The sequence below is a fragment of the Halovenus halobia genome (assembly GCF_051414135.1).
GTDB lineage: Archaea > Halobacteriota > Halobacteria > Halobacteriales > Haloarculaceae > Halovenus > Halovenus halobia.
In genome coordinates this window covers 223,255-312,318 of the sequence record NZ_JBLKOA010000003.1, presented here as the reverse complement: position 1 = coordinate 312,318, position 89,064 = coordinate 223,255, and the positions used below count along the sequence as shown (strand labels likewise).

General features: G+C 58.5%; 92 protein-coding genes, 1 tRNA gene and 4 pseudogenes (1 of these 97 only partly in view). 46 read left to right on the top strand and 51 right to left on the bottom strand.

The genetic code is table 11. From position 1 onward, the window contains the following. Positions 1–71 precede the first annotated feature (71 nt). The gene (locus ACMGFM_RS10765) at positions 72–419 is read right to left on the bottom strand and encodes a bacterio-opsin activator domain-containing protein (protein WP_436902604.1); all 348 of its coding nucleotides are present in this window, start codon (positions 417–419) and stop codon (positions 72–74) included. Positions 420–635: 216 nt separating this feature from the next. Here ACMGFM_RS10765 and ACMGFM_RS10760 point away from each other — a divergent pair, with 216 nt between their 5' ends. Both ACMGFM_RS10760 and ACMGFM_RS10755 read left to right on the top strand, forming a co-directional pair. Beyond that, entirely contained in the window at positions 636–815 is a 180-nt protein-coding gene (locus ACMGFM_RS10760) for a hypothetical protein (protein ID WP_436902603.1), read from the top strand. An 82-nt stretch (positions 816–897) separates the two neighbouring features. Continuing rightward, positions 898–1,950 (top strand): sensor histidine kinase, encoded by a 1,053-nt coding sequence (locus ACMGFM_RS10755; RefSeq protein ID WP_436902602.1) that lies wholly within the window; start codon positions 898–900, stop codon positions 1,948–1,950. Between the two features lie 209 nt (positions 1,951–2,159). Here the strand turns inward: ACMGFM_RS10755 and ACMGFM_RS10750 are convergent. Then, positions 2,160–2,739, bottom strand: a pseudogene (locus ACMGFM_RS10750) (hypothetical protein); the annotation flags it as partial. A 1,167-nt stretch (positions 2,740–3,906) separates the two neighbouring features. On the opposite strand from ACMGFM_RS10750, the gene ACMGFM_RS10745 reads away from it, so the two are divergent. The 4 genes from ACMGFM_RS10745 to ACMGFM_RS10730 are packed head-to-tail and all read left to right on the top strand — an operon-like array spanning position 3,907 to position 10,053. Beyond that, positions 3,907–6,117 carry a transglutaminase-like domain-containing protein gene (locus tag ACMGFM_RS10745; protein ID WP_436902601.1) on the top strand — a complete coding sequence of 737 codons (2,211 nt, stop codon included), beginning with the start codon at positions 3,907–3,909 and terminating at the stop codon, positions 6,115–6,117. Beyond that, the gene (locus ACMGFM_RS10740; RefSeq protein ID WP_436902600.1) at positions 6,114–6,971 is read left to right on the top strand and encodes a DUF7269 family protein; all 858 of its coding nucleotides are present in this window, start codon (positions 6,114–6,116) and stop codon (positions 6,969–6,971) included. The genes ACMGFM_RS10745 and ACMGFM_RS10740 overlap by 4 nt, the downstream gene beginning before the upstream one ends. A 59-nt stretch (positions 6,972–7,030) precedes the next feature. Beyond that, positions 7,031–8,455 (top strand): DUF58 domain-containing protein, encoded by a 1,425-nt coding sequence (locus ACMGFM_RS10735; protein WP_436902599.1) that lies wholly within the window; start codon positions 7,031–7,033, stop codon positions 8,453–8,455. Next, entirely contained in the window at positions 8,452–10,053 is a 1,602-nt protein-coding gene (locus tag ACMGFM_RS10730; protein ID WP_436902598.1) for a hypothetical protein, read from the top strand. The genes ACMGFM_RS10735 and ACMGFM_RS10730 overlap by 4 nt, the downstream gene beginning before the upstream one ends. A 29-nt stretch (positions 10,054–10,082) precedes the next feature. Here the strand turns inward: ACMGFM_RS10730 and ACMGFM_RS10725 are convergent, their stop codons facing one another. From ACMGFM_RS10725 to ACMGFM_RS10710, 4 genes are all read right to left on the bottom strand, one after another. Next, positions 10,083–11,087, bottom strand: coding sequence for an AAA family ATPase (locus ACMGFM_RS10725; RefSeq protein WP_436902597.1), 1,005 nt, complete (start codon positions 11,085–11,087; stop codon positions 10,083–10,085). Between the two features lie 143 nt (positions 11,088–11,230). Next, positions 11,231–11,488 (bottom strand): hypothetical protein, encoded by a 258-nt coding sequence (locus ACMGFM_RS10720; protein WP_436902596.1) that lies wholly within the window; start codon positions 11,486–11,488, stop codon positions 11,231–11,233. Between the two features lie 1,044 nt (positions 11,489–12,532). Next, on the bottom strand, positions 12,533–13,006 hold the full coding sequence (locus ACMGFM_RS10715; protein ID WP_436902595.1) for a toxin-antitoxin system TumE family protein: 474 nt from the start codon (positions 13,004–13,006) through the stop codon (positions 12,533–12,535). Then, positions 13,006–13,686, bottom strand: a complete 681-nt coding sequence (locus tag ACMGFM_RS10710; protein WP_436902594.1) for a winged helix-turn-helix domain-containing protein — start codon at positions 13,684–13,686, stop codon at positions 13,006–13,008. The genes ACMGFM_RS10715 and ACMGFM_RS10710 overlap by 1 nt, the downstream gene beginning before the upstream one ends. Positions 13,687–13,926: 240 nt before the next feature. Between ACMGFM_RS10710 and ACMGFM_RS10705 the strand changes: the two are divergent. Beyond that, positions 13,927–14,756 (top strand): annotated as a pseudogene (locus ACMGFM_RS10705) (IS5 family transposase). A gap of 129 nt (positions 14,757–14,885) precedes the next feature. Here ACMGFM_RS10705 and ACMGFM_RS10700 read toward each other — a convergent pair. Beyond that, a complete protein-coding gene (locus ACMGFM_RS10700) occupies positions 14,886–15,218 on the bottom strand; it encodes a DUF5789 family protein (RefSeq protein WP_436902593.1) in 333 nt (110 codons plus the stop codon). Between the two features lie 650 nt (positions 15,219–15,868). Here ACMGFM_RS10700 and ACMGFM_RS10695 point away from each other — a divergent pair. From ACMGFM_RS10695 to ACMGFM_RS10685, 3 genes are all read left to right on the top strand, one after another. Beyond that, a complete protein-coding gene (locus tag ACMGFM_RS10695; protein WP_436902592.1) occupies positions 15,869–17,353 on the top strand; it encodes an ATPase domain-containing protein in 1,485 nt (494 codons plus the stop codon). Then, positions 17,353–20,706 carry a PAS domain-containing protein gene (locus ACMGFM_RS10690; RefSeq protein WP_436902591.1) on the top strand — a complete coding sequence of 1,118 codons (3,354 nt, stop codon included), beginning with the start codon at positions 17,353–17,355 and terminating at the stop codon, positions 20,704–20,706. The genes ACMGFM_RS10695 and ACMGFM_RS10690 overlap by 1 nt, the downstream gene beginning before the upstream one ends. A gap of 639 nt (positions 20,707–21,345) precedes the next feature. Beyond that, positions 21,346–21,783, top strand: coding sequence for a DUF5518 domain-containing protein (locus ACMGFM_RS10685; RefSeq protein WP_436902590.1), 438 nt, complete (start codon positions 21,346–21,348; stop codon positions 21,781–21,783). 368 nt (positions 21,784–22,151) lie between these two features. On the opposite strand, the gene ACMGFM_RS10680 is transcribed toward ACMGFM_RS10685, so the two are convergent. After that, a complete protein-coding gene (locus ACMGFM_RS10680; RefSeq protein WP_436902589.1) occupies positions 22,152–22,463 on the bottom strand; it encodes a hypothetical protein in 312 nt (103 codons plus the stop codon). A gap of 116 nt (positions 22,464–22,579) precedes the next feature. On the opposite strand from ACMGFM_RS10680, the gene ACMGFM_RS10675 reads away from it, so the two are divergent. Continuing rightward, positions 22,580–22,933, top strand: a complete 354-nt coding sequence (locus ACMGFM_RS10675; RefSeq protein ID WP_436902588.1) for an ArsR family transcriptional regulator — start codon at positions 22,580–22,582, stop codon at positions 22,931–22,933. Between the two features lie 341 nt (positions 22,934–23,274). On the opposite strand, the gene ACMGFM_RS10670 is transcribed toward ACMGFM_RS10675, so the two are convergent. Next, on the bottom strand, positions 23,275–23,487 hold the full coding sequence (locus ACMGFM_RS10670) for a type II toxin-antitoxin system HicA family toxin (protein WP_436902587.1): 213 nt from the start codon (positions 23,485–23,487) through the stop codon (positions 23,275–23,277). A gap of 32 nt (positions 23,488–23,519) precedes the next feature. Next, positions 23,520–23,801, bottom strand: a complete 282-nt coding sequence (locus ACMGFM_RS10665; protein ID WP_436902586.1) for a type II toxin-antitoxin system HicB family antitoxin — start codon at positions 23,799–23,801, stop codon at positions 23,520–23,522. A 219-nt stretch (positions 23,802–24,020) separates the two neighbouring features. Here ACMGFM_RS10665 and ACMGFM_RS10660 point away from each other — a divergent pair, with 219 nt between their 5' ends. The 5 genes and pseudogenes from ACMGFM_RS10660 (at position 24,021) to ACMGFM_RS10640 (ending at position 25,718) form a co-directional block, all read left to right on the top strand. Next, positions 24,021–24,161 carry a hypothetical protein gene (locus ACMGFM_RS10660; protein WP_436902585.1) on the top strand — a complete coding sequence of 47 codons (141 nt, stop codon included), beginning with the start codon at positions 24,021–24,023 and terminating at the stop codon, positions 24,159–24,161. 305 nt (positions 24,162–24,466) lie between these two features. Further along, complete coding sequence (locus ACMGFM_RS10655; protein WP_436902584.1) at positions 24,467–24,697, top strand: AF_0619 family ribbon-helix-helix protein; 231 nt, start codon at positions 24,467–24,469, stop codon at positions 24,695–24,697. Positions 24,698–24,706: 9 nt separating this feature from the next. Then, positions 24,707–24,862, top strand: a pseudogene (locus ACMGFM_RS10650) (PIN domain-containing protein); the annotation flags it as partial. 306 nt (positions 24,863–25,168) lie between these two features. After that, positions 25,169–25,441: a ribbon-helix-helix domain-containing protein gene (locus ACMGFM_RS10645; protein WP_436902583.1), complete on the top strand. Its 273-nt coding sequence runs from the start codon at positions 25,169–25,171 to the stop codon at positions 25,439–25,441. After that, the gene (locus ACMGFM_RS10640) at positions 25,434–25,718 is read left to right on the top strand and encodes a type II toxin-antitoxin system RelE family toxin (protein ID WP_436902582.1); all 285 of its coding nucleotides are present in this window, start codon (positions 25,434–25,436) and stop codon (positions 25,716–25,718) included. Before ACMGFM_RS10645 ends, ACMGFM_RS10640 begins: the two co-directional genes overlap by 8 nt. A gap of 622 nt (positions 25,719–26,340) precedes the next feature. Here the strand turns inward: ACMGFM_RS10640 and ACMGFM_RS10635 are convergent. After that, positions 26,341–26,796: a toxin-antitoxin system TumE family protein gene (locus ACMGFM_RS10635; protein WP_436902581.1), complete on the bottom strand. Its 456-nt coding sequence runs from the start codon at positions 26,794–26,796 to the stop codon at positions 26,341–26,343. Continuing rightward, positions 26,797–27,423, bottom strand: a complete 627-nt coding sequence (locus ACMGFM_RS10630; RefSeq protein ID WP_436902580.1) for a DUF7342 family protein — start codon at positions 27,421–27,423, stop codon at positions 26,797–26,799. A 402-nt stretch (positions 27,424–27,825) separates the two neighbouring features. On the opposite strand from ACMGFM_RS10630, the gene ACMGFM_RS10625 reads away from it, so the two are divergent. From ACMGFM_RS10625 to ACMGFM_RS10605, 5 genes are all read left to right on the top strand, one after another. After that, entirely contained in the window at positions 27,826–28,314 is a 489-nt protein-coding gene (locus ACMGFM_RS10625; RefSeq protein ID WP_436902579.1) for a type II toxin-antitoxin system death-on-curing family toxin, read from the top strand. A 25-nt stretch (positions 28,315–28,339) separates the two neighbouring features. Next, entirely contained in the window at positions 28,340–28,480 is a 141-nt protein-coding gene (locus ACMGFM_RS10620) for a hypothetical protein (RefSeq protein ID WP_436902578.1), read from the top strand. Positions 28,481–28,779: 299 nt separating this feature from the next. Then, positions 28,780–29,790, top strand: a complete 1,011-nt coding sequence (locus ACMGFM_RS10615; protein ID WP_436902577.1) for a tyrosine-type recombinase/integrase — start codon at positions 28,780–28,782, stop codon at positions 29,788–29,790. A 247-nt stretch (positions 29,791–30,037) separates the two neighbouring features. Next, positions 30,038–30,445 carry an RNA polymerase sigma factor gene (locus ACMGFM_RS10610; RefSeq protein ID WP_436902576.1) on the top strand — a complete coding sequence of 136 codons (408 nt, stop codon included), beginning with the start codon at positions 30,038–30,040 and terminating at the stop codon, positions 30,443–30,445. Between the two features lie 16 nt (positions 30,446–30,461). Continuing rightward, positions 30,462–31,232 (top strand): hypothetical protein, encoded by a 771-nt coding sequence (locus ACMGFM_RS10605; RefSeq protein ID WP_436902575.1) that lies wholly within the window; start codon positions 30,462–30,464, stop codon positions 31,230–31,232. A gap of 295 nt (positions 31,233–31,527) precedes the next feature. Here ACMGFM_RS10605 and ACMGFM_RS10600 read toward each other — a convergent pair whose 3' ends face one another. Both ACMGFM_RS10600 and ACMGFM_RS10595 read right to left on the bottom strand, forming a co-directional pair. Then, entirely contained in the window at positions 31,528–32,325 is a 798-nt protein-coding gene (locus ACMGFM_RS10600; RefSeq protein ID WP_436902574.1) for an SWIM zinc finger family protein, read from the bottom strand. Between the two features lie 624 nt (positions 32,326–32,949). Then, complete coding sequence (locus ACMGFM_RS10595; protein WP_436902573.1) at positions 32,950–33,114, bottom strand: hypothetical protein; 165 nt, start codon at positions 33,112–33,114, stop codon at positions 32,950–32,952. A gap of 886 nt (positions 33,115–34,000) precedes the next feature. Here ACMGFM_RS10595 and ACMGFM_RS10590 point away from each other — a divergent pair. Then, positions 34,001–35,104, top strand: a complete 1,104-nt coding sequence (locus ACMGFM_RS10590; protein ID WP_436902572.1) for a TSUP family transporter — start codon at positions 34,001–34,003, stop codon at positions 35,102–35,104. A gap of 26 nt (positions 35,105–35,130) precedes the next feature. Continuing rightward, complete coding sequence (locus tag ACMGFM_RS10585) at positions 35,131–35,568, top strand: universal stress protein (protein WP_436902571.1); 438 nt, start codon at positions 35,131–35,133, stop codon at positions 35,566–35,568. Here ACMGFM_RS10585 and ACMGFM_RS16660 read toward each other — a convergent pair. Next, on the bottom strand, positions 35,527–35,811 hold the full coding sequence (locus ACMGFM_RS16660) for a hypothetical protein (protein ID WP_495849257.1): 285 nt from the start codon (positions 35,809–35,811) through the stop codon (positions 35,527–35,529). The genes ACMGFM_RS10585 and ACMGFM_RS16660 overlap by 42 nt on opposite strands. Between ACMGFM_RS16660 and ACMGFM_RS10580 the strand changes: the two genes are divergently transcribed. Further along, positions 35,704–36,054, top strand: a complete 351-nt coding sequence (locus tag ACMGFM_RS10580) for an HVO_A0114 family putative DNA-binding protein (RefSeq protein ID WP_495849256.1) — start codon at positions 35,704–35,706, stop codon at positions 36,052–36,054. The two genes, ACMGFM_RS16660 and ACMGFM_RS10580, sit on opposite strands and share 108 nt — an antisense overlap. A 351-nt stretch (positions 36,055–36,405) precedes the next feature. On the opposite strand, the gene ACMGFM_RS10575 is transcribed toward ACMGFM_RS10580, so the two are convergent. The 4 genes from ACMGFM_RS10575 to ACMGFM_RS10560 all read right to left on the bottom strand — a co-directional run bounded on the left by ACMGFM_RS10575 (position 36,406) and on the right by ACMGFM_RS10560 (position 38,132). Then, entirely contained in the window at positions 36,406–36,648 is a 243-nt protein-coding gene (locus tag ACMGFM_RS10575) for a type II toxin-antitoxin system HicA family toxin (protein WP_436902569.1), read from the bottom strand. A gap of 2 nt (positions 36,649–36,650) precedes the next feature. Next, positions 36,651–36,932, bottom strand: coding sequence for a type II toxin-antitoxin system HicB family antitoxin (locus ACMGFM_RS10570; RefSeq protein ID WP_436902568.1), 282 nt, complete (start codon positions 36,930–36,932; stop codon positions 36,651–36,653). A 65-nt stretch (positions 36,933–36,997) separates the two neighbouring features. Then, entirely contained in the window at positions 36,998–37,798 is an 801-nt protein-coding gene (locus tag ACMGFM_RS10565; RefSeq protein WP_436902567.1) for an SWIM zinc finger family protein, read from the bottom strand. Positions 37,799–38,057: 259 nt separating this feature from the next. Beyond that, positions 38,058–38,132, bottom strand: a tRNA-Arg gene (locus tag ACMGFM_RS10560). A gap of 149 nt (positions 38,133–38,281) precedes the next feature. Between ACMGFM_RS10560 and ACMGFM_RS10555 the strand changes: the two genes are divergently transcribed. After that, complete coding sequence (locus ACMGFM_RS10555; RefSeq protein ID WP_436902566.1) at positions 38,282–38,899, top strand: RAD55 family ATPase; 618 nt, start codon at positions 38,282–38,284, stop codon at positions 38,897–38,899. A 40-nt stretch (positions 38,900–38,939) separates the two neighbouring features. Further along, entirely contained in the window at positions 38,940–39,455 is a 516-nt protein-coding gene (locus tag ACMGFM_RS10550) for a redoxin domain-containing protein (protein ID WP_436902565.1), read from the top strand. Here ACMGFM_RS10550 and ACMGFM_RS10545 read toward each other — a convergent pair. The 3 genes from ACMGFM_RS10545 to pyrE are packed head-to-tail and all read right to left on the bottom strand — an operon-like array spanning position 39,452 to position 41,479. Then, positions 39,452–40,564 (bottom strand): THUMP domain-containing class I SAM-dependent RNA methyltransferase, encoded by a 1,113-nt coding sequence (locus ACMGFM_RS10545; RefSeq protein WP_436902564.1) that lies wholly within the window; start codon positions 40,562–40,564, stop codon positions 39,452–39,454. The genes ACMGFM_RS10550 and ACMGFM_RS10545 overlap by 4 nt on opposite strands. A gap of 6 nt (positions 40,565–40,570) precedes the next feature. Beyond that, positions 40,571–40,906, bottom strand: a complete 336-nt coding sequence (locus tag ACMGFM_RS10540) for a DUF5798 family protein (RefSeq protein ID WP_436902563.1) — start codon at positions 40,904–40,906, stop codon at positions 40,571–40,573. A 42-nt stretch (positions 40,907–40,948) separates the two neighbouring features. Then, positions 40,949–41,479 (bottom strand): orotate phosphoribosyltransferase, encoded by a 531-nt coding sequence (gene pyrE, locus ACMGFM_RS10535; RefSeq protein ID WP_436902562.1) that lies wholly within the window; start codon positions 41,477–41,479, stop codon positions 40,949–40,951. Between the two features lie 403 nt (positions 41,480–41,882). Here pyrE and glmM point away from each other — a divergent pair, with 403 nt between their 5' ends. The 3 genes from glmM (at position 41,883) to pheT (ending at position 46,695) form a co-directional block, all read left to right on the top strand. Continuing rightward, entirely contained in the window at positions 41,883–43,238 is a 1,356-nt protein-coding gene (gene glmM / locus ACMGFM_RS10530; protein ID WP_436902561.1) for a phosphoglucosamine mutase, read from the top strand. Between the two features lie 227 nt (positions 43,239–43,465). After that, positions 43,466–44,974 (top strand): phenylalanine--tRNA ligase subunit alpha, encoded by a 1,509-nt coding sequence (pheS, locus tag ACMGFM_RS10525; RefSeq protein WP_436902560.1) that lies wholly within the window; start codon positions 43,466–43,468, stop codon positions 44,972–44,974. Beyond that, positions 44,974–46,695 carry a phenylalanine--tRNA ligase subunit beta gene (pheT, locus tag ACMGFM_RS10520; protein ID WP_436902559.1) on the top strand — a complete coding sequence of 574 codons (1,722 nt, stop codon included), beginning with the start codon at positions 44,974–44,976 and terminating at the stop codon, positions 46,693–46,695. Before pheS ends, pheT begins: the two co-directional genes overlap by 1 nt. A 262-nt stretch (positions 46,696–46,957) precedes the next feature. Here the strand turns inward: pheT and ACMGFM_RS10515 are convergent, their stop codons facing one another. Together ACMGFM_RS10515 and ACMGFM_RS10510 are read right to left on the bottom strand one after the other, a co-directional pair. Next, positions 46,958–47,317, bottom strand: coding sequence for a cell division protein SepF (locus ACMGFM_RS10515; RefSeq protein WP_436902558.1), 360 nt, complete (start codon positions 47,315–47,317; stop codon positions 46,958–46,960). Between the two features lie 61 nt (positions 47,318–47,378). After that, complete coding sequence (locus tag ACMGFM_RS10510; protein ID WP_436902557.1) at positions 47,379–47,885, bottom strand: PUA domain-containing protein; 507 nt, start codon at positions 47,883–47,885, stop codon at positions 47,379–47,381. A gap of 138 nt (positions 47,886–48,023) precedes the next feature. Here ACMGFM_RS10510 and ACMGFM_RS10505 point away from each other — a divergent pair, with 138 nt between their 5' ends. After that, on the top strand, positions 48,024–48,563 hold the full coding sequence (locus tag ACMGFM_RS10505) for an NfeD family protein (protein WP_436902556.1): 540 nt from the start codon (positions 48,024–48,026) through the stop codon (positions 48,561–48,563). Here the strand turns inward: ACMGFM_RS10505 and ACMGFM_RS10500 are convergent, their stop codons facing one another. Next, positions 48,564–49,109 (bottom strand): Mov34/MPN/PAD-1 family protein, encoded by a 546-nt coding sequence (locus tag ACMGFM_RS10500; RefSeq protein WP_436902555.1) that lies wholly within the window; start codon positions 49,107–49,109, stop codon positions 48,564–48,566. A gap of 84 nt (positions 49,110–49,193) precedes the next feature. On the opposite strand from ACMGFM_RS10500, the gene ACMGFM_RS10495 reads away from it, so the two are divergent. After that, positions 49,194–49,937: an SOS response-associated peptidase gene (locus ACMGFM_RS10495; protein WP_436902554.1), complete on the top strand. Its 744-nt coding sequence runs from the start codon at positions 49,194–49,196 to the stop codon at positions 49,935–49,937. Here ACMGFM_RS10495 and ACMGFM_RS10490 read toward each other — a convergent pair. After that, positions 49,902–50,717 (bottom strand): RodZ family helix-turn-helix domain-containing protein, encoded by an 816-nt coding sequence (locus ACMGFM_RS10490; protein WP_436902553.1) that lies wholly within the window; start codon positions 50,715–50,717, stop codon positions 49,902–49,904. The genes ACMGFM_RS10495 and ACMGFM_RS10490 overlap by 36 nt on opposite strands. Positions 50,718–50,779: 62 nt before the next feature. Continuing rightward, the gene (locus ACMGFM_RS10485; RefSeq protein ID WP_436902552.1) at positions 50,780–51,214 is read right to left on the bottom strand and encodes a universal stress protein; all 435 of its coding nucleotides are present in this window, start codon (positions 51,212–51,214) and stop codon (positions 50,780–50,782) included. Between the two features lie 80 nt (positions 51,215–51,294). Between ACMGFM_RS10485 and ACMGFM_RS10480 the strand changes: the two genes are divergently transcribed. The 4 genes from ACMGFM_RS10480 to ACMGFM_RS10465 all read left to right on the top strand — a co-directional run bounded on the left by ACMGFM_RS10480 (position 51,295) and on the right by ACMGFM_RS10465 (position 55,370). Beyond that, entirely contained in the window at positions 51,295–52,809 is a 1,515-nt protein-coding gene (locus ACMGFM_RS10480) for a threonyl-tRNA synthetase editing domain-containing protein (protein ID WP_436902551.1), read from the top strand. A 46-nt stretch (positions 52,810–52,855) separates the two neighbouring features. Then, positions 52,856–53,764 carry an RsmB/NOP family class I SAM-dependent RNA methyltransferase gene (locus tag ACMGFM_RS10475; protein ID WP_436902550.1) on the top strand — a complete coding sequence of 303 codons (909 nt, stop codon included), beginning with the start codon at positions 52,856–52,858 and terminating at the stop codon, positions 53,762–53,764. Beyond that, the gene (locus tag ACMGFM_RS10470; protein WP_436902548.1) at positions 53,761–54,261 is read left to right on the top strand and encodes a DUF7122 family protein; all 501 of its coding nucleotides are present in this window, start codon (positions 53,761–53,763) and stop codon (positions 54,259–54,261) included. The genes ACMGFM_RS10475 and ACMGFM_RS10470 overlap by 4 nt, the downstream gene beginning before the upstream one ends. Before the next feature lie 65 nt (positions 54,262–54,326). Next, entirely contained in the window at positions 54,327–55,370 is a 1,044-nt protein-coding gene (locus ACMGFM_RS10465) for a M48 family metalloprotease (RefSeq protein ID WP_436902547.1), read from the top strand. Here the strand turns inward: ACMGFM_RS10465 and ACMGFM_RS10460 are convergent, their stop codons facing one another. The 4 genes from ACMGFM_RS10460 to ACMGFM_RS10445 form a co-directional block, all read right to left on the bottom strand. Further along, complete coding sequence (locus ACMGFM_RS10460; protein WP_436902546.1) at positions 55,371–56,897, bottom strand: DUF790 family protein; 1,527 nt, start codon at positions 56,895–56,897, stop codon at positions 55,371–55,373. A 524-nt stretch (positions 56,898–57,421) separates the two neighbouring features. After that, on the bottom strand, positions 57,422–58,273 hold the full coding sequence (locus ACMGFM_RS10455) for a dihydrodipicolinate synthase family protein (protein ID WP_436902545.1): 852 nt from the start codon (positions 58,271–58,273) through the stop codon (positions 57,422–57,424). 1 nt (position 58,274) lies between these two features. After that, complete coding sequence (locus ACMGFM_RS10450; RefSeq protein WP_436902544.1) at positions 58,275–58,649, bottom strand: hypothetical protein; 375 nt, start codon at positions 58,647–58,649, stop codon at positions 58,275–58,277. A gap of 31 nt (positions 58,650–58,680) precedes the next feature. Next, positions 58,681–60,186, bottom strand: a complete 1,506-nt coding sequence (locus ACMGFM_RS10445) for a M23 family metallopeptidase (protein WP_436902543.1) — start codon at positions 60,184–60,186, stop codon at positions 58,681–58,683. Positions 60,187–60,239: 53 nt separating this feature from the next. On the opposite strand from ACMGFM_RS10445, the gene ACMGFM_RS10440 reads away from it, so the two are divergent. From ACMGFM_RS10440 to ACMGFM_RS10430, 3 genes are read left to right on the top strand one after another with little or no spacing between them, the layout of a single operon-like run. Further along, a complete protein-coding gene (locus tag ACMGFM_RS10440; protein ID WP_436902542.1) occupies positions 60,240–61,115 on the top strand; it encodes a winged helix-turn-helix domain-containing protein in 876 nt (291 codons plus the stop codon). 54 nt (positions 61,116–61,169) lie between these two features. Further along, positions 61,170–61,823, top strand: a complete 654-nt coding sequence (locus tag ACMGFM_RS10435) for an HVO_2922 family protein (protein WP_436902541.1) — start codon at positions 61,170–61,172, stop codon at positions 61,821–61,823. Between the two features lie 37 nt (positions 61,824–61,860). Continuing rightward, entirely contained in the window at positions 61,861–62,160 is a 300-nt protein-coding gene (locus ACMGFM_RS10430; RefSeq protein WP_436902540.1) for a hypothetical protein, read from the top strand. A 118-nt stretch (positions 62,161–62,278) separates the two neighbouring features. Here ACMGFM_RS10430 and ACMGFM_RS10425 read toward each other — a convergent pair whose 3' ends face one another. Then, positions 62,279–63,205, bottom strand: a complete 927-nt coding sequence (locus ACMGFM_RS10425; protein ID WP_436902539.1) for a TIGR03571 family LLM class oxidoreductase — start codon at positions 63,203–63,205, stop codon at positions 62,279–62,281. 97 nt (positions 63,206–63,302) lie between these two features. Between ACMGFM_RS10425 and ACMGFM_RS10420 the strand changes: the two genes are divergently transcribed. After that, positions 63,303–63,737 (top strand): hypothetical protein, encoded by a 435-nt coding sequence (locus ACMGFM_RS10420; protein WP_436902538.1) that lies wholly within the window; start codon positions 63,303–63,305, stop codon positions 63,735–63,737. 48 nt (positions 63,738–63,785) lie between these two features. After that, positions 63,786–64,448, top strand: coding sequence for a 2,5-diamino-6-(ribosylamino)-4(3H)-pyrimidinone 5'-phosphate reductase (locus ACMGFM_RS10415; protein ID WP_436902537.1), 663 nt, complete (start codon positions 63,786–63,788; stop codon positions 64,446–64,448). Here ACMGFM_RS10415 and ACMGFM_RS10410 read toward each other — a convergent pair whose 3' ends face one another. Then, positions 64,449–64,733 carry a DUF7545 family protein gene (locus tag ACMGFM_RS10410; protein WP_436902536.1) on the bottom strand — a complete coding sequence of 95 codons (285 nt, stop codon included), beginning with the start codon at positions 64,731–64,733 and terminating at the stop codon, positions 64,449–64,451. A gap of 48 nt (positions 64,734–64,781) precedes the next feature. Next, positions 64,782–65,837 (bottom strand): NAD(P)/FAD-dependent oxidoreductase, encoded by a 1,056-nt coding sequence (locus tag ACMGFM_RS10405; RefSeq protein ID WP_436902535.1) that lies wholly within the window; start codon positions 65,835–65,837, stop codon positions 64,782–64,784. 344 nt (positions 65,838–66,181) lie between these two features. Here ACMGFM_RS10405 and ACMGFM_RS10400 point away from each other — a divergent pair, with 344 nt between their 5' ends. Beyond that, entirely contained in the window at positions 66,182–66,463 is a 282-nt protein-coding gene (locus ACMGFM_RS10400; protein ID WP_436902533.1) for a DUF357 domain-containing protein, read from the top strand. Between the two features lie 592 nt (positions 66,464–67,055). Here the strand turns inward: ACMGFM_RS10400 and ACMGFM_RS10395 are convergent. The 3 genes from ACMGFM_RS10395 to tatC all read right to left on the bottom strand — a co-directional run bounded on the left by ACMGFM_RS10395 (position 67,056) and on the right by tatC (position 68,793). Further along, positions 67,056–67,484, bottom strand: coding sequence for a type II toxin-antitoxin system VapC family toxin (locus ACMGFM_RS10395; protein WP_436902609.1), 429 nt, complete (start codon positions 67,482–67,484; stop codon positions 67,056–67,058). Next, complete coding sequence (locus tag ACMGFM_RS10390; RefSeq protein WP_436902532.1) at positions 67,481–67,729, bottom strand: AbrB/MazE/SpoVT family DNA-binding domain-containing protein; 249 nt, start codon at positions 67,727–67,729, stop codon at positions 67,481–67,483. Before ACMGFM_RS10390 ends, ACMGFM_RS10395 begins: the two co-directional genes overlap by 4 nt. A gap of 194 nt (positions 67,730–67,923) precedes the next feature. Then, the gene (gene tatC / locus ACMGFM_RS10385) at positions 67,924–68,793 is read right to left on the bottom strand and encodes a twin-arginine translocase subunit TatC (RefSeq protein ID WP_436902531.1); all 870 of its coding nucleotides are present in this window, start codon (positions 68,791–68,793) and stop codon (positions 67,924–67,926) included. A 103-nt stretch (positions 68,794–68,896) separates the two neighbouring features. Between tatC and ACMGFM_RS10380 the strand changes: the two genes are divergently transcribed. After that, a complete protein-coding gene (locus ACMGFM_RS10380; RefSeq protein WP_436902530.1) occupies positions 68,897–71,134 on the top strand; it encodes a twin-arginine translocase subunit TatC in 2,238 nt (745 codons plus the stop codon). Here the strand turns inward: ACMGFM_RS10380 and ACMGFM_RS10375 are convergent. The 5 genes and pseudogenes from ACMGFM_RS10375 to ACMGFM_RS10355 form a co-directional block, all read right to left on the bottom strand. Continuing rightward, on the bottom strand, positions 71,131–73,509 hold the full coding sequence (locus ACMGFM_RS10375) for an ATP-dependent DNA helicase (RefSeq protein WP_436902528.1): 2,379 nt from the start codon (positions 73,507–73,509) through the stop codon (positions 71,131–71,133). The two genes, ACMGFM_RS10380 and ACMGFM_RS10375, sit on opposite strands and share 4 nt — an antisense overlap. A gap of 45 nt (positions 73,510–73,554) precedes the next feature. Beyond that, entirely contained in the window at positions 73,555–74,670 is a 1,116-nt protein-coding gene (locus tag ACMGFM_RS10370; protein WP_436902527.1) for a pyridoxal phosphate-dependent aminotransferase, read from the bottom strand. A 71-nt stretch (positions 74,671–74,741) separates the two neighbouring features. Then, positions 74,742–75,104: pseudogene (locus tag ACMGFM_RS10365) on the bottom strand (phosphorylase family protein); the annotation flags it as partial. A 24-nt stretch (positions 75,105–75,128) separates the two neighbouring features. Continuing rightward, the gene (locus ACMGFM_RS10360) at positions 75,129–75,551 is read right to left on the bottom strand and encodes a nucleoside phosphorylase-I family protein (protein WP_436902526.1); all 423 of its coding nucleotides are present in this window, start codon (positions 75,549–75,551) and stop codon (positions 75,129–75,131) included. Continuing rightward, the gene (locus ACMGFM_RS10355; RefSeq protein WP_436902525.1) at positions 75,548–76,141 is read right to left on the bottom strand and encodes a class I SAM-dependent methyltransferase; all 594 of its coding nucleotides are present in this window, start codon (positions 76,139–76,141) and stop codon (positions 75,548–75,550) included. Before ACMGFM_RS10355 ends, ACMGFM_RS10360 begins: the two co-directional genes overlap by 4 nt. Before the next feature lie 102 nt (positions 76,142–76,243). On the opposite strand from ACMGFM_RS10355, the gene ACMGFM_RS10350 reads away from it, so the two are divergent. Continuing rightward, the gene (locus ACMGFM_RS10350) at positions 76,244–76,696 is read left to right on the top strand and encodes a hypothetical protein (RefSeq protein WP_436902524.1); all 453 of its coding nucleotides are present in this window, start codon (positions 76,244–76,246) and stop codon (positions 76,694–76,696) included. Here the strand turns inward: ACMGFM_RS10350 and ACMGFM_RS10345 are convergent. Beyond that, complete coding sequence (locus ACMGFM_RS10345) at positions 76,690–76,965, bottom strand: winged helix-turn-helix domain-containing protein (protein ID WP_436902523.1); 276 nt, start codon at positions 76,963–76,965, stop codon at positions 76,690–76,692. The two genes, ACMGFM_RS10350 and ACMGFM_RS10345, sit on opposite strands and share 7 nt — an antisense overlap. A gap of 165 nt (positions 76,966–77,130) precedes the next feature. Here ACMGFM_RS10345 and pan1 point away from each other — a divergent pair, with 165 nt between their 5' ends. Together pan1 and ACMGFM_RS10335 are read left to right on the top strand one after the other, a co-directional pair. Further along, entirely contained in the window at positions 77,131–78,345 is a 1,215-nt protein-coding gene (pan1, locus tag ACMGFM_RS10340) for a proteasome-activating nucleotidase Pan1 (protein WP_436902522.1), read from the top strand. Between the two features lie 69 nt (positions 78,346–78,414). Beyond that, on the top strand, positions 78,415–79,866 hold the full coding sequence (locus ACMGFM_RS10335; RefSeq protein WP_436902521.1) for an arginase family protein: 1,452 nt from the start codon (positions 78,415–78,417) through the stop codon (positions 79,864–79,866). A gap of 1 nt (position 79,867) precedes the next feature. Here ACMGFM_RS10335 and tmk read toward each other — a convergent pair whose 3' ends face one another. The 5 genes from tmk to ACMGFM_RS10310 all read right to left on the bottom strand — a co-directional run bounded on the left by tmk (position 79,868) and on the right by ACMGFM_RS10310 (position 84,741). Beyond that, the gene (gene tmk / locus ACMGFM_RS10330) at positions 79,868–80,449 is read right to left on the bottom strand and encodes a dTMP kinase (protein WP_436902520.1); all 582 of its coding nucleotides are present in this window, start codon (positions 80,447–80,449) and stop codon (positions 79,868–79,870) included. Positions 80,450–80,486: 37 nt separating this feature from the next. Next, complete coding sequence (locus ACMGFM_RS10325; RefSeq protein ID WP_436902519.1) at positions 80,487–81,635, bottom strand: DHH family phosphoesterase; 1,149 nt, start codon at positions 81,633–81,635, stop codon at positions 80,487–80,489. 88 nt (positions 81,636–81,723) lie between these two features. Further along, a complete protein-coding gene (locus ACMGFM_RS10320; protein ID WP_436902518.1) occupies positions 81,724–82,614 on the bottom strand; it encodes an SDR family oxidoreductase in 891 nt (296 codons plus the stop codon). Continuing rightward, complete coding sequence (locus tag ACMGFM_RS10315; RefSeq protein ID WP_436902517.1) at positions 82,611–83,039, bottom strand: DUF5791 family protein; 429 nt, start codon at positions 83,037–83,039, stop codon at positions 82,611–82,613. Before ACMGFM_RS10315 ends, ACMGFM_RS10320 begins: the two co-directional genes overlap by 4 nt. Before the next feature lie 34 nt (positions 83,040–83,073). Further along, complete coding sequence (locus ACMGFM_RS10310; protein ID WP_436902516.1) at positions 83,074–84,741, bottom strand: histidine kinase N-terminal 7TM domain-containing protein; 1,668 nt, start codon at positions 84,739–84,741, stop codon at positions 83,074–83,076. A 165-nt stretch (positions 84,742–84,906) separates the two neighbouring features. On the opposite strand from ACMGFM_RS10310, the gene hmgA reads away from it, so the two are divergent. After that, positions 84,907–86,118, top strand: coding sequence for a hydroxymethylglutaryl-CoA reductase (NADPH) (gene hmgA / locus ACMGFM_RS10305; protein WP_436902514.1), 1,212 nt, complete (start codon positions 84,907–84,909; stop codon positions 86,116–86,118). On the opposite strand, the gene ACMGFM_RS10300 is transcribed toward hmgA, so the two are convergent. The 3 genes from ACMGFM_RS10300 to cysS form a co-directional block, all read right to left on the bottom strand. Beyond that, the gene (locus ACMGFM_RS10300) at positions 86,115–86,804 is read right to left on the bottom strand and encodes a YqjF family protein (protein ID WP_436902512.1); all 690 of its coding nucleotides are present in this window, start codon (positions 86,802–86,804) and stop codon (positions 86,115–86,117) included. The two genes, hmgA and ACMGFM_RS10300, sit on opposite strands and share 4 nt — an antisense overlap. Positions 86,805–87,036: 232 nt before the next feature. Then, a complete protein-coding gene (locus ACMGFM_RS10295) occupies positions 87,037–87,348 on the bottom strand; it encodes an HNH endonuclease (protein WP_436902608.1) in 312 nt (103 codons plus the stop codon). A 383-nt stretch (positions 87,349–87,731) separates the two neighbouring features. Next, on the bottom strand, positions 87,732–89,064 hold the 3' portion of the coding sequence (gene cysS / locus ACMGFM_RS10290) for a cysteine--tRNA ligase (protein WP_436902510.1). Its footprint extends 155 nt past the window's final position; only the last 1,333 of its 1,488 coding nucleotides appear in the window; its start codon lies beyond the right edge, outside the window; it ends in the stop codon at positions 87,732–87,734.

The window sequence follows — 89,064 nt, the reverse complement described above, 5'->3', positions numbered from 1 at the left end:
CTCATTGCTGTCTCTGTTCAGTTCAGACCGATGCTTCGATTCACAGAGCTACCGTTCCAAGATTGAACGGCTCACACCAATTCAACTCGGCTTCCGAACCCTCGATTGGGAAGTACCGACACTGCATCTAAATCGAGAATTCTCTGGAGCAGGGAGCCGTCGGACAGTTCCCAATCCAGCGAGTACAGAGTTTCGTTCTCGTGCGTATTGACGTGGGTAATCTCATTGACCGACGGGTGCTCTCGGACAGCCTGTTCGAACAGTTCCCGTTCGTCGTTCCGGACTCGAACGAACGGTGTGGGTTTCCCTCCCAGTGGCACCATCGTTTCGACTGAGATTTGTGTTGTCCCCTCGACCCGGAGAATCTGTCCGAGTTCGAACGAATCAGATGGGACAGTTAACTCAACGATAACACTCATGAGATACACACCCGTTGTAGCCCAACTGCCCTAAAGTCTCGGCAGAGACAGTTTCCCGGCGAAACGACGGGCTTGGTGTACCATGCTTTTCGGTAGTGTTATCCCCCGGAAAGCCATAACAGGGATAGAGACACACAACTGTTGTCGCTCCTGTTGGTGTGGCGGTAATTCAGACACTGTCACAGCAGCGTATCGCAGTCGAGTGTCAATCACACTATGACAACCGATTTCATTCCCGACGACGAGATGTCGAGTACAGCGGACTTCGAGGCAGCTCTCGGCCAGGTGATTCTCACCGCCCTCCAGAACGACATCGACCCGTGGGGGACGTGGGAATATCGCACTGACGGAGCGAATTTAGACACGGAAGTTATGGTCGTCAGACTGGCGGAGTGACGGGGCACACTGGCGGTGCTGTTTTAACTACCATGTTAGACCATCCCGAAATGTGTTGCGCAGTGCATCCCGATTACTACGTATGGCAGAATCTCCCGGTACTTCTGAGCCTCTAACCGAGAGATCTGATTCGAGAGCAACTGTCGCTCACCGGCTGGTCGAGAACGTTTCGACACACGCGGTATTCCAGCTCGACTCCGACGGGGATATCGTCACGTGGTCAGCCCCGGCAGAGGACCTCTACGGACACAACGCCGAATCGATTCTCGGACAGCACGTGAGTGTGCTATTCGCTGACAAAGAGAGTACTGACACCGATTCGCTTCCTGAGGAGTTCTTCGAGAAACCGGAAACCGAGACCATCGAAGTCGAGCACTGGCATCGGCGCGCCGATGACGCAATCTTCTGGGGAACGCTCACGCTGTCGCCGCTGTGGAACGGCAGCTTTCACGGGTACGCGGCGGTCAGCCAGGATACGACGACGACCAAAGAGTACGAGCGAATGCTGGAACGGCAGAACGACCGTCTCAAGGAGTTTACCGACATTCTCGCACACGACCTCAGAAATCCACTGAACGTTATCGATGGCCACCTGAGTCTGTACGAGGAAACTGGAGACGCGGATCACCTCGAAACGATCGACGAGACGACCGACCGGATGGCACGACTCGTCGAGGATCTGCTTCGGGTAGCGCGACAGGGGGACGTGGTCACCGATCCAGAGCCAACCGACATCGGTGACGTTATCGAAACAGCCTGGGAGGGCCTGGCCGGCGACTCCGGCCCGACCCTCCACTACGAAACCGTCGGGTCAGTGAGCAGTGACCCCGACAGACTCTGTGAGTTGTTCGAGAACCTCTTCCGAAACGCCGTCGAACACGGTGGGAACGGCGTGACGGTTCGTGTCGGGCCGCTCGACACGGGGTTTTATGTTGAAGACGATGGACCAGGTATCGCCGATGACCACAAGTCAACGGTATTCGATCATGGATTTACTACGCACGATGACGGCCACGGATACGGACTCTCAGTTGTCCGGACGATAGTCAACGCTCACGGCTGGGATATCATTGCTTCTGACGCAGAAACTGGTGGAGCACGGTTCGAGATTACCGGAATCGAGTTCCTCAGTTGAGCGCGACGGAGATGATCGTCTGACGTACACGGAATGAGAACGCGTCGTAAACCGGACAGTCGCCGGAATACTCCCTGGCGTTCGAGACTACTCGGCCGAACGTCTGTCTTAGAATGCGTGTCCCACGTTACGCGCCCGTTCGATTCTCGCATCTAATCTCTCGGTCGTGGTGCTACTGCGGACATATTGACTGGGACCCACGGCGAATCATTGGAGCCTTTGCTGAGTCGAACGCGGTTGTACTGGGTGTCGAGTTTGAAGCCTTTGCTCTTGAATGTGACAGTACTACGCGGGTGTTCGTCACCGTGTTTGCGGTTAGCGTGAGACCGCAGTCTCACGTACCATTCGAACGGGCGCTCCGCGCCCGTGAGAAGAAGCCGAGCGGGTTCGCGTTCGTGTCTCCGTTACGTCGTTTGCCGTACCAGCCGTTGAACGCCTCAGCGAGTTCTTGAAGAACGCGCTGTCCTCAAAAATCGGGGAGTTTTGGCATCACGAAAGACGTCGTCTTTCGAACGAACTTGACTGAGAATGGAGGTCATCGTAGCGTTCGTGGCTCTTGAGGTAGGCGGTGAGTTCGTCATGTTCCGGAATGTAGTCGATTTCATCCCAGATACGCGAGATCGTCCACCGTCCGACGTCGTGAGACTACGTCTCACGGGCTATCAGACGTAGTCTGATAACGTTCCAGAGTTTCGAGGCTGAGAACCCGAGCGAATCGAGGTCGTCGGACACCTGTGACTGGTTCCGTATGGAAGCAGTGTAGGTGCGCGTGACGACCTGTTTCGCAATACATAATCTATGTAGACAAACCAACTTGAAAGAATGGATTCGAGCATGGAATATCTGGGTGTGCCATCGAACGGTGGGTGGTGTCGGGTACTGACAGATTCATCCCCGTCCTCGAAAAGCGAAGCTTTTCGGTTGTGGTTCGAGACGCGGAGCGTCTCGTCATCACGAGAGACGTACGTCTCTCGAACGACAGCGAGAGCTTCGCTCTCGCCATGCCTCTAAAGCACGGGGCTTTCTCCTCGATTTCCCGTAAAATAAGCAGTAAGACGTTGCCGAGGTAGCAGATTTGCTCGCCGGGTCTATCCTCATTGTTTCCGTGTGACCCCTGCAAGCTACCACACCTCCCATAGGTTGCGCCGGTTCCGGTTCAAGCGCTCATTTGTTGGAGCGACTTGCCCACATCGCAGAATACAGTAGGACCTCTGGAAGGGCCACGGCTGACGCTTTTGGGGAAGCCCACCATCGGTGAAAGTAATTACTATTCGTCAGCTTCTGCAGGGTCAAGAGTCTATAACGACTTCCGGTATCGAATTTGAGTTGTGATGGCTACAAAACTGAGGAAGTACTATTAGGAAGGGGCTACCTCTTTGAATTAGAGAAGAATCGATGGCAGAGGAACCAACTATTGGTGGTCACTCACGCCGCTTTCGGTTGGTTGTTCTTTTGAGTGTCCTGTTTGTGTTATTTGCAGCCATACTGGCGGTTGGCGCGGTTGAGACTCCCGGTTCGGGAACTCCCGGTCTGGGTCAAGCAGGTGATTCAGGGTCTACAACTAGTGAGCAACTAAACCAGCTAAACGAGACGAGGTCGGAAACCGAGGCGAACCGAACCACTGACTCTGCAGGAGGGGGAGTAAGTTCGTATGGTGGGGTTAGTAGCGGGGGGTATCCAGAACAGTCGACTGTCGGAGGTTCGATAGAACTCTCGAACCGTCCGGAGTTACGTGTCCAGAGCCCTCGTCCAGCACGGTGGCGACTCGGTGGATATGCTCGGTACACGGGTTCCGGCTGGGAACGTGATTCGAGTCCTGAGCCGCTTCGTGGCTTGATTGATCCGGGAAATGGTGAGTCGGTTCGCCCACAATATGAGATTCAGGTAGAAGCGCTCCGGCCGTTCAGGTCGCTTGCAACGGTTTGGCGTCCAGCATTTGCGAATGTTGACCGTGACGTGTTCATCACAGACCAACGTGGTCTGCTCGTCGGGACTCCACTCGAAACAAACGACACGTACACGACGATTACATACGGTCCACCTTCGCGTAGCGAGGCAAAGCGGGCAACAGGAACGGCCCCTCCTTCGGTCCAAGAACGATATACACAGTTACCCGCAGATACGCCGGGTCGACTTGGGGAGCGGACAGACGGTATCACCAGTGACGCCGAGACACCGTACGAGGCGGCCGAAGCCGTTGAGCGGTGGCTCGAACAGAACAAGCAGTATTCTCTCGATGCCAATCACGACAGAGCGAATGATGTTGCGACCGAGTTCGTCTTTGAGATGGAGGCGGGGTACTGCCAGTACTTTGCAACGGCGATGACCGCAATGTTGCGAACACAGGATATCCCCGCTCGGTACGTGACTGGCTACACGACTGGTGAACAGGTGGCTGAAAATACCTACCTTGCTCGTGGAAAAAACGCTCACGCGTGGGTAGAGGTCTACTTCGAGGGTGTTGGGTGGGTCAGCTTCGATCCAACGCCCGGTGGCGGCCGGGTTGATGCTGGACGGGCTCTAGAACCACCGGAATCTCAACCTGAACAAAACCAATCAGACCCAGAGAACGATGACACGAATCAAGATGAACAGAATAGCGAAGACGATGAGCAGACCGAATCGAACGAGGATAACTCGGAGGAAGAAGACCTTGGCCCACCGTACGACATTGACCTCTCACCTGAGCCTATTCCGGGAGCACAGGTCACGGTTACTGTTGAAAAGAACGGCACTGCTATCTCAGGTGCCGAGGTGTTGTTCAATGGTGAGGTCGTTGGCACAACGAACGAGACAGGGCAACTCCAAGCAACGGTCCCATACGCCTTGGAATTAGTCGTCTCGGCGGAACCGCCACCCAGTCAGGGCGCTGTTGCTCAACGACCCGTGGGTGGGACAGGTCCACTGGCCGGGAACACGCTCTCCGCACCAGTTGCGCCAGCCCAAACAGACGAGAATTCGTCAGTGCGCTACGACATCCCGACCGATGCGTCTATTACGACCCAGAACCTTCCTCTGCCGGGTCGAACAGTCGCCGCGAATATGTCGATTAACGGCAGTGCTGTTGCCGGCCTGACTGTCATTATCGATGGAGAACAGGTTGGGACAACGAACGAGACTGGGGCATTCTCGCTCCCTGTGCCGGCAGATGTGTCGCTCGGCGAGGGCCTTCCGATCGAGTTCAAACGTGGTGAGTTTGCGGCAAGTGGAAACATTACTGTGGCTGATGTCGAAATCAATGTTGAAACAGGATTTTTCAAACTGCCGGGTACCAGTGCCGATATAACAGTTACTGCTGTGACCGAAAAGCAGGGCATACCGCTGAGCGGGGTTCCAATCCGGACCAACGGAGCTAAAGCAACGCTGGCGACCGATGAATCTGGGAGCGCTACGATGGACCTGCCATGGTCCAACGAAGCGACTGCGACAGCAGTTGTGGGCGAGCAAACTGTCACCACCGCTGTTTCGGGGATACTGTTCCACCTTGGTGGCGTCTTGGCCGTTCTCGCGGGAACACTGGCAGGTTCGGGCACTTGGATCTACCGAAACCCAGAGAAGTTACGCCAATTCAAATACCGCGTCGTCAGCGCGCTCGTCACAACTGGGGAGTGGCTCCGGCTGCTCGGACACTATGTGTATTCGATTGGACCTGCCCTAGCAAGAGGGCTCCGCAGATTCGGCGTCCGGGCGCGAACATACCTCGCTCGTCTTCGAGATGAGTTCACGCTCGCGGCGCTTTTGTCACCGGTCACCTACGTCATCGCGAGGGTCACCGGGTTCCTCGCGTGGCTACAGACGATCCCCGGCCTGCTCCGCGGCCTCCTATCGAACGGTGGGTCTGAACGCGCAAACGACGATGGGGCAGTGTCAGGGCCAACAGAGACGACTGAGTCACCAGATGGCACAACGGAAGTTCCGGCATATCAGCGACTCCGTCAGTGCTGGCGGTGGCTGGTACGCCGCGTTGTCAGACGGTCCAAGACAAAGACGGCTGTTGAGGTCGAAAATCAAGCCGTGGAGAAAGGGTTTCCTCGTCGGCCAGTTCGACGACTTCGACGAGCGTTCCAGGATGTCGAGTACGGGTTTACCGACCCAGACGACCGCGTTGATGTCGCCGAAGAGTCTGTCGAACAGCTTCGTGAAGACACGGCGGAGGACGAGCAATGAAACTGACTCGCGCTCATTTGTTACTCGTTTTTGGTTTACTGGCTGGGGCCGGCGGACTTGCTGTGATCTTCGTCCCGGATCTCCTTCCGGCTGAGGTTGAACAGTTTCGGGATATTCTTGACCGACAACTCGTGTCTCGATTTGCGATTGGATTGGCTACATTCGTCGTTCTCACCGCGCTGTTTCGCCTGTTACGGCCGAGTGCTGCGCGGGTCGATCGCTCACCAATCACGCAGCAACCTCCGGAAGTCGTTACAGCGAACAAGGCAACTGATACAGATCGACAGGCCCGGGTAGCGTACAGTCGTGCGGTAGAGCAGTTCGATTCAGCGGACCGGAGCGCTCGCTTAGTTGCGATCTATGGGCGGCGAGCGCAGAACGCCGCGGAGATTGACGAGGACCTCGAGCGGTACCTCCGCGGACTTGCCGACGTTGTGGCCAACACCTATGCTACGTCGGTTGGCTGTGATGAAGCGACTGCAAACCACGCTGTTGAAACAGGGCAGTGGACCGACGACCGGGTGGCGGCTGCATTCCTTGCAGCTGACCTCGACAGCGATGTGTCATTCACGGCTTGGGAGCGATTTAATGCGTGGGTGGCGCCTGAGCGTGTTTTCCGCGCACGAGTACGCCGAGTCCTCGACGAAGCAGAGCTGTACACTGACTCCTACCTCACGTATGGGGGAGTGGTCAGCAGAAACCCACAGACGCCGACAGCGAGCGAGGCAGAAGACATCCCCAGCCGGACAGCAGACCAGACGGAAGGCCCGGAAAAGACCGGGGGTGTCCATGCTGATGGAGGGAGACCAACCGCGGGAGACCACGCAGTGAATCAAGACGGTGAGGAACAGTGACGAGTCCAACTCACGAGACAGACAGCGGTTCATCACAGAGCGATTATAACGAAGGAGAGGTGCGTACAGAAACGACGTATACGCCACGGTTTGCGGGGTTTGTTGTCCTCTTTGGGGTACTTGTCGCCGTCGGACTCGTTACGTTCACTCCTGTCGCTCTGGCTGCTGCGGCGCTGTTGGTCGTCTTTTTATTGGCTGGTGTGACGCAGACACCGACGCCGCCAGCGGACCAACTCGTAGCGTCTTACAGCGTCACACCGGGACATCCACGGCCAGCCGATACGGTGACCGTTGAGGTCACTGTTACAAACGAGAGCCAGCAGACGTATCCCGACGTCCGGCTCGTGGACACCGTCCCTGAGAATCTCGAGGTAGTCGATGGAGCGCCCCGACGAGCAGCGACGCTTCGTCCAGGCGGCTCCGTAACCATGGAGTACGACGTTATCGCTCGTCGCGGCGAATACGCATTCGGCCCTGTCCGCGCTCGCGTTCGGACACTCGTCGGCTCGATGTGGGTGCAACAGCCGCTCCAGACCCAAACGCCAGCAACGATGCGATGTGCAGTGCGGGCAGACGATATTCCGCTCGAAGAGCAAGCAACCCACTACATCGGTGAGCTTCTTTCCGATGTTGGCGGCGACGGAATCGAGTTCCACTCGACACGGGAGTATCACCGTGGCGATGCACCATCGCGTATCAACTGGCGTGAACTCGCCAAGCGACAAGAACTCTCAACAATCACGTACAGAGAGCGCCAAGCCGCAGACGTAACCATCATCACGGACGCCCGTGGCCCCAGTCAGGTCAGTGCTGGGCCGGGCGAACCATCCGGTGCAACCCTCGCAACGTATGCAACGTACCAACTGCTGTCGACACTTATCGAGCGCGGCCACTACGTTGGAGTGGCTATCCCAGGTCTCCAGCCCAGTGACACCACGACGAACTCGTTTCCATGTCGGCGGATTGACCACGGCCGGGGAGACGGACAGCAGCGCCTCGCATTCGACCTGTTCGAGGAAGTTGACCGCCTCGCCCGGGCAAACGGGCCAGAGAACGACGATTCAAGCGCCGATACTGCCGGTGGGGCTGTGTTCGGCAGGAGAGGCAATCAGGTCAGCGAGAACTTTGTGCAGGACCTCACTGGCTGGGTCAGCCCAAACACGCAGTTCGTCTTCGTGAGCACGCTACTCGATGACTCTGGACAGGAACTGTGCCAGCAACTGCGACAGCGTGGCTTCCCAGTGGTTGTGATTAGTCCCGATGTGACAATCTCGCCGCGGTCACTGTCAGGGTCGGTATCCGGTAATAACGACAAGAGTGAGACTCCAGAAGACACCACTGTTCCCAAACAGACTGTTCGACTCAGGAGAGGCGCACGAGTCGAGAAACTCCGGCAGGAGGGATACACCGTGATTGATTGGGACCCAACGCGACCGTTGTCCGTGTGTTGTGAACAGCAGACAGTTCCTGGAGGGTCACGATGAGTCAGCGCACAAAACCAAGCACCGCGGCATCGACGGCGGGGCTACTGCCTGATACTGTTGGCATCGTGTTGCTCGCGGTAATCGTCGGGACCGTCCTCGTGTTTGCCTCGCAACTCGGATACGCGCTTGGGCCAGTCGCAGTCATCTCGGCAAGCGGGGTTGTGGCGGCACTCGGTGTCAGGATCGCAGCGACAGACCGCAGTCGAAATCTTGTCGTCGGAGTGACTGTGCTCTGGCTTGCAGCCCTGACATTCACCGGCGGGACCGTGCGACTGGTCTTCACACAGTTACAGTCAGGAATTATTGCCTCACTCCTTGCCTCAGTCGTTGCCGCTGGGGCACTACTGGGACCGTTCGGAGTCGTGAGTAACACCATCCGAATGTACGGTCACGGTGCAGGAGGCCGGGTGCTCCGCCGATATTTGATCGGGACTGTGATCCTCGGACTCTTGATTGGCGCGCTCAGTGCTCTCTCGCTACTCCAAGTTCTCGGCGTTGCGTTTCTCATCGCACCGCTGCCTGCTGTGGGGGATCTGCTTACGGTCCTCACCTCACTGTCAGTCCGTGTTACAGCCGCAGTCATTGTCTACACGGCAGCCCTTTTCACCGTGCCGTGGGCCGCGCGGTCGTTCCCTGTCGAGATTCTCGTTCCAGTCACTGCTCTTGAGCAACTCACTCGGGTGCGTGGACTCATCAAGACTGCCTCTTGGTATGGTCTCGGATTGGTGTTTGTGTACCTGATCATCGCGGTGCTTGCTGCCTTTGCGCTTGCTGCTCCCAGTGGTCTTTCAGGATCAAGAGGCGACGCTGTCGAATTCCTCTTAGCTGTCGCTGTCCCGATCGTACGCGCCGGCGCCTCACAGTCAGTCGTTACCGCTGTCGCCTCAGTGACGGCTCTAACCATTGTTGGAATTCTCACACTGAAGCGAGTGCGCAACTTCAAGAGTGTCTCTGGAGCAGCAGTTGCCGAAGCGGTTGTTCCACCAGCAATACTCTTCGCTCTCGTTGTAAGCTCCACAACATTACTCAGTGATCAGCTTCCCCTCGCGATTCTCGAAACACAACTGGCTCTGCTCGCCTCGCCGGGTTCACCAGTCTACAAGAGCCTCTCAGGCCGCCCAGAGTTGATCTTGCTCAGTCTCGGAACCCTCGCGATTCTGGCGAGTGGTATCGTTCTGTCAATTCCAGCTGCCATTGCCGGTGCATCACCGGGGGACAAGTCCTTAGTGGGGCTCACGGCAAGCGTCGTTTCAGTAACTCTCCTTGTCATCGTCGCGGTCTTCGAGGGTGGGTCACTCAAGCTGATTGTTCTCGGTGTCGCCAGTGCTGCCATCGTCTGGGAACTTGGCGAATACTCAACGGTCGCTGCTGGGGAGCTCGGAGTAGCTGGAGACGCAGGTGGAGTCCCTGCAGGCGTGACAACGCTCCTGTCGATTCACGCCGTGGTTACACTGTGTCTCGCCGTAATCGGGGCAGCTGTTGTCATCGCTCTCGAAACTGTCGCAGTCAGTGCAACGCTCCCGCTAACCGTTGCACTCCCTGCTGTCCTAGCGACGATTATTGGATTGACGGCACTCATGTTGCTTCTCACTGGCTGAATCGCGAGCACAAAAAAGACAGACAAGTGCTACTGTTGGTCCATTCCGGGGACGGGAACTGCGTCTAGCGCTTCAGCGATGATTTCATCCGGATCAACATCCCGAATGGATGCGTCGGTTGTTAAGACCAAGCGATGTCCGTAAAGTGGTGACGCGAGGTGTTTGACATCATCTGGAGTTACGTACTCCCGGCCCTGAAGAACGGCCCGTGCTCGAGCAGCTTCAAACATCTTCTGTACGCCGCGAGGAGAGACTCCAATATTAACTCGCGGGTCGTCGCGGGTGTACTCGGCCAAATTCACGATATACTCTGTAATCTCTCCTCTTACCCCCACTTCCTCAGCGGTGACCTGGATGCGTCGGACATCTTCGGGGCCGATTACCGGGTCGACAGAGGGGACCTGCGTCCGTCTGCTGCCACGGCGGTCCAGTAATTCGAGTTCACCTTCATGGCCCGGATAACCCATCTGTGTTTTAATAGAGAATCGATCTCGCTGTGCCTCAGGCAGTTCAAAAGTACCTTCCTGCTCGACTGGGTTTTGCGTTGCAATAACGAAAAACGGCCGTGGCAAGGCGTATGACGTACCATCCACACTCACTTGCTTTTCACCCATTGCTTCCAAGAGTGCGGCTTGGGTCTTCGGTGGCGCGCGGTTAATTTCGTCAGCGAGCACGACGTTGGCAAAGACCGGTCCACGCTGGAACTCAAACTCGGCGTCAACTTCGTCGTAGATGTGTGACCCAGTGATATCGGCTGGCAGGAGGTCGGGCGTAAACTGCACTCGTGAGAATGACATCCCGAGGGCCTCAGCCAACACCTGTGCAGCCAGTGTCTTTCCCGTGCCGGGAACGTCCTCGAGATGAACGTGTCCTCGGGCGATTACGCCAGTGAGCAATAGCTCGAAAAAATCGACATCGGCCACAACGGCTGAGCCAATTTGCTCGATTATCTGATTCGCTGTCTCTGCGACTGTTTCAACCGGTACTGGTTCAATCTGCTCAATGTCTTCAGCGTTCCCGCCGACCTGCTCCATATTACCGACAGTGCGGCCCCCATCCTCAAATCAATTACCGCTTAGCGGTCAACTGATAGTGGTCCGTCATCCGAGTCATTCTCGTTCACACAAACATTATAGCAGAACTCACCGTAGCAGTTGCAAGTCGTGGGACCCCCCTGTTAGGCAATGACGAACTGTCCTACAAGTCCGAGCAAACCCAGAGCGAAACTGATCATCGCCACCACACGTTTTCGCTGTCCGTCTGTTAGTGGAGCGAACTCGCCAACTGTCCCTAATGCAAGAGCCACCAACAGTCCCCCTCCAATGTACTGCAAAAGTGAAAATGTGGACATCAGCGTCTCAACGAGGAATATCGGAGTTACTGCGAAGAATAATCCAACGACTGTATATCCTACCGCAGTTAGCCACTTGTTCATCGTATAATTATCACTGACTACTTAGTGGATTATATTTTTTGTTCATTCGGATCTATCGCAGCAAAACCACTAATTCCAAAGTTGTTCTCAGAACTTGGTTATCACTGTGGCTGAACCGACCATAGTCGTGTGCCAATTATAACCTCTGAGTCGGCCACGCGATCTCTGACAGAATTCAGGAAGGGAATCCAGCAAATGCTGAATAGAACGCGCGTATTCAGCAAAATATAATCGTGAGCTACGAGCTAGTATCGGAATGAATCACTCATCTTGCTCTCGCCTTTGCTTGTCTTTACACCACTCAAAGAGTCTCTGGCGTAGGTCATCATCTGTCTCACCGAATATGCTCCCGAGTCGATACCCAAGATTGTCCCACGTCAGTTCCTCGGGTGGGGGCCCCTCGGAATATTTCGACGACTCTCCACCATTGAGATCTTTGACAGCAGCCGTCCAGCCTCGCTTGAAAGCACCTTGTCGGTCGCTATCCGCGGCTTGGCGTACATCTCCCATCGGGATCGTTGGATCATCGGCCATATCGACTATTTGACCACTCGGCTTCAAAAGTCTACGTGTGCCCGAACTCGGTAGATAGATACTCTATATTCAGCACTCGAACTCTGTCAAGAAGTGGGACTATTGTGCCAATCGGCCATTGAGCTTCACTGTCGGCATGAATGGAGACGTACGCGAATTCCTGCAGATGCCACCCAACCGCCAATCGAACGAGAGCAGACCATCTGTCCAATTCTCTAAAATCCTATAACAGGGCCTACGTATGCCAATTTCTGGAGAAAACCTACTATGGACGCTGCAGGCGCTCGCTCGCCCGTCGAACGAATCGCTTTTCAGGGCGTGAAGCGGCTGAAATCGAGTGTTTGAGAATTGGGGGAATAGTTAATTATTGATATGAATGTGCGCCCGTGCTGAATACAGAGGAGGCAGTCAGCGGTCGACTGTCGTGGGTTTCACACTTCTCCTAACGAAGCAGCTGCTCAGTGTGGCTGCGTATGCATAGACTGCCACAGAGGGCGTAGGCTTTCGAGACTACGGCAAGCCATTCTGCGCGTTCACCAAGTTCTCATCACTGTTCTTGACCGCTATCCACCACGTCTTCAGTACAGCAATTGTAACGAGTTTCGGTGGTTGTTCAATCCCGATACAGGATTTCTCATGTGCGTCGATATTACTCGGTGGATGAAAATGCCGTACCGGCTTACTGGTGGTTTCATTCGCCGCCTCACGCCCGAACCTGAATCCCAGTCCTTCCTCCCGATAGTGGTATTTGTAATCTCCATTTTCCCACCACTGAATATCGAAATATCCCCCTCGCTCGTGGATTCCTGGAGTGACAGTGACACGTGCCACTCTGATATCTTCTCCTTTCCGCTGTGTGAATGGATGACCTTTCCGATACCGGAATCGGACTTTGACGAGGGCTTTGCCGAGTTGGTGGCGCATCTGCCCCACGCTTTCATCAACCGCCTCCGAATCGATTGGAGAGCCATTTCCCATCCCCATTACTGGAGTGAGTGCTGATTGCCAGTGGAGGTCGTTGTCTGATTCTCCGCTTGTCTGTCTCCCGGTTCAGTTACGATGGCTGCCTGATCTTTTGCCTCTTTGAAGCGGTATGCTGCTCTGAGGTGGCTGAGTTCTCGTTCCGCTGTCCGCCAGTGAGAGACATCATTGAGTTCATTTTGGCTGAGTTCGGTATCTGAAATCAGCAACTCCTCTGGATCGGTTGCGTCATATTTGGCTTTGTACTCTGCGATTTCCTGTTTTACTCGCTGGATTTGATTGACAACCGTTTCGCTACTGGCGAGCCGCCGAATCTGTTTGAGAAGATGCCACTCTGGGTCTCGGGAGTACAGCTTTCCAGAGTTTGTCTGCTGACTTCTCACGATACCTTCTTCAGCAAGCTTGTTGAGCGTGGCTCTGGCTTTTGTTTCGGAGACGAGAGCTGTCTCTGCGATCTCGCCCGCCGATTTCGGACTCGTTGTTCTGTCGATCACCGTGCGAATCCGTTCGTTCGCAGTGGTCTCGCTTTGCCACTCTGCGGCTGCGAAGTCATCGATATTTTCGAAACTATCGTCATCAACAGTGAACGGGTCAATATCATCCACTGTTACCGGCTCGTCCGGTAGCTCTTCTCCGGCGGGAAATTCGTCGGGCCCGTCAGGAGGTGGTGGGTCGTTGGTCATGCATTACGCTATGCTGTAGGCACAGATATATTTTATCGACTCATATATGTGTCTCGTAGGACTTCGATACCGAAGATCTTGAGAATGAGAGTGGTTCTTGAAACACCTGCATTGAGCTATTCATCATGTTATCAATTTGGGGAACATCCGTGACCGTTACGCGCCCTGGGCCTTGTTTAGCCGCTAGTAATATTGCCTAAATGTCGAGGATTCTAGGGAGTGAAGCGAGCACAGTTCGGTGTGCACTCGAACCTGGTCCGCTTCACCGAACGATGTGTCGCATTATCCCAAAAAACTGTTCAGAGTGACCCAGATACACCTATCAAGAAAGGAGAAGGTGGCTACGCAGATTGGGTAATTATAGCCATTCATAGTCTTCGAGAATACCTCGATCACACGTATCGGCAGCTGCTTGAGATGCTTCAAAAAATGCCCGATACCGTTGCGATGCTCGGCCTTTCAGTGGATGAACTACCGGACTTTACCACTGTCTGTAGTCGGAAACAAGACCTCAAAATGAGTGTCTGGCGGACGTTGCTAGGACTGTCAGCAGATTTGTTTGATTCTGGAGAGTACAAGCAATAGACTCGACTAGTATCGCTCACCGGTCATCCAGTCATAATTATGCAAAGCGCGTCAAAGGAACGTTTGAGTCGGTTAAGACAACGATTCTTGTCGATTGTTCTACGCGGTCAATACTCGATGTACACTGCTCTATGAACCTACCACACGACACACAGATTGCTTGGCAAGTCCTGAAGAGAAATCTCAGTAACGTAGAAACTGTCGTCGCTGACAAGGGATTTGATTGGGACAAACTCCGGCATATGCTCCGAGAGGAGGATATTCGACCGGTAATCAAACATCGTGAGTTCTACTCACTTGACGCTGCTCATAATGCTCGTATTAATGATAAAACGTATCATCAGCGTTCTATCGTAGAATGGATATTCTTTGCGCTGAGAAAACGATTTGGCTCGACAATTAAGTCAAGAACGTGGTTTGGACAGTTCCGAGAGCTCGTCCTAATATGTGCTGTCAAAAACATAGAACAGTCTCTCACAACCTAACTCAACTGATTTTGAGCATCTAAACAAGGCCCAGGGCGCGAATTTTACACGATAGGTGTCTGATTCGACTATGTCGGACTGGTCAACGCAGGCACCTAATTTGTCAGACGCGTGTTCTGGAACATTGTGCTATCGGCCGATAACGCCCAGTATCCGTCGGCGAACGTCCTCAGCTGAGTCATATGTTTGGTCATCCGTAGAAGAGAGTACATACTCCAGGAGTTTTTTATCACCCTGGATTTCAAGTTCATAATCGCCATAGGCTGCAACCGACTCAGCTGTCGTGGTTGGATAGTCGTGCGATTTGAGCGCTTCATCAAGATCGCCAAGCCGCACACTTTCGTCATCAAACAGCGGTTCCTTTTCATCGCCGCGGGCTTTCGCCTCCGCTAATTCTCGCTCACGCTGGTGATTCTCTTCACGGTCTTCTTGCTCTTCTCGGCGCTGCTCATCGTCTTTCATATATACCAACAGGAGGCCCAGCCGAATATAACCCTGGGCGGCCGGTTCGCACGCTTACCTCCGGAGTGGTTCAGAACTGACAGAGCGAAATTAACGGTGCTTGAGAACTGGGGAAAATATATGGATCTTAATGTAAATTTGCGCCCGTGCTGAATAGAGGGGGCATATCTTGCATTGCCAGCAAAATTCTGCTCGTTAAGCGTTCCGACGACTGACGCACAAAATACTATTTCAACGCCCACTAATTCGGTAAGTGGGTTATCGCTACATTGGTGAGTGAGCGGCGGGAGATACCGTCTCTTACAGAGTAGTACCGACGTAGTGGGTTATCTCCGCCACGAGTGGGGCCCGGAACATCCAGAACCTCTTCCACTCGCGGGGCCAACCTCAATAGCAAGCAACGCAACGTGTCCATCCTGCGATACCATCTACCTCCGTACCCGTCGGCAGGATATAGTCCGAATGTCACCGAACGGAAATTTCAGGAAGAGCGCTTGCAGGTGTAGGGGCGCCTGTTACGCCACAACGTGCGCAACCGAATATCGCGGTAGACGGACTTACTCGCTTAAATCGAAATTTTCGAATTACTTTCAAAATGAATTTCACAAAGGCATATCCGCGTCGGTATCGTCTCTCTTAGTAGAACCACTATGTCCCTTAATGACACACCAATTTCGCAGATAAGCACTGGTGTCGGGGGTCTTGACGAACTACTAAAAGGAGGATTCATCCAGAAACGGATGTATCTCGCCACCGGTGAGCCGGGGACCGCAAAAACGACGCTCGCCATGCACTTCCTCCACGAAGGACTTGCCAACGACGAAACAGTCCTCTATATCCACGGGGAAGAATCCGCCGAGGAACTGAAAACCAATGCCGCCCAGTTCGGTATCGATATCAGCGCTGTGGAGTTTCTCGATCTCGGCCCCGACTCGGACTTTTTCACCGAAGATTCGTCCTTCGATCTCGTCGATTCCAGTGATATCGACCAAGAACGCTACACCGAGGTGATTCACGAGGCAATCGAAGAAATTGGCCCCGAACGGGTGGTCATCGACCCGATCACCCAGCTCCGCTACCTCGAAACGTCTGACTATCATTACCGCAAACGAATCCTCTCGTTCATCCGGTTCCTCAAAAAGCGAGGTGTCACAATTCTCGCCACGGCCACACTGGAGACGAATCAAACCGCGTCCGCAGACATCCGCTCGCTGAGTGATGGCGTTGTCACACTGTCCCGTGTCGCCGATGGGCGGCGCATTGAAGTAGTGAAAAATCGGGGCGTCGGCCAGATCGAAGGCGATCACGGGGCCGAAATTCGCTCCAGCGGACTCGAAGTGTATCCCCACATTCGTCCGGAACCGTCCGACCGTGAATTCGATCCAACCCCGGTTGGATCCGGTATTCCAGAACTCGATGAGATGGTTGGTGGCGGGTTCGAACGCGGGACGGTGACGTTCATCACCGGTCCAACTGGTGTCGGGAAGACCACGCTTGCGACAGTCTATCTCGCCCAAGCGGCACGACAGCTTGGCAAGTCAGTGATCTATCTCTTCGAGGAACGGATCGAAACGTTCGAACACCGATGCCGATCCCTCGGGATCCCGATCGACGAATTGCGGGAAGAGGGACTCCTCTCGATCCACGTAATCGAACCGGGGACACTCTCCGCCGAAGAGTTCGCCCACAAGGTGCGACGAGAGGTTGAAGAGGAAAATGCAGAGACGGTTATGATTGATGGCGTGAGCGGCTACGCCTCGGTGATCAAAGGCCACGAAGACGGGCTTGATCGGGATCTCCAGTCTCTGACTCGCTATCTTATCAACAGGGAAGTGACCGTCTTCGTTACCGACGCAACCCACCAGGTGACAGGACTCTCTTCCGCCACGAGCCACAAGATCAGTCAAATCGCAGATAATCTCATATTCATTAGTTACGTGGAAATTCAGAGTTCGCTTCGAAAAGTTATCGGCGTACTCAAAAAACGAACTGGTGGATTCGACTCCAGTTTCCGTGAATTCGAGATCACCGCGAACGGTGTCCAGATCGGTGAACCCCTCACTGAATACAGCGGGATCCTTCACGGCTCACCACGGGGTGGCAGTAGCTCACAACGGGAGCCGGAAATGAAATAATGACGCAGCCAGAGACATCCTCCAGCGGGCAGAGCGAAACATCCGAGACGGTTCAATTACTCGTCGCCGACGCTGGAAATCGGTCGGCAATCAGTAGAATGCTCGACGACCGATTCGAGGTGGAGACGAGCCAGACAGTAACGGACGCCGATTTATATCTCATCGAAGATCACCGTTTCCCCGAGTATCAAGTGGCGTTACGCGAGCGGGTCGAGCAAGAGGACCCGGCGTTCTGTCCAGTCGTCCTGATTCAACGCGAGAGTACGGATCTCACGCAGGAAAACAAGGACCCATCTGCCCACGGGGGAGGAGTCCCCTACGACGAGGTGGTGGATGCACCGATCGACCCACCCCAGTTGATTCGACGACTGAACTCGTTACTCGTCCGCCGTCGGCAGTCTCAGGAGCTGATGCAGCATGTCTCGACATTGGAGGAGCGTGAGCAACGCCTCCGCCGTTTCGAGCAGGGCGTCGAATCGACCGGAAATAGCATACTCATGACCAACCCTGCCGGCACAATCGAGTACGTGAACCCAGCTCTCGAATCGCTTGCCGGATATACTGAAGATGAAGTCCTCGGGGAGTCCCCACAGATACTCTTGCCTGATGGGGCTGAAGCTGTCTTCGACGAGGAGTTCTGGCAGACGTTGGCAGACCAGACGGAATGGGAGAAAGACATCATCATCGAACGCAAAAATTCTGACCGGCGAGTCGTCAATGCAACGACGACCGTTCTCCGCGATGCAGAACGGGAAACTGAAGGATTCGTCATCGTATTCAGTGACATTACCGACCGAATCCGGCGAGAACAAGACTTGGAGGACAGAGAAGCGGAACTCGATCTGCTTCGACAAATTTTGACGCGATATCTCCGCCATAATATGCGAAACGATCTCAATGTTATCCAAGGGAATGCAGAGTTGCTGCAAGTAGACGAGTCGCTGTCGCCAGAGCAGACCGAGTTGGCCGAGTCGATTATCAAGAAAACGGAAGCCCTCTCCGAAATGAGTGATACGGCTCGGACCTACAGTTCACTACTCGGAAGAGAATCCGAGTTGTCTACGTTTGATCTCTCGAAAATGACGACAGAGGCGGTTCAACGAGTCCGAGAAGACCATTCTGACGTGACGTTTGAACTCGATGTTCCCGAATCGTGTGAAATTCGTGCCCGAGACGGGATTCAACGTGCGTTCGAGGAACTGATCGACAATGCTGCACGACATAATGATGCGAGGAAACCGTGGGTGCATATTCAGGTCCAAAACGATGACCGAGCACGACTGGTAATTAAGGATAACGGACCGGGACTCACCAATCAGGAAATAGAGTCGTTGGAAAAGAGGGCCGAAACACCACTCACACACAGTCAGGGTGTCGGCTTGTGGCTCAGTAAATGGCTGATCGAGGGAGTCGAGGGAGAACTATCCATCGAGACAACTGACACAGGGACCCGCGTTACAGTTGATTTCCCGTCCCTTGCCACAATCGGTTCGACTGGGCAAGAAATCACCACGCTAAAAGAGCGTGAACAGCGCTTACAGACGATCAAAGATCGGATGACCGACGCGGTAATCGAGGTCGATGCCGATTTTACCGTCACTCAGCTTGACGAACGAGCTGAACGCATTTTCGACAAAGAGGTGGATACTGTATTGGGTCGTCGTTTGTGGGATGCGTTTCCGACTCTTACAGACACGCAATTCGAACCGGTCATCCGAAACGCCATGGAATCCCGCTCATCAACGAGTGTCGAAGGGTATTTGGAAGAGATAGATACCGGTCTAGAATTTGCGATATATCCTGAGTTTGACGGTGGGCTTACGTTTTACACCCGGGACGTAACAGAGCGCAAGGAACAAGAGAAAGTACTGACACGCAATACCCGTGCAATAGACGAAGCACCCATCGGCATCACGATTTCCGATCCAAGCCAAGCAGACAATCCTATGATCTACGTGAATGACCGATTCCAGGAACTGACTGGCTACTCGGAAGCGAAGACTCTCGGTCGGAACTGTCGCTTCCTCCAGGGCGAAGCCACCGATCCCGAACCGGTTGCGAGGATGCGAGAGGCAGTTGACAACGAAGACCCTGTCTCCGTTGAACTCCGGAACTACCAGAAAGACGGGACGGAGTTCTGGAACCAGGTGTCGATTGCACCCGTCCGTGACGATGATGGGTCGGTCGTCAATTGGGTTGGCTTCCAGCGGGATATATCCGACCAACGACGGCGCGAGCGGGTCCTCCGCGAGATGTATGATATTATTTCGGATCGACATCGGTCGTTTGAGGACAAAGTGCAGGCCCTCTTGGAACTCGGTCGAACCGAACTCAACACGGAGTACGGGACGCTGTCAGAGATCCGCGGTGAGGAGTACGTGTTCGAGTTCGTTGCGACGGACGATGACACCATCCAGTCGGGAGAGGTAGTCCCAGTATCAGCCACGAACTGTGAAGTCGTCGCTAGTTCCGAAGAAACCCTCGTAGCCGGTGATATCGAACGTGATGAGCCGGAGCAGACTGACAGGGCGGGCTTCACCGAGTGGGGAATCTCATGTTATCTCGGAGCTCCAGTGTTTACCGGAGACGAGGTCTATGGGACGTTCTGTTTCTACGGCAGGGAGGCTCGGTCTGATCAGTTCTCCAAGTGGCAAGTCACGCTGGTTGACCTCATGAGTCGGTGGGTGAGCTATGAACTGCAGCACCGAGAAGCGAACGAACAACTCCAACAGACGAACGAACGGTTAGAGCAATTCTCGTCGGTTGTCTCTCACGATCTACGGAATCCACTCAACGTTGCTCAACTTCGCTTAGACTTGGCGAACCAAGAGTGTGCGAGTGACCATCATACTGCAATCGGTCAAGCACTTGATCGAATGGACGCGCTGATCACTGAGTTGCTGGCACTCGCTCGGGAGGGCAAAAGTACGACTGAGATGACCTCGGTCAATCTTGCAACGCTTACGGAGAACTGTTGGGATAACGTCGATACCAGAGATGCTAGCATCTTCAGCGATATCGAGCGGACGATTCGAGCCGATGAAGGGCAACTGAGCCAGGTATTCGAGAATCTCGTTCGTAACGCTGTCGAACACGGAGGTGACGACGTGACGGTCCGAGTTGGCGAACTGGACGCCGGCTTCTACATCGAGGACGACGGACCAGGTATTCCCGAAGACAAACGTGACGACGTGTTCGACGCGGGCTACTCGACAAGCGACAAGGGGACCGGCTTTGGATTGAGTATCGTCAAGCAGGTGGTTGATGCCCACAACTGGGAGATTCACCTAACTGAAGGTTCCGAGGGTGGTGCGCGGTTCGAAATTACCGGCGTTGAGTTTGCTGCTGAATAGAACCTCTGTATTCATCACCCAAAATATACCAAAAGTGAGGGTATTGTGGCAACCGGCCATTGAGTGTCACTGTCGACACGAATATGAATGTACGCGAACTCCCGCAGATACCACCCGACCGCCAATCGAACGAAAGTAAACTCCCTGTCCAGATCTCTAAAACTGCTTGAAAGGGCCTATGTATGCCAATATCTGGAGAATAACTGCTATGGGCGCTGCAGGCGCTCGCTCGCGTGTCGAACGAATCGACTTTCAGGGCGTGAGGCGGTCGATATCGAGGGACAATCCCGGCAGATATGACAGCCTCCAGTCAGCAATCAAATCTGTATTGAAGACAGAGCGTGGGATTCATCAATTGATCGCGTCGGGAAGGGAAGCCTGTGGAATGCCAGCTCACCGAACGCCCTTCTGAGAGTACGGTTGCTCCACAGCAAGAGTCTACTAGTACGACCTCAAGAATCGGCCAATCGCTCAGTACAGGGGATACACGTATCGCAACAAAAAGACGATCTGTTCGAGATTATCAGGGATACTATACAAGACTTAGAGAGTGTATACAGGAAGGTGACTCAACTGCGGAGGATCTCCGTCATCAAGGGCTAAGGAAAATTTATAATTCCCGGACAGTATCGTTGGGATATGTCTGGTTACAGCTTTCAGACCAAGGTAGATGATTGGACTGAAAGCTCGTTTTTTCTTGCGGTACTTCTTGGCCTCGCTTCGATTCCATTTTCACTGATCCTCTCTTGGGAAGAAGCAACTCTGATTAATGGTGCTCCGATGATAGTGACTGGACTTCTTGTTGGATATCTCTACAATGCAAGATCGACGGATAGCCATCAGGCTGGATTAATTGCTGGTTTCGTAGCGTCTCTTGGCGGAATTATGGTATTTGCGACAGAAGTTGTAGCGAGATTCTCCCTCGGTGAAAGTACGAGACTAGAGGTTGTCGCAATCCCACTTGTACTCATTCTGCTGGTAATCTGTCTTGCTATTCTTGTGATGGTCTTCGCCATGGTCGGAAATTGGATAGCGAAAATCACTGCTCGTTTCTATTCTATTCAGTCACACAAATAGGCCACAACAGTCCATAAGCAGGTTCCTCTCTTACACCGCCATGTACAATCTTATCTGCTTACTGTAGACGCACCCTCTATTTTACACGGCGTGACAGACGATACTTGTACTGGTAGAATCACTATCACTCAATACGCACACTATTAAGCGACTATTCCACCAGATACGCCGGTGAAGAGAAAGCGCACCAGACGTTAATCGGCGGTACACTTGTGTCCGGGATTTCGCCAATAAATGCCGGTGATACGGGGGATATCGTTCTCTGCAAGTCTACGATTCGTTTCTGAGTATGGAACGCGCATAGCCGAAACGTTGCCGTAAATCAGATAATCGGGAGCCGGTCCCGACGATTCCAGACGGCCACCAGTTTACTCATCAGTCGGCCAAGTATCTGGCAGACGCGACAATGTTGCCTTGATTTTGAAATCGTCTATTCCAGTCTGCTCTTGCAACCAGTCCGCAGCCTCAACGTGGGCGTCCTGTCCGTTCGGAATATGTATGCCATCTGGGGACTGCACAATGAACGGAAGTTCAAGTACCTCTTCTTCGAGAACACGTTCCATCTTGTCGTAGTCCTCCGTCCTTGCGACCAGCCGAATCAACTCTTCGGCTGGAATCGGCGACCCCCATGAATGACGACGAGCAAGTTTCCAGACGAATCTCGCCGCTGCATCCGACATTTTCCTGTGCTTCGTACCGTGAACAATTATATCTATTCAAATTGAATAGTCATATATGTTCAATGGATTTAACACAGTGTGGACGCTATACTGAGACACAATCAGCGTGAAGCTCTATGTCAAGTCAAAAATCACCGCCGGACTCGGCCGATGATCTCTCGATGGATGACCTGCGCGACGAGTATCCAAGCGGCTGGCGGATTCTCGTCCAAAACGAGAGCGTCGGCTACATTCTTGATGCACTGATGGATGCGCTTCCGGGTTCGGAGTTCACGAAATCAGAGCTTGCAACCGAAGCAGGTGTCAGCCGCCAGTCGGTGTACACGCATCTAGATTTGTTGCTGGTTCTGGGCGTCCTCGAACCGGTCGAAGATTCCTCCCCTGAGCGATATCGTGTCGACAGCGACAGCGAACTGCTTGACTTGCTTCATCAGGTGAATGGGAAAGTCAATAAACGACTGTCTGAATAGTCGAGAGCGACTGAGCGGGTACTTTTATTCGGTATCGCCTGTTTGTGGATTATTTTCGGTGACCCAATGATTAGACGCACTGAACGGTTGCGCAGATGTAGCGAACCATGTGATGGAACCGCCGCGTTTCAGAATCGTTCAGGAAGTGAACGAATGTAATCTGGACGGATATCGTGAGACCGACCGTTGTCTTGCAGTTTTGCCCGTAAAATCTGCTATTGGCGCTGCAGGCGCTCGCTCGTCCAGCGAATAAATCCACTTTTAGGGCGTGAAGCAGGCGAAACAGGCCTGTTCAGATTGGTGGTGTTTAACGGAGATTTCCCATCCAGAGTCGAACGAGATTACAGCAGTTCGTCAATCCAGTCACACCACGATTGGAAATCCTCCGCTCCACATTGCTCGGCGATATTGCGCAATGTATCACCGCTAATTTCCTTACCCATCGGAATCGTTACGTTCCGAATCTCGTCGGTTTCTGGGTGAACGTATCGAAGTTTCAGATGACTCCCTGCCCGGTCAACGGGCTGGTACCCCATCTCAGTGAGGGCGTTCACCAGTTCACGGGATGAATACGGCGCAGGCACAGTTACTCCGAAAACCAGGGTGCGTCAGGCTCGCGTGGTTCGTCCAGAACAGAATCCGGGTCGATCCCTAAGTCACGAAGGTCGGCGTCAGTTACGGGTTCACCAATCTCTCCTTTGTGTAGGGCGACGGCTTCGTCTAAGTTTACGAGCGCTTCCGAGCGCGTTTCTCCCTGACTTGCCACACCGGCTTCTTCGTCGATTGCTGACCACTCGCCGCCCTCTTCTTCGACAAGACGAATCTCACGACGGGGTGTGTCTGAGTCGCCAGCGTCAGCTTTCGCCATACCACCATGTAGTCCAGAGACCAACAAAACGCTTCGGGAACTGTTGGTACCGGACATAGTGGGGAAACTGTCGAGTATCTCCGATCCAGCACTGAAAAGCTGGATTTGCCGGTGAAATGGAAAAGTGGCGAGATGACCTGATCCAGTACGGCATAGCGCAACTGACCGATGATTCGTCGGACCCGAACGACTAACACCATTCAGAATGCCAATCCAGATATGGCTACTGAAGAAGGAGCGGACACGGCGTCTCCACTTGACGAGGTGATGGAAGACATCCGTCGGGAGTTGGTTCGGCGGGTTGCAACTGAAGACCGGACCGCGAATCGGGACATCTACGACGCCCTCGAAGACGAATAAGTCGTCAGTGCTGCAATCGGCGATTGATTTCCTCTGTTGCCACTCATATGGACGTACGCGAACTCCTGTGGGTAGTACCTGCTCGATTACGCAACGAACGAAAGCAAAGACATTGCAATCGGAGAAACCTAAATAGCAGATAAAGAGTTTGAAAGCCCTGATTTCGGAAGGCAAACCCACTATGGGCGCTGCAGGCGCTGGCCCGACTGTCGAACGAATCCACTTTTAGGGCGTGAGGTGGCAGAAATCAGCGAGTACTAAAGACACCGAAAGACACAGTATACTGTGCTCACATAGTTTTGCGTATGCCGACTATCACAGTCAACGTAGATGACGACCTGAAAGAGCGCATGGAGAAGCACCCCGAAATCAACTGGAGTGAGGTCACGCGACAGGCCATCCAAGAGAAAATCGAGACGCTCGAAGTGATGGACGAACTTACTAGCGAGAGCGAACTCACGGAGAGCGACGTGCAGGAGATTGCTGAGAAGATCAACGAGAGTGGACGCAAGCACGTTGACGAGGAATCAGCGTAGACACGACTGATGAAGTTGGTCATCGACGCAAACGTCGTCATCTCCGCGCTGATCGTGGAGAAATCTGGGTTGGAACAGGACCGAGTAGAACAGTTCACCGACCTGCTGTTCCAGTACATCGAAGTCGTCTCCGCCGACGATTTCTATCCGGCTATCGATAAGGCACAGTTGACGCAGAGACGGTAAACTACACCTTCAGGCGGCCAGGTGGGTGATGAAGACTCTGAGCGTTATACGTCACTTCTGGTTGTATTCTGGCAGGACATTCAGACGATGATGAATAGAACGCGCGAGTCGGCCACCGTAGGTGGTCGGAATTAGTGCTGCTCGAATCGCTCGATACAGTGGATTCAGTGTGCGGTTGACACAGATGAGACTAGTATATGTGTGGAGCGACAGTCGATAGTATGGTCAACAAGAGCGGACCCGAGTACCCAAAGGGTCTTATCCGAGCCAGCGTAATACGCTTGTATGTCGAATACAGATACGTCATCCGGTGACCCGGGGAAGACAAACATCAACATTCGGTTGACAGAGACGTTTCTCGAAGACATCGACGCGACGTGGCAAGAAGAGGGATACAACAGCCGGAGCGAATTTATTCGGGATGCCCTTCGTGATGCGGTTCGGCATCCGGACTTGACGCGGGAAAGCTGGAAGGAAATCGCTGCCGTCGAACACGCACGCCGGACGGGAGACAGCGAGACGTTCACCCGCGAGGATATTGTTGGCGACGATGAGTGACGACGAGTGGAACTGGCAGTTCCGCGCGCCAGCAAAGCGAACCTATGACGATCTCGACGAGCACGCACAAGACCGGATCACCGACAAACTCGACGAGATCGTGACCGACCAGTGGCGTGACCCCGATGACTACCTCGAACCACTCACCGGTGCACCCTACTCGAAACTCAGAATCGGCCAGTTTCGACTCGGTGCCGAGTGTGACCACGGCGAACAGGTACTGGATATCTACACTATCGAACACCGCAGTGGTGCGTACAAAGCTGACGACGATTGACCGGTCCGCAGTCTTGGCGAGCGGGAGTTCAGCAACTCCGCAGTGAAACAAACGCGGACAGCGTGCTGGTTACAAACTCTGTATCGGTCAAGACATTGCTGACAGATCTTGACTAGGCCGCGACCTCGCCCTAGATATGAGATCCGGACCCTACAGAATATACGTTGGACTATTTTGAGTGACTTGATCAGCGCAGATATACGCGAACTTCCGTGGATACCACTCGCCGCACCAGCTATCGAACGAAAGCAAATACATTGCAATCAGAGAAAGCTAAACAGAAAATACAGAGCTTGAATGCCCTGATTTCGGACGGCGAACCCAATATGGGCGCTGCAGGATTGTGAACCACGCCGACCTCGCTCACTCCGTTCGCTTGTCGTCTCATTCAAATCCTTCGCGGTTCACTTAACACTGCAGGCTTTCGTTCGTCTGGTGAACGAATTATCCTTTCGGGCCTGAGACGGCCGAAATCGGCACGCTCAGATCGGGGGTTCTGCCCGGTGAGTTCGCACCTCCAGAGCCAAGAGTTTCGAACCAGTTGATTCGGATACTGCACTCAATCTGCACCTGTTGTCTGGATATACCATTCACAGAGTTGTGTATTGGTCCCGGACTCGTCTTATGGCGGATTGTCTGCCTCGTTCAGGAGTTCGAGGGTCCCTGTATCGTATGTGCGCCGCCAGAGGTAATGGACCGCTCGTGCTACAAGTTTCGGCTCGGTGACGCTGATACAGGAGTGAGGAGGGTCCGCTGACAGCGCATCTGGCGGTTCGTGAAAATGCTTGGTTGGGGCGTCTGGTTTTGGATGGTAATCGAACCGAAAGTCAACGTCTTGACTATCAGTGTGATGGAAATTATAGTACCCTGTTCGGTACCACCGAATATCAAATCGGCACCAGTCCGCGTCGCCAATTCCGTCACTGAACTGTACCACGAGTTTCGTCGGGTCCAGCAGGCTGTCGAATCCTGCTTCGGAGACAAGGCCATCCAGCCTCGTAAATTCCTCCCGAATCTGTTCCAACGCTGTATCATCTAATGGCCCGACTTCTCCCTCGATATCTGCGTCGGGTTTCATTTATGCCGCCGATTGCTCGGTGTCGTTGTTGAGCGCACCTTGCTCACGCGACGAGTCCTGAACAACGGTACTGGAATCCGCGACACGAGCAGCAGCGGAGTGGCTATCGTCGGGGTCGAAGTCATAGAGTGAGAGTGCTGCTTGGGCAATTTCGAGGTTCTGTTCGATCTGTTGCCAGCGGGTAACATCTTGCCAGCCGTCGTCGCCGGGGTCCAGTTCGAGGGCTAGTTCATCCACGTCAATCACGTCATGCTGCTCTCGGAAGTCACTCAGTTCTTCCTTGAGGTCTTGGATGGCATCTCGAATTTCACTCTTTGTGTGTTCGCGGTGGATGGCCGAGATACGTCGCATGGCCAACATCTGTGGCGCGCGCATATACTGGGTTCCAGAGTCTGTATTGACTGCTTTGACGCGGCCAGTTTCCGCCAGCGCAGAGAGATATTTCCGTGCAGTCGGCTCGCTCACGTGTGCACGCTCGGCAACCGTGCTTACGTCTTGTAGCTCGGTGGTGACATCGATGACGTGCCTGACGCGGTCAAACGTGTTCGTGTCTGCTTTCCACTCCTCGATAGCGGCTTCATTCACGTCACCCTTCCAGAGTTCGTTAGGAGCGTCAGACTTGGTCATGTGTACGTATGGTTGACCGGCTAGAGATAAAAATGCTTTCCTAGAAAAAGATATTTTTCCATAAGCAGATATACTGTTATATACTCAATAGACTATTGATTAGAAGGACAGGTCAGCAACTCAGAGGTAGCGAACCACGGGACGGAACCGCCGCGTTTCAGAATCGTTCAGGAAGTGAACGAATATAATCTGGACGTATATCGTAAGACCGACCGTTGTCTTGCGATTTAGTCCTGAAAATATGCCATGGGCGCTGCAGGCACTCGCTTTTGCGACGAACAAATCGACTTTTAGGGCGTGAGATGGCCAGATTCGAGGGCTTGAGATCCCGCAATTCTGACTTCATTCATCCGTTTGGCCTATAGTAAGACATACACTTGGCCGGCATCGACATGGGAACGAATGTCGAGATCGTTGTGGTATCCGTCAGTCGAGGATGTTCTTGCCATCCACGACGATATCGTTTCGGAATACCCGAATACGCCTTCCGGTGTCAAAAATCAAGGAGACATCGAGTTCGCGTTGAGCTACATCGAAGAGGGAAGTTTCGGCTCGGCACCAGAGACGGTTCACGAGAAGTCATATTATCTCCTCCGACTCCTCGTCGCCAACCACCCCTTCGTCGATGCGAACAAACGTACTGCTCTCAACACAGTGGTCGTCTTCTACTTTCTCAATGGCTATCGGTTCGAATACGATGAGGAGATCAGAACGATCTTGAAACAGTTCGGCACAGATGAGGCGGCCGTCGATACGGAGGGAACCGTCGAGTATCTCCGAGCGCATACCGAAGAGATGGATTTAGTCGGTGAAATCGAAGAGTGGCGAGACGACCTGATCCAGTACGGCATAGCGCAACTGACCGACGATTCGTCGGACCCGAACGACTAACAGCGTTCAGCGCATCAATTCAGATATGGCTACTGAAGAAGGAGCGGACACAGAGTCTCCACTCGACGAGGTGATGGAAGACATCCGTCGGGAGTTGGTTCAGCGGGTCGCGGCTGAAGACCGGAACGCGAATCGAGACATCTACGACGCCCTTGAAGACGAATAACTCGCCAGTGTTGCAATCGGCGATTGATTTTCTCTGTTGCTACCAAGGTAGACGTACGCGAACTCCGGTGGGCACCACCTGCTAGGCTACGCAGTGAACGAAAGCAAAGACATTGCAACCAGAGAAAGCTAAACAGAAAATACAGAGCTTGAATGCCCTGATTTCGGACGGCGAAGCCAATATGGGCGCTGCAGGCTTGCGTTCAGTCGCTGAACGAAGTCCCTTGCTGGGCCTGAACCGGCCGAATTCGGGCGTCTGAAATCGGTGGTTCTGACCGGTGTGTTCGCATCTACAGAGCCATGAGTCTCGAACCAATCGACCCGAAAACTGCGCTCGAACTGTACCTGGCCGACAGGGAGAACAACGTCACCGAAGCAACAATCTACTCGCACCGCTCTCGGTTGGGCCATTTCGTTCGCTGGTGTGACGAACAGGAGATCACAAACCTGAACGGTCTGACTGGACGGCAACTTCACGAGTATCGGCTGTGGCGGCGTGATGAGGGTGATCTCGCACCCGCCACGGAGAAAACACAGATGGATACCTTGCGTGTGTTCATTCGCTGGGTGGAATCCATAGACGGCGCACCCGAAGATTTGCACGTGAAGGTTCGTTCGCCAAACCTCACCGGCGGTGACAACGTGCGTGACGTGATGCTGGAACAAGACCGTGCGGAAGCGATACTGGAGTATCTTCGTCGGTACGAATACGCCTCACGTCCGCATGTGGTCATCGCCCTAATGTGGCATACAATGATGCGCATCGGTGCGATTCGTGCCCTCGATATTGACGATTACAATCCGGAGGAACAGTCCATACAGGTAGTCAATCGTCCCGAGTCAGGGACGCGAATCAAGAACGGTCGTGACGGCGAACGGTTCGTTGCACTCTCTGACGAGGTGTGCATGATGTTGGACGACTGGATTGACCAACGCCGTCCCAAAACGAAGACGAATGCTGGTCGAAAATCACTGGTCTCGACATCACACGGAAGAGTTCATCGAACGACGTTACGCGGCGATTGTTATCGGTTTACTCGCCCGTGTGTTTCCACTGGAGAGTGTCCACATGGACGTGAAATCGACGAGTGTCCGGCAACGGAGTACGATAGTGCCTCGGAATGCCCTTCGAGCGTGAGCCCGCATGCATTGCGGCGCGGTGGGATTACGCACGCTTTGTCCGAGGAGTGGCCGATGAAAGCCGTCGGTGATCGAGCGAACGTTTCTGAACAGGTACTCGAAAAACACTACGACCAGCGCTCTGCGAAAGAGAAGATGGAGCAGCGAAGGGGGTACTTGGATAGTCTCTAACAGGGCTTACCCTTTTTCAGTTGCGACAGGTATTAGTAATGTTGCTACAAATATGTAGTAAGAAATGGCCCATACCCCAACCGTCTCTGAGGAAACCGAGTTTGAGAGGTATCCTCGTTTGCTCCCGGATCAGGAGGCTGTTTGTATTGGGCGCGTTCGTAGCAACACAGACTCCGACGAGTCAATGGCGTACTATATTCACGGGCGGGGAGAGGTTTTGGTTGGCACGTACAGCGACTGTGAGTTCATGCCAGAATCTACGGTTGCCTGTGAGAGTCGGTTGATGTCTGCCTGCACGCATGCGTTCAGCACAACCGGTACAGAGGTCGAGCTATCGAGCGTTGGAAAAGCACTCCTGCAGGCATGGCATTTCGGCGAACACACGCCTCTCAGCCACAAACAGGCCCACGTCTACGCACTCCGAGAAAAATCAGGGTTCAGCCGGGACGAAACAGCCGCGATCCTCAATATCTCCCCGAGTACGGTGGATACACATCTCCAGCGAGCGAGCGAGAAACTCACTGCTGCAGAGAACCTCCTCCAGTTCGTCCAGACTGATCCCGAGAAACTTTCAGATGTCCATCCGGATTTCTTCGAGGAGGCAGGTATCGACGACGATTCCCACCAACCAGACGATCTCACATCCCGTTCATGAGCGGAGGAGACGCTGAATGAGTCGCTTTCCGTCGCCAGCACACGCAGACCGTATTGACGAGCGAATCCAGACGCTCGATGATGGATTTGAACGCCTCGGGGACGAGGATACACCGTTTACACTTCGGAAAGGCGGGGAATCACTGGAGAAGGCAAAGCAGTTACACAGTGAACGCGAGGTTTCCGAGCGCAAACGCGACGAGGAATCCAACGAACCAGTCACCAGAATGCTATCGGAGTGGCGTGCAGACATGATGGGACTGGATTTTCCACTGGTCGATACTATTCCGCTCGATGAACAACGGAGCCGGGCGAACCAAGTAGCCGAGTTAGCTGTTGAGGAGGGCTTCGTCGATCAGATCGATCGTAACGTAGAGTTTCGAGATGAAACCGTTCGGGGCAAGTACTGGCGCGGCGTTCAACTCATCGAGATTGGAGCCGATCCCGAGGACTTTCCTGGTTTTCGAGAGGGAATTGTACTTGCGCACGAACTGGGACATGCCTTCTACGGAGTGTGGAGCCCAGACAGTGGCATCGAAGAGCAACCACGACTCTTCCAATCGGAGACCGAGAAAACACAGGCGCGGGCCCTTTCCGAACGGCTCCATGGCCCATTCCTCGAAACAGACGGTCCATTCGTGGACTATCGACAGGGAAGCGACGAGGAATTAGCTGCTGCCGTGTTCGCTTCCCGGATTATCGAGCCAATGGCTGCGCAACGAATCGCACCTGAGGCAGTTCGGCAATTGGAAGAAGCCTATGGCGAGTTGTCTGAGAAGCTGTTTTGAGGACCAATCTACGACAGAGCCAGAATTGTCGTCAGCCTTTGTATACTATGCAAATATTTGCAAAACGCGCAAACAGCGTGTACTGGTCTCTTTCACTCACTGCCTCGTCTGTTCGTCCCGACCACGCGCACAACTGTTCCTTTTCGAGCGAAAAGCTCGACCGACCTTCGAGGCACTGTTCCTGAAACAGACAGTGCATTTTCCGTTCGACCAATTGGTTGCTCGCTCGTCTGGAGTGTAAGCATCGACGGTCACCTTGGTTCATATGCGATGTCGCCCTCTTCGCTCGTCATGGTCAGTCGTATCGGTCTTTGAGATCTTCAAGTGCTCGCCGGAACTGGTCGCTGTTGATCGGCGGGCCTTTCGATGCCTGCGCTTCCAGTACACTCGTGTACGTGTTGAATTCATCGGAATTCGGATCAGTCGAAAGGATGCATTCGCCGTAGTTATCTAGTGCTCGCTGGATCGTCTGTGCGTAGTGGTCGTAGGCACCGTCGATCCAGTTCCAGTTCTCGTTGACCTCCTCAAACAGTGCTCGATAGACAGTTGCTGCAGCGAGATACCTGCCGCGGTCGCGGTACTGCTCAGCTATCTCGAAAAACCGCGAGAAGTCGATTGCGATAAATACAGTTGGGTCGGCACGCTGTTCGAACAGTTGACCGATCTCCTCGCGATACTCCTCGACGGATTTGTGCTCGTCACCGAACCGTGCGAGAAACTGGTCGCGTAACTCTGGTTTCGTGGCGAGCGCGTCGCGCACGAAACTGCGGAGGTCCTCAGCGGACACCTCGTCAAGTGCGGTTTCGATCTTTTCACTCTCGTCGGGAGGCGGGTCCGCAGCGAAATCAAGCAATGCCGCGACGACGTGTTTGCAATCGCCCGCCCCATCATACGGGCATGTGCAGTGAATGTCGGCGGCATCTCCGCTCAGTTTGACAGTCACGTCGTACAGGTTCGTGCCCTGAACAGTCGCGGTGACGAGGTCGCCGAATCGACCGATTTGCTGTATTCGACCTTCTCGACGGTAGCTTTGGCCGCGTTCGAATACGGCATCTGTACACCGGTCCGAGATCATCTCTTCGTCGACATTCATTTGTCTCGGCTACGCGGGCCAGCGGGGAACTGTTTCTGGATCGCCTACTGTCCAGAGAATTCCATGCTGAGTGTGAGCCACACCTGTTTTCGTTCAGTGATCGAACGATTGTTCTCTCAGAAAGTTCCGCTTTTGTACTCCAGTCTGGCGGTTTGATTGCGATGGGCGCTGCAGGCGCTCGCTCGCGCAACGAACGAATCCACTTTCAGGACGTGAGGCGGCTGAAATCGAGTGTTTGAGAATCGAGAGAGATGTTTAGTCATTGTCATAAATTTGCACCCGTGCTGAATACAGAGCTGTCTCTTACCCACAAATCGAGCCGCTGCCGAAATGGATGAACCCGACGGAAAATCCCGATATCTGCAGAGCTAACGCCCTTATCGAACGATTTTCCGACTTCGCGTACCCGTGTTCAGCAACCCACCTCCACCGAAATCACCACCCAATTTAGGCCTTACACCGGTCCTCAGATCACAGATTAGGGCCAAGAACGTCTGAAGCGTCCGTTCAGGGCTTGGTAAACTTATGGGTAAGAGACAGGAATACAGAGCGCATCAGCACTGGGGAGTTGCTGAGTATGACTACGTTAAGTACTCAATACAGTCGAGTGATTCGACTCGGATGTTAGGTCTGCTCCGATTCGAGTTCCTCCACTCGCTGTTTCAGCTCTTCGACTTCCTCTTCGACGTTATCGTGGTCTCTTCGGTTGAGAAGGACAATTGCACCGATGAGTAGTGGTGCAGCAACGAGGGCGAACAGCAGGAGGACTAACAGAAATTCAGGTACCATACCGCATGGTTTTGGTTGGGTTAGTTTGATAGTTTCGCAAGGTTACTGAACATGAGATTCCGTCTTGATATAGCAAGAAGCCATTGCTTGATGCTGCATAGATGCTCTGATGCTCTGTGTTCAGTACCCGAAATCCATCAAAAAGTAAGGATATTACGTTAATCGGCCATTGCGTGTCACTGTCGGAATGGAGACGTACGCGAACTCCGGTAAATGCCACTTGACCGCCAATCGAACGAAAGCCAACTCTCAGCCCAACCCTCTAAAACACCATAACAGGGCCTAAGTCTACCATCTTCTGGAGGAAAACAGGTATGGGCGCTACAGGCGCTCGCTTGCACGTCGGATGAATCCACTTTCAAGGCATGAGACGGCCAAATTCGGCGGATTTAGAACTGTGACGTTTGCTGAGCTACGACACGACCGTGTCTTGTCCAAGAGACAGCACGCACCGGCCACGATCTTGGTCTGGTGTAGAGGTGTCCAGCTAGACGTGAAAATGTCACGAAATGTTATATTATTACCGCGGTCGGCTGGCGGCATAATAACCAGACTGTTCTGTCGGCCCAGAGGGCCGATCCAGAAGCAAGTCGATATGCACCTGCGGCCGAAATTTTGTGAGAACTACCGAGTAATTATCGTATTGTTCAGCATCTTTTATTTACAAATGTCCGTTGAGACGGAGATTTTTTATACAGGAATTTATTACAAAATACTCAGCACATGACCCAGCGACTGAATCGGTGCTGCGATGAATTCTCGGTTCTCCACGCTGAACGGAAGTGTTCACCTGATTGTCGGCTCTTGTACCGTCCACCGGCGGCATCTCACCGCTCGTTTGTGACTACCTTCGCTCGCAAGACACTCTTCTGAGACACTGATACCCATGAGCGTAACTCGATCCCAACGACTACAAAAGTCGTTTCTAAAATATCAGCACATCTTCGTCTTCGCAGCGCCAGCAGTATTCGTGGCGCTGGTCCTGTTTGCCGCACCGACCGGCGAGGGCGGCGGGCTGGACTACTGGCTAAAGTACTGGTGGCTGTTCCCCTTCTTCCTGCTCGGGGCGACGACAGTAAACACGGTCGGGATCAGCGGCTCGGCACTGTTCGTGCCGTTTCTGATCTTCATTTTCCCACTATTGTCGGGGGAGACGCTTACTCCGGAAACGCTCGTGAAGGTCGGGCTGATCAGCGAATCGTTCGGCCTCTCAGCCTCAGCGATCGCGTTCATCCAGTACGGGCTGGTTGATCGGCGACTCGCGCTGACGATCGTCACCGGGAGTGTTCCGTTCGTTATCGCCGGGGCGCTGCTGTCCTTTTTTATCCCGGAGCCATTGTTTCACGCGGCTCTCGGCGCGGCGCTACTCGCCGCAGGCTACCTGATGCTCAACGCCGACATCGGCCATGGTGAGCCGGACGAGACCGACAATGCCGTCTCGACCGACGGTGGCTCGCAGGCGGACCTTCCCGATGACGACGGGAAACTCGGTCCCGCAGGCGTCGATGCGACCGACGAGGGCGAAGTCACCCGGATTGACCGCGAGGGCGACACCTATGAGTACTCGTGGTCGGGCTATCTCGAACGGTTCGCCAACTACAGCGTCGGCGGGACGTTCCAAGGGCTGGCCGGCTTCGGCAGCGGCGAACTCGGGATCATCTCTCAACTACGGACCGGCGTCCCAACCCGTGTTGCCATTGGGACCAACCACATCATCGTCGCAACGACGGCGATCCTCGCCTCGCTCGTGCACGTCTTCGGCGGGACGATTCTCGGCGCGTTCGGTGTCGGCGGCGTTCACTCGCTGAGTCTTGCCTCGACGCCGTGGAATATGGTCGTATTCACGGTTCCTGCGACAGTCACCGGCGGACAGATCGCTCCGTACGTCTCGAACGCGCTCGATACGAGAACTATCCAGACAGGAGTCGCCGGCCTCTTCGCAACTATCTCGGTTGCGCTGTTCCTGATGGCTGGTGGAGCCGGGATCTAATGCAGCCAGACATACAACAAACACCTATGTATAATCACTTACTCTTGCCAACCGACGGGAGCGACGGGGCTCTAACAGTTGCCGAACACGTCGGCTCGCTCGCCCGACAGTACGACGCGACGGTTCACGTGTTTGCGGCTGCCGACACGCGCAACAGATTCGAGGGTCCGACAATTGGCTTGGGAACCGAGGCGTGGAAAGACGCTGAACGCGAACGCGCCGAGCGAGCCGTCGATGACGCTGTCAGTACGCTTTCGGACGAGATCACCGTCGAACGCCACGTCGAGTCGGGGGTCCCTCACACCGAAATTCTCGACTACGCCGACGCGGCCGACATCGATCTCATCGTGATGGGAACTCACGGCCGAACGGGGCTTGACCACTACCTGATCGGCTCTATCGCAGAACGTGTCGTCCGGCAATCACCGATCCCGGTACTGACGGTCCGCATTGCCGACGAGTGAGCGCAGGCTGCGGCGATTGAGCGCGCTGAACGCTGGGAGGCCGGTGATGAGGTGCCGCATGTTGTCAACTTCGAAGACCGCGCCCGTCTCCGCCAGATACTCACCGACCGGCGAATGGAACTGCTCGACGAGGTAATGGATCGGCCCCAGGAGAGCATCCGAGCGCTCGCAACGCGTCTCGATCGGGATGTCCATGATATCCTCGACAATCTGCATCTCTTGGCCGAGTACGATATCATCCACTTCGAGGAGAACGGTCGGGCGAAGAAGCCATACGTTCCGTACGAAACGTCCGTCTTGAGGTTGAGTTTGGCCAGCACCGTGAAGACACCTCAGAGTCGCCGGCTTCGGCATAGGCGATTTTCGAGAACACTCAGTCGTCTTCACACGGACCGGGACCAAAGCTGTTGGAAAAGTATAAAGTTAGGATGCACGCTAAGTGAGCGGTTAGGTCATGAGAAACGGTGTGAAACCAACAATGGCTGACTGCTGAATGCACGCTCTGTATTCAGCACGCGAATTCTGAGAAAAATATGGCTGGTGTGTCAATCTGCCATTGATTTCACTGATGTCACTAATGTGGACGTACGTGAACGCCCGTGGGCACCGCTTGCTGTGTTACGTATCGAACGAAAGCAAACGTGGCCCAATCGAATGAGTCTAAACCGAAAGAATAGAGTTTGAAGGCCCTGATTTCGGAAGGTAATCCCACTATGGGCGCTGCAGGCGCTCGTTCGACTGTCGAGCGGATCGTCTTTTCGGGCCTAAGACGGTCGAAATCGGGCCGCTCAGATCGATAGTTTTTGAGAAGGATCCCCCATCCGCGGTTGGACACGATTACAGTAGTTCATCAATCCAGTCACACCACGATTGAAAATCCTCTGCCCCACATTGCTTGGCGATATTGCGCAACGTATCACCGCTGATTTCTTTTCCCATCGGAATCGTTACATTCCGAATCTCGCCGGTTTCTGGGTGTACGTATCGAAGTTTCAGATGACTCCCCGCTCGGTCAACTGGCTGGTACCCCATCTCTGTGAGGGCATTCACCAGTTCACGGGATGAATACGGCGCAGGCACAGTTACTCCGAAAACCAGGGTGCGTCAGGTTCGCGTGGTTCGTCCGGAACAGCGTCCGGGTCGATCCCCAAATCACGAAGGTCGGCATCAGTTACGGGTTCGCCAATCTCTCCCTTGTGCAGGGCGACGGCTTCGTCTAGATTCACGAGTGCTTCCGAGCGCGTTTCGCCCTGGCTCGCCACACCAGTTTCTTTGTCGATGGCTGACCACCCGCCGCCTTCCTCTTCGACGAGACGAATTTCACGGCGTGGTGTGTCTGAATCACCAGTGTCAGCTTTCGCCATACTGGCATGTAGTTCGGAGACCAACAAAACGCTTCGGGACTGTTGGTATCAGAGACAATAGGGACTTACTTTTCGCCAAGATTTTCCAGAGCCTGTGCAAACTGGTCTCGGTGAAAATCCGCTCCCGACGAAATGCGTGTTTCTAACACAGAAGCGAACGACTCGAACTCTTGCGGGTCAGGATCGGTTCGCTGGACGGATTCGACATATCCGTCGAGCGCAGTCTGGAACGATCGCGCGTAGTGGTCGTATGCAGCGTCCACGAGCTGAATATTGTCGTCAATCGCTTCGAATAGTCCGCGGTAAATTGCTACCGCAGCGCGATACCGGTCTTGGTTTTGATACTGTTCTGCGAGGTCGAAAAACCGAGAGAAGTCGATTGCTTCCAGAACAACTCCGTGGTTCTGGGAATGCTCATCAAACAACTGAGCAACTTCTTCTCGATACTCTGGAGCGGATTTGTCCACCGTTTCGGCGAAACGTGCCAGAAACTGCTCACACAGTTCGGGGTTGCGGGAGAGAATCTCTCGAAGAAACGAGCGGAGTTCGTCTTTCGTGAGGTCCGCAAGGATACTATCGATACGGTCACTCTCATCTCGTGGGCCATCTGAGACGACCTGCAGTAATACTGCGACAATGTGCTTGCAGTCACCCGGGCCATCGTATGGACAGGTACAATGGACATTGAGGTCAGAGTCTGCAAAGTCGACAGTGACCTCGTAGAGATTCGATCCCTGGACTTTGGCTGTCACGACAGTGTCGAACCGGCTGATCCGTCGAATACGCTCCTCTTCGCGGTACGTCTGTCCCCGCTCGAAAACTGCGTCTGTACAGCGGTCCTGAATCGTCTCTGTGTCGATATCCATAGCGTATCTAGAAATACTGGACAGTCACCAATGAGGCTCATGATCACGAAGAAGATCAAGCGACTTGAGTCGCCAGAAGATTGGCCCCCGACACATTCAACGGGCCAATGATTAGACGTATTGGACCACACTGGAGATGTCGTGAACCACGGGACTGAACCGCCGCGTTTCAGAATCGTTCAGGAAGTGAACGAATATAATCTGAACGTATATCCTGAGACCGACCGTTGTCTTGCGATTTTGCCCGTGAAATCTGCTATGGGCGCTGCAGGATTTGAACCCGCGGCATCTTGGTCCGAAGCCAAGTGCTCTGTCCAAGCTGAGCTAAGCGCCCGGCATACCGAACAAACCAACGTCGGAATAAAAACTCCCCGATTCGAACCGCACTGTTGTAACGAAAACTCATTTATACATCGTGGACGAGAAGACAACAAGGTAGCAGATAGAGACGGGGTTACATCTCTGCCCTGTATGGGATACACAATGTACGAACTTGGCCCAGAATTCGATAACAACGCCCTCGAACCGGGGACGAACCTGCTCGTCTCTGGCCCGGCGCTGAGCGGGAAGCGCCGGCTGGCGTTCGAGGCGCTCGCATACGGGGGGAACAACGGAGAGGGGTGTGTTATCGTCACGACACGAGATAGCTCTGACCGCGTCCTCACCGATTTCAACTCCCTGCTTGAATCACCTGACGACGCCAATCTCGGCATCGTCGACTGCGTAACCAAACATCAGGGTCGGTCCGCCAACGATACGGACCAAGTCAAGTACACGTCCTCGCCGATGGATATGACCGGCATCGGTATCAAGTTCTCCGAGTTCGTCGAGGAGTTCTATACGAACCGCGGCGTCAAACAGAACCGTGTCGTGATGGATTCGCTCTCGACGCTGTTGATGTACTCAGACCTCCAGACCGTGTTCCGGTTCATGCACGTCCTGACCAGCCGTATTGAGGACGCCGAAGCTATCGGGATTCACGTCCTCGAATCGACGGCGCACGACGATGAGACGCTGAACACACTCAAACAGCTGTTCGACGGTATCGTCACTGTCGATGAGGACCGCTCTGTCTCGATGCAGTTGCCCGGCACCGCCTGAGGTGCGGTAGGTCTTTTGGGCTGGCGGCGCTCGTCTTCCTATGGTTGTAGTAGGTCAACAGACACCGGATTTCCGTGCCTCGGCGTTCGTCGGTGACGGCGGTGAACTTCTCGAATTAGTCTCCGAAATCAAACAGCACGAGGCAGTCGTGCTCCTCTTTGCGCCGGCGGATTTCGTCGGCTCCTGTACGGCGGAGTGGCTCGCCGTCCAGGAGGCGTGGGGCGACACTCGTGGGCTTGCTCTCATTGGAATCACAGGTGATAGTCTGTTCAGCCACGCCGCCTACGCCGACGAGTACGAGGTCCCGGTCCCACTTGTCTCGGACTTTCACGCTGGCATCGCCGACCAGTACGACCTGTTGCTGAGTGAGTGGGAGGGCCATCAACATATTCCCGCCAGAGCGACAGTCGTCATCGACGGCGACTGGGAGGTTCGGGCCGTCGAGCAGGCCGACCCGCTCGCGCAGGAGTCGCCCTCGCCGAGCGAACGCGCGACGCGGGAACTCGACGAACTGGGCTTTGACCTCCCGCGGCCGGATGTCGAATACGACGGTTAGTAATCGACGACGAGGAGTTCGCTCTCCAGACGACCCCGTCGCATCTCGAAGCGCTCGGTTGGCTCGACGCCGAGGAGATTCGCCCGGGTCGTGTGAATCACGGCCCGGCGACAGGGTGAGGCAGCCAGTTGCTCCGCGAAGTCGGCGTACAGCGGCCGAACATCACCGCCGGTCCTGATGCCGAAGGGCATGTCCGTCACGACGATATCACCGTCGAGTAACTGCTCGCGTGCGTTCGCAACTGCGAATGAAATCTCGCCTGCGAGCCCGGCGGTGCGGGCGTTCTCGCGCGCTCCGGCCACTGCTTGCTCGTCGATGTCTGCGCCGACGATACCGACATTGTGACTTTCGTGGCACTGTTCTGCCAGCTCATCCGTCCCGGATTCGATGGCAGGACAGCGAAGCCGCCGGAATGCGAGTTCCTGTCCAATCTCGACTGGACGGCCGAGTTCCGCGCCAGCAGCTTCGATTGGAATCGTTCCACAGCCACACATCGGGTCGACGACAACGTCGCCGGAGCGAGGCGCGGCCAATCGGTACATCGCGGCGGCCATCGTGGGCCGAATCGGTGCCTCGTGCTCGAACGTCCTGTTCTGGCGGCGGTGTAACGACCGCTGACCTGTCGTGTCCACGGTGACGATAACACGCTGCTCGCGGACGAACACCCGAAAGATGAGGTCAGGATTTTCGAGGTCGACCGGCGGGCGCTGGTTTGCGGGGTACGAGTCGACGATCGCCTGTCCAACCCGAGACTCGACATCCGGGCTCTCGAAGGAGTGTTCACCGCGGCGCTGTGCACGGGCCGCAAACGACTGGTCGGTGTCGAGATACTGGGTGATGTCCACTTCCGCGACGAGGTCGGCAATCTCCCCGAGCGAGTGACACTCTCCTCGAGCGAGTTCCAGCAGGACGCGGTGAATCGTTCGCCCGCGGGTGTTGAGCAGCGGTATCGCTGTCGGCGGACCAGCACACTCAACCATGCCGGGATACAGTGTGGCGGCGTTGCTGAGTCCCAACTCTGTGAGTTCGGCCCCAGCAATCGCTTCGAGTCCGCGGTTGGTCGACACCAGAAAGCGCCACGGCCGGGCTTCGGAGTCGTGAATCCGCACGACGAGTTATTCCTCGGTCGACGCCGAGGGGCGACTGCTCGCCTTCGCTGTGGCTTGTTCGTCCTCGGCCTCGTTTTCGTCTTCTGTCTCCTGGAGTCGCTCTGGGTACTCGACATCGTCGAGAATCGCGTCGACATCGAGGCCCTGCTCCTCGGCCAGCGCTTTGAGGAGTGCACGCTGTTCGGCCTGTTCGCGTTCGATGTGGTCGACCTGCTGGCTGGTCTTCTGGAGGTCTTCTTGGAGCTGTTCGACCTGTTCGATGACCTGATTGATCTTCTTGTAGGTCTCCTCGCCAACTTTGACGACCCGCTGAATCTTCTGTTTCGTGCCTGCGATGTCCATACTGAGAGCTATGCTTGGCGGACTTGTGGGTGTTTCGGAGCGTCAGGCGGTCTCGTCGCTGTCGGCAAGCAGTTCTGAGGCGGTCAGCAGTGAATCGAGTTCGATATCGTGGTCGGCCAGATTCTCCCTGGCGCCTTCCTCGCGGTCGACGACGACGAGTACACGGTTGACGACTGCGCCGGCCTCACGGAGTGCCTCGACAGCGTCGACAGCGCTCTGGCCCGTGGTGGCAATATCTTCGAGCACCGCGATCTCTTCGCCCTGCTCGAACTCGCCTTCGATGCGGTTGCCGGTGCCGTACTCTTTGGCTGACTTGCGGACGATGACATAGGGCTGGTTGGCAGCGACGCTGGTCGCGGCCGCCAGCGGCACTGCGCCGAGCGCGACACCGCCGAGTTTGCCGTCGACTCGCTCGGCGAAGGCTGTCGCGATGGCGTCGAGACAGGCCGGGTCGGTCTCGAAAATGTACTTGTCGACGTAGTAGTTGCTCGTGCCGCCGTGTGACAGCTCGAACTCTCCAAACTTGATCGCGTCGGCGTCGCGGAGCAACTCGATGAGCGACTGCGTGTCCATATCTCTGGGGTCGCCCCGCGATTCCTTGGCTTTGCCGATTATGAGTGGGAATTGTTTGTCGAGCGGCAACGGGTACGTAGACACAGAAAGCCCCCTCACGCTCGACCCCTTTCAGTCCCGCCTAGTAGCTTGTGACACGGGCCACCGCGGGTGGGACTGAAAGGGGCGTTCACGGCGCTCCGCGCCGTGAGCTCGGGAGAGCTTTGCTCTCCCGGTGACTCTCTCAACGAACCCGGCCGACGCAAGCACCGCAACGAAGTGAGACGCGCAGCGAGGGCTGGGAGTTGAGAGAGTCGGGGCTTTCTGGCTGTCCGTCGCAACTTACTAATCCTGTTTTCCTACAATCGAAACTTCTCCCACCGAACGCAACCACTATGAACAATCGGGACACATCCACAACTGAATGGAGGAGTTCGGCTCGAGCGGCGTACGGGGGGTGGCACTGGAGACACTGACGCCTGAGTACGCACTCGGTCTTGCTGCGGCCGCCGGGAGCGTCTTCACGGAGGACCACGACCATGTCGCGCTCGGCCGTGACACCCGGGAGACCGGCGGGATGTTCGCCGACGCCGTTGCCAGTGGACTCGCAAGCGTCGGCTGTACTGTTGACCGACTCGGTGTTGTGCCGACGCCAAGCCTGCAGGCGTACTGCGAACGGACAGGCGTGCCGGGTGTGATGGTGACCGCCTCACACAACCCACCGGAGTTCAACGGCATCAAACTCTGTGGGAGCAACGGCGTCGAACTCACCCGCGACGTGCTCGAAGTCGTCGAGGACCGATTCCACGAGGGCCACGACACTGTCAACTGGCGACGGAGTGGTGAGTCAAACCACGTTGACGGCGCAAACCGTGCGTACCGCGAGGAACTGCTGGCGGCAGTCGACCGCGACGCAATCGCAGACGCTGAACTCACCGTGGCGCTGGACCCTGCCCACGGGGCCGGCGCGCTCACCAGTCCACAGTTGTTCCGTGACCTTGGCTGTCGCGTCCTCACGGTCAACGGCCAGCCTGACGGCCGATTCCCGGGCCGAGACCCCGAACCAGTCAAAGCCCACCTCGGCGACCTCGAATCGCTGGTCAGCGCGACAGACGCCGACCTTGGCATTGCCCACGACGGCGACGCAGACCGGGCGATGGTGGTCGACGAAACCGGCACGCTGGTCGAGGGCGACGCCGTCCTCGCCGCACTCGCAGCGACGACCGTTTCGGCCGAAGATACCGTCGTCTCGGCGGTCAACTGCTCACAGCGGGTCGTCGACGTCGTCGAAGCTGCCGGCGCAGAGCTTCACCTGACTCCCATCGGCTCGACGTATCTCATCACAGCTATCACGGAACTGCTGGCCGAGGGCGTTTCAGTCCCAATTGCCGGCGAGGGCAACGGCGGCATTATGTTCCCGGACTATCGAGTCGCTCGCGACGGCGCGTACACCGCCGCAAAGTTCTGCGAACTGCTCGCCGACCAGCACGCCAGCGAAGTTTTGGAGCCGTACGACGGCTACGCTCAGGCGCGTGCGAACATCGCCTACGACACCGACGCCGAGCGGGCCGCGATGGTCGACGCTATCGAACGGTACGCTTACGAAGCCGATGTCGAGGCTGACACCATCGACGGCTATCGCCTCGATTACGGCGACGCGTGGGTGCTCGCCCGACCGAGCGGGACCGAACCAGTGATTCGCGTTTACGCTGAGGCCCGCGAGCACTCCCGGGCCGAGTCACTACTCGCCGAGATGGTCGAGGCTGTCGAGGCGGCCTAACACACCACCCAAACGTTTTCGCCAGCGAGCACCAACGTTCGATTGTGATCACTCAGTTCCACAGGCGGCGATTCGCACGCGAACAGCCGCTGTTGTGGGGCTTTCGCTCTTTCTGAGGGTGGTGGAGCCGACCGGAGCGCGGGTGAAATCCGCCGTGGTCGGTGAAACCCTCCGTCTGCGAGTGAGAACCGTTAACTGACTAACCTGCGGTGTATCCACCAACAACAATGCAACTTCCGGACGCACAGGTCGCGGTGTTACAAACCGCCGACGCCGACACGGACCGCCCGATAACTGAACTTGCGGAGGAGGCTGGTCTCAAACCCGAGACTGCGACGGGCGCGGCGCTCGCGCTCGAAGAAGACGGACTGGTCACAATCTCCGAAGAAACCGACGCGACGACGACACTCACCGACGAGGGCCGTGAGTACCTCGAAGACGGCCTGCCCGAACTCCGCCTCTTCGAGGCTGCACTCGAAGCCGGTGCCGACGAGGACGCTGTCTCGCTTGGGCAACTGCTCGGCGACGCTGGCCTCGACGGCCCCGCCGTCGATATCGCGCTCGCCAACTTTGCTCGCAAAGGCTACGGCTCTGTCGACAGCGGTGACGTCTCCGCCAACCCTGACGCAGACCCAGACGCCGACGAGGAACGACAGGCGCTCGAAGTGCTCGACGCCGGCGAGTCTGTCGAGGACGAGGCCCTACTCGACCAACTCGAAAGCCGCGGTCTGGTCGACCGCCAAGAGTCGACGATTCGACTTGTTTCTGTCTCACAGGATGGCGTGACGGCACTGATGGAAGGTGTCGAAGTCGCCGAAACAGTCGGGCAGGTCACGCCCGAACTCATCACCAGCGGCGAGTGGGAAGATGTCGAGTTCGCCGAGTACAACGTCGAAGCCGAGGCTGAGGAGCCGTCACACGGCAAGGAACACATCCTCCGCCAGACCGCAAACCGCGTGAAAGACGTGCTCGTCGGGATGGGCTTTCAGGAGATGGAAGGGCCACACGTCGACGCCCAGTTCTGGATCAATGACTGCCTGTTCATGCCACAGGACCACCCTGCTCGGACCCACTGGGACCAGTTCGACCTGGAGTCGCCTGCCGAAATTCGAGACCTCCCCGACGAACTGGTGGAGCGAGTTCGCTCGGCCCATCTGGAGGGTGTCGGTCCGGATGGTGAGGGCTATCACTCCCCGTGGGAGGAAAGCGTCGCCAAGTCGCTGGACCTCCGTGGCCACACCACGTCGCTATCGATGCGCCATCTCTCGGGCTATGCGAAAGGTGACCTCGAACCGCCGGAGCGGTATTTCAGCGTCGAGAAAGTCTACCGAAACGATACGCTGGACCCAACGCACCTGCTCGAATTCTTCCAGATCGAGGGCTGGGTGCTCGCCGAGGACCTCTCGGCCCGAGACCTGATGGGAACGTTCACCGAGTTCTACGAGCAGTTCGGCATCACCGACTTGGATTTCAAACCACACTACAATCCCTACACTGAGCCGTCGTTCGAGCTCTTCGGCACCCACCCCGAGACGGGCGAAATCGTCGAGGTTGGGAACTCCGGCATCTTCCGGTCAGAGGTGCTCGAACCGCTCGGTGTCGAGGCAGACGTAATGGCCTGGGGACTCTCACTGGAACGACTACTCATGCTTATGTACGGCTTCGAGGACATTCGCGATGTGCACGGGACGTTGTGTGATCTTGAACTGCTGCGAGACGTGGAGGTGGTGTACTGATGCCCGTCGTTGACGTCGATCCTGACGAACTCCGCCAGTTAGTCGGCACGGACAAGGACGACGACGAACTCCGCGAAGACATGTTCGCACTCGGTCTCGAATTCGAGGGCTGGACTGACGAAGACGAGTTCCAACTCGAATTCGCGCCGGACCGCCTCGACCGCCTTTCCGTCGAAGGAATCGCACGCTCGCTGCGCTACCAGTACGGCACCGACCGCGGTGTCTACATCCCGAACACGAACAATGCCGAGTGGACCATCGAGGTCGACGGCCCGCCAGCAGAACGGCCGTATGTCACCGGTGCAGTCGTTCGTGGACTGGAATTCGACGAGCGCTCGCTCGAGTCGCTCATCCAGATTCAGGAGAAACTGCACGCGACGATGGGCCGCCAGCGAGCGAAAGGCGCTATCGGTGTCCACGACCTCGTCGCGCTGAAAGGCACAGCAGGAGCTGGCGGCGGGAAGACGATTCGGTACACGTCGATGGACCCTGACGAGGAGCGGTTTGTCCCACTGGAAAGCGAGGACGGTATGACCCCACGCGAGGTGACCGACTCGCATCACATGGGCTCGCAGTACGCCGACCTCGTCGCTGATTTCGAGGAATATCCGGCAATCTACGACGACATCGGGCTGTTCTCGTTCCCGCCGGTCATCAACGGTCGCCGAACCGAGGTCTCCGAAGACTCGCGGGACCTCCTTATCGAGATGACGGGAACTGACCAGTGGACGGTCGACCACATGTGTAACATCGTCTGCTACGCGCTGTCGGCCCGCGGTGGTACTGTCGAGCGCGTTACCGTCGACTACACCGACGACACGCCCGGCGAGTACGCCGGCCAGACGCTCGACCGACCCGACTTCACAGTCAAGACGAAGACCGTTGCCCACGACCGTATCGAGAGTATCATCGGCGTCGAATTCGACTCTGGGACGGTGCTTGACTGTCTCGAACGCGCCGGTCTCGACGGCGAGTTCGACGAAGACGACGAGAGCTACGAGGTCGAGATTCCGCCCTACCGCGTCGACGTTATCCACCCGCTCGACGTGATCGACGACATCGGTCGGGCCTACGGCTTCAACGACCTCGACCCACGCTATCCAGACGTGTCAACGGTCGGCGGCCGCCACGAACGCTCGCGACTCGAAGACGCCGCTCGGGACACGCTGGTCGGACTGGGCTTCGAGGACCTGCTCAACTTCCATATGATCTCCGCCGAGGAGAACTACGACCGCCTCGGCGTCGAAGCAGGGACGGACGTCGTCGGCGGTGGTGACCCGGTGACGATTCGTGAACCGTACAGCGAGGCATACGAGATTCTTCGCACGTGGGCACTGCCGTCGCTGTTGCTGGTTCTGGAAAACAACACCCACCGCGAGTATCCACAGCACCTCTCAGAGATCGGGCTTGGGGCTGAACTGGACGACAGCGAAAACACCGGCGTTGCCGAACACCAGACTGTCGCCGGTGTGCTTGCTGACACTGAGGCCTCATACGAGGACGCCCGCGGTCGCCTGCAGGCACTCGCGCAGGCTTTCGACGCTGAACTGGAGACGCCGCCAACAGAGCACCCGACGTTCATCTCCGGCCGGACGGCTGAAGTCGTGCTGGATGGTGAATCTGCCGGTGTGATTGGTGAGATTCACCCGAAAGTGCTCGTGGAACACGACCTGGAACTTCCCGTTGCAGCGTTCGAGTTCGAGTTAGACGCGCTGGAGTAATCGCGAACGAGCACCGCGAGGAGCGACTTATTGATTCAGATTTTTGCTGAGAGTACTGTGAACCTGAACCAAACGAGCGGGGGGTTGTGCTAGTCTCACTCTACCGCGAGCGCGCTCCTGCACGCTCGCGGCCTTTTTCTCCACCGGGAGAGCAAACTCTCCCGAGCCTTCACTCACTCCGTTCGTGAAGACCACGTTTTTGCCGTGAGTGGTTGCGAACGGCGTGAGCAACCCGAACGATAAAAAGGTGGTTGCTCAGCGACTACCGTCCGATCCGTTCGCGGCTGATCTCCGCGCCGGTCGGTGTGATAATGAGTTGGTCGTCGTCTTTCTGGACGATATCACCACGGACCTCCTTGGCGACCTGTTTCAGCTCGTCCGTGATATGTTCCATCGTCCGGTCTTGGGTGCTGTGACGGGTGATGTCCGCGATGACAATGTTGCCGTCGTACACTTCGTCTTTGATGTCGATCACGTCAGATTTATCGCCAATCTTCGCGATTTTGACCTGTGTTTCAGCCTCGATGTCATCTCCGGCCAGTTCGTCGGCACTGAGTTCGACGTAATCCTCGGTCTGTCGGGTGCCGCCCGAACTCCCGAGTATCTTGCTCATGAGTCCCATACGAAAGGAAGCGGCCGCCGACCGCTTAGGCTTTACGTCAGACATGCCGGGTCAGCGTCAGTTAGACTGTCAACTCGTAGAGGTCGTCACCGACGTGGTGAATCGACTCGACGACACGGCCCTCGTCGCCGACCATGTCGTCTCCATCGGTGAGCGCCCGACCGATTGCGAGAAACTTCCCGTGGCCTTCCTCGTTGATGACGACGAGGTCGCCCGATTCGATCACATTGTCGGCCTCGACGATGCCCGGCCGCATCACGTCTGCGCCGTCGGAGACGAACTGGATTGCCCCGGCGTCGACGGTGACGATTCGCGTGGTTGGCGGGAACTCGTTCGCGCCACGGACGGTCAGAAACGGTTCTTCTTCTGCGTTCGAGGCAGTGTCCTCGCTGTCGACATACAGGACCAGCGGGTCGCCGTCAACGAGGACGACGTTCCAGTCGCTGTTGTCGAACTCGACCTTCTCGAAGGAGTCGGCCTCGACGGTGACGCCGAGTTCGGCCTCGATACGCTCTTGGATTGTATCGATCGCATCCGACCGGAGGTGGTGGCGCGACTTCACGTCCATATGTGTGGGTCAGCGGCCGTGTGCATAAACGCCTCGGCTTCGCCGAACGGCCCCTCGCAGTGCCCTCGCTGCCCGACTCTCGTTTCCCGGCCCGAAACGAGCCCGAACTGTTATCAGCATTCCAGCCCAATCTCTGCTATGGTCTTGGAGTCATTTATCGGCGATTTTGCCCTGCTTATGCTCGTCGCCGGCGCGGGACTCATCATAGCCGAGGCGTTCGCGCCCGGGGCTCACTTTTTCGTCGCCGGGACCGGCATCTTCGCCGCGGGTATCGTCGGCGTGTTACTTCCCGCCTCGATTCCGGCGGCAATCACACTGACAATCATGGCCGGTGTCGTTCTCGCCACGTCCGTCGGCACGCTGTATGCCTACCGCGAACTCGACCTCTACGGCGGCAAAGGCGAGGGCCAGACCAGCGACTCCAAATCACTCCGCGGGAAATCCGGCCGTGTCACCGAGCGTGTCACGCCGACTGACGGGCAGGTCAAACTCGAAGAGGGTGGCTTCAACCCCTACTACGAGGCACGAAGCTTCGACGACGAAATCTCCGAAGGAACTGAGATAATTGTCGTCGACCCCGGCGGCGGTAACGTCGTCACCGTCGAGTCAGTCGACAACGTCAGAGACGAAATCGACCGCGAACTGGAACGCGAAGCAGAGACGACCGAACAGGCCTGATTACCGGAACCACGAGAACAGGCCACCGCGCTTTTCGTCAGTCTCTTCGGACTGCTCGCGAGGGTGTTCGAGATGTTCGTCTTCCAGCCCTTGCTGTGTCAACTGGAAAAAGTCGTCGTCCGGCAGTGCCACGTCGATGACCTCCAGGTCGGTTGGCTCTCCCTGATTGTCGAAGGCCTGCCAGTCCGTCCGGCCGTACGGGGCGCCGATGATAATGTGGACCCTGCCGCTGGTGAACGTCTTCAGGTCGGCGTCGCTGGGCCGGAGTACGCCGTTTGGGTGTGAGTGCACAGAGCCAACAGAGTTGATATCGTTCGGTCGCATCATCTCTTTGACCGACGCGCTGGTCGGACCCGACTCGGTGCCCGGAATCACCAGAATATCGGTGATGACGCGTCCATCTCGGTCGAGGTCGAGTTTACTCGCGCTCTCGGCGCGCAGAAAGCCCATATATTCGTTCGGATGGGTCTGCTCAGAGGCCGAGAGAATGAACTCGAGTGTCTCCGCCGCGATGCCGAGCAACTCCTCCGACCGAAACAATCCCATTGCCCATATTCTGGCCTCTCGGTCCCTAAGTATTCTGTTCGTCCGACCGGACCGCTTTTGCGCCGGTGGCCCTTTCGCTGTGGTATGTGCGGTCGCTACACACTGTTTGTCTCGCCGGCGACGCTGTCCGACCGGTTCGGCGTCGATACCGAAGCCTACGAACCGACGTACAACGCTGCTCCGGGCCAACACCTTCCGGTCGTTACCGACGATGACGCGGGGCGACTGCGGCGACTGGAGTGGGGGCTGATTCCAGCGTGGGCCGACAAGCGAAGCGACGGCGGACATATCAACGCCCGCGCCGAGACACTCGACGAGAAGCGAAGCTTTGCAGACGCCTTCGCGGGCACAATCGAAACTGGTGGTCGGTGTCTCGTCCCCGCAGACGGGTTCTACGAGTGGGTCGACACCGACGAGGGAACTCAGCCCTACCGAGTCACCTTCGCCGACGGCCGACCGTTCCTGATGGCGGGACTCTGGACGCGCTGGCAGCCACCGACAACCCAGACTGGTCTCGACGCCTTCGGCGACGATGGGGCCGAGCCAGAGGCTGACCCAATCGATACGTTCAGTATCGTTACGACTGAGCCAAACGACCTCGTTTCGGACCTCCATCACAGAATGGCGGTTATCCTGCCTGACGAACGCGCTGAAGAATGGTTGACCGCGCCACCTGAACAGGCGGCTGACCTACTCCAACCGCATCCTGCCGACGCGATGCACGCCTATCCTGTTTCGACGGCAGTCAACGACCCGAAAAACGACCGGCCTGATGTTGCTGACGCGGTTGGCTCACCGACTACCGCCGGGGCCACCGAACAGCGCTGACTTGATTCGCGACCCGACGCTCGGGGACTGATACAGCAGTTCTTCGTCGATCTCGACGCCACCGTCTGTTGCCGACTCTGTGTCGCTCGTTTGCTGGGTCGCCCGCTTGCGCTCTCCCGGACCGGGGTTGTTCCCACGCGCACTGGCTGTTGGACTCGGCGGCTCTGTGTTGGGTTCCGCTGTTGGGCTGGCGGTCTGCTGGGTGTTCGACGTAGTGGGTGTCTGCTGGGAGTTCGATGTTGCGGAGGGGTTCTGGGTCCCTGACGCAGTAGTTTGGGTCTGAGCACTCGACGCAGTGGCCGTCTGCTGAGTCTTCGGCGGTTCGTCCGAAGCGTCTGTGCTCGATGTGGCGGACGCTGTCTGAGCGGCGTCCGGGCTCGTCGACTCCACGGGCTTGGGGCTATCCGCACTCGACTCGGCCTCTTCGATGAGTGCCGTCGCCGACGGTTCGGTCTCGATGTCTGTCTCGACTGGGTCCAGTTCCTGCGGCGAGTGTCCTTCGTCGATGGCCTGGTGATACGCCGCCTGCAGTTGGCGGAGTTTCCCCTCAAGTTCGTCCACGCGGGCAGCCTTCTGTTTGAGTTGCGCGCGCTGGTCGCGCAGCATCTCGACCTCCGCTTCGAGACAGGCCAGTTGTTCGGAGAGTTCCTCGACACGCTCGAAGGACTCGATACACTCGCGAATGACCTCTGATTTCGAGCGATATGCCTCCCCGACGTCCGACTTCTGCTCGAGAATCTCCTCGTGTTCGTCGCTGATTGTCACCGTCAGGCGTGGCATACGTGTGCTGAACGTCCCACTACGGATAATTAAAACTGCGTCAGACGGCAGGCATACTTCTGTCACTCACCAATCTCGACGACCAGTACTGGCTGGTTGGCATTTTTTACCACGCGTTCGGTCGTACTCCCGAGTTGTGCCACCCGCTCGCGGCCGTTCTTTCCGTGAGTGCCCATAACAATCAGGTCAGCACCAACGTCATCGGCGTAGTCGACAATCTCTCGATGCGGCGTCCCTTCTCGCTTTGCGGGTTCGGCGGCAACTCCTTCGTCCTCGATACGGACCTCCGCGTCGTCGAGGGCGTGGGTTGCCTCCTCTTCCAGCGAGCGCCGGACTTCCTCAATCGTCTCGTCGTCGGCGGCCCTGAGGTGGCGCTTGTCGACGATGTATAGCGGGTGAATTGTTGCACCCTTGTCGATGGCGATGGTCAGCGCGTGGTCGAGTGCTTCTGTCGTTGCGGAACTCCCGTCGGTTGGCAGCAGGATTGTGTCGTACATATCCCTCTGTGTGCAGGGTGGATAGTTGTACGTTTCCCCCAACAGCACGCTTTTTGTTGGCCGTCCGGTGGCTGGTAGTAATGCAACTGCGCTGTCTGCACGCCAACGCCGCCACCTTCGCGGTCCGCGACCACGACCCCGACAGCGACGGCTCCGGCCCGACTGTCGACGTCTCTGGCTCTATTGTTGCTCTCGTCGCTGTCGAGACTGCCGACGCCGACGCTCCCGGGCAGGTCGCGGACGTCGCTGCGGACCGGATTGCGGAGATGGCTGCCAATCTTGGCGAGCAGACGGTCGTTCTCGTTCCGTTCGATGGGCTGACTGACACGCCCGCACCGGAAGCAACTGAAACGGCGGCACTCGACGCGCTTGCCGACCGTCTCGATGGTGAGGTGCACCGCGTTCCGGTCGGCGAGCCATTCGCGTTCGACCTCGACGCCCGCGGCCACCCCCACGCCAACCAGGCCTTCGAGATTGACCCACCCTCCCGAACCGACGGCGAGTGGCTGCTTCTCGACGATGGCGACCTCGCTTCAGTTGACGGGCATCGACTACTTGCAGATGGACAGCTCATCGACCGACTTGCCGCCGACCGACTGTGGCCCGACGCGGGGCCGCCGTTGGCCGAAGGCGACTACCTTCTTCCGGCCGGTGCTTTTCTCCGTGACTCCCTCGTTGACCTCGCAACCGACCGATTCCGGTCCGCGGGCGCGCTGCCCGTTGGACGTGTGCCAGAGGAGAGCGCAGACAGTCCGAACCCCCACGAATTTGTGACCGGCGAGTCGGACTTTCCGCTGGCTCTCTACACCGCCAACACGAGTGCTCCAGTACTCGCGACTGCAATCCAGCCCGAGGACGCGCTCGAAACACTCGCTCGCCACCTCGACCTGACTCTCACCCTGCTCGCTGACCTCGCGCTCGACGCGCAGCCTGTCTGTCGCGTCGACTCGGCGTTTCTCGAACGCAATCGCGACTGGTTCGCCGACCGTGCACAGCGCTTCAACCAACCACTGCTCGTCGAACGCCGCGCGGACGCCGACCAGCCAGTCAGGGTCGAACTCCTGCTCTGTGCCGAGAGGTACCGGGTGGCCGAACCGACCGTCTGGCTCGAAGACACGGACGAGAGAACCGTTGTGCGCTCACGCCCCCTCGGCGACCCGACGCGACTCGTCGCCGCGCTGGCCCGACACGCTGCCCAGCGCGACCCGCCGCAGTTTCCGACGTGGCTCTCGCCAACCCAACTGCGACTGATTCCGCTGGCAGACGAACATACCGACCTCTGTGCCCCGATTGCTGACGACCTTGCCGCCGCTGGCGTTCGCGTCGACATCGACGACCGGGACCTGCCGGTCAGCGAACGCCTCGACGACGCCGCAGCGGAGTGGGTCCCCTACGACGCTGTCATTGGTGCGGAGGACGCCGAACGCTTCGGCGTCACAACTCGAACTGACCAGCGCGAGCGAGAGTACACGACCGACTCCTTCGCCGAGCGAATCGAACGTGAGACGGCGGGCTTTCCGGACCGACCGCGGCCGCTTCCGCGGCTGTATACCGACTCTCCCGCTCGCTTTCGAGCGCGACCGACCGACGAGTAACGACCGAGTCGAAACGCACAAACTCACCCCCGACGAAACCCGGCCAATGTCCGTGCTGGAACGGTACGAGCCGCTTATCGACGATGTCGAGGCCTTTTATTCCGCCTGTGAGCGGCCGCTACCCGCGGCAGTGCGGGTCAACACCATCAAGACGACCATCGAGCGAGCGCAGGCGGCACTCTCCGAGGCTGACATCCCGGCCGAGCAGACCGACTGGAACCCAGAGCTGTTCATCCTGCCCGAGACATCCGCCGGCGGCAACTGGCCATACGTCCACGGCTGGCTCCACGGCCAAGAGGAAGTCTCTGCGATTCCCGCTCGCGTCCTCGACCCCCAACCCGGCGAGACGGTCTGGGACTGCTGTGCGGCACCGGGGTCGAAGACCACGCAACTCGCCGCGCTGATGGACGACACCGGCCGTCTCGTCGCGACTGACAACAACATGGGCCGGGTCTCTGCGCTGCGCTCGAACGCCGAACGCCTCGGTGTCACCAACCTCGCTATCACCATCGAGGACTCCCGGAACCACTCGCTGAAACCCTTCGGTGGCGAGGAGTACGACCGAACGCTCGTCGACGTCCCCTGCTCCTGTGAAGGAACAATTCGCAAAAATCCTGACGTGCTCGAAGAGTGGAGCTACGAACACGTCGAAGGCACCGCTGGCGTCCAGAAGGGAATCCTGAAACGCGCCGTGCAGGCCACCCGAGAGGGCGGCAGCGTGGTCTATTCCACCTGTACGTTTGCGCCCGAAGAGAACGAGGCTGTCCTCGACCACGTTCTCGACGCGGAGTCCTGCCAGATGGTCGATTTTGACCTCCCGCTGGACTCTCGGCCCGGCGTGACAGAGTGGCAAGAGCAGCGCTACGACGAGAGCGTCACCAAAGCGAAGCGTATCTATCCACACCTCAACGATACTGGTGGGTTCTTCTGTGCGAAACTGGAGGTGACCGGATGAGCGACGAGAGCACGCGCTTCGACCGCCTGCCGGCGACTGACGCAGAGCGCACTGTCGAGGAGCGAGCGAGCCGCGAGGAGGTTCTCGACTGGTTCGACGAGCGGTTCGGCATCGAGCCCAGCGTCTTCGACTCCTACAGTTTCTGGGAGCGCGGCGCGGGCAAAATCTGGGCGTTCTACGGTGATCTGGACTCTCCGGTCGACATCGAAGGGCTCGGAATGACTGTCCTGCGAACTCGTCAGGAACACTGGAAACCGACGCTCGAAGCCGTCCAGCGCTTTGGCGACCACGCCACCCGAAACACGATACAACTCTCCCGCGAGCAGGCAACGGCGTTCATGGCTGGTGATGACCAGACACTCTCGTGGGACGGTGACTGGGGGTATCTCATCGTCACGCACGAACTGGCCGGCGAGCAGGAACCGCTCGGTGTCGGGCTGTACACCTACGACGAACTGAAGTCGGTGGTGCCGAAAGGCCGGCGTCGAGAGCTGTAATCGAGAGCGTCTCACCGCGAGCGACCGACCGGTGTTCCCAAGTACACTGGCTGGCAAGACCGCGTATGGACTGGGAGACCGACCGCTCGCTGCAACTCCGGATGGTCGGAACGCTCGGATTACTTGCCGTGCTGCCGCTCGCGTTCACGTTCACGCTCACAGTCGCACTCAACCGCATTGTGCTCCCGCTGGCAGTCGAGACCGGACCGGCCCCACAGATTGGCTACGACCCGCTGCTGGTGGTCGGTCTGACTGTCGTCGGAATCGGGCTCGCCGCCGTCACGGGCGGGCGTCTGGCATTGAACTCGACCAACGTACAGACTGTCTCCGAGTCGGACTATCCGGAACTCCACGCTCGGGTCCAGCGACTCGCTACGACCGCCGACCTCGCGAAACCGACCGTTGCCGTTGTCGACTCACCAGCGCCCAACGCGTTCGCGACCGGCGGGCTCCGTAGCGGCCACACCGTCGCGGTAACGACTGGGCTCCTCGACACACTCGACGACGAGGAACTCGACGCCGTCCTCGCTCACGAACTCGCCCACGTCCGCAACCGGGACGCGACGGTGATGTCGATTGCCTATCTGCTCCCGACGCTGACCTATCTCGTCTCGAAGACGATGTTCGGCCTCCTGCATATCCTCAGCCGTGTGCTCATTTTCACGCCGGGACACGGACACGGCCACGGCGGGGACCGGGACAACGGTGGCCGAGCGATACTGGTCATTCTCGCGGCTGCCGTGGTCACAATCACCGTCTCGGCGGTGTTCTGGCTGGCGAGTAACCTTCTCTTTCGGGTTCTCTCACAGTACCGCGAGTACGCCGCCGACCGCGGCTCCGCCGCGATCACCGGCGACCCGCTGGCGCTCGCGAGCGCACTCGACAGCATCGACGGCGAGATGCAATCGCTGCCCGACCAGGACCTCCGTGACCTCGACGGCGGCGCAGAGGCACTGTACATCTTCTCTATCGACACACCGCTGTTCAACGACGAGGAGGATACGCTCGCCGACGAACTGTTGAGCCAAGAGCTGTTTCCCGCCTCGCATCCGCCGATTCCCGACCGAATCGAGCGCCTGCGGACACTGGCAACCGGCCTGGAAACCTGATTACTTCTCCCGAACTGTTCCGCCGCCGAGTCCTTCCCACTCGACGCGATAGCCCAGCGCGTTGAGCGCCGCGCTCGCGTCTTCGATTCCGGCCGCGGCGAGGCGCTCATCGGCTGCTTCGAAACGCATCCCTGCCTCGATTTCTTCGCCGAGGTCTTCGAGCACCCCCGGCGCAACCAGCGTTCGGCCCACGCGCTGATGCTTCGGGAACTCTTTACCCTCGATTGCGCTCTCGCTAACGCCGTACTCGGCCGCCACCTCGCTGATGGTCACGACCGATTTCTCGGGCGTGAGTGCTTTGGGCACCGATTCGGCGGCCGCCGCGACGAGGTCGGCCTCGTACTCCCGGAGCGCGTTCCGAACGTCTTTGACGCTGACCTGGCCGGTGTAGGGAATCGCGCGGTGGTTTCGGGTTTCGACCTCCTCACCCACGCCGAGGCTCTCGTCGACGGCAACCAGCATCTCGATGTCTTCGATTGCGTCCAGCCGAGCGAGTTTCTTCTCGACGTACTCGGGGGTCCAAAAGCCCATAATCTCGAAGTACACGCGAAAATCGCTGTGTTTCCAGTCGAAGGCAAAATCCGGAATGACGACGTACTCCCCTGCTTCGATTGCGTCGGGTTCGCGAAGCAGGTCCCAGTCGAGGTCCAGCGACTCGAAGCGTGTGGCAAACTCTCGCTCGACATCGCTGTCGTAGCTCACCTCCGTCACCGGGTCGGCGTCGGGTAGCGAGAGGGAGTCGTCGTCGAGTTCGAGCGTCCGGTCGGTGCCACGGTCGTCGATGGTTGCCGTGAGGTGCCACTCGCCAGTTCCGACGACGGTTCGGAGCAGTCGCCCAAAGCGCGTGCCGTACCGACGGGTGCGCCGAAAGAGGGCGTCAGGCCCGGTGACGACAATTTCGCGGTCTGTGCCCGCGACTGTCCGGCGCTCCTCCGCTGGAAGTTTCCGAATCTCGTAGACCAGTCGGAGGCGCTTGACTGCCGAAATAATCCGTTTCGGGTCGGCACTGCGAATCCTGACCTCACGGGCGTCAAACAGCGCAGTCTGGGCAAGTGAGAGGTTGTACTGGTCGAGCAAATCTTCGGGTGCCCACTGCCGGCCCAGTTCGACGAGCACCTCGTTTTGCTCGCGGTCGGCGTACATGGCTCGCTCGATTGTTTCGGGGGTGGACGAAAGTTGGTCGGCCGCCTGCTGTAGTGCTTGCTCGCGTTCGGCCTCGGTGACGACACCGACGCCCTCACTCGCGGTGAAGACTGCGTCTCGCGTCCGGCGTGGGTCGAGGTCCGACTGGACGTCCCACGTCGCGTCGTCGTCAACGAGTTTCGCCAGCCCACGGACGAGTTTGAAGTCTTTACTCTCGCGCTCGATGTCGGTCAGCGAGTCGTCGAGTTGGTGGCGTGGCTGGTCGACGTGTCCCTGATAGCAGCCAATGACCCGCGCCGCCAGCGACTCCTGGTCCGGGCCGACAAACTCGGGCTGGTAGCCGCCGCCGCGCCGTGAGACGCGGAGCAGGTCTTTCCGCAACACTGTGGTATCTTGTCGTAGCCGGGAGAAAACGCTGTGGGCTTTTGAGGAGTTGGTATTGAATGAGATGGCCGAGTTTCAAGGAACCAGAAAGCCCCGGCGCTCTCGACTCCCGCGACTCGTTGTCTCAGAAAATCAGAGATTTTCAGGATGACGAGAGAGCTTTACTCTCTCGAACCACGCGCGCTCCTTTCAGTCGCGTGCTTACGTCACCGGGAGACTCCGTCTCCCGAGCTCACGGCGCTTCGCGCCGTGAACGCCCCTTTCAGTCCACCCTGTTGCTCGTGTCACGGGCCACCGCGGATGGGACTGAAAGGGGCCGCTCGCTTGGTCCGTCCCGGCCGAAGTAAGCACCACAGCCCGAAGGGCGAGGAGCGCAGCGAGGTCGTTCGAGAGAGCGAAGCTCTCTCGTGATGACGAAAGACGGCAGCGCCGTCTTTCGAACCACCCGGACGGTCAAGCGAGCGGGGGCTTTTTGGTTGTTGTAAATCGAGAACCCTCCGGTAGTCTCGTAAAACCTCTCCGTGCTACTCAATCCGAACAAGCAACTCGTCGATGCGCTTGCGACCTGTCTCACCAAGTTCGCGGTGCGGGCTGCGGGCGTACCCCGCCGGGAGCCCTCGCGACCGCATCGCGTATTTCAGCCCTGGAATGCCGTACTCCGTGGTGACGGCTCTGTTGAGTTCGACCAGCGGGCGGTTCTGGGCCAGCGTCCGCTCGGGGTCGTTGGCGTCGTCGACAATTTCAGCGAGTGGGCTGGGGGCGAGATTTGCCAGCGCGAGGACGCCGCCGCTCGCACCTGCGGCCAGTGCCTGCGCGAGAATACTCGCACTCCCGACGAACACATCGAAGGAGTCGTCCACTCTGTCGAGTGTCCGGACCGCCGCCTCGTAGTCGCCGGTTGAGTCCTTCAGCCCCGCAATGTTTGGGTGCTCTGCCAGTTCGCCAACCGTTTCGGGGTCGAGTTGCGTGCCAGTGAACGACGGAACCGAGTAGAGATAGACTGGGACATCGACTGTTGTGGCCAATTCGCGGTAGTACTCAGCCAGTGTCGCCTGACTGTGGTCGTAGTAAAAGGGTGTCACGACCAGCGCGGCGTCGGCACCGGCGTCAGCGGCAGCGGTGGTCCAGTTTTGACTCTGTTTCAGCCCCGGCGCACCCGTCCCGGCGAGCACCGGGGCAGACGTTGCGTCAGCGACAGCCTCGATGACGTTCGCTCGTTCGGTTGGCGTCAACAGCGGCGCTTCGCTGGTCGTGCCACAGGGGACGAAGAAATCTACGCCGTCCTCTAAGTGGTCGACGAGGTCGGTCAGTCGGTCGTAATCGACCGCGCCGGATTCGTCGAACGGCGTCACGAGTGGTGGGCCGACTCCCTGCATGTTACGCCCAGTTGGCGGTGTCGAGGACGATTGGTGCAATCGCCTGTGCGATGCGTCTGGCGCTGGCCTCGGTTTCGAGCATCGAGACGTTGCCCAGCGAATCGTTGACTGACTTGCTCACCTCGACTGTTGCAAGCCCGTCATCGCCGACGATATCTTCGACCGTGGCGGTCAGTCGCGTCTCGACCTCCTTCCTCGCGGTCGGTGCAAGTTCCTCGTCGGCCGGCAGGAGGTCGTACGTCACCGCGTAGCCCTCCTCGTACTCCTCGATACCGAAAAATGGGACACCGTTCTGCTGGGCCTGTGCGTACCCCGCTTCGACGGCCGCTTTCCCGCTGAACACCGGGATTTTGAACTCGTCTTGGGCGTCTGTCACAGTCGATAGTAGCAGTGCCCGCGTTATCAATTTATCCGCTTCGCTGGGCGAATCCGCGTTTCGTCACCAGCCGGTCTATTTCAGCAACGACGCCGTAGCAGACAACAGCCACAGCGACGGCCCCGAGTGTACTCAGGCCCAGCCCGACCCACCACAGCGCCGCGGCGATTCCGAGCCCGAGGCCGATACCAGTGCCGCCGGTGCGTGGAGTCACGACCAACCGACCCGCGGCCCAGCCAGCGAGGCCGACGCCCGCAAGGCTGGCGAGACCAGCCAACAGTGCGGGCTGGTCGAAGACAAATCCGCCGACGACTGCGAGCACGACGCCGACTGCGAGGCCAAGAGCTGTGCGTTCGAGCGTCGCAGCGAGGCGGCGGCCGTTCGTTTCGTATTCGTGGTCCTCCGAAAAGAGGGTCTCGTGCTGCTCGACGCGCTGGCCGGCGGTGATTGCTGTCGCGCCGCCGTCGGTCGTCGGCACTCCTGTCGGAGATTCGTCTACCGTCTCTGGCGTCTCTGTCGAGTCGTCGAGCCACGGTGACTCCGTGCTCACGCCGGCGAACTCGACCGGCAGGCTCGCTGCCGTCTCGAAGGTCGGGCTGTCCTGCACCTGGAAGTGGAGGTGTGGTTCCGAGGAGTTGCCCGTGTGGCCACATCGCCCGATTCGCTGGCCCCGATCAACGCTGTCGCCCGGTTTGACGGTCACGCTGCCGGGGACAAGATGTGCGAGACAGGAGAACTCGCCTGGGGCGTGCTGAACCGTCACGTAGTTGCCCCGAATATCCCGCTTCAGTGGGTGCGAGAAGCCGCCGCCTCGGTTCGGTTCGAGGTCTGACTCGAAGACATCGACGACGACGCCGTCTGCTGGCGCGAGCACCGGTTCGTCGTAGCAGTAGTAGTTTGCAATCCCGGCGCTCGCTCCCTCCGGACGGCTTCGACCCGCGTCGTCAGTTTTGACGAAGTCGTAAGCGTAGCGCTGGTTGACGGGGAACCACGAGTGCGAGAACTCCCGGTCGAGGCTGCCGTTGACGACGGTCCACTCGCCGTCGACGGGAAGCCGATACTCGACGGCGCGCTCGTCGCCGCGGGCCGGGAGTGACCCGCGGTGGCGGATGGCGGCGACAGCGGACCCGGCCATCTGAAACACGTCCTGCAGCATCAACAGCGGATTTGCGAACAACAGCGGCAGGGTCGCGTAGAAGGTCAGCATCTCTCGCCAGTCACCCACTTCGAGCCAGTCTGTCGGTGCCGTCGATTCCTCGGCACCGCGCTTGAGCACCGCGTCGACAATCGGTCCCACGAGTATCCAGAGAAAGAACAGGAAAAACACCGAGAACACCTCCAGAAACGCCAGTGAGTCCACGACATAGCTCGGCAGCGAGAGCGCGCCCAACAGACCCAGTCGTGTCGGGTCTGCTCGTCGAAGCCACTCCCGGAGTCGTCCGGCCCAGTTGGTCGTCTGTGTCTGCTTTGCGGTCATCATCTGTTCTGTGAGGCTATTGGTAGTTAGTGATTTTGCGAACTGGATTTCACAACCCATGTTTACATACCACGTTCCGGAACCAACTTGAGCGACGGCCGACCAGTATGGGTATGGACCTCGGAGACGGTCGGTCGCCGGCGCGGGCGGCCGACGATGTCGACGCTCGGGAGGCCTTTGCCCTGCTCGGCCACGATATTCGCCTAGAGATTCTGCTCGCGCTGCTGGAAGACTGGTTGGCGGCTCACACCCAACCGAAATCCTACGCCGAGTTGATGGACGCTGTCGGGATGGAAGACAGCGGGAAGTTCAATTACCACCTCGACAAACTGCGCGGGGTCTACGTCCGACAGGTCGAAGACGGCTACGTCCCGACGGCGAGCGCGACAGCGCTGTACCGGACGGTCCTCGCACACCGCCCGACCGAGACTGTCGAGACCGACCAGCGACTCTCGACGGTTACCTGCCCAGCCTGCGGGGCCGACCCTGCACTCCAGTACGACCGCGGGTTCGTCACCGTCGACTGTCCCGACTGTTCGGCGTGGGAGGGAGTCACCTACCCGTTCCCACAGAACGGGTTCGAGTCCCACGACACCGAGCAGCTGCTCGTGGCGGTGAGTGAACGGGTGCGCCACGAAGTTGGACTCGCTCGGACGGGGCAGTGTCCAGCCTGTGCCGGCCCGACGACAGTTGACCTCCGACTCGACCACGTCGAAGACGACGGCTGGGTCGAACTCGCCTGTGGGTCGTGTACCTTCGTCGTCGGCGTCGACCCGCTGACGACGCTCCTGACCGACGACCGCGTGGGGTCGGCACTGCGCGAGGTTGGCCTCGACCCGCTGGCCCACGACTGGGACCGACCGAACAGCCAGCCAGTCGTTCGCTCCCGAGACCCACCTCGACTCGCGCTGACTGTTGCTGGTCCGTCCGGAACTGCGAATATCATTCTGACCGACGCACTCGAACCCGAGGATGTCATAGTCGAATAATCCGGCCGTACTTGGGGAGTATCATTAAATACGAGGCGGTCGTCTGATAACTATATGACAGAGGAGACTGTCCACGAATCTGAGGAGCAACGCAGCCGGCGCGGTATTTCATCATTCTTGCGACGAATCTCGAACCGACTCCGCCGGGGGGAACCAGTGCCGGTCGACGAGGAACAGACGGTGACTGTGGAACCGCCCGAAGAAGCCGAACTCGACGTGGAAGTCGAGCGTGCAGGCGGAAACATCAACCTCGAAATCGACGTCGAGTGGGCCGAGGAGGAAGGCGGTGCAATCGAAACTGAGACACAGGCCAGCAAGGCGACGTTCGGCCTGTACACGGACGAGGCCGGCGAACACCGCTGGCGACTCCGCCACAACAACGGCAACATCATCGCTGATGGCTCCGAGGGCTACTCCTCGAAGCAGAAGGCAAAGCAGGGCCTCGAAAGCGTCAAAAACAACGTCGCTGGCGCGTACGTCGAAGACCTCTCGAAAGACGAGCAGGACGAACCGCAGGAGGGTGGCAGCAAGGCAACCTTCGAGATTTACGAGGACAAACAGGAGAAATGGCGCTGGCGACTCGTCCACGACAACGGCAATATCATCGCCGACTGTGGCCGTGGCTACTCCTCGAAGCAGAAGGCCAAGCAGGGACTGAACTCGGTCAAGAGCAACGCACCGGGCGCACCTGTCGAAGCCGACACCTGACCGTCACAGTCGACGGCTCTGAGCCGACAGTTCTATAATGGCCTTTGTCTTAGACCCGATAGAGACCATGATGGACAAACTCGACCCGAAGATCATCGCCGCGGTGTCGTTCCCGGCGCTGCTGATCGTGTCGCTGCCGTTCGTATACATCAGCGGCATCTTCTCGATCATCCTCACGAACCAGTTCCTCAATCCGTCCATCCATCCGGATTCGAGCATTGGCTACACCGTCGGTCCCGCCGTCGGCATCCTGTTCGCGCTCTGGGCGTCGAACGGGATGTACCGACTGGCAAAGGAAGTGCAGGACGAATCAGGCACCGAGATGCCGACCGCATAAAAATCGACGACACCGAGTCGTCGCGCGGCTATCGGAGGGCCGATGTCAGGGAGCGGGGATTTCACCCCATCGTTCCCTTTCTTTCGTATCGTAATAAACAACGACGCCAGTTTCTCCCTCAGAAACTCGACAGCGCTCCGAGCACCGCATCGCCGAACGTTGACAGCGCCGTCTCGGGGTCTTCACCGCGCAGTCCGATGAGTACGTGGTCGACCCCAATCTGGTTCAGTTGCTGGAAATACTCCCGGAACCACTCGACGCCCGCACGGTAGCCCTGATGAATCGGTTCGGGGCCGGCCGCCGGGTCGTCGGCCAGTTCGACACCCAGCGCCATCGCGAACGGTTTTTTGCCCCCGGCCGCACGCCAGTCGTCGAGAAACGAGCGCAGCGTCTCTTCTGGCAGGTGATAGAACAGCCAGCCGTCGCCGTGGTCGCCAATCCACGAGAGCTCCTGTCGTGCGTGACCAGTCGGTAGAATCGGAATCTGACTCGCTGGTTTCGGCACGAGGTCGAGGTCGCCGTCAAGCGTGCCCCACGGGCCGTCGAGGCTCGGAAAGTCCGCAGTCCACAGCGCTCGGAGCCACCGGACCGACTCGCGGAACAGTTCGCCACGCTGCTCGGCGTCGACTCCGAAGGCGTCGAACTCTGGGTCTCGGTCGCCGGTCGCGGCACCAACCACCAGTCGCCCGCCCGATAACTGGTCGACTGTGGCGGCACTTTTCGCGACGTGGACCGGATGCCGGAGTGGCAGGACGACGCTGCTCGTCCCAAGTGTAATTTCGTCGGTGCGTGCTGCGACCGCCGCCAGCCACGGCCAGATGTCGAAGGTCTGGCCGGCATCGCCGAACTTTGGCCAGTACAGTGGGACGTCTCGCGCCCACAGCGCATCGAAACCGACCGATTCGGCGTGGGCGGCGAGGTCGAGTTCTCGCGCTATCGGTGGCTGTGACTCCCGGCTATCTGTCAGCGGAAAGCCGACACCGACGGTGAGCCGGTCAGAGTCTGCCAGCGCTGTTGCCGTCGGATTCGACGCAGGCTGGGTCACAGCTGGTCTTCGGTGTCGACAGTAAAAACGGCTCTGGCGTCGTGTCAGTTACCCCAGAGATGCGTACGTTTATGCCGCCTTCGGACCGAGCTACCACATGGACCGACGGACGTTCATCCTCGGGGGGGTTTGCGGCGCGGTAACGGGCGGTCTCGCGGGCTGTATGGACACTGAGGAGACCGACAACTCTGACGACGACGCGTCCGTCGATGGTGTCCACCGTGACGTTCACGTCGAAGTAGACGACCTCAGGCGTGAGGCTGACAACCAGATTGTCGAGAACGGGCAGGTCTCTATTATTCTCGAACTCAGAAATATCGGCACCGAACCAGAGTACGCAGCTGTGACGCTCCAGATGCGTGACCGGGAGGGCAAGGCACTCGGCTCACCGTACACTCGACAGCACGGCCCGATAGCCCCCGAAGAATCGGCCGAACTCCGGTTCGACGTCGAAGAAGCCGAAGACGAGATCGGTGGCTACGAACTCGTCGTCAGCGAAGGCGAGCCAGACGATGACAGCGCAACCGGCTGACCCGCCGGGACCGAAACCCGTAATTACCAGCGGCTCGCCGAAGCTGGTATGCGAGTGGTTGTCAACGCCGCGACCAGCGCCGACGGGAAACTCTCTTCGCGGGAGCGCGAACAGGTCGAGATCAGCAACGACGCCGACTTCCAGCGCGTCGACGAACTCCGGGCTGACAGCGACGCAGTTATGGTCGGCGTCGGCACCGTGCTGGCCGATGACCCGTCGCTGACAGTTGCCGACGAGTCACTTGTCACCGCCCGGACTGACCGAGGCGACCCTGAACAGCCAGCGCGCGTCGTCGCTGACTCGCGGATTCGCACGCCGCCTGACGCGAAGGTGCTCGACGAGCGCGCTGGGAGCTATTTGCTTGTCAGCGAAGCCGCCCCGACCGATTTCGTCGGCCAGATGGAAGAGGCAGGTGCAACAGTGATTCAGGCCGGCGACGCCCGCGTTGACCTCGCGGCTGCCTTCGAGGAACTCGCCGACCACGGTATCGACCAGCTGATGGTCGAGGGCGGTGGCGAAATTATCTACTCGCTGTTCGAGAGTGGACTGGTCGACCGTCTCTCACTCTTTGTCGGGCCGAAGATTATCGGCGGCCGTGAGGCGCCGACGCTGGCCGACGGTGATGGCTTTGTCGAGGACTTTCCCACGCTCGACCTCGAAAATGTTGAACGGCTTGGTTCCGGCGTTGTCCTCAGCTATACTGTTCGCTGATCAGTGGTCGTGGCCGACCATGTCGGCGAAGGACTGTCCGAAGCGCTCCTCGAACAGTTCCATCGTCTTCTCTTCGACATCCTCGATGTCCGAGCCAACCTCTCCCTGTGAGTGGTGGATGATACCGTGGATCTGCTGTGCGACACCCAGCAGTGCCAGGTCACCGAGTACCGCTGATGGTCCCTCGTTGCCCTCGTTGAGCAGGTCAAGTGCACCGGCCGGGATTTCGAGTTCGTCGCTGTCCTCCTCCGTTTCGATAGTGACTGTGAGTGTCTCGACTGACATAGTTCAGGTAGGGGGTGGAAGACGTAAACATTCCCGGGTCGCGCGGCGTCAGTCGTCGCCTTCGGCGGCCTGCGTGCCAGCGGCCGTCGCTTCGGCCTCGGGGCCCTCTTCGAGATAGTCGTCGATGTCGAGCGCGGCTTTCGTTCCCATCCCACCGGCGGTAATCGCCTGCTGGTAGTGGTGGTCGACCACGTCGCCGGCGGCGAAGATACCCTCGACACCAGTTTTCGTCTGGCCACCGCCGTCGCCGCCCTGTATATCGATGTAGCCTGCCTCGTCCAGTTCGACGCCCGTATCCTGGAGATAGTCGGTGTTTGGCGTGTGACCAATTGCGACGAAGACCGCGCCTACGTCGTGGTCAAACTGCTCGGTCTCAGGGTCGTCGAGTTTCTCCGTCGGGTAGCCCTCGTCGTTGCGGGCGAGGGTGACGTGGTCGACGCCTTCCTCCTCCGAGCCGTGGACTTCGAGCAGTTCGGTGTTGCGCATGATTTCGATGTCGCCGTTGTCGGCGTGGTCCTGCACGCGGTCGACCCAGTAGTCCTCGGCGCGGAAGTTCTCTCGCCGGTGAGCGATGTAGACGGTTTCGGCGAATTTCGTGAGAAAGCTCGCTTCTTCCATTGCAGCGTCGCCGCCGCCGACGACGAGCATATCTTCGCCGCGGAAAAAGGCTCCGTCACAGGTCGCACACGTCGAGACGCCGTAGCCCATCAGTTCGTCTTCGCCGGGTACGTCGAGCAGTCGCGCACTCGCACCCGAGGCGGCGAGGAAGGCGTCGGCAGTGTAGACGTCGCCGTTGCTCAACTCGACACGAATCGTGCCGTCGTCCTGGCGCTGGACATCCGCGACGATACCGTGGTCGAGGGTGGCACCGAACTGTGTTGCCTGGTCTTTCATCCGCTGGATGAGTTCAGTGCCACCGATGCCGTCCGGAAACCCCGGATAGTTGGCGACATCGGTCGTCAGCGTGAGTTGCCCACCGGGTTCGTCGCCTTCGAGAACGAGTGGGTCGTTGTTGGACCGCCCTGCGTAGATTGCGGCTGACAGCCCCGCGATTCCGGTTCCAGCGATAATCAATCGCCGGTGCTCGACTGGCTCTTTAGTCATACTCGAAAGTACGGTAACCGGCCGTTTGTAGGTTGCGCTGTCTTGATTGGGCGATGCCAAACCGCTTACCGCAGTGGTTCGTTTCGAAGGACCTGACGCTGTTTTGGTTTCAAACAACCAGAAAGCCCCGAGGCTCTCGGCTCGGGGGACTCGCTGCGCTCCTGTAGGTGCTTGCGTCGCCCGCCGTCGCCGAGAGCCTCGCCCCTTTCAGTCCCACCCTGTAGCTCGTGTCACAGGCTATCGCGGGCGGGGACTTTCTGGTTCCTTGAGTCCCGTTTCCTTCAACTGCTCATTAGCTCCCTCGAACGGACAACACACAATTACTCGCCGGTCGAACACCCGGTATGACCGACATCGACGCGAAGACCGACAAGTACGAGCAACTCCTCGCGGAGGCACTCGACGCCGCAGAAGTCGCTGCCCAGCCTGACACGCCGCTCGCTGACGCGGCCGCCGACTGCCAAGCAATGGCCCGTTCCTATCTCGAAGATGGTCGCCACTTCCGCGAAAACGACGACGTGGTCAACGCGCTGGCTTCGTTTTCCTACGGTCACGCGTGGCTGGACTGTGGCGCACGGATTGGCCTGCTCGATGTCCCGACTGAGGGCCACCTGTTCACTATCTGAGCTCCGCTCCATCACCCCGCCTGTGACTACTCGTCCGGCGTGACGATGGTGGCGTCGTACTCCTCGTCGGGGACGAATGCTTCCGCCTCAATTTCGACTGTGGCGTCCTCGTGGACGAGGTCCGCGACCCCAACCATCGTCGCGGCGGGGTACTCCGGAGTATCGAAGCGCTCACGCCGGAGTTCGTGCAGTTTTCGCGCGTGTCTGCGGTCAACCTCTCCTCGCGGACGTAGAACCGCAACCGCGTGATATCTGCCATCGCGCCGTCGAGGTCGTTCGTCACGATGTCTTCGATACTCTCGAAGATGACTTCGGCCTGTTCGACCGGTGCGCCTTTGGGGTGAATCAGTCCCGACAGCGAGGCCTCCACGCCGTCGGTGCGCTCCCTCGCAACGCCCACAGACATTGCAGGGTCGCTTCCGTCATCCAGTTCACCCAGTCCCGGGCCGAGGAGTATCTTCTCCATGAGTGCGTTGTCTGACCGAATAGTAGACAGCGTTTCGGTGGTGCGGTGATTGATACCGCTGTACTTGATTGTAGATTTCGGCAGTTTGGCCCAGCGGATAGAGACGAGTAGCCACTCCAGCGGCCACTACTCGAACGGATTGTCGGGTGTAGTGAGACGCGTTATTCCTGACACGCTGTCGAATCCGTCGTCGAAACTGTAGAGATACTCGATGCCTTCTCGTTGCATCGTCGCAACGATGACGGCGTCCGTGAGCGAGAGTGATTCGTAGCGTCGAAACAGCGAGCGGCCAGTGTCGAAGTCAGACTTTGCCGTCTGTCGCAACGAGAACCCGCTACTCTCGATGACAGCATCGAGCGTCTCAGTGGCGACACCGTGTCCAGCCCTCGCCTGCAAGTAGTTAATGACTTCTTCGAGAACGTCGCTCAGGACGTACCCTGTCGGAAGCTCCCCTTGGTCTATCGCCTGTGTGATTGCGTTCCCACGTTCGTGGTTCTGGTCGCGGGACAGACGCGCTGCGATGAGTACGTTTGCATCGACGACCGCAGCCATCAGTAGTCTCCAGCAACGAGGTCGTGGTCCTCGGCAGCGTCTGTCGAGTCTCCGATATCGACCGGTTCGAGCCGAGAAAACGCCCCGTACTGCTGTTTGACGAGTTTGACCGAGAGGTCGCCGTCGTCGTCGACGTGCCAGCGGATTTTGTCACCGGCCTCGACGCCGGCTTCCTGTCGTATCGCCGCTGGGACCGTCACCGAGTAGCTCTCGTTTATCGTTGTTTCGTCTTCGACCTCGTGAGACATACGAACTAGTTCGTGACACCATCTAAAATAATTTGTCTCCAAATTTACCGTGCGGGAGCGACTACCCTTGGCAACTCACCTGCTGTTTCAGCAGTTTCGAGGCGGAGCCCCCGGCCTCAAGGAGCGAGAACTTCCGACCAGTCGGAAGCGCGAAGCGAGTAGGCCGGGGTAGTTTACCACGTATAGACGACACGCTAGCGGCCCGTCCACCTGAGCACCAGCAGTGTCGCCTCGAACAGCGCAATCATCGTGATCGCAACCAGCACGGGGGCCATCCCCGTCGGGTCGGGGCTGAACAGGAAGGCAATCCCGCCGAACGTCCCCCAGAACAGCAGTCGACGCTGGACCAGCCAGCGACGAGTCACCAGCCCCATCATGATTGCCAGCATGATGAACAGCGGAATCTGGAAGACGACGGCGAACAGCCCCATCATCAGCAGGATCATGTTGAACGTCTCCTGCAGGCCAAAGGCAATGACTGCGACATCTTGGGAGTAGTAGAGGAAATACGAGAAGATGACCGGGAGAATCAGGAAGTACGCGAATGCGAGACCGATGAGTGCGAGGATAAGACTCGTCGGCACCGAGGCGAGATAGTACCGCCGCTCCTTGGGATACAGTCCCGGCCGCATGAACAGATACGTCTGGTAGACAAACACCGGCAGCGCGACGATAAACCCGGCCAGTGAGGCGACCTTGAGCCGTGTCAGAATCAGCCCAAGTGGGTGATAGACACGCGGACAGGCGGTCGCGTCTGCCCCGGCCGTGACACAGGCCTCAGGGTCGTTCCCGCCGACATCGAGAAACGAGTACCACAGAAACTCGACGGCTCGGTCGGCGAACGGTCGCGAGGGGTTCGGGATGATGAACATGATGGCGCTGACCGCACCCATCACGAACAGCACCACGAGCAGGCGCTGGATCATCTCACGGATGTGCTCGGTCAGCGGCATCTCTTCGTCGTCGGGCGCGCCGCTGAGTGCACCGGAGTCTGAGGAGACACCGCCGTCGCTGACCGGCTGGCTGCTGCCGGCCGTCCGCTCCCCAGAGGGCTCTTCCGACATTGCTCGGGAGTTGTGTAGCCGTTGTTGTAAGCCTTCTTCTCCTCACCGCTGACGAGACCGAGAGGAATAGATTGATAACGACAAGTCAGTAAGTGCCGAATAGATGTCTGGCGCGCTTGATGAAGATACGACCAAGACACTGGCGAGTGGTCGCCAGACGATTGGTGCGGTGCTGTCGGCCGCCCAGCAGAACCTCAAGCGCGCATTCCTCGTCTTTGCTGTCTTCTGGGTCGGTTCCTTCTACGCACTGCGACTGTTCGTCTGGGACCGACTCCGGACTGACCTGGTCTACAACCGGATGGATGACAAGGTTCGTGAGGCGACCGAAATCATCACCACAAATCCGTTCGAGATAATCCTCTTACAGGCGAAAATTGGCGTTGCTGTCGGTATCATCGCCACGGTTCCAGTGTTGTTGTACTACAGCCGAGACTCGCTCAAACGGCGGGGCTACTGGCCTGACGAATACATCCCGCGCTGGAAGGTCGTGGGATTCGTCACTGCCGTCCTTCTGCTCTTTCTCGCCGGCTCAGCGTACGCGTACTTTCTGTTTTTCCCGATTATGTTCAACTTCCTCGCCGCGAACGCCGTCCAATCTGGGTTTACGCCGACGTGGTCGATCGCGATGTGGACGGAGTTCATCTTCTTCCTCGCGCTCTCCTTTGGGCTTGCTGCACAACTGCCGCTGGTGATGAGTTCGCTCGCCCGGACGGGCATTGTTCCATACGAAACCTTCCGTGACAAGTGGCGCTACGCCGTCGTTGCAATCTTCGTCTTCGGGGCTGTGTTCTCCCCGCCGGACCCGTTCACCCAGATCATGTGGGGTGTGCCGCTGGTGCTGTTGTACTTCATCAGCCTCGGCATCACGAAGGTTGCCGTGCTCTCGAAACAGGCCGGCGAACAGGTGTCGACGAAATCGCTCGCCCGTGACCGCCTCAATATTCTCGGTGGTTCCTTCTTGCTCGTGTTTGCAGCCGTGTACGCATATCTGCTGGAGGGCGGGCTTGAAGCGACTAACAGCCTGCTGGCGGCGGTCAACTCCTCGGTTCGGTTCCCCACGGTCGGTGACCTCGGTGTGTTCGGCGCGCCACCGACCGCAACTGGCGTCGTTGCAGGTATTGTTGCTGGCACAGTTGGTGGCGGCGTTGCCCTGTTTTACTTCCGAATCCTCGCGCTGGAGGAGTTGACGAGCCAGGAAGACCGTCAGGCAGCGCTCGCCGGCGAACTCACCGACGAGGAAGAGGAGGAAGAAAAACAAGAAGAGGAGACGACCCCGGACCCCGGCGACCCGGCCACCGTAAACATTGCAGCCGCGAGCGCGGGCGCGCTCCGGCAACTCCCGCTTGAGGAATTTGCCCGCCTCGAACACGAGCAGGTGCTGAACTACGCCAAAGCCGCCGCCAACGACGACAACCCAGAGAAAGCTCGTGTACTGATGGACCGCTTCGAGGAAGCACAGGAACTTGACCTCGGCGAAGACGACGAAAATGTGGTCACGTCGACCACGACGGGAATGCTCGGCGCGTTCACCGACGACGACACCGACGAAGACGATATCGGCGGCTACTACTACGACCTGGCGTTCATTCTGGACTCGCTGACCTCGAAAGCAATCTGGATTGTTGCTATCTTCATGACCGTCCTCGCTGGGACCTTTACGTTCCTGTTCTACGGCGGTATCAACCGCGCACAGGGCGTGTTCTTCCGGAACCTTCCCCCAGAACTGTTCGAGGAAGTCGAGATTGTCGTCCTCCACCCCGTCGAGGCACTGATCTTCATGATCAAGTTCTCGACGCTGCTGGCTGTCGTTTCGATACTGCCGGTCGTGCTGTATTTCGCCTGGCCAGCTATCGAAGACAGGTTCGGAACCACCGGTGACCAGAACATCCTGCTCGTCTGGGGTGGCACGCTGTTTGTCGCACTGGTCGGCGGCAGCGTCCTCGGGTTCATCTACATTGCGCCGACGGTCATCTCGGTGCTCGCACTGGATGTCATCTCCTCGAATATGATCATCGCCTACCGAATCAACAGCTTCGGCTGGCTGGTCATCTACCTGACCGTCGGAATCGGCTTCCTCACGATGATTCCGACGACGATGTTGCTGTTCCATCACGGAAACATCGTCCCGTACTGGCGGATGCGCGAGAGCTGGCGTGGCGTCGTGCTGGCCTTTTTCGCCGCGGCTGGCTTGCTCTCGCCGTCGGGCATCTTCACGATGTTTATCGTCGCAATCCCGGCCTCACTGGCCTATGGCTTCGGCTTGGGGCTGCTGTGGATATACGACAGTGTTGATAAACTCATCTCGACAACCCGGCGCAGTGAAGGAGAGGCCGCCGACTAACCCCAGAAGGCGTCGATTTTATTGCCGAGAAACTCCGGCGTGAGTTTGAGAAATTCTTCCTGTTCACCCGGTGAGAGATACTGGTGGACCGAGTGGCGAGCACCGGGGACGTACCGCTGGCCGACCAGCGCACGGACGCCAACCTCGTCGACACCGCGAATCACTCGCCCGAGCGTCTGGCGGGCACGCCGCACTGCTGGCACCGTCAGCGCGTACTCGAAGGCCACGTCATCGCCGAAAGCGTCGCCGTAGGCTCGCTGGACGGCACGGACGCGTGGCGAACCGATATTCACGAGCGGCACGCCCACTACCGCACAGGTACTCAGCTTCTCGCCGTCGTAATCGACGCCCTCGGTGAGCGTTCCCCGCGTACTCGTCACCAGCACTTTCCCGTCGCCATCGAAAAACCGCTGTTTCAGCGCCTCGGTATCTTCGTTCGATGAACTCTCGTCGACGAGCACCGGCTTGTCGACAACGTCGCGGAGGTAGGAGCCAGCCCACTCCGCCTCGCGGTAGTTTGGCATCGCAATCAGGACGTTCCCCGGCGAGCGTGCCAGCGTCCGCAGGACGTGAGCGTACTCGTCGCGGGTTCGGTTCCACGTCTCCGGGTTCGCGTTCTCGCCCGTGTCGCCGCGGTTGCGGGCGGTAAACGGCGTCGTGTCCACGAGCAGACTCGCGCGGTTCTCCACCGGGAAGGGCAGGTCGTAGGTTCGCTCGACGACCGGGCGCTCCGCACGAAGGGCTTCCAGTCCCGACACCTCGGTAAACACGTCCAGCGGTTCGAGTGTCGCGCTCATGAGCATCCCGCCGCCGAGACCATCGAAGATTTGCTGGAGCGTGTCACCGGGCATGCACTCGAAGCGAACGAGGCCGGCAGTGTACGCTGCTTCCCACGGTTCGCTGACCGTCCGCGGGTCCTTCGGCGAGTGTTCGAGTTCGATCTCTCGGAGGAAACTCGCGTGGTCTGTCTCCCACCACTGGACGAGTAATGCGCCGACGGCGGTACAGACCGGCGTCCTGCTGAGGCCCGCAGCGTCAATCGCTTCCTCGACGGCCAGTCCAATCTTCGAGAGCGACCGCCAGAGGTCGCCCGTGTAGCCCTCCTGTTCGGCCCACACTGTCAGTTCGTCCTGCTCGACAGCCTCGGGGTCCCGGAGCGGAATCTCCAGCGAGCGCTCGGGAAGGTTGTCGGGTGCGCCGGCCCGCCAGCCCTGTCCAACCTCCTCGTCGAGGTGGCGAGCAATCCGGTCGTCCAGCCACACGAGCAGGTCGTCGTAGAAGTCGTGGGCGCGCTGGACTGCCTCCAGCGGGACGTCGTGACTCGCGAGTTCGTCGCGCAGTTCGGCTTCGCCGGCGCTCTCGCGGGCCCGGGTGAGCAGCGTGTGGAGGTCGTTTCGAGCACGCGTGAGTGTCGAGCGGCCGAGGCGGTCAGAGAGCAGCTCCCGGACGCGCTCTTCGAGGCGGTGTGCCTCGTCGACAATCAGGAACGTATCGTCGTCCAGAATCGACTCGATGAGCGGCCGAGAGTTCGGGTCGAACAGGTGATTGTAGTTCCCGACGACGACATCGGCGGATTCGAGCATGACGCTCATCGCCCGGTGGGGACAGATGCCGCGCTCGGTCGCCTGCGGGAGATACTCGTCGGCGGTCATCACGTTGTGTTTGCCGGCCGAGAAATCCACCGGCGAGCCCTTGTTTCGGGCGTACCAGTCGGCCTCGAACGGGCAGTACAGCGGTTCGTCGTCGCCTTCCGTCATCGAGTCGGGAGCGCTGGGCTGGCTTCGGAAATACGGGCTCTGGACGCCGGCAGTCCCCAGCGTGTCGCCGGCAATCTGTTGCTGGCCGGCCCCGCCCGGACGGGCGTTCTTGACGAGGTCGCTGGCTCGCTGCGGGTCCCACCAGATATCCTCGGTCTGGACGCCAACGGCGGCGTCAGCAACGGGCAACTCGTCAGCATTGCCGTCGCTTTCGACCAGTCTGGCTGTGTTCTCTCGCAAGTCCTCACACCGCTCGTGGGTGCCAACGTCGTCGGGAAAGACACCTTCGCGTCCGTAGGGGCAGAGGTCGCGCTTGCCCACGAGGGCAATTCCATCCAGTGGCTCGTCGATACCGGCGTTGAGCGCCCGGAGGTCTTCGATGAACTGCAGGCGCTGTTGTTTGACCGGTGTGACGACAACTGCCCGCTCGAAGACGTCGCGGTCGATGAGTGTCGCCGCCGCGGTGAGCGAGGCCATCGTCTTCCCAGTCCCGCAGGGTCCCTCCATCGCGAGATAGCCGCGTGACTCGCCAACCTCGACAGCGGTCTCGATGGCGTCACGCTGGTTCTCGTAGGGTCGGTCGAAGGCGAAAAATTCCTTCCACGCGGCGTCAGTCATTCGGTCGGTACTGTGTCCCGGTCGGGTTTGAACCCACGGATTCGCTCACTCGAAAAACGCAGCCAGTCGGTTGGCGGCCTCCTCGACCTGTGGGGTCACGAGCGCAAACCGGAACCAGTCGCTACGGGCGTCACCAAAGGCTTGGCCGGGCATCCCCGCGACGCCGGCTTCGTCGATAAGACGCTCGACGTTGTCCATCGTCCCGTCGAAATCGGGGAACTTCGCCATGACGTAGAAGGCTCCTTCTGGTTCAGTGTAGGCCGCACCGGCCGCGTCCAGCGCCGTCGTGAACGTCTTGATTCGGTCGCGTAGCAGGTCGCGGTTCTGTTCGTAGTACTGTGGACCGGTTTCTCTGAGTGCGTTCAGGACCGCAGCCTGTGCTGGCCGGGAACTCGTGACGTTCGTGAGCATGTGTCGCGAGCGAGCGCCGTCCATCAGGTCGCCGTTGGGTCCGTCAGGATGCGGGAAGACGGCGTAGCCCACGCGGAAACCGGTGATTGCCATCGACTTCGAGAAGGAGTTGGTGACGATGCGGTTCGGCGAGTCGACGGCAAGCGCGGACTCGAACCGGCCGGAGTAGTCGAAGTGGTCGTACACCTCGTCGCTGACGACCATTGTGTCGTGGTCCTCTGCGACGGCGACGAGGTCGTGAATCGTCTCGCTGTCGTAGGTCACGCCGAGGGGGTTGTTCGGGGAGTTGACGACGACGGCGGCGGTGTCGTCGGTAATCTGTTCGCGGACAGCCTCGGGGTCGAGTTGGCCGTCGTCGCTGGCGGAGACGAAATTGAGGTCCGCCCCGAGCATCTGGACGCGGCCGGCGTAGTACGGGTAGACCGGGTCGACGAGCAGCACCTCCAAGCCCTTCCGGTCGAGACTCTCGGCCATGGCGAGGTGGTTGGCCTCGCCAGCGCCGTTAGTGATGATGACCTGTTCGACATCGACGCCGCGGCGGGTCGCAATCTCCTCGCGCAGTTCCCGCAGGCCGACGCTTGCGGGATACTGGAACTGCTCGGGGTCGCCATCGGCGTAGGCTCGCAGTCCCTCGCGCAGCGCTTCGGGGGGGTCCCAGTCGGGGTTACCGCTGACCATATCGACGACGTCACCGTCGGCCCGCTGGGCGTACTGCATCACGCGGAAAAACTGTGGCCGCTCGTAGTCCATACGAACCGGTGTGCGTTACTCGGCCTTTGGCGTTTTCTTCTGCGGTGACAGTCGTTCGCTCTCCTCTCTAGTCACGACGAGTCAGTTCCCGACCACCAGGCGGAGGTCGCGGCTTCGACCACTTCCAGCGCACTTTTTGACCCGTTGGCCTCCCCTTTCTCGAAGTCCTCCTCGGCTTGGCCCATCTGGTTCGTTACGTGTGCGAAACAGACAACAGGGCGGTCCCGGACCGCTGCGAAGGTGTACAGCGCGGCGGCTTCCATCTCGACAGCGAGGATATTCTCTGCTCTGGCCTGCTCGATTGCCGTCTCGGTCTCCCTGAACGGCGCGTCTGTCGTCCACGTTGCCCCAGTATAGACTGGCCGGGAGACGGACGCACACTCTCGTTCGACAGCGGTCCGGAGCTCCGTATCCAGCGTCGCGTACTGCTCCGGTTCGCGGTAGTGGTGGCTCGTCCCCTAGTCTCGCAGCGCCCGATCGATCAGGACGAAGTAGGGTGGGTCCTCTCGGGGCTGGATCTGTCCGGAGGAGGTGATGCTGATCAGAAACTCACAGCCGGCGGCGAACAGCTGCTCGGCAACGAGAACGGCGAAGGAAGCACCGACCGCACAGCCGATAATTCCGTAGCTCTGACCGTTGTGCTCGAACCGGTAGAGGGTGGTGTGGTAGCCCGGCCACGTCGGCTCCTGTTCTGCCTGTCCCGTCTCGCGGAGGTGTCGAACGATGTCGCCGTCCGGGTCGAGAATACAGATCTCGGGCACCGGGTCGTCCGGGAGATTCTTCTGCCGGCGGGCCTCCGATAGCAGGGCACTCGGGTCAAAGACTGAGGACTCCTCGTAGGCTTTGGCAGCGAGTAGCGGCGACGCTGATTTCTCGCTCATCGTTCGAACACGAGTCCGTAGTGATACGGTGGGATCTCGATCTGCCGTGTCAGCGTCACGTCGATGGCTTCTTCCACAATCTGTCTCGTCTCCTCGGGAGACAGGCGTAGCTCTGTCGGCGGGCCTCGGGGTTCGTCGGCGACCGTCGTCTGCTCTCGTGGGGAGTCGTACCAATTCAGGATGAGCAATTTCCCGTCTTCCGCGAGCACAGCAGCTATTTGCTCGAGCACTGAGGCGCGGTCGTCGACACCGTGGAATGTGTTTGCTACGAGTGCCACGTCGACGGGATCTGGGAGGTGCTCCGCGAGAGCACGGGCGTCGCCGTGGACTGGTCTCGCGTTGGAAATCTCCTGCTGGGCGGCGAGCGATTCGAGTTCGTCGAGCAGCGTTTCGTCGAGGTCCAGCGCGTACACCGGTTCTGGTGCGACGATGCGAGCCGCGGGGAGCGTAAAATACCCGTTTCCGCTCCCGATTTCGACGACTGACTCACCGGATTCGAGGCCGAACTCCCGGAGGGTTTCACCCGGTGTCGGCCATAGCTTTCCCCACCAGTTCCAATCGGGCTGTCTCGTGTTCTGAAATCGGTCCATACTATAGCGGTGACTGGCACACTTGTAACCATTATGCCGGCCCAACTGGGGCGTCACCGGGAAGCCGTGACCTTTTGAAGCTGAACGGCCTACTTCTTGCCAATGCGGGTTGAACTTCGGGTCTGTCGACACTGTTTCGAGGGCGAGCACGAGAACGAGCACAAGACCAAGATAACGCGGGACCTGGTCGCCTGTGCGGAAATTATCGAGGAGCACAAGCACCACCTCGACCTCGACGATGTCCACATCCGCTGGGTGACCGAAGACGAGGACGACGACGGCCGACCAGACGCAATTCCCGCCGTTGCCGCCACTATCCAGAACGAGCAGATCATGGTCTCGGATACCCAGCTCATCACGATGGGCGAAAACGGCTATATGATGGTGTATCCCAACCCACAGGACGCGCTAAAGGTGCTGTCGGGCAACATCGACGAACTCAACAAGGTTACGTCGGGGAACGTCACGCCGACGCTGTCACCGGAAGGTGCAGAAATTCTTACCAGCGGCCAGACCGACGTCCAGGAGCGCGAGGACGACGATATCGACTACTGATCGGGCTCGACAGCGAGCGTGTAGACGCGCTTGCGGGCGTCGTTGAACGAAAAGCGCGAATCGATGACCTCGACATCCTCCAGTCGATTCAGCGCGTATCTGACCGTTCGGGCCGGAAGCAACGTCTCCTCTGCCAACTGACTCTGGGTGAGCGGCCCGTCGTATTCGAGCACCTTCGCGACGAGTTTTGCACTCGGCGGGAGTTCCGCGACCGCTTCCCACCCGCTGGCCGATACCTCTGGGGACCCTGCTGACTCTGATGTACTCATTATCACAGTTCTGCGATGCGAATGGATAATACTTACTACTTCGAATTATAACTGTGGAAAATCTACCAGCTTATTTAGCCGGTACTCTCGGCGTCTTTGGGTCTCCATTTCAGATTTTGGGGGTGACCCGAAGCCTCTTATTGCCAAGTCCACTAATAAATGGTAATGACCGACATGGTGGACGACGTCGACCTGCCATACGACGACGACGCGTCCAAACAGGAGAAGATTGAATCGTTACAGGAGCGCCTCGACGTTCTCGAGTCCCAGAACGAAGAGATGCGTGACAAGCTGCTGGACGCCAACGCCGAGAACAACAAGTACCAGCAGAAACTCGAACGACTGACCCACGAGAACAAGAAACTCAAGCAGTCTCCGCTGTTCGTCGCCACGGTCCAGGAGCTAACCGACGACGGTGTCATCATCAAACAGCACGGTAACAATCAGGAAGCCCTGACGGAAGTGACCGACGAGATGCGCGAGGACCTGGAACCAGACTCCCGCGTTGCGGTCAATAACTCGCTGTCTGTCGTCAAATCGCTCGACGACGAGACCGATGTTCGTGCTCGCGTGATGCAGGTCGACGAGAGCCCCGACGTGACCTATCAGGACATCGGCGGCATCAGCGCCCAGATTGATGAAGTTCGCGAGACTGTCGAGATGCCGCTCAAGAATCCGGGCATGTTCGACGATGTGGGTATTACCCCGCCATCGGGTGTGCTCCTCCACGGCCCACCGGGTACAGGGAAAACGATGCTCGCCAAGGCTGTCGCCAACCAGACCGACGCGACGTTCATCAAGATGGCTGGCTCCGAACTGGTCCACAAGTTCATCGGCGAGGGTGCCAAACTCGTCCGTGACCTGTTCGAGCTTGCCCGCCAGCACCAGCCCGCCGTCATCTTCATCGACGAAATTGACGCCATCGCCGCGAAGCGGACGGACTCGAAAACGTCCGGTGACGCCGAGGTCCAGCGGACGATGATGCAACTGCTCAGCGAGATGGATGGCTTCGAGGACCGCGGTGATATCCGCATCATCGCCGCCACCAACCGCTTCGACATGCTCGACCGAGCGATTCTCCGCCCTGGCCGGTTCGACCGCCTCATCGAGGTGCCGAAACCGGACGCCGAGGGCCGCGAACAGATCTTCAAGATCCACACTCGCTCGATGAACATCGCCGACGACGTCGATTACACCGAACTCGCCGAGATGGTCGTCGAGGCCTCTGGTGCAGATGTCAAGGCAATCTGTACCGAGGCCGGGATGTTCGCCATCCGCGAAGACCGAACAGAGGTCCGGATGACGGACTTCCGGGAGGCGTACGACAAAATCGAGGCCGAAGACGACGAGGCCGACGACGTCTCTCGAACCTTCGCCTGATTCGAGACGCTTTTTTGCCGACTAGAGACCGATGCTGACAAGCCCGAAGAACGCCCAGTACTTCGAAACATGGACCGAAGTTCGTGGGACCAAGACATTCCGACGGCGGCAGACGCCGAACAGTTTGGCGATATTATCAAGCCGGTGACGACCGCAGCGGCAGGCGAGTACGATGTCGTCCTGGTTGGTGAACCCTACGACCGCGGCACCGTCACCCGCCGCGGCGCACGCGATGGCCCCGCCGCAATTCGGATGGCACTCGCTGACGTTGACACCCACCACCTCGACGCGGGACCGGTCGACTCCGTTGGCGATGTCGGTTCGGTCGAGATTCCCTTCGGCGCGTCTGTCGCGACGGCCAGAGAGCCAGTCCGTGAGACGGTCGACGCGCTGCACGACAGCGACGCAGTGCCGCTGATTATCGGCGGTGACAGTTCGCTTACGGTTGCCAACGTCGCCGGACTGCTGGAATCGGACGCGGCGACTGACGGCGGTGAGCGGACCGACGGTCCGCGAGCCTCGTCAGAACTTCGTTCTGACGGCGGATTCGGTGACGACGAGGAGTCTGTCGGCGACGTGGAACATTTTGACCCCGCCACCGCGGACGATTCCGACGACGAGGAGCAGGCCGAAGACTCGTCTGAAGGCAAGGACGCTGCGGACGACACGGAAACAGACGAGACGGCAGCGGAAGACGAGAGTGGAGGGTCCGAAACTGAGGCTGAAGAGACTGACGTTGAGGAGGTTGCAGACGCGGAAACTGAGGACGCTGACGAGGAAGACAGCGAGACTGTAGACGCCGACGACGAGACTGACGAGGACGCGGACGAGGAGACAACCGAACAAGAAGACGGGGGCGAAACCGAGGACACTGAAGAGAGCGAGGAAACTCCCTCGGAAGAAGTCGTCGACGATTCGAGCGCAGCAAAGACTGGATTCGACACGAGCGAGCAGCCAGAGTCGGAGGTCGTCGAGGAGACCACAACGGTCGATAGCTCTTCAACGGGGTCGACGGGCAGCGTCGGCGTCATCCGACTGAGCGCGCGTCTCGACTGTCAGCCAGTCGGCTCAGAGCCGACCAACCGTAGCGCCGTGCGACAACTGTTCGAGGCTGGCGTTGACTCGCTGGCTGTGGTGGGCGCGCGCCACTTCGAGAGCGCCACCGCCGAAGCGGACGCGTTCCGTGACAATGGCGGGGAAGTTGTCACGGCCGAGGAGGTCGGAGACGACCCGGTGGAAGCAGCCGACCGCGCGCTCGCGACCGTCGAGGACGCCGAGCATGTCTACGTCAGTATCGACCTCTCGGTGCTCGACGCCACCGCCGCACCCGGTGCCTCCGACCCCTCGCCGGGTGGACTGCAGACTCGTGAACTGTTCCGGGTCGTCAGACTGCTCGCGAGCGACGACCGCATCGCCGGCCTCGAACTGGTCGAAACTGCGCCGACACACGACCGCGACGACCAGACCGCCGAGGCTGCCGCCCGGACCGCCGCCCACGCGATTGCGGTGCTGCGAGAGTAACTCACTCCGCAAGCAGCGTCTCGACGGCCTGACGGACTTCCTCTTCGACCACCTGCTGTGGCTGTGTTGCGTCGACGCGGACGAACCGCTCCGGTTCGGCGGCAATCAGGCGCTCGTAGTTCTCCCGAACAGTTTCGAGATACTGTTCGGCCTCAAATTTGTTCGTGGCACCGCTGCGCTCGGTTGCCGTTTTGGGGTCGACATCGAGATAGATCGTTGCGTCCGGCGGACGTGTCCACGGTTCGTGGAGTTCTCTGACGTAGGCGAGACTGTCAGGCAACCGATCTGCGAGTGTCGCGCCCTGATAGGCAAAGCGTGAGTCGGAGTATCGGTCAGAGATGACCGTTTTTCCTTCGGACAGCGCCGGGGTAACCGTTCGGCGCAGGTGTGCGGCGTGGTCCGCAACGTAGAGAAATAGTTCCGCCAGCGGGTCGGCGTTGTCGTCGTCAATCGAGCGCTGGACGGCGTCGCCGTACCAGGAATCGGTCGGTTCGCGCGTAAAGACGGCGTCGACGTCGGTCTGCAGTGCCTCGACGCAGGAACTCTTGCCGCTGCCGTCGAGCCCTTCGAGCGTGATGAGCATACGTAGTCGTTGCTCCCCGCCCTCCTAAATCACTGGCTTAGAGCGCGCCGTTCATCGCGTCGAACAGTCGTCTCTTCAGTTCTTCACGGGTCAACCCCTCTTCGGGGGCCAGCCCCGCCATATGGTCCAGTGGGATTCGGCCGCCACCCATCCGAGCGTGGCCGCCGGCCTCGGCCATCGGTACCGACTCGATGGCCGTTTCGAGTACTTTCCCCATGTGGACGCGGTCGTCGGTCGAGCGCCCTGACATCTGGATAGCCTCGCCGTTGTCTCCGAGGACGACGACAGCGTTGACGCCTTCGAGCCGCCGGAGTTCGTCGGCAGCCTGTGGAATCGAATCCGCGTTCGAGACTTCGCCGACATCACTGACCGCGAACGGTCCCTCGACCTGGCGGTCGGTGATTGCCCGGGCTTTCACCTCCAGCGATTCGGCGTCGACCTCGGGGTTTGCAATTCGGTCGAGTTTGTCCTCGTCGATGCCGGGGTAGAGGAAACTCGCGGCCTCGAACTCTGCCTCAGAACAGCCGTTTGTCAGATGTGCGGTGTCCGATTGAATCCCGTAGACGAGTGCTGTGGCGATTCGCGGTGGGAGAACACTGTCGCCGTCGCCGGTTTCCTCCGGCGAGATTGGGTCTCTGTTAAGCTGTTCGAAGTACTCGGCGAAAATCGTCGCGCAGGCTCCGTGGTCAGTCCGAACGTCCGCAAACTTCTGTCCAGTTCCGCCGCCGGGGTGGTGGTCGACGACCGCGAGTGGGTCGATTTCTTCGGCACCCTCGAATCCCCGGGCCTCGTTGTGGTCGACCAGTACCACTTGCTCTTCGTCGATTTCGTCTGCGCTCTTGATTCGTGTGAAATCAACATCCAGCACCGTCTCGAACGCCCGGTTCTCGTGGTGGCGAATCTGTCCCGTGTAGTATACCGTTGGCTCGGTGTCGACAGCCTCGGCAATTGCTTCTGCTCCGAGCGCACACGACATCGCGTCTGGGTCCGGGTTCGGGTGCATCAGGACAGCCACGGTCTCTGCGGAGCCAATCGCCCGCGCGAACCGCTTCCCTGGCGGCCCGACAATCAACTGGTAGCCAAACGCACCGAGGAGGACAACAGCCAGCAAGGCGAGGGCCAACAGAAGCAGGTTTTCCGCGACTGCTGATGGCAATAACCCTCCGACCACACCAGCAATCAGCATACGCCCACTGGGTCGGTCCGGCTATTAAGAATTGTTGGTTTTACTGACGTATTTATAACACGTTTCCGGTGGCTACGTGCCAGTCACCTCATCGTTCGGACGCGAGATACTGTTCGATTCGGTCGCGGTAGCCCTCTCGGAATGTCGGATAGGTGAACTCGTAGCCCAGTTCACGAAGCTTGGTGTTCCGACAGCGCTTGCTCGTCTGAATCCGGCGTCGTGCGGCCGCAGAGAGTCCATCTTCCTCTAGACGCTCCGCTGTGGTTCGCTTCGGCGGGGACTCGACACTACACTCTTCGGCCAGCCAGTCCGCGAACTCCCACTTCTGGACTGGTTCGTTGTCGACGACCAACACGGCCTCTCCGCGCGCAACATCCGCTTCGAGCAGATGGGCAATTGCGCCGGCGATGTCGTCGCGGTGGATCATGTTCAGGAAGCCCTCGGTCACTGGTCCCTCGATGTACCGTTCGAGTCGGTAGCGGTCGGGGCCGTAGATTCCGGCGAGTCGGGCCACGGTGCCGTCAATCTCGCCGGGCGGGTCGAGTGCCACGTCTTCGGCTTCGACAAGGACTTCGGTCTTGTCTGTGGTTGGCTCCAGTGGTGTCTCCTCGTCGACCCAGTCGCCGTCGTGGTCGCCGTAGACGCCCGTGCTCGATGTGTAGAGATATCGGTCCGGCGCGTCTTCGCGGTCGGCAAACTCGGCGAGTGCCACTTGCTGGCCCTCGACGTAGATTTCACGGGCTGTCTCAGCATCGCGGCCGCCCGAACTCGCGGCGAAGACAACGGTGTCTGCGTCGGGCAGCGTCGACAGCGCGTCGGCGTCGGTGATGTCGGCCTGAATCCCCCGAAAGCCTGCGTCCTCGATGGCCTCGATACCCGAGTGTGACCGACGGACGCCGACCACTCGCTTGCCTGCCTCGGTCAGTTGTCTCCCGAGTTCGAGGCCAACGTAGCCACAGCCAAGAATCAGGACGGTCATCGCTTCTCACTCTCGATGTAGTTGTGAATGAGCGCGTATTCCGCCAGCGTGATTGGGTACCGACCCTCGACTTTCTGCTGGATTTCTTTCGGTTCGAGTTCGTCGTTGAGTCCCGCGGCGATAGCCTCCACATCGAGGACAGCGATGGACATCCCCATCAGCAGAATATCACGAGCGTCGGCCTCGATGGCGTCAGCAACTGGATACTGGTCGTCGACCGCGAGCACCGCCGCAGCGTCTGTCAGTGTGAGTTCGGGGCTGTCGCCGTCGGCCAGTGCCTGTACCGTCTCCTCGTCGACGCCCGAGCGGTCAGCGACCGTCGAGACGCCGGCAGAATTCACCGTCTCGGCGAGTACTTCTTCGTAGGCTGATTGCAACTCCGCAGGCGACATATCGCCGGCATCCGCAAAACGTCCTCTGAGCATACCTGCTGTTGGCGGGCCGCGTATAAGTCAGTGTTCAAGACTCGACTGACTCGATTCCCGAGAGGACGAGCGAAAACCCACTGTCTTGCTGTTCGACAGTGACGGTCCACTCCTGGGCCCGCGCCAGCGCTCGAATGTTTGGCCCGTACATCCCCGCCTCGGCGTGGGGCACCGCCTCCCCGTATTTGAGAAAGCCGTCGTTGTCGAACGCTGGCATGCCTGTGACGGTGTAGGTGAGGGTGATCGACCCGTCAGCGACACTGATTTCCAGTTGCTCCGCCTCGACTTCGGCACCGAGTTCCATCGCGTTCTGGAGGAGTTCTCTTGTTCGGGTTCTGTCTGCCCGAATCTGCCTCTCTGTCTCGACGGAGGCAGTCAGTGGTGTCGACGCCACCGTTTTCCGCGCGTCGTCGAGAATGTGAGCGAGCCAGACAGACTCCATTTCCGTCGTCACCTGGCTGAGTCGAGCGAGCGTGCTCAGGTCGTCGACGATATCGATCATCCGGTTGTTCGCTCCTCGAATTCGGTCGAGCATCTGCTCGGCGTCGTCTCCCTCACCGTCTGCGAGTGCGTCCGAAAGCAGTGTCACGTTCGAACTCGCGATTGTTAGCGTGTTTCGAAGCTCGTGTGCAACCGCCTCGGAAAACCCCTCTAACTGTTCTGATTGGCGCTTGAGTTCACGCCGCTGTGTCTCGACTTTCGTGACGTTGCTCACGACCAGCGCAGAGGCCGCCATATCCGGCCCAATTGCCAGCGGCGTCCGGTTCAACAGGTAATACAGCGTCTCGCCGTCGCGGTTGATGGCGAGAATCCGCGAGTCGCCCTCCGTGTCTGCCTGTGCACCGCCGTCGGTTGCCAACGACGAGTCAATCTCGTTCAGTGGACACCCCGACCGGACCGCCGGGAACAGTTCCTGTGCAGACTCGTTGAAATCACGAACCAGTCCGGACTCGTCGACGATAAGGACACCTTCGTTGATCTGGTCGAGGAGCTGTGTTTCTGCAGACCAGCGGACCTCCTCGAACTGCTCGTCAGCGAGCACGAGTGTTCCGAGTGCAAACATCGCAACGCCAATCGGCTCGTAACTATTTGCGACCAGCGCCGACACGCCGAGTTCGCCGAGCAGATTCAACAGGACCGGTGCGACCGTGAGGCTCGCGAGCGCTGCGAGTCCTCGTGTCGGGATGTCTGAGTTCCTGAACAGCTCGAAGAGCATGTAGAAGCCAATCGCGACGGCTGAGTAGGCAAGCACCTCAACGGCGGCGTGTAACTCGAACAGTTGCGGGTTCGCGTGTGGAAACGGTGTCTCCACCCGCTGGATATCGAAATACTGCCGGTGAACTGGATTCGTCAGTTTGAGCGCAACGACCGACAGAAAGACTGCGAGGACACCGCGGCGGTACCGCGGCGTCCGGTGGTACTCGTGGCCGGCGTAGGCTGAACAGAAGTACAGCCACGCGGAAACTGTCGTCAGCCCCGCGATGAGGGCAGTATAGTAACTGGCGCGGGCGAGTGCAAGCGGCGGGTTGAGGAACAACACGAGTTGGCCGGCCGCCCACAACGCCGAGGCCACGAACAACCCGTATAGTCCGTATCGAATCTCAGTGCTGGCCAGTTGGCGCACCCAGACCAACGCGGCGAGACAGCTCCCTGTCACGAGGGCAAACACGGCAACGTGGGCAACCTGGAGGAGTTCGGACATTCGTTATCGGGGCCCCTGGTCTGGCTCGCGCAGTCGTTCTCTCGGCTTGACACGAGCGTTTGCGGCCGCTGAGGCGATACACGAGCATTAGTATCAAGCGTCTTTACTCCTCGGGCTGCGGGAGCGTCCGGTGTCCTTACGGGCAACGGCCGCAACGGTATACCCATGACCGACGCCGAAGCCCTCGCCGACCGACTCCAGAGCGGGGACCTCCGACTGTACGAACTCGACGACCACACCGACCCCGAAACCGCAGCAACGGCCCGACGGCTCTACGTCCAGCGCGAAACTGGCGCGACGCTCGACACCATCGGAGAGTATTCCTTCGACGCTGCCACTGCCGAACCCAACATCGAGAACATGATTGGCGGCGCACAGCTCCCGATGGGGGTTGCTGGCCCAGTTCCAATCGATGGCTCCGGCGCCGACGGTGAGTATTTCCTCCCGCTCGCCACCACTGAAGGGGCGTTGCTGGCGAGTGTCAACCGCGGCCTCTCGGCGATTCGCGCGAGCGGCGGCGCAACTGCACGCGTGACCGACACGGGAATGACCCGTGCGCCGGTCTTTCAGGTGCCGGGCATCGCCGAAGCCGAGACAGTTATCGAGTGGGTCGACGACAACACCGAGACGCTCCGTGAGGCCGCCGAATCGACCACCAGCCACGGTGAACTGCTCGAAATCGATACCTACGTCGTGGGCGACAACGTCTTCCTGCGGTTCATCTACGACACGAAAGACGCGATGGGGATGAACATGGCGACCATCGCAACCCGCGAAGCCAGTGAAATAGTCGAAGCAGAGACGCCAGCGCGACTCGTTGCGCTCTCTGGGAATCTCTGTTCGGACAAGAAACCGGCAGCCATCAACGCTATCGAGGGGCGTGGACGGTCGGTGACTGCCGACGTCGTCATCGACCGTGAACTGGTCGAGGAACGACTCAAGACCACACCCGAGGCGATGGCCGAGGGCAACACCCGCAAGAACCTGATTGGCTCTGCGAAAGCCGCCAGTCTCGGCTTCAACGCCCACGCCGCCAACACTGTCGCCGCGGCCTTCCTCGCGACGGGACAGGACGCTGCACAGGTTGTCGAAGGCGCAAACGCTATCACGACGATGGAGGCCCGCGAGGACGGCCTTTACGCCAGCCTCTCCTTTGCTTCGCTGGAAGTCGGCACCGTCGGCGGCGGCACCGGCCTCGACACACAGCAGGAAGCGCTCGAACTACTGGGACTGCACGGCGGCGGCGACCCCGCCGGTGCGAACGCTGACGGCCTTGCAGAAGTGATTGCAGTCGGCGCGCTTGCCGGCGAACTCTCCTTAGTCGCGGCCTTCTGTTCACGACATCTCTCCAGTGCACACGAAGAACTCGGCCGCTAGACGCGGGTACTCGTTCCCGCCGTCACGTCCACGCCCGGACAGTAGTACCGAACTGGGTCGCTGTCTGGCCTCTCGAAGCCATTCGAGGTAAAGAGCGTATTTGTTTTCACGTCGGCGTCGGCCTCGTAGACCGTCCACGTGTCGTGGTCGACTGACGTGTAGCGCAACTCTCCGCCGGGGGCCTCGGTGTATAGTCGGTACCGTTCGAGCAGGAACTTTGCGAGCGGTCGCTCTGTCGAGGTGAACGACTCGCCGACCGGGCGGTAGGTCGCCTCGTACTCCGCCGGACGAGCGCCGGGGTGGCGACGGCTGCTTTTGAAGTATACGCCATCGTCGTCTGTGGACATCGAGATACGCGCGTAGTAGTACGGCAGCGACTGGGTGAGGCGTGCGCCAATCACACCCGGCAGTCCCTCGGCGTCGAGGCTGAAGAAGTACACTCCCGGCACGCCGTTGTGGGTGACGTAGGTCCGGAGATTAAGTTCCGGCAGCGGCACGCCCGCCCACGCTGGGAGGCCCTTCGGTCGAACGTCAATATTCGTGAATGGCACGACCGAGAGATACGCGTTTCCTTCGAAGGTATCCACGTCGAGTCCGTCGGGCAGGTGCGCCGCGACTATCTCCGGGTCGACCGGGTAGTTCTCGAAGAGCAACTGCCGCCAGCCCATCGCAAGGTCGACAACCATACACGAGAGTTGGGTTTCGTCGCTGAAAACTCTCCTGATGAATCCTATGACCGATTTATGTAGGTGTACTCAAAATGATGAACTGTTACGATAGCTATAATTACAGACGGCAGTGCAAGATATAGCACATCTGTACAGCACTCAACGAGCCTTGTTTCCACGCGATAACCTGTGATTCACTCGCTCGTAACATTGCTAACAATGCCGAGCTGAGTGTGTTTCTCTCTCGCGTTTAATCAGTGTCGCATATAATTGTTCGAAGGGAACTGAGGAGTTCAGGGTGCTTCTCAGGAAGTGTCTTCATTAGCTGATGTGCCTGAAGATGACAATCGTTGCAAAGCGTAACGAGATTCTCCGGCTTGTTTGGACCACCTGCTGCAAACGGGATAAGATGATGTAGCTGGAACTCAGCTCCATCCTCATCTCTCGGTGTAACTTCGATTCCACACCGCTGACATCGATTATTATCCCGTTCGAGAACAGCGTGACGAGTCGATTGAACGATAGTCCGTGACTCCGCGATACTCTCTCCATGTTCTCTCATGTGGTGGGCTTTCATATCGACTTCACGTGCAAAATCAGCGCGCCCACACGTCGGGCATTTGCGTGGATTATCCTCTTCAACGAGGCTCACTCCATGCTCTCTCGTGTGGTGGGCCTTCATATCGACCTCACGAGCAAAATCAGTCCGTCCACAGGTGGGGCATTTGTGAGTTACCATACTAGCATCTGTGTGTAATCGCGCACCGTACTATAGTATCGGATTTTGCGCTCGTCACAGATTGGACTCGTTCTGTGCTACCCACGTTATCCCTCGATTCTTATATAAAAACTCGTAAAGAATATACGCCTTCCATCTTGCACCGGTATTTGACGAGACTCCGACAGACAGACTGTGCGGAGGCCTCTATGACACGCTCATTTCAGCTACTCCAGACGGAACGCTGGGCCGTCGTCGGTGTCATGCACCTCGACGCCGAGCGCTTCGATGTCGTCGCGCAACTGGTCGGCGCGCTCGTAGTTGCCGGCCTCGCGTTCTTCTTCCCGAACCCGGAGGATGAGTTCGACGAGTTCGTCAGCGAGTTCGACGGTGCCCTCACCCTCGTTGCCGAGTGTGAGTCCGAGCACGCCGCCGCCGAACTCCTCGTAGGTTTCGAGGGCTTCGCGCAAGCCGACGTAGTCGTACTCCGAACTCTCGTCGAGGTGGGCGTTGACCGCGGCGGTCAACTCCCGCAGACTCGCTAACGCAGCACGCGTGTTGAAATCGTCGTTCATCGCCGCCTCGAACTCCTCGCGGGCCGTCTCGACGGCTTCCCGTAGCTTGTCGTCCTCGATTTTCGTGCGGGCGTCGGTGCTGTCCAGTGCCTCCCGTGCGCGCTCGTAGCCGCGCTCCAGGCGCTCGAAGCGAGCCTCAGCCTCGCCGACCGTCTCCGAACTGTAGGTGGCAGGGCTGTGATAGGCCGTCGACAGGAGGAAGGTTCGGACGACGTTGGGGCCGTAGCGTTCGATTGCTTCACTGACCGTCTCGAAGTTGCCCAGCGAGGATGACATCTTCTCGTCGTCGGGGGCGTCGAGCAGGCGAACGTGCAGCCAGTAGTTGGCGAACGATTGGCCCGTCGCGGCCTCGCTCTGGGCAATCTCGTTTTCGTGATGCGGGAAGACCAGGTCTTGCCCGCCGACGTGGATGTCGATAGTCTCATCGAGGTGGGTCATGCTCATCGCCGAGCACTCGATATGCCAGCCCGGTCGGCCCTCGCCCCACGGTGAGTCCCACGTCTGGGCCCTCTCGCAGGCCTGCTCTGCTGGTGCGGCCTCATCGTGGCGGTGGTCGGCAATCGCGTCGGGGTCGACGCCGCCAGCCTTCCACAGCGCGAAGTCTGCCGGATTGCGTTTTTCGGACTGCTCGTCTGGACTGCCCTGTGCTTCCATCTCGTCGACGTCCTGGTTCGAGAGTTTGCCGTACTCCTCGAAACTAGTTACGTCGAAGTAGACCGAACCGTTGGCTTCGTAGGCGTAGCCGCGCTCAATCAGGCGCTCGACGAGGTCGATAATCTCGGGGACGTGCTCGGAGACGCGGGGGTAGACTTCCGCTCGCTCGAGGTTCAGCGAGCGCATGTCTTCGATAACCGACCGGATGTACGTCTCTGCAACGTCTGCTTCGCTGTCACCATCCTCACCGACGCGGGCGACAATCTTCTCGTTAACATCGGTAAAGTTCTCGACGTGACGAACGTCGTAGCCCAGCCACTCCAGCCAGCGG

Excerpts from the sequence above, each read along its gene's own strand:
- ACMGFM_RS10300 (WP_436902512.1), bottom strand. The coding sequence starts at position 86,804 with ATGGTTGTCGACCTTGCGATGGGCTGGCGGCAGTTGCTCTTCGAGAAC.
- ACMGFM_RS10645 (WP_436902583.1), top strand. The coding sequence starts at position 25,169 with ATGTCGAATACAGATACGTCATCCGGTGACCCGGGGAAGACAAACATC.
- ACMGFM_RS10710 (WP_436902594.1), bottom strand. The coding sequence starts at position 13,686 with ATGACCAACGACCCACCACCTCCTGACGGGCCCGACGAATTTCCCGCC.
- ACMGFM_RS10345 (WP_436902523.1), bottom strand. The coding sequence starts at position 76,965 with ATGAGTACATCAGAGTCAGCAGGGTCCCCAGAGGTATCGGCCAGCGGG.
- ACMGFM_RS10580 (WP_495849256.1), top strand. The coding sequence starts at position 35,704 with ATGGATCGGCCCCAGGAGAGCATCCGAGCGCTCGCAACGCGTCTCGAT.
- ACMGFM_RS10760 (WP_436902603.1), top strand. The coding sequence starts at position 636 with ATGACAACCGATTTCATTCCCGACGACGAGATGTCGAGTACAGCGGAC.
- ACMGFM_RS10480 (WP_436902551.1), top strand. The coding sequence starts at position 51,295 with ATGCAACTGCGCTGTCTGCACGCCAACGCCGCCACCTTCGCGGTCCGC.
- ACMGFM_RS10660 (WP_436902585.1), top strand. The coding sequence starts at position 24,021 with ATGGCTACTGAAGAAGGAGCGGACACGGCGTCTCCACTTGACGAGGTG.
- ACMGFM_RS10625 (WP_436902579.1), top strand. The coding sequence starts at position 27,826 with ATGTCGAGATCGTTGTGGTATCCGTCAGTCGAGGATGTTCTTGCCATC.
- ACMGFM_RS10755 (WP_436902602.1), top strand. The coding sequence starts at position 898 with ATGGCAGAATCTCCCGGTACTTCTGAGCCTCTAACCGAGAGATCTGAT.
- ACMGFM_RS10680 (WP_436902589.1), bottom strand. The coding sequence starts at position 22,463 with ATGTCGGATGCAGCGGCGAGATTCGTCTGGAAACTTGCTCGTCGTCAT.
- ACMGFM_RS10440 (WP_436902542.1), top strand. The coding sequence starts at position 60,240 with ATGGACCTCGGAGACGGTCGGTCGCCGGCGCGGGCGGCCGACGATGTC.
- ACMGFM_RS10600 (WP_436902574.1), bottom strand. The coding sequence starts at position 32,325 with ATGAATGTCGACGAAGAGATGATCTCGGACCGGTGTACAGATGCCGTA.
- tmk (WP_436902520.1), bottom strand. The coding sequence starts at position 80,449 with ATGCTCATCACGCTCGAAGGGCTCGACGGCAGCGGCAAGAGTTCCTGC.
- ACMGFM_RS10465 (WP_436902547.1), top strand. The coding sequence starts at position 54,327 with ATGGACTGGGAGACCGACCGCTCGCTGCAACTCCGGATGGTCGGAACG.
- hmgA (WP_436902514.1), top strand. The coding sequence starts at position 84,907 with ATGACCGACGCCGAAGCCCTCGCCGACCGACTCCAGAGCGGGGACCTC.
- ACMGFM_RS10510 (WP_436902557.1), bottom strand. The coding sequence starts at position 47,885 with ATGGACGTGAAGTCGCGCCACCACCTCCGGTCGGATGCGATCGATACA.
- ACMGFM_RS10405 (WP_436902535.1), bottom strand. The coding sequence starts at position 65,837 with ATGACTAAAGAGCCAGTCGAGCACCGGCGATTGATTATCGCTGGAACC.
- ACMGFM_RS10470 (WP_436902548.1), top strand. The coding sequence starts at position 53,761 with ATGAGCGACGAGAGCACGCGCTTCGACCGCCTGCCGGCGACTGACGCA.
- ACMGFM_RS10570 (WP_436902568.1), bottom strand. The coding sequence starts at position 36,932 with ATGGCGAAAGCTGACACTGGTGATTCAGACACACCACGCCGTGAAATT.
- ACMGFM_RS10485 (WP_436902552.1), bottom strand. The coding sequence starts at position 51,214 with ATGTACGACACAATCCTGCTGCCAACCGACGGGAGTTCCGCAACGACA.
- ACMGFM_RS10685 (WP_436902590.1), top strand. The coding sequence starts at position 21,346 with ATGTCTGGTTACAGCTTTCAGACCAAGGTAGATGATTGGACTGAAAGC.
- ACMGFM_RS10620 (WP_436902578.1), top strand. The coding sequence starts at position 28,340 with ATGGCTACTGAAGAAGGAGCGGACACAGAGTCTCCACTCGACGAGGTG.
- pheT (WP_436902559.1), top strand. The coding sequence starts at position 44,974 with ATGCCCGTCGTTGACGTCGATCCTGACGAACTCCGCCAGTTAGTCGGC.
- ACMGFM_RS10700 (WP_436902593.1), bottom strand. The coding sequence starts at position 15,218 with ATGAAAGACGATGAGCAGCGCCGAGAAGAGCAAGAAGACCGTGAAGAG.
- ACMGFM_RS10555 (WP_436902566.1), top strand. The coding sequence starts at position 38,282 with ATGTACGAACTTGGCCCAGAATTCGATAACAACGCCCTCGAACCGGGG.
- ACMGFM_RS10505 (WP_436902556.1), top strand. The coding sequence starts at position 48,024 with ATGGTCTTGGAGTCATTTATCGGCGATTTTGCCCTGCTTATGCTCGTC.
- ACMGFM_RS10410 (WP_436902536.1), bottom strand. The coding sequence starts at position 64,733 with ATGTCAGTCGAGACACTCACAGTCACTATCGAAACGGAGGAGGACAGC.
- ACMGFM_RS10320 (WP_436902518.1), bottom strand. The coding sequence starts at position 82,614 with ATGACCGTCCTGATTCTTGGCTGTGGCTACGTTGGCCTCGAACTCGGG.
- ACMGFM_RS10725 (WP_436902597.1), bottom strand. The coding sequence starts at position 11,087 with ATGGAGCAGGTCGGCGGGAACGCTGAAGACATTGAGCAGATTGAACCA.
- ACMGFM_RS10515 (WP_436902558.1), bottom strand. The coding sequence starts at position 47,317 with ATGGGACTCATGAGCAAGATACTCGGGAGTTCGGGCGGCACCCGACAG.
- ACMGFM_RS10435 (WP_436902541.1), top strand. The coding sequence starts at position 61,170 with ATGACAGAGGAGACTGTCCACGAATCTGAGGAGCAACGCAGCCGGCGC.
- ACMGFM_RS10675 (WP_436902588.1), top strand. The coding sequence starts at position 22,580 with ATGTCAAGTCAAAAATCACCGCCGGACTCGGCCGATGATCTCTCGATG.
- ACMGFM_RS10595 (WP_436902573.1), bottom strand. The coding sequence starts at position 33,114 with ATGGTACCTGAATTTCTGTTAGTCCTCCTGCTGTTCGCCCTCGTTGCT.
- ACMGFM_RS10610 (WP_436902576.1), top strand. The coding sequence starts at position 30,038 with ATGCCAGAATCTACGGTTGCCTGTGAGAGTCGGTTGATGTCTGCCTGC.
- ACMGFM_RS10695 (WP_436902592.1), top strand. The coding sequence starts at position 15,869 with ATGTCCCTTAATGACACACCAATTTCGCAGATAAGCACTGGTGTCGGG.
- ACMGFM_RS10690 (WP_436902591.1), top strand. The coding sequence starts at position 17,353 with ATGACGCAGCCAGAGACATCCTCCAGCGGGCAGAGCGAAACATCCGAG.
- ACMGFM_RS10495 (WP_436902554.1), top strand. The coding sequence starts at position 49,194 with ATGTGCGGTCGCTACACACTGTTTGTCTCGCCGGCGACGCTGTCCGAC.
- ACMGFM_RS10615 (WP_436902577.1), top strand. The coding sequence starts at position 28,780 with ATGAGTCTCGAACCAATCGACCCGAAAACTGCGCTCGAACTGTACCTG.
- ACMGFM_RS10325 (WP_436902519.1), bottom strand. The coding sequence starts at position 81,635 with ATGCTGATTGCTGGTGTGGTCGGAGGGTTATTGCCATCAGCAGTCGCG.
- ACMGFM_RS10630 (WP_436902580.1), bottom strand. The coding sequence starts at position 27,423 with ATGACCAAGTCTGACGCTCCTAACGAACTCTGGAAGGGTGACGTGAAT.
- ACMGFM_RS10420 (WP_436902538.1), top strand. The coding sequence starts at position 63,303 with ATGGACCGACGGACGTTCATCCTCGGGGGGGTTTGCGGCGCGGTAACG.
- ACMGFM_RS10765 (WP_436902604.1), bottom strand. The coding sequence starts at position 419 with ATGAGTGTTATCGTTGAGTTAACTGTCCCATCTGATTCGTTCGAACTC.
- ACMGFM_RS10360 (WP_436902526.1), bottom strand. The coding sequence starts at position 75,551 with ATGAGCGAGAAATCAGCGTCGCCGCTACTCGCTGCCAAAGCCTACGAG.
- ACMGFM_RS10355 (WP_436902525.1), bottom strand. The coding sequence starts at position 76,141 with ATGGACCGATTTCAGAACACGAGACAGCCCGATTGGAACTGGTGGGGA.
- ACMGFM_RS10500 (WP_436902555.1), bottom strand. The coding sequence starts at position 49,109 with ATGGGATTGTTTCGGTCGGAGGAGTTGCTCGGCATCGCGGCGGAGACA.
- pheS (WP_436902560.1), top strand. The coding sequence starts at position 43,466 with ATGCAACTTCCGGACGCACAGGTCGCGGTGTTACAAACCGCCGACGCC.
- ACMGFM_RS10475 (WP_436902550.1), top strand. The coding sequence starts at position 52,856 with ATGTCCGTGCTGGAACGGTACGAGCCGCTTATCGACGATGTCGAGGCC.
- tatC (WP_436902531.1), bottom strand. The coding sequence starts at position 68,793 with ATGTCGGAAGAGCCCTCTGGGGAGCGGACGGCCGGCAGCAGCCAGCCG.
- ACMGFM_RS10740 (WP_436902600.1), top strand. The coding sequence starts at position 6,114 with ATGAAACTGACTCGCGCTCATTTGTTACTCGTTTTTGGTTTACTGGCT.
- ACMGFM_RS10640 (WP_436902582.1), top strand. The coding sequence starts at position 25,434 with ATGAGTGACGACGAGTGGAACTGGCAGTTCCGCGCGCCAGCAAAGCGA.
- ACMGFM_RS10655 (WP_436902584.1), top strand. The coding sequence starts at position 24,467 with ATGCCGACTATCACAGTCAACGTAGATGACGACCTGAAAGAGCGCATG.
- ACMGFM_RS10350 (WP_436902524.1), top strand. The coding sequence starts at position 76,244 with ATGCGGGTTGAACTTCGGGTCTGTCGACACTGTTTCGAGGGCGAGCAC.
- ACMGFM_RS10585 (WP_436902571.1), top strand. The coding sequence starts at position 35,131 with ATGTATAATCACTTACTCTTGCCAACCGACGGGAGCGACGGGGCTCTA.
- glmM (WP_436902561.1), top strand. The coding sequence starts at position 41,883 with ATGGAGGAGTTCGGCTCGAGCGGCGTACGGGGGGTGGCACTGGAGACA.
- ACMGFM_RS10605 (WP_436902575.1), top strand. The coding sequence starts at position 30,462 with ATGAGTCGCTTTCCGTCGCCAGCACACGCAGACCGTATTGACGAGCGA.
- ACMGFM_RS10430 (WP_436902540.1), top strand. The coding sequence starts at position 61,861 with ATGGCCTTTGTCTTAGACCCGATAGAGACCATGATGGACAAACTCGAC.
- ACMGFM_RS10415 (WP_436902537.1), top strand. The coding sequence starts at position 63,786 with ATGCGAGTGGTTGTCAACGCCGCGACCAGCGCCGACGGGAAACTCTCT.
- ACMGFM_RS10540 (WP_436902563.1), bottom strand. The coding sequence starts at position 40,906 with ATGGACATCGCAGGCACGAAACAGAAGATTCAGCGGGTCGTCAAAGTT.
- ACMGFM_RS10390 (WP_436902532.1), bottom strand. The coding sequence starts at position 67,729 with ATGTCTCACGAGGTCGAAGACGAAACAACGATAAACGAGAGCTACTCG.
- ACMGFM_RS10375 (WP_436902528.1), bottom strand. The coding sequence starts at position 73,509 with ATGACTGACGCCGCGTGGAAGGAATTTTTCGCCTTCGACCGACCCTAC.
- ACMGFM_RS10445 (WP_436902543.1), bottom strand. The coding sequence starts at position 60,186 with ATGGGTTGTGAAATCCAGTTCGCAAAATCACTAACTACCAATAGCCTC.
- ACMGFM_RS10455 (WP_436902545.1), bottom strand. The coding sequence starts at position 58,273 with ATGCAGGGAGTCGGCCCACCACTCGTGACGCCGTTCGACGAATCCGGC.
- ACMGFM_RS10730 (WP_436902598.1), top strand. The coding sequence starts at position 8,452 with ATGAGTCAGCGCACAAAACCAAGCACCGCGGCATCGACGGCGGGGCTA.
- ACMGFM_RS10635 (WP_436902581.1), bottom strand. The coding sequence starts at position 26,796 with ATGAAACCCGACGCAGATATCGAGGGAGAAGTCGGGCCATTAGATGAT.
- ACMGFM_RS10315 (WP_436902517.1), bottom strand. The coding sequence starts at position 83,039 with ATGCTCAGAGGACGTTTTGCGGATGCCGGCGATATGTCGCCTGCGGAG.
- ACMGFM_RS10310 (WP_436902516.1), bottom strand. The coding sequence starts at position 84,741 with ATGTCCGAACTCCTCCAGGTTGCCCACGTTGCCGTGTTTGCCCTCGTG.
- ACMGFM_RS10590 (WP_436902572.1), top strand. The coding sequence starts at position 34,001 with ATGAGCGTAACTCGATCCCAACGACTACAAAAGTCGTTTCTAAAATAT.
- ACMGFM_RS10370 (WP_436902527.1), bottom strand. The coding sequence starts at position 74,670 with ATGGACTACGAGCGGCCACAGTTTTTCCGCGTGATGCAGTACGCCCAG.
- ACMGFM_RS10720 (WP_436902596.1), bottom strand. The coding sequence starts at position 11,488 with ATGAACAAGTGGCTAACTGCGGTAGGATATACAGTCGTTGGATTATTC.
- ACMGFM_RS10715 (WP_436902595.1), bottom strand. The coding sequence starts at position 13,006 with ATGGGGATGGGAAATGGCTCTCCAATCGATTCGGAGGCGGTTGATGAA.
- pyrE (WP_436902562.1), bottom strand. The coding sequence starts at position 41,479 with ATGGACACGCAGTCGCTCATCGAGTTGCTCCGCGACGCCGACGCGATC.
- pan1 (WP_436902522.1), top strand. The coding sequence starts at position 77,131 with ATGACCGACATGGTGGACGACGTCGACCTGCCATACGACGACGACGCG.
- ACMGFM_RS10490 (WP_436902553.1), bottom strand. The coding sequence starts at position 50,717 with ATGCCACGCCTGACGGTGACAATCAGCGACGAACACGAGGAGATTCTC.
- ACMGFM_RS10565 (WP_436902567.1), bottom strand. The coding sequence starts at position 37,798 with ATGGATATCGACACAGAGACGATTCAGGACCGCTGTACAGACGCAGTT.
- ACMGFM_RS10400 (WP_436902533.1), top strand. The coding sequence starts at position 66,182 with ATGACCGACATCGACGCGAAGACCGACAAGTACGAGCAACTCCTCGCG.
- ACMGFM_RS10380 (WP_436902530.1), top strand. The coding sequence starts at position 68,897 with ATGTCTGGCGCGCTTGATGAAGATACGACCAAGACACTGGCGAGTGGT.
- ACMGFM_RS10550 (WP_436902565.1), top strand. The coding sequence starts at position 38,940 with ATGGTTGTAGTAGGTCAACAGACACCGGATTTCCGTGCCTCGGCGTTC.
- ACMGFM_RS10665 (WP_436902586.1), bottom strand. The coding sequence starts at position 23,801 with ATGGCGAAAGCTGACGCTGGCGACTCAGACACACCCCGTCGTGAGATT.
- ACMGFM_RS10295 (WP_436902608.1), bottom strand. The coding sequence starts at position 87,348 with ATGAGAGAACATGGAGAGAGTATCGCGGAGTCACGGACTATCGTTCAA.
- ACMGFM_RS10335 (WP_436902521.1), top strand. The coding sequence starts at position 78,415 with ATGGACCGAAGTTCGTGGGACCAAGACATTCCGACGGCGGCAGACGCC.